Origin of the sequence: Blautia sp. NSJ-175, assembly GCF_022867815.1 — a bacterium.
GTDB lineage: Bacteria > Bacillota > Clostridia > Lachnospirales > Lachnospiraceae > Blautia > Blautia celeris.
The window spans coordinates 115,344-230,686 of sequence record NZ_JALIFQ010000004.1 but is presented as its reverse complement, the minus strand read 5'-3'; the positions used below and the strand labels follow the sequence as shown (position 1 = coordinate 230,686).

The following is a 115,343-nucleotide window of genomic DNA, read 5'->3' as shown; positions in this document are numbered from 1 at the left end:
CCCACAGAGTCCGCTGCCTGGGGATGCTCGCCGCAGGCACGCAGCCGAAGACCGAACCTGGTCCTGCTGATCAGAACGGAGGCTGCAATAAAGATCAGTATTCCAATGTAAGTGGATAGATAGCAGTTCTGGAAGAACATAGGCCCAATAACCGGAATATCTCCCAGAACCGGCACCTTTTCAATATGGAAGGTATCCGTAAAAGGAACCTGGGATTTTCCTTGTACCATTCTCGCCATAAAAAGAGCAAAGGCCGGTGCAAACATATTCAGTGCCGTACCGCTGATCGTCTGGTCTGCTTTCAGATTGACGGAGGCAAACGCATGGAGCAGAGAGAATAAAGCGCCTGCTACCGCAGCCACTAAAAATGCCAGCAGAAACAGCCCCTGCCCGCTCAAACGGTCCTGAAATACATTGATAAACCCAATGCTGATAAACGCACCCATAACCATAATACCTTCCAGAGCGATATTGATCACGCCGCTTCGCTCAGAGAACATTCCGCCCAATGCCACGATCAAAAGGGGAATGGAAAAAAACATGGTCTGCTGTATCAAAAAATAGATAATGTTCATGATGCTGTCTCCTCCCTTTTCGATTTCTTCGTCCATCTGCGGATAACTGTCTTAAACAGCAGGGAAAATGCCCCGAAGTATATAATAGCTGAAATGATGATATCTATCAGTTCAGGGGTAAAGCTCAAAAGCTGAAGATTATAGCCGCCTATGGTGATATGTGCAATAAAGAGGCTGGCTAACAGAATGCCGAAAGGATTGGACAATCCCAAAAGTGCAACGGATATCCCTGAAAATCCCTGAGACGCGATCACATCCAGCACCTGCATATGCTTTCCGAAATCAGACAGGTATAAAAGTGCTCCGCCAACACCTGAAAGTGCGCCCGCAATAACCATGGACAGTATGATATTCTTTCTGGCATTGATGCCTGCATAACGGCTGGCATCCGGGTTCTTGCCGCAGGCTTTCAGCTCATACCCGAACGCCGTCTTATTGATCAATATGTACATTCCCACCACGAACAGGACTGCGATGAGGATTCCGATATTCAGATTGGCCTCCGGAAAAAGCTTGTCCAGACCTGCCTTTGGCAGATAAGCGGTCTTCGCAACCGGGACACTCTGGTTGCCAGTCTGGTCGTAGACCGTCTTTGTGATCAGCAGGTTTGTCAGATAAAGGCCGATATAATTCATCATGATAGAGGAGATCACTTCATTTACATTTGCCACTGCCTTTAAAAATCCCGGCACCAGGCCCCACAACGCACCGGCCGCGGCTGCGCCTAAGATTGCGATCAGCCAGTGGATACTGCCCGGAAGTCCGGTGCACTTCACGCCAATGAGAACCGCCACATAGGCTCCCACAGTAAACTGCCCGGATGCGCCTATGTTAAACAGCCCTGTCTTCCAGGCAAACCCAACAGAAAGTCCTGTCATCACAATGGGGGTTGCCAGATAAAGAGTCTGGGATATCCCGCTCATGCCGTCCACAAATCCGCCCTGTAAAATCGTGAGGAAACCGGAAAACATTTCATTGGAGTTGGTGATCAGAAGGATAAACAGTCCGAACAGCAGCCCCGCTGCCACCGCCAGCACGGAGGAGAGAAAACTTTCCACTCCCTCATTTCCCTTCTTATTCTTTTGTTTTAACATGCCGCATCCCCCTTTCCTGTTCCGGCCATATAAAGCCCCAGTTCCTGGATCGTCACATCTTCCGGCTTCACATCCGCAACTATCTTCCCTTCATACATGACAAGTATCCTGTCACTGACATTCATGACCTCATCCAGCTCAAAGGATACTAAAAGAACTGCTTTCCCGGCATCTCTCTGTGCTATGATCTGTCTGTGTATATATTCTATGGCCCCCACATCAAGGCCGCGGACCGGCTGAACCGCGATCACGATCTCCGGGTTTCTGTCCAGCTCCCTGGCGATCACTGCCTTCTGCTGGTTGCCGCCTGACATGCCTCTGGCAATGGACTCCGCGCCGTGGGCACTTCTGATATCATAACGCTCTATGAGCTTCTCCGCATATTTGTCGATTTCATCAAATCTTAAAAATCCATGCTTATCAAACTGCGGGGTGTAATAATTCTGGAGGATCAGATTCTCCTTCAGTGTGTAATCCAGAACCATTCCATGCTTGTGCCTGTCCTCAGGAATATGGGCCATACCGTCCAGACATTTTCTGCGGATACTTTCTTTTGTGATATCCTTACCATTCAGAAACACCTGACCCTCGTCAATCCCCATAAGCCCGGTGATCCCGTAGACAAGCTCTGACTGGCCATTGCCGTCAATTCCTGCAATGCAGACGATCTCTCCCTTCTTCACCTCAAAGGATACATGGTCCACCACATTTTTGCCTGTACGTTTGGAGCGGATCGTCATATCACGAACCGAGAGCGCTGTTCCCAGAGGCTTCATTTCTTTCTTCTCCACGACAAAGTCCACTTTGCGGCCTACCATCATTTCGGACATCTCCTCCTTGCTGGCACCTGCCACATCAATGGTTCCGATACAGCGTCCTTTTCTAAGTACGGTACAGCGGTCTGCCACTGCCTTGATCTCAGCCAGTTTGTGTGTGATGAACAGAATGGATTTTCCTTCGGATACCAACTGTTTCATGACTTTCATAAGCTCATCGATCTCCTGGGGTGTCAGCACAGCGGTGGGTTCGTCAAAGATGAGGACATCATTATCGCAGTAGAGCATTTTTAAGATTTCCACTCTCTGCTGCATTCCCACCGTGATATCGCTGATCAAAGCGTCAGGGTCAATTTTAAACTTATAGCGTTCGCTCAGCTCCACCACCTTTTTTCTGGCCTCATCCATTTTCAGGAAACGGTGTTTTACCGATTCATGTCCGAGCACGATGCTCTCCAGCACCGTAAAATTATGTACCAGTTTAAAATGCTGATGTACCATTCCGATTCCCAGCGCATTGGCATCGTTCGGGTTATTGATCGTCACAGGCTTTCCGTTCATCCTGATCGTTCCCTGCTCCGGCTGGTACAGCCCGAACAGTACACTCATCAGGGTGGACTTTCCTGCACCGTTTTCGCCCAGCAGCGCGTGAATCTCACCTTTTTTCAGTTTCAGCGTAATGTCGTCATTTGCCTTGAAACTGCCGAATTCCTTGGTGATATGTTCCATTTCAATTACATACTGCTCCACTTAAAAACCTCCTCCGCCGTGTTTCAGCCTCTCCCCTCTCTTGTGTGGGATTCCAGCCTTCTGCGTTATTTATCTTCCCGGATCAATATTCTCAGCGCTTCCACAGCCACCTTGATAGCAGCATCCGTATCATGGACCACCGGATTGGAAAGCCCCTGTTTCTCACGTTCCTGATTGGCTACTACCAGGAAATTGGAACCGCAGCGCACTCTCAGGTAGTTGGCAACCACAAACAGTGCGGCCGACTCCATCTCTGAAGCCTTGCAGCCAAGTCTCAGCCATGCCTCCCATTTGTTCATCAGTTCGTAGCTGACCGGCTTTGTCTCCGGCTCATGCTGTCCGTAAAATGCATCCTTGCACTCCACAACACCTGCGTGATACTCATATCCGCAGTTTTTGGCTGCTTTTACCAGCGCGTTGGCCACGCCGAAATCAGCGACCGCCGGGTATTCAATGGGGGCATATTCTTTGCTGGTACCTTCCATGCGGATGGCGCCTGTGGCAACCACAATGTCTCCGCCCTTTACATTTACATCCATACCGCCGCATGTGCCCACACGGATAAAGGTATCTGCCCCGCTCTTTACAAGTTCTTCCATGGCGATGGACGCTGACGGCCCGCCGATTCCCGTTGATGTGACGCTGACTTTTTCTCCGTCCAGATATCCCGTATATGTCACATATTCTCTGCTGTCTGCCACCAGTACAGGGTTGTCAAAGTATGCCGCGATCTTACTGCATCTCTTAGGGTCTCCCGGAAGAAGCACATATCTTCCCACATCCCCTTTCCTTATATTCAGATGATACTGCACGCCCTCTTCTGCGTAATTCATATGTATTTCCTCCTTGTTTGTACCTGTATATTTTTTCTATACATGCATATTACCACTTGTATAATTTTCTGTCAATCAAATTACTATGCATAATATATACAATATTTATCCGCTAATTTTGTGCATATATTACAACTCCATCTGTTAAGGTGCTTACATTTATCCGTCAAATATTAGACATGTTACTCTTTACAGACCTAGTGTAGAGCCAGTGCAGGATGCAGAGCACATAGCAGTATACCCAGATCTGACTGAATAATTAGTACATGTTTTCAAATTGACTAATATAATGTAAAGTTGTATAATTGTCATATCTTATTTTGATATTACCATATTGCCGACGGAGGAGAATGATATGAATGAACCACTAGACAACAAGGTTCCCAAAACAGGAATGTCCGAAGAAAAATCAAGAAAATTGAAGCATGTAAAGGTCTATGATCAGCTCTATGCCCAGATTCTGAGCGGGGAATATCCCAGGGGATCACAGCTCCCCAGCGAGCCGGACCTGTCTAAAAAGATGGGGGTGAGCCGTATGACACTCCGCCAGGCACTGGCTCTGCTCAGAGAAGACGGGCTGATCCACAACGTACAGGGAAAGGGTAATTTTGTACAGGAAACAAAGAAGGCGCCTGTAAAAGACTTCACCAATCTATGCAATCCTGTGTTCCAATGCGGCCAGACCATAACAGAGACGGAGACAGAATACCGCCTGGAACCTCCCACGGATTTTATCAGCAATATCATCGGCAGGAAAACCCCTGTAGTCGCCATTATTGACCGGTGGTATAAAGACCAGCCGGGAAGCACATTTGCCTACTCCCTCAGCTTTATCCCTATCGAGACAGTTACCAGGTTCAATATTGACTTTACAGACACGGACAGCCTGACACAATTTCTGAACAAGGATGTATACAGCCATGCTGTCTCCTCCACTCTGAATCTGAGAGGATCAGACACAGGCAACTTCACGGCCCAGAAATACAGGCTGTCCGAAAAAAATACATTTCTGATGATACAGGAAAATCTGTACGATGACTCCGGCCTCACCCTGGCAGCTTCCAAGCACTATATCCCTCTGGAATCCTGCAACCTGGTACTGACTTTCCGAAAATAGACTCAGAAACCGGAAACAGACCCAGAGGCCGGAAACAGCTCAGAGAAGTGATACCGGCCCGCAGACTGCGCAGATTTCCCTGTCAAGAGCCTCATAAAAATCAGCCATATGTTTTCCGTCAACCAGAGCATGGTTACACAGCACGGATACTGGCATCAGGACTTTTTCCTCCTGTTTGTAATACTTTCCCCAGGTGATCCTCGGATTGCTGTCCGCAGGAATGGGGACAGGCTGGATAAACGAGGTGTAGGTCAGCCAGGGAAGCGTTGAGATAAATATTTTGTCATTGCTCTCCTCCCTGTCCTCCTCAATACTCCTCTCGCTTTTTGCCGCTTCCTGCGCCCGTACAGCGTAGTCCAGATAATCAGGAAACGGCATACTGCTTTCCAGAGTACAGTAGCAGTATGTTCCATCCTCCAATGCCACTGTGTGTGACGTTCTGCAGGATTCATATTCTACAATACTGTTATTTACAATACGCTGCCTGAATTCAGGGACACCGTTTGCCGCCTTTGACACGCAGTAGCAGAACGTGAGGAAAAAGGGCAGTTTCTCTGCCTTAACCTTTTTTAATAAATCTGTTATCTCAACATTGACTGTTACTCCCACGTACGGGTAAGATAAACTGTTGAAATAATCAAAGTGGCTTTCCCGTTTGTAATCCTTTAAAATTCGTTTTTTTCTTTCCATAAATACCTCCTGAAATAAAGCACCAAAAGTACGCCCGGCGGACTTTCTGCTGCATGAATAAAAAAGCCGTAAACATATGACTATAATCCAAAGAATTATAATCAACTATTTACGGCAGTTGGTAGAAACGCTCAACCATATTATGAGCTTATATAACTGTTTTCATTATAAACGATTGCGGTTATGATTGCAATGCAAATTCCAGGATATCTTCCCGCATCTCGAAGCGGATACCATTTTCACATTTCTCTCTCCGTACTTCCCCGTCACATCTGATGTCATTGACATGCATGAGCTGTACAAAGACATGTTCTGCCTGCCCCTGCAGCTCCAATGTTATATTTTCTCCCATGCGTTTCACATTCAGCTTAAGGACCGGCTCCCCTGAGGTATTATAGACCCTGCAGTCCTTTTCAAACGCTTCGGGTATTTCATACAATTGAAACGTCACCCCATCCGCGTAATCATAGACCGGAGTATCCTCCTCTGCGCCCACCGGGAGAATGGTTCCCGGACGGACAAACAGCGGCATATGGAAATAATCATAATTCCGTCTGTACCACTTGCCGCCCTCCAGGATTTCGCCGTCCAGATAATTGGTCCAGCACCCATTTCCCGGCAGGAAAAACTCCGCCTGGCCCTCTTCATTGAAAATAGGGGCAACCAGCAGGTCACTTCCAAGCATATACTGGCGCTCCAGATGCAGAGAAGTGGGACACTGTGGGAACTCCAGCATCATGGCCCTCATCAGGGGAACTCCCTCCTCCAATACCTGCACACTTCCGCTGTACAGATAAGGCATCAGCCTGCATTTTAGGTTCGTAAACGCCTTCAGTACCCTGCAGGACTCCTCGTCAAAATACCAGGGTGCCCGGTAGCTCTGCTCCCCGTGAAGCCTGCTGTGCGTGGACAGCATTCCGAACTGCACCCATCGTTTATACAGGTCCGGTGTTGCTGTCCTACAGAATCCGCTGATATCGTGGGCCCAATACCCGTACCCTGACTGGCAGAGTGACAGACCGCCCCTCAGACTTTCCGCCATGGAAATATAGGAAGCTTCATTATCCCCGCCCCAGTTAAAGGGGAATTTCTGGGTTCCGGCCGTAGCTGATCTGGAAAATACGCATCCCTCCCCCTTCTTCTCCTGAATCAGCTCATAAACCGCCTGATTATAGAGATAGGGATAATAATTATGCATTTTCGCAGGATCTGAACCGTCAAAATAGACCACATTCGTTGGAATCCGCTCTCCGAAATCCGTCTTCAGTGCATCCACTCCCATATCCAGCAGAGCACCCAGTTTGCTTTGATACCAGCGTACCGCTTCAGGATTTGTAAAATCCACAATTGCGATCCCTGACATCCAGTTATCGGACTGCCACACATCCCCGTCCTTTGTCTTCAAAAAGTATCCATTGTCTTTGCCCTCCCGGAACAGATAAGACTCCTGGCTTATGTATGGGTTGATCCACACACAGACCTTCACACCTCTTTCATGGATAGCATCCAGCAGCTTTTTGGCATCCCCGAACCGCTTTGACCAGACAAAATCACAGCATTTAAAATCATCCATCCAGCGCGCGTCGAAATGAAACACGGACAGGGGGATGTCATATTCTTTCATCTTGTCAATGGTATCCAGTGTGATCTGCGCGTCTGAATCCGGCATCCAGCTTGTGGAGAGCCACAGGCCGTAGGTCCAGGCAGGTGGAACCGGTGTCCTTCCGGTGAGGGCCGTGTAATTTGACAGAACATCTTTCGGTTCGCTGCCCCCGATCACCATATACTCCAGTTCCTCCTCCTGCACTGCGATCTCCACGTGGCGCACACTCACATTGGCCACCTCAAAGCCCACTCTGGCAGGGGTATTTACAAATACACCGTAGCTTTTGCTGGACAGATAAAAGGGAATATTCTTATAAGCCTGATTTCCGTTGGAACCTCCGTCACGGTTCCAGCAGTCAACAGACTGCCCGTTTCTGATACAGGAAGTAAAGCGCTCTCCCAGGCCGTAGATATATTCTCCCACATCCAGACTCAGCATTTCCCGAATATAGTTTTCGTTTTGGCTGCTTCTACCGTTTCTTCCATTATAGTCACACAGCTTATCTGCCTCATATTCCGCGTCTGTGACATAAGCCGTTCCCTTTTCCCCGCATCTTGTAAGGAAACGTCCGTCGAAATAAAAAGCAATACCAAAATCTCCAGTTTTCCTTACCACTGCTTTCATCCTGCCGTTTGTTACAGTGATTTCCTGCTCCATCTCGCATACTTCCATATCCCGATAGGAAACATCCAGGTCAAAGTATGGCCCGCACTCCTTTTTGCCTGTAAAATGATAGACCTTGACAGCCAGTATGTCCGCTTTCGGGGCAGTGATGGTAAAATGAAGGACCGGTCCGGCTATCGTATCCCTGAGTGACCGTATCTCCGTACAGGGCACCATGAAATGCACCTGATCCTTCTCTGCCCTCCACTCCCACAGGGAATGGGCCCTGTGAAGCTTATATCCGTTTCTCGACTCCCATAATCCGTCTGTAAACCGCATTGTCAATCTCCTTTCAAACTATGCATAGCTATTGCCTATTCCGCTTCTGCTGATATTTCCATTGTAAGCTATCCTGTTTGATTTTCCATTACAAGTTTGCGATACTGCCATGACTAATTCGTCTTTTCAGAACTCTTGGCTGTCTCCCGGATTCCCTCCTCCATCATGCACAGAGCTTCCAGCGCACTTCTAAAATACCTCCTCCTTCCGTCCGTGCCCCTGAGCTGCCCCTGCCAGCTGTTATGCTGTGTGCAGAATATCTGCAGAAGATAAAAGCACGCTGCCTTTTTCCCAAATCCGGAATCATGCAGGGAATGAAACTCCGGCAGTTCGGCAGTTCCTGCCCGGCTGTTTTCCAGATAGGATAAAACTGTGTTTATTTTCAGCAGCATGTCCCCAAAATCATGAAACCTGAGTATTTCACTATAATTGGGGTTCATGATCCATCCTTTCGGCGTATTCTCTCTGATGGTCTCCACATGAATAAAAAAATCTCCGCCTCTCATTTCTCAATCCTCCTATGTACTGTCGGTTATCCCATGTGATCTTTTCATTTATGGGTTGAGTACATAATGGTGATTATGCCGTAAAATTACAGTTCAAAGCATTCTATATCATATATCCAAAAACTGTAATGTTCTTTCTATCATTGAGAAATGCAGCCATATTGTTTTAGAAACACATGAAAAGCAGACCGGTGTGCGGAAAATAACGGCTCCGGTCTTTTTTCCATGTTCTCTTATACATCAGGCGTCTAAAACCGGCAGAAAATAAGCTGGCGGATCAAATATTTGTTTTTCTTAACCAGGTATGTTAGAATATCACTATGTAACTTTCATTGAGGATTCCAGGTGCATGATGGCATAATCACCATTATGCAGTCAATTCATGTAGTGATAACAAGCTTCATCATTTCAAGCTGTCTTAAATGTTCTCTTCCGCTTTCCATTGTATAGATACGTGTCGTGGAAATATTTGCGTGCCCTAATAAATCCGCCAGTTTTACCAAATCCTTCTCCAGCATATAATAAGCCTTTGCAAACAGATGGCGCAGATTATGGGGAAACACCTTTTTCGGCTCCACCCCGGCACTTTGGCACAGAGATTTCATATCTCTCCATATATTGTTCCTGTCCAGAGGTCTGCCGCTTTTTGTGCGGAAAACGGGACCGCTCTCAATACCGGTCTCTTTGCAGTAACTCCGAAGCGCGCGGCATAAATCCCGGTGCAGAAAAACGGTACGGCTTTTTCCTTTACACGCTACGAATGCCTGTCCCGTACTCAGGGCTTCTTTCGTAATGTACTGAAGCTCCGATACACGAATCCCCGTCGCACAGATAGACTGCAGCAAAAGGGAGAGCCTTCTGTTTCCCTTCTGATCTGCTGCTTTTACAAGACGCACATACTCCTCACGGGTCAGTTCTTTTTCCGGTCTGGAAAAGATCTCCCTCTGTACTTTCAGCGGCTTTACCTTCATCTGCGGCATACCTGCAAATTCCAGATAGCTGTTCACAGCGGCCAGCATAGAATTAATACTGACAGGCGCATGAGTTTCTCTCAGCTTTTCCTTCCATCTCAGAACTGCTTCTTTGTCCATTTTCTTCCCATCCAGAAACGTAAAAAAGGCGCGCAGATCACGGATGTATTTCTCAACAGTCTTCTGGCTGCGTTCCTGATACAGCAAATGTTCTTCATATTCTCCCAGAATTTTCTGTGTATTTCTTTTCATTTTCCTGCTTCCTTTCTCTGTTTTTACTTATTCTACCGCATACAGAAAAAAGTTATGCTCCGCAGATATCAAAAAATCCTGATCTTGACCAACCATGTGCATGGGCTTTGGATGCAACGCAGCGGGTGTCACCGGATGCCGTATCATAGACTCCCCCAGGGAGCGCCTGATCGCCATACTGACCAACAGCCTGGTTCCCTGCAACGGAAGATTTCCCACTATTTTAGCTGTTCTCACCATGTTCTTTGCCGCCGGCACCGGGCTTTTTACTTCCCTGTCCCTTGCGCTTTTACTGGCGGCCACCATACTGCTGGGTATTTTCATGACGTTTTTCTCATCCTGGCTTTTGTCTAAGACAGTACTGAAGGGGGTTCCCTCCTCTTTTACGCTGGAACTTCCGCCTTACCGGCGGCCCCAGTTCTTCCGTGTGCTGGTGCGCTCTGTTATGGACCGCACCCTTCACGTACTCTGGCGGGCACTGATCGCGGCGGCCCCTGCAGGACTCATTATCTGGATACTGGCAAATGTAACTGTGGGGGATACTTCCCTGCTGCTGCATTTTGCCGGATTCCTGGAACCTGTGGGACGGCTTATGGGACTGGACGGTATCATTCTGCTGGCTTTCATCCTTGGACTTCCGGCCAATGAGATTGTGGTACCCATCATGATCATGGCTTACACGGCACAGGGGACACTGACTGATTCCGGCAGTCTTGCAACCCTGCACACCTTGCTTGTACAAAACGGCTGGACCTGTTTTACTGCTGTTTCCATGCTTTTGTTCACACTCATGCACTGGCCCTGCGCCACCACACTTCTCACCATCAAAAAGGAAACACACAGTTTGAAATGGACGTTTTTGGCATTTCTCATTCCCACGGTTTTAGGCTTCGTCTTTTGCTTTTTATTTAATTGTATGGTGCGGCTGTTCATATGAACAGCCGTCCCCGCTGCCAAAACGAACACGCTCTAAGGCAGGATATCCACATTTTCCAGTAAGAACTTAATGAACACCTTGCTTGCAATGGGAATCGTGTTTTTATCCTGTGTGATAATCCCGATTTTTCTCTTCACAACCGGCTGTATGGGCCGCACTGCCACATGGTGGCTGGATTTGCACAGGATCAGCTCCGGTATGATGCTGACCCCCAGGCCCTCCTCAATCATGAATAAAATGGAGTAGTCATCATGGACACGGAGTTTTATGTCCGGTTCTATCTGTTCGGCATGAAACGCAGTCAGAGTCTCGCTGAAAGCCCCTTCTTCCAGAAGAAGAAACGGTTCCTTTGCCAGATCCTGCATGGTGACATACTCCTGTTCACAGAGGGGATGGCCGGTGGGGAGCACAGCCATCAGTTTATCCTCCTTTATGAGCCTGGTCCTGATTCCCTTGACCGCGTCCGGGTTCACAAATCCGAAATCCACCTCCCCAATCCGCACCCACTCCGGTATCGTAGTATAGTCCCCCTGATGAAGTACGAATTGTACATTGGGGTACTGTATCTGAAACTTTTTGATCAGCTTTGGCAGCCAGTGTGCTGATACACTGGAAAAAGTGCCGATCTTGATCACCCCGGATTCCAGCCCCCGGATCTCCTTCACCATCTCCAGCATGGACTGGTACTGTGCCACGGTCCTCTGGATAAACGGATACAATTTCTCCCCCTCCAGCGTCAGATGAACGCCATAGCGGGAGCGATACAGAAGTTTAATGGACAGCTCCTTTTCCAGGGATGAGATCATCTGGCTCATGGCAGGCTGTGTGTATCCCAGCAGGTTGGCCGCCTTTGTAAAACTTCCAAGTTCAACTATTTTTTGTAGTGCAATATAACGCTGCATTTTCAAATAACCTTTCTGCATATTTATATAATATCTATTTATTTTCCTTATTTTAAAAACCAGTATATACTAATATAAAACCAAAGACAAGGAGATGGAAGAAAATGAAATGTTACATTGCAGACGCCTTTACTGATACCGTATTCAAAGGAAACCCTGCCGCTGTCTGTCTTCCGGAACAGTGGATACCGGATGAGCTGATGCAGAATATTGCCAGGGAAAACAATCTGTCTGAAACGGCATTTACGGTCACAAAAGGGGATGCGTATGAACTGCGCTGGATATCCTTTCTGACCAAAAGCGGAGAACTTACCGTCAGAAAAAAGGACGGACGATATGAACTGGACATGCCGTCCTATCCCCTGCACCGAATACCGGTCACAGAGGAGATGGCAGCGGCCGTGGGATTTATGCCGGCCGAAGCATGGCTCGGACGTGATCTGGTCTGCGGCTCCGGTCACTGCCATGTCATCCCTATGTGGGCAGAAAAGCTGAAAAGGCAGGATTTCCGCGCCCTGCAGGCTTCTGAAAGAAGCGGTATTTTATACTGCCGTTTTTCCGGGGACAGGGTTTTCATTGCAGGAGAAACCGCCCTATACTCCGTCGCTGAATTGTATGTGCAGGAAAGGCGGGATGACTTATGAACAGCAAAAAGGCTGAAATGCTGATGGTCAGCGTCTCTTTCGTCTGGGGGTCCTCTTATCTGCTGATGAAAATAGGGCTTGGAAACATTGCCCCTTTTAACCTGATCGCACTGCGTTTCGGAATCGCGTTTCTTTTTATGACACTGGTTTTTTCCAAAAAGTACCGCTCAGCCAAGCCTTCCGATATAGGAAAAGGGATTCTGATGGGAATTCTTTTGTTTCTCACATTTTCCGGGATGGTTTATGGTGTCAGCCGTACCACTGCATCCACCGCAGGTTTTTTAGCCAGCACTACCGTTATTTTTATTCCCATTCTGGAGAGTATCATATGGAGAAAACTCCCCCGCAGGCTGGTACTGTCCAGTATTCTTCTTGCCGGAGCCGGCCTGTATCTTCTGACCGCCAAAAATGGGCTTTCCCTGAATGGCGGGGCCATCTACAGCCTGGCAGGTGCGTTTTTTTATGCTGTTTATATCCTTCTGCTTGAAAAAACCTCTAAAACTGCAGACACCTTCCTTCTCAGCACCATCCAGTTTGGTGTTATTGCCGCGTGTGCCTCCGTCTGTATGATGTTGTTTGAAACGCCGTCCCTCCCGGCTTCCCCCGCACAGTGGGCAGCCATACTCTGTCTTGGACTGATGTGCAGTGCTTATGGTTTTCTCGCACAGTCTGTGGCCCAGAAATATACCACGGCTGAGAGAATCGGACTGATTTTTTCCCTGGAGCCAGTATTTTCCGCGGTTCTTTCCTTTCTTATTCTACATGAGATATTGGACTGGACAGATTATCTGGGCGCAGGTCTGATACTTTCCGGTGTGATCCTGTCAAAATTTATGCCTGCTGCCGAAACGGTTAATGCAGAAATTCCGGCGGAATCCCTTTAATCCGGTATTATTGACTATTGTTCATTGACATTTGTTCACTCATCGTGCTATACTGTTTTCAGAAAGTGAGATGATCATATGGCAAAAGATAAGATCAGGGTTTCCAAACCCCCGGAAGAGCGCAGGCAGGAAATCATGGACACTGCCATGCGTGTATTTGCGGAAAAGGGATATGAGCAGACCACCATGCGGGATATCGCATCAGCGGTGGGTGTTGTTCCCGGTCTCTGCTACCGCTATTTTGAATCCAAACAGGTATTATTTGAACAGGCAGTCAGACAGTACGTCTCTGATTACTGCGCTCCCATTGTACGTGCTCTGAAAGAACACAGCGGAGATATGTCCTCCGCTTTTGACCGGGCCGCCGCTCTTTTTTTGACTTCCGGCAGCAGAGAAAAATACGATGCCTTTTTCCACAAGGAGGAGAACCGGACCTTCCACACACTGCTCAGTTACTCTATCTGTGACTATATGCTGCCCTTTGCCGCAGAGTTTTTTGACAGCCTGAACGCAAACGGAACAATCTCCATCTCCGACACAAAATCTTTCTCCCAGTTTATCCTATACGGACAGATTCCGATCATAAACGACGAAAGCATTACCCCGGAAGAAAAAGCGGCAAGAATCAAAGAATACATGAGCAAACTGACAAAGTGATAAGTCCCTCTTAAGAGGGATTTTATTACAGGATTTGAGTGAACTTTGTTCACTGAAAGGATGGTTAATATGAAAAATACAGCGCTTATCACAGGTGCCACAAGCGGACTGGGACTCAGCTATGCAAAATACTTTGCCTCCGCCGGATATGATCTGATCCTCACCGGCCGCCGCAGGGAAATCATACAAAAAAACGCGGAAATACTGCAAAAGCGGTACCACATAAAAGCTGAGGTGCTGATCGTGGAATTGTCAGACCCAAACGGCATCAGCCATTTGCTCTCCTGTATCAGAGACAGGGATATCCATGTTCTTGTAAACAATGCCGGTTTCGGTTTAAAACCGTTCTTTGCCGATACACCCCAAGAGGATATCGAAAAAATGCTGTACCTGCAGATTTTGTGTGTCACACAACTGACACACTGCGTCCTGAAAGGTATGCTGCAGCGCCATGACGGTATTATCATCAATATTTCCTCCGACGGCGCTTTTGCCGTGATGCCTCACAATGTCCTCTACTCCTCCACAAAGCTGTACATTTTGAATTTCACAGAGGGGCTGCACACAGAGCTGGTTGGAACAGGGGTTCATGTGCAGGCTGTCTGCCCCGGCTTTATTGACTCTCATTTTCACGAGAACGCGGGGATGCATATGGATAAGAACAAAAAGGGATTGTTTGGTTTCCGCCAGCCGGATGATATTGTGGCGGATGCCATGAAGGATTTCAGAAAGGGAAAGGTGGTATCCGTTCCGGATACCGGGGCAAAACTCATAAGATTTATGGTAAGATTCATGCCGCGGAAAGCATTCTATAAAATGTCTGCATCCTTCTCCGCCGGCGTCATAAAGAAAAAAGCAAATACCTCAGCCAGCCATAAGTAGCGGCATACTCTGCTTTTCTTCCGCGCTTCTGATGCCTCCCTTTGTTATATTTTTATCACAATTCCATATGATTGTCTGACTATTCTTCCACTTGCTTCCCTGTTGTTTTAAGTGTATCATATAAATAAGAATTATTCTTGAACAGAACAGGCTGCTTACCGTACTGCCCGCGAGTCATCCGCAGACAGACTGTAAACGTTTTCTGGTACAGGCATAAGATAGAAATGAGGGAATGAGGAGGTAGGGAGATGGAAACATCTGGATTTACAAAAAATACGAAGCGCCTTTTAATATGGGGAGCCGGAGATCAGGGGACGGTAGCCCTGGACTGTGCTCTGGCAATGAAGAGATACAGCAGGATTGACTTTCTCGATATCAAAGAGAAAGGACCCCGCCAGATTCCCGGTCACACAATTTATGAGGAGGCAAAGGAAAAGGTCAGCGAACTGATACATGGTTATGACGAGGTCATTGTGGCAAGCGGCAGCAATTACCTGCGGGAAAAGAAAATTGCACAGGTGCTGGCTGCAGGGGTTCCCCTTGCAACCCTGATACACCCCACGGCTGTCATCAGCCCCCTTGCCCATGTGGCCAATGGCTGCACCATACTGGCAGGTGCCGTCGTCAATATCAATGCCTATGTGGGAATCGGCTGCATTGTAAACACCCACGCAGTGATCGAACACGACTGTCTGGCTGAAGACTATGTCAATATCTGCCCTCAGGTCTCCATGGGAGGCCACGCGAAAATAGGCAGACGTTCCTTCATCGGTATCGGAAGCACGATCCTGGATCACATAACCGTTGGCAGGGAATCCATTGTGGGGGCCGGTGCTGTGGTGATCCGCGACGTGCCGGACGGAACCACCGTTGTAGGGGTTCCTGCCAAAAGAAAACATTAACCGCTCCGCCGGCTTAACGGCAAAATTATACCGCACCCAAATACGCAGGTGCGGTATAATCCGATTATGTGGGGGCAATCCCACGTTCCTTCTCTTTATCTTTCTCTTTTTCTTTCTGGAAAAAAGCTTTCGTCTCCGCGATCACCACAGAACTCAGTCCAAGAAGTCCGATGAGATTCGGAAATGCCATGCAGGCATTGGTAATATCCGCCAGAAGCCAGATAGGTTTCAGGGATAAAAACGGAGCCACTGCTATGCAGGCAATATAAACCATCTTATAAGGCAGTATGTATTTTACGCTGTTGAACAGATATACCAGACAGCGCTCCCCATAATAACACCAGCCGATAATGGTGGTAAAGGAGAAGAAAATAAGGCCGATGGTCACCATGTACATGCCGATATCCCCGGGAAGGCTGGCATTGAAGGCCGCATTTGAAAGCAGACCGCCGTCCAGCTCTGTGGTTTCCAGAAGGCCTGAGGTGATCACCACAATACCTGTCATGGTACAGATGATAATCGTGGTGAAAAATACGCTTGTCATGGAAATAAGCCCCTGGCGCACACAGGATTTTGTCTTTGCCGCAGCCACAACGATGGGTGAACTTCCAAGGCCTGCTTCATTTGTGTAAATACCCCTGGCAAATCCCGTGCGCATGGCAGTCATCACAGAGATCATAATGGTTCCGCCGGCGCCGCCCAGCATGGCATGAGGCGTAAATGCCGATTCAAAGATAAGGGCAAATGCTTTCGGAATGGCTGATGCATTGACAAAAAGCACTGCAAAGGAACCGATCACATAAGCTGCCGCCATGACCGGGACAACCAGTTCCGCCACCTTGGAGATGGATTTCAGTCCTCCCAGGACAACTGCTGCCACCGCTATGGTAACCACAATGCCAATGATGGCCACAGGAAGATGGAACGCCTCACTTGCTGACTCTGTGATCGCGTTTACCTGCGGAAAAGTCCCGCAGCCCAGCAGTGCTGTGATGATACCGAAAAAGGCAAAGAGCTTTGCAAGCCAGATCCACTTTTTTCCCATGCCGTTCTGGATATAGTACATGGGACCTCCGGCGATCTGACCGTTCTCGTCCACCGTGCGGTATTTTACTGCCAGAAGGCCTTCCGCGTATTTTGTAGCCATACCCACAAAGGCAGAAACCCACATCCAGAAAAGTGCGCCCGGGCCGCCCACCCGCAGTGCTGTGGCAACACCCACAATACTGCCGGTTCCAATGGTGGCCGCCAGGGCCGTGCAGAGGGATCCAAACGCGGATACATCTCCTTCGCCCTCCTCTTTTTCAAAGATATACCGCAGTGCTCTCGGAAGATGTACAACCTGCAGACATTTCAGTCTCAGCGTAAAATATAAACCTGTCCCGATCAATAAAACCATAGTAGGCGGTCCCCAAACGACTGCCTGTACTTTTTCCAGCAAATGCAAAATACTATCCATAGATCTACCTCCAATCGAATCCAATGAGAAAAAGAGCGCGGCAAAGGTACGAAACCGACATCTGTCTTTAACCTATTGCCGCGCTGTAAAATACTTTATGTAGTATAAGTGTAACTATTCAGCAGGTCTGCGCATTTACAGCGCTGACCGTAAGAAAAAGTTCAGCAGCCAGGCAAAAATCCCATCGCCAAAGGCGATTTTACATGGATTTTTGCTCGTAACTGTGAAGGTACTGAACAGTTACATATAAGTGATAGTATCAGAACAAGGTTGTAACATCTGTATTTTCCATATTGAAACTTAACGATACATTTTTACATGTACTGAATCCATTATACGTATTAATAGCAGAATACACAACATTATTTTCTTTGCATGCTGTCTCAAGACCTTTTCCGGCAATCTCAAGACCATATTTCAGGGTAGCGTTTGTAAGGGCGATGGTGGATGTTCTGGGTACCGCACCCGGCATATTTCCCACACAATAGTGCACAACACCATCTACAACGAAGGTCGGGTCATCGTGATAGGTCACTTTTGTTGTCTCACAGCATCCGCCCTGGTCCACTGCCACATCCACGATCACACTTCCGGGTCTCATATTTTTCAGATACTCTCTCTTCATGATCTTGGGGGCTGCCTTACCCGGAATCAAGACTGAGCCGATGACCAGATCCGCGTTTGCCACTGCATTGGCTATGGCAGCATCTGTGCTGTACAGGGTCTGGATTCTGGAACCGAAGATATCATCCAGATATGCAAGACGGTTCAGACTGATATCCGTGATCGTCACGTTCGCGCCCATTCCCACAGCGATCTTGCAGGCATTGGTACCAACATTGCCGCCTCCCAGAATGACAACATTGGCTTTTGGTGTACCCGGTACACCGGAGAGCAGTACACCGGAACCTCCGAACGGTTTCTCCAGATATTTTGCTCCTTCCTGGATACTGAGGCGTCCTGCGATCTGGCTCATAGGTGCCAGCAGCGGCAGACTGCCGTTTCTCTCAATCAGAGTCTCATAAGCAACGCCCTTTACCTTTGATGCCAGCAGCGCATCTGTAAGAGGACGGTCAGCAGCGAGATGCAGGTATGTGTAAAGAATCAGTCCCTCGTGGAAATACTGGTACTCTTCTTTCAGCGGTTCTTTTACCTTCACCATCATCTCAGATTTGTCCCAGACTTCTTTCGCAGAATCAAGAATCACAGCTCCTGCTTTTACATACTCGTCTGTGGTAAATCCTGAGCCGATGCCTGCGTCTTTTTCAATATAAACTTCATGGCCGGCATTGACATAAGAGACAACATTGTCCGGTGTTAAACCTACACGATACTCATTGTTTTTGATTTCCTTCACGCATCCTACTCTCATAATTATATCCTCCTGATATTTTTGTTCCGCTTAATTTGGAAGCACCCAGGCCGCGGATCCACGTGGGTGGTTTATTTATTTCAAAACCCTCCGGTTATGAAATTCCAATGAGATACACTTATGAAATACTATGATGTAATATATGAAACCAGTCATCGTTCTGCTGATAGAGTTATGAATATTATTTTTCATTTTATATTTTAAAAGACTTTTTTTCTTCATTTCTTTGATGGTTTTACTTTATCACACATCAAGCATTTGTGCAATAAGACAGATTTACAGAAAAAGAGACTGGTTTTTTGGTTAAATTGTCCATTCAAAATTTTAAGATATATGTTACAATTTTAACATATACATAGGAAGCTTTAAAATTTCGGAAAAATATGATCATTTGCGAAAAATCCCTGGATAAAGGGATATTATTGGGGGAATTGCATGAATGAAATAAAGGAATTACTCAAAAGTACCAAACTTACCAAGACCGGAAAGGTCATTGCAGAATTTATCATAGACAATGTGGAGGAGGCTTGTTTTATGACCTCCACGGATATCGCCATGAAGTTAAGCGTCAGCGAATCCTCTGTGATCCGCTTCTCCAGAGCACTGGGATTTACCGGCTTCATGGACTTTCAGCGGAATCTGCGGAACAGCTATAAGGACAATGTCTACAGCATGTCCAGCAATATTACCGTTCCGTACGAACGTCTGAAAATGAGTATGGAGCGGGGCGAAGCCAACTTTATGGAAGAATTTCTGGTGAACACAGAGGCTAATATTTCCTCTGTTCTGAAAAATAACTCCAGGGAAACCTTTGACAAGGCCGCTGACCTGATCATCAAAAGCCGGAAAAAATTTGTCATAGCTTCCAGGGCCAACTCCGGTGTGGGCGCCTATACTTATTTCCTGTTAAAACATATGCTGCCGGATGTGTACCCTACCAATGATTCCAATGCCAATGTCATTGACCATTTAAGTGATATCGGAAAGGAAGACTGTGTGATCGTCTACAGCTTCCCCAGATATTCCAAGCTGGATAAGATGGCAGTACAGATGGCCGAGGACGCAGGCGCCGGTATCGTAGTCATCACAGACAAGCGGAGCGCGCTGCTGGCCCAATACGCGGATATTGTCTTCACCGTCGGCTTAAACAGCAGTACCTTCTTCAATTCATACGTGGGCGTGGAATTTCTTATGGAAACGCTTTGTGCTGATATCAACAAAAAGATCGGTTACTCCAATGAGGAGAAGCTGAAGAATATTGATAAATATATAAACGAACTTCAGGTGTATTGAGATGTGGGGGTCCGGCCTTCCGGACTCCCCAATGGCGAATACAGAAAAATTGTATGGCATACAATAAAACACCCCTCCCCGGATGGCAGTTTCTGGATCATCTGTCATCCGGGGAGGAGTGTATCCTGTATTATTTATTCTTTGGTATTTTTGCAGTTATCATCACACGCTGATATCCATAACGGCCCTGACCAGTTCGCGGCATGCGTCTTCACTGTTTTTCATTAATAGATCCAGTTCATCTTCTGATGCATTGTCCACGTGTATGCCGGCTGCCACAGACACCCTGCATTTCAGGGTTGTTGCCAGATATTTTGCAGACTGCCTGGCCGCCTCATCATCTTTATGCTCATACGCACAGATAACACTGACCGTAGCTGACCTCTCTCTTCCCTCTTTTATCGGTCTGGCACACCCCAGGGCGATGGCACCCACATGGTATCCTGTTCCTCCGCAGATGGTGACACTGAGATCAGGACCACAGAAAACGGCCAGCAGCTCAATCTGGTATTTGCTGCCGCTTGCCTTTGTTATATGATATTCTTCCAAATTCATTCCTCTGCTCCTGTCCACGGCACAAACTTCTCATGCGTAATCCCAAACTGCATCAGTATTTTGCCAACAATATGGTTTATCTGTTCCTCAATATTCTTTGGCCCGTTATAGAAGGTAAGAACCGGCGGAATGATCACACATCCCAATTCTGCTGCCTCTTTCATATTTCTCAGATGTACTTTTCCAAGCGGCATTTCGCGCGGTACCAATACCACTTTCCTGCCTTCTTTCAGACACACATCCGCAGCTCTCACCAGAAGATTCTCCGCGTATCCCGCCGTAATTCCGGCCAGCGTCTTCATACTGCACGGCATGACGATCATGCCCTCTGTCACATAAGATCCGCTGGAAATCACTGCTGCCAGATTTTCATCCTCATGGACAACATCCGCAAGCAGAACCAGGTCGATCAGAGGGATATCACTCTCCAGTTTCCAGGTCTTCTTTGCACCTTCTGTTAAAATAAGATGCACCTGGCATCCTTCTATATTCTTCAGAGCCTTTACCAGATAATAACTCATCTCTACTCCGGAAGCACCGGTCACTCCTACGATTATCCTCATGTTTTTACCACCTTTTATGAATGATTGAATTATAACATGCCGAGAAGTTTCCACCATGGGATCTCCACCAGGACAGTCACAATGAATACCACTACCGTCAGCGGAATGCCAAGACGGATCGTCTCTTTCTGGGTATACATACCGTTCTCTTCCCCCTGTCCTACCAGCATATTCAAATGATGGAACGGAAGGATATAATGTATTGCCACCGCCGTATACACGATCAGGGTCGTTACCAGCGGGTTAATTCCCATAGGAGAGGTAAACGCCATGAGTGCCGGGATGGCTACGCCCATAACCGCGATAACAGAACCCATAAACATATGTATGATCATGGCAATCAGCGCGATAAACGCTGCCAACACCAGTGGATTATTTGGTATTGTGGATGGCAGAATGGTCTTTGCCAGCCATTCGTTCATCCCTGTGGCGCCTCCCACAGTCCCGATCGTCATGGCTGATGTCAGGAAGATCAGCACATGCACAGGTACTTCACCCCAGGATTTTGCGGTCAGGACTTCGCCAATAACCGGCATACTCATGAACATGGCAACACCCAAGGTTACCCAGCCGATATTGATACCGTGAATGGAATCCGTCGCCCACAGTACAATGGCGATTACCAGCCAGACAGCAGTTCTCTTTTCCAGGGTGGATAAAGGACCTAAAGAATTTTGTTTTTCTTTCACCTCGTCCAGATTGATTTCCAACTCTTTGGATGGCTTAAACAGAACAAGGATGAGAAGCAGTGTCAAAACAGAAGCTACGATCGCCGGCAGCCCCATAACTTTAAACCAGCCCAGCCAGTCTAAGTCCACACCTGAGTTGGCAACTGCCAGGGGATTGATAATACTGTCACCGGTGAGAAAAATAAGGGAAACCGGCACAGATGCCGCAAATACGGTAAACCCCACTTTAACGGCATCCTCTTTTGGCATCTTGGCACTCTTCACCACAACTGCCATTACAGACATGATCAGAAAAGCCCTCGGCCATGGATGGGGAATCAGAATACTCATAATAAAGGTCAGCACAAAAATAGATATGAGAATCCCTCTGTAGGAACGTACAAATTTAATGATAAAAGCATACGCAATGCGCTCCCCCAAACCGGAATCTTTGACTGCGGAAGCGATCAGGTATGCTCCGATGATCAGATACATGGTAGAACCTGTCCAGGATTTAAAAACAAGCTCCGGCTCTGCCACGCCGAGTACGATCAAAAGTATCAGATAGATGCCGCCCACATAACCGGACTGTGCGACCTGGGTTGCCCACCAGACAACCGTCATAAGGGTCAGTGCCAGACATGTCTGTCCTGCAGGCTCGATACCCTGCAGCGGCAGGAAATGGATGATCAGAGCTACCAGTATACCCGCGATAAAACCAATTTTTTTTGTTTTCATTCTTTTACCCTCTTCTTTATAAACGGCCACAAAATGCCCTGTGACCAGAAAAAATGTGCCGGACTATAACAGTTATGTCCGGCACATATGAAGACTGACGATTTTCCTTCGGACTATTTGTCCAGAGGCGGAACGGGCGGAATTACCTGCATGGTCGGTATTTTTTCTTTATCCAGCTTAAATTTTTCGTGGATATTGATCGTTTCTGTAGAACGCCAGGAATAAAAGCATTCCTCACAGAGATAAACCTCCCATACCTTTCCCACCGGAGAATCAACCATTTTTCTTACTTTATTACTATCACAACGCGGACAAATCATCTTATTACCTCCTTATTTCTACCTTAATTTTTAAATAATTCGCGGATAATCTTGGAATATTCCTCTGTCTTAACCGGCGGATCAAGAAGTTCTACCTCTCTCGGATTCGGCTCCGGAGCAACCGGCGTGGTGGCATCTATGATCATCTTTGTATGCATACCGGCCGGAACAGAAGACGGATCCAGCGGCATACCAGGACAGTTCGGTATGATTGCCACATCCTTATCCGGTTTTACCCTGGTGGTCAGCGCCCACATTACCTGTTCCAGATTAAACGGATCCACAAATTCATCCACCACGATTATGATTTTTGAATACGGCATGCCATGAGGTGTGGACAGCAGGCGGAACGCAACGCCCTTGCCATATCCGCCATAACGGCATTTAGTGGAAATAATGACACCCATGCCATGTGAGTACATGGCGTTCAGGGCAACCAGCTCCGGGATACTCTCCTTCACCTGTTTAAACAGCGGAACTGATGTGTTCAGTGCCATCAGGTAATCAATCTCCGTCCACGGAATACCCAGATACAGATTTTCAAAAATAGGATTTGTTCTGCGTGTGATTCTTTCAATTTTGGCTACGCACTGGTTCCTGCATCCTGAATAGGAACCCGGGAATTCACCAAACGGGCCTTCCGGCTCACGTACTCTCGGCTCAATATACCCTTCCAGAACTACCTCTGAGCCTGCCGGCACATAAAGGTGCTCATACAGATCTGATTTTACGATATCTGTCGGGACTCCATCCTGGAGAGCGCCCACAAACTCATATTCATTCTGTTTGTATCCGATCGGTGTGGAGGCCATAAACGAAACGAGTGGGCTGTTGCCGATCGTGATGGCAATCGGAAGCTTCTCATTCTTTCTCTCAGCCTTTTCCAACTGAACAGCGATATCGTGGAAAGCCAGAGCCTGGATTCCGATACGGTCTTTGTCTTTAACCTGAATCCGGTATATGCCCATATTCATCTTATCAAAATTGCCGGGTTCTTCCGGGTCTGCTGTAACTACAGCCCCTTTAGAGATGAAAAAGCCCGCATCCTGGTCATTGATCCTATAAAGAGGAAGGACATCAAAAAGGTTAATATTTTTATCAATCACATTCTCCTTGCAGGGCGCTTCCTCCCTTTTAAGTATATTTGGCTGTACCGGATATTTGTCCCATCTGCGGTCCAGCTCAAAAAACTGTTCCTTGGTAGGCGTATCCTTGGGCAGACCCATCATTAACGCGTGATTAGCCCACGAACCATGTACATTCGTGACAACCCTTCCTTTATATCCTTTGACTTTCTCAAACAATACTGCCGGTCCGTTTTTGATATTTGCAGCTGCACGTCCTGCAGATGCAATATCCGGTTCAGGCATAACTTCATCTTTTATGCGGACCAACTGTCCTTCCTTCTCCAGGGTTGCCAAAAAGCTTCTTAAATCTTTATACACTTTAGCCACTTCAGTTCCTCCTTTACCTGTTTCATGCACTTGTTAAAATGATGCCAATGTCGACGTTGGTTTTACACATCCTTTACTACGCGCTTATTGTATCACTCTGTTTTTTTGTGCACAATTCACTTTAGGAACCTGGTCATTCCAAATCAGAATTGCATTTTTCCCGAATTTTGCTATGTTATACTTAGTGAATTATGGTAATACCAACTAGTTTTATATATTGTTAAAAGTGTGGTATTCTAATATTGAAAAGCTGTCTGCCAGTACGGGAGGGTAATCATGACAATTTTACAGGTTAAATTTTTTCTGGCTATATGCGAATTCGGAGGATTCTCCGCTGCTGCCGATGAAATGTATATTTCCCAATCCTCTCTCTCTAAACAAATCAAGTCCCTGGAAACAGAACTTGGCCTGCCTTTATTTCTTCGCTCCAACAATAAGGTCTCTCTGACCCCGGGAGGTGAGATGTTTTTGACTTATGCCAGAATCTTTGTGAATACTTATTCAGACATGGTGGCGCACTTGTCCGGTCTGTCCAAGGACATTGTGACCGAGAATATTTACTTTGGTACCCTCCCTCTGCTGCAGGACTACCACATTGCCAAGCAATTGGCCGTTTTTCAGGAAAATATGCATAATATCCAAATCAATATTACAGAAGCAAGCCAACAGGAGCTCTTACACCTGCTTCTAGCAAAAAAAATAAACCTCTCCATACTGAGGCTCAACTACCTGAACACAGACCAATTTGACTTTGCCCCCATCCATGAGGACCGATTCACGCTTGTCTGTTCCAAAAAGCATGCTGAGACCCTGGGAAAAGGGCCGCTTTCCCTGAGGAAACTCCATGATTATCCTTTTGTTATTCTTGGATGTGAATCAGATATTTATCAGTTGTGTATGGATCAGTTTGCAAAAGCTGACTTTTCTCCTAATATCACAAATATGACATCCAGACATCTGCATCTGCTCAATATGGTGGACGAGGGTATCGGCATTACAATACTGCCCAAGATCATGATGAACCGGAGAATCTTTCCGAATCTTATCTGTATTCCGTTTTATGAAGCAATGTGCACGACGATCGGGATCGTACGGCTGAAAAACGTAACTATCCCCCACCAGGCAGATATGCTGTACCAGTATTTTATGGAGCATGGACTCTCTCCCGTCTCCAAAGAACCGAATTAAAAAAAGAGAGTGCCGGCGACAGCACTCTCCAAATCATATTCTCTTCAAAACTTCCACGGCACAGGTCAAAAACCACGGTGTATATTTCTGTGGGTTTGCCTGCATATCCTCCAGTAACTCTGTTTTTTCCATCCACACTGCTGCTTCTGCTTCTTTCGGATCCAGTTTATAGCTTCCGTAATATTCCCCCATGATCACATGGTCAAATTCAAACTCACAGATACCATTGTCAAACTTATAATAGTACACAAAAGAATATATCTCTTCTAATCTTTTGACATGGATCTTCATCTCTTCGTCTAATCTTCTGCGGGCAGCATCCAGTGTTATTTCTCCGGGCCTCGGGTGGGAACAGCAGGTGTTTGTCCACAGACCGCCGCAGTGATACTTATTCTCTGCTCTTTTCTGCAGAAGTATTTTTCCGTCATGGTACAAAAACACAGAAAAAGCGCGGTGCAGATGCGGGGATGCATGTGCTGCCCCTTTCTTCATCTCACCCAAAGGATTATCCAGATAATCTACCAATATTACCTTAGGTTCCATATGATTCCTCCGAAATCTTTTTTTCAATTATATCCGATAACGGAAAAAATCACAATTCCATTTTCGACTGGGCACATTCTCCTACAGATTCCCATACCCATCGTCATCCACCGGCTCGCATCATTCATTTGTGATTTCCACTCCCGGTACTTCCACTGCCAGATGGGCAAACCAGCAGTCCTTCGCAGCGCCGTGCCAGTGCTTTACCCCTGCCGGGAAAATCGTGTCTATGTCTGACAGCAGTTACTTTCCATTTCCGACAGAAGGCACTTTGCCATTACCAGTGATTATAACTTAAAATCTCATCCAGGCTCTTGCGTTTCTTCCGCCGCGGTTCCCCTTCTTTTGCAGGATAGCCCACAGTTATGATCAGCCGTATCACCCGCTCGGCGGGTATCCCAAAATACTGATGCAGTTTTTCCTGGTTCATCGTACCGATCATACACGTTCCCAGTCCCATGGATGCAGCTTCATAACACAGCGCCATGGCCGCCATGCCGATATCCATCTGCGCAAAATGCTGGGAACCGTAGCGTTCTCCCACCCCCGGCATAAGGTGTGCTTCCTCCTCCACGATCATGATATAAGCCGGCACACGGTCTCCCCAGGGACACCCGGTCAGGCCGTTGTCATCAAATGCCTCTGCCAGTTTGTCATGGGCCTCCGGCTCATCCACAATAATAAAATGCCACGGCTGGGCATTGCACCCGCTGGGCGACAGGCGGGCCACATCCACCAGATGTGTCAGGGTTTCACGGGAGACGGGTTTATCACTGTAAACCCTGCAGCTTTCACGCTTTAACTGTAAAGTTTCAAAATCCATAGTAAGCTCCTTTTCTAAATAATGATTTCTTCCACGGTTGTCTCTCCCTAGAATATAACATATCCCGGCAGCATGCGCAATCAAACCGCTTTTCCCCTGCCCGGCTGCTCATGGCACGCAGTTGTTGGTCGCGTGTGTCATAGAATTCTCCGCTCAGCATTTTTTCTTTTTCTGTCGTATACCCACATTCAGTCTTTCCGGATTTCTTTTGCCATCCTAAAGGCTGCCCGCAACTATTCATATGCGGGAAATACCAGACTTATTTCATAGAACTGCCCGTCATTTTCCACCTTGCAGGTTCCCTTCATTTTGTGCATCATCTGCTCTATATTGGCAACTCCCACACATGTGCTGCTGACATCCTCAGGGTTTTGATCAATTTTATTTCTTATGATCATTGTGATCTGTTTTTCCGGCTGGTCCTGCATGGAAAACACAATGGTGACAGGCTCTGTCTTATCCGCGTATTTGAGCAGATTGGACGCAATATTATCCAGGATTCTGTCCATGTATTCAGGCAGGACAGAAAGTTTTACTTCCGGCCAGTCAGTATCGCACTCCACCCGGAATCCCTGGCTGTGCAGAAACATAACAAGGTCAGAGAGTCTGTTCTCAAAAATATAGCACAGCTTTTCCGGTACCTCCAGCATAATGTCTTCATTTTTTGTAATGTAGAACCGTTCAAACAGGTCATCTGACATCTGTTTTATCTGATTTGCCTTGTGTGCTGTCTTTTTCAGATACTGCTCCATCTCCTTCTCATCTTTGTATTTTCCCTGGGACAGCAGTTCTGTGTACAGAAGGAGGGCGGTGAGCGGTGTGCGCAGGTCATGGGCCATACCTGTGACCAGACGGTTGTTCACCTCCATGATCTCCTCTTTTTCCCTGATATTTTCATTCAGGCTGAGCCGCATCTGCTCCAGGCCGAAGGCCAGCTCTGACAGCTCGTCCCCACCCTTTACGGTGATCTGCTTATCCATTCCGCCGCCCTCTAAAATTTTCACCTCTTCCTCAAGCTGATGGACATATCGGATCTTTCTCTGCAGGAAAAATAAGAAGATAAAGAGAAACAGCAGCACCGACACACCGAGCTCTATATAATTGGCCGCCGCGTAAATCTCATAATCGAAAAAGCCCACCACATACAGTCTTCCTGCCCCGTCTGCAAACTGTATATCATATAACTGGGAATCACTCTCATAGTAACTCTCCTCCTCTGCTGCGGGGGGACTGCTATCCTCAGCTGCATCATCCGGAATCATCATTTCATCCTCTTTATATTCCGATGGATAAATGACCTTTCCGCCCTTTAAGATCACATAATATATCAGCGGATTGTCACTCCCCCACGCATTCAGCGCCTCTGTGTCCGAAGAAGAAATCTGGTTCTTTGTTACATAATCCTGAAATTCCTCCGCGGTCTTATCTGTCTGCCGCTCAATATAGGAGGAGGAGGCAAAATAAGAATCCAGGGCACTGCCTATGAAATAATTTACAGCATAATAAAAGATAACGGAAATCCCCATGGCTGCCAGCATCACCAGGGTGGCTTTCATTTTTAAACTGTATCGTCTTTTACACAAAGGTATACCCCTTCCCCCACACGGTTTTTATATGCTGCGGTTCCTGTGGATTTTCTTCTATCTTAACTCTCAGTTTCCTGATATGGACCATGACCGTACTGTTGGAGGAATAGAAATACGGCTCCTTCCATATGCTCTCATACAGATTCTGGGCAGAAAATACCTTTGCGGGATGTTCCATCATCAGCAGCAGTATTTTGTATTCCAGGTCTGACAGATCCACCTGTCTTTCGCCCACCTGCACATCATTGAATTTTTTACTGATCCGGATATCACTGACGGTAAGGTACTCCTCCTCCTTCTCTGTCTCTGCCTTTCCGCTGTATATTCGGTAACGCCTCAGCAGTGCTTTCACCCTGCCAAGCAGTTCGGAGTAGGAAAAGGGCTTCCCAAGATAATCATCACCGCCTGCCATAAGCCCTATGAGCTTGTCAGATTCCTGGGCCTTTGCCGTAAGAAACATAATGGGCACATAGGAAATTTTCCTTATCTCTTCACACGTCTTAAGTCCTGATATACCGGGCATCATCACATCCAGAATCACCAGGTCCGTATCAGGAGTCAAAAGCTTCAGTCCCGCATGTCCGTTCTCCGCCTCCTGTACCGTATAATTTTCACTTTCCAGCAGGATTCTGATACCCTCACGGATATCCGCGTCATCCTCAATGATCAATATATTTGCCTTATTCATGGTACCTCCGTCCTATCTTATCAACAACAGTTCTTTATAATTCAAACTATACCACAGTACGGCCGAAATGATAAGTATATCCGCTGGTTTTATGATTTCATGGCCTCCAGTGCCGAAATTTTCACAGCTTTGTTCGCCGGGTAATAGCCTGCTGCCACGCCCATGAAAACAGAGAACAGAAGGGCAAAGCCCGCAAGCCACAGCGGTATCACCGACATGACGGTACTTCCGCCGCCCATCATGTCCATGCCGCCCGCTGCCATCATATCCATATCCCCTCCGCCCGGGGCCAGGGAGGATATATGGTTCATCAGCCAGGACACCAGATAGCTGAGCAGGATACCAATGCTTCCGCCCAAAAAACCAATGGCTGCTGCTTCCAGCAGGAACTCTTTCCTGATATCCCCAAGAAAACAGCCCACAGCCTTCATGATCCCGATTTCCCTGGTTCTCTCCGTAATGGACATGATCATGGTGTTGGCGATTCCTATGGCCGCCACAAGAAGGGATATGGCCCCCAGGCCTCCCAGCATCATCTGCTTCTGTCTGGCGTCCTTCTCCATAGGTTTTCGGATGGATTCCATGGAATACGTCTGAAATCCCATCTGCCGGACCATATTTTCCACCTGTTCCACGCTTTTGATATCCTTAACATTGACTACAACCTGGGAGTACTCCTTTGCCTTTTTCTGACCGCTTATCTTCTGGATCTGTTTCTGAAGTTTTTCCATATCGCTCAGGCGCATGATGAGTCCGGAACCTGTCTCCTCCCCTGCATCGTAATTTTCTTTCAGCTGTCCTACGATTTTAAGCTTCTGGATTTCCTTCCACTCCGCGACGGAAGAGGCTGTCTGGTTTTCTCCCGGCTCGGAGGTTTTTTTCTGCTTTTTTTCCGCCACAGAAAGTTCGGTTCCCATTGCCTTGAAAAAAGGCTTCGCATCCTCATTGTCCCAGTAATCCACCACATTTTTTCCTTCCGGGCGTCTGCTGTCTGTAAACTGATAGGCAAAGTGCTGTCCTGCCAGGACTTCAAATGCCCTGTTCTTCGGATATTTGCCGTCTGTCAGGGTATAGCCCATCTTTTCCAGATCCTTTTCCGGGATTCCTATGATGGTGGCGGAAGCGTTCTGGAATCTGTTCTTCTCGCCGGCAGTGAGCTGCAGTTCTCCCAGATCAAGCGTATTTTTTACGATGGCTGAGGTCACATCGGGAAGCTGCCCCATCTGCTTTACAGCCTTTTTATCCAGCAGGGTTTTGTGGGCATCCTTTGCAGGAGACGGAGTGACCGTGATCCTGGTCAGATTTCCCATCTGCGCCAGCATCTGGTCCTGTGCCTGTTTCATGCCGATTCCAAGGGACACCATGATCACAATGGCACAGCAGCCAATGATCACGCCGGAGACGGTGAGGGCAGTCCTGCCTTTTCTGCGGTACAGATTCCGGATACACATCTGCATGATATCAAAAAATGACATTATAAATTCTCCTCTTCTTCTGACAGTGATTTTTTCCTGCGTCTGCGGCGCCATATATACACACCTGCAAGGGAAAGTACACCCGCAGCCGGTATCACTGCTTTCACAGCCGATGTTCCCGCACTGCCGCTTTCCATCTCCTCACTGCCCGGCATCACTCCGTCCATGGACCCTTCTGAGAACTCATCCGGATTTCCCTGGGCGGCTGTCAGTTCCACCTCCTTTTCCACTGTCATCTCATTGCCGGATACGTCCTCATAGGTCACCAGAATTTTTGCCTTATGCTTTCCTTCTTTTGGCGGTGTCACGAAAAAATCAATGGTTCCGCTGGTGCCGGCCTCCACATTTCCCAGAAATTTATAAGTTTCTTCGCTGGCCATCTCTGTCTTCAGCCTGGCCTCCACGTTGCTGACTGTGGTTTTCCCTTTGTTTACATAGGGGATGGAGATGGCAGTCTCCTCATTTGCGCTGATCTCCTTTTCCTTCTGGATATCTCCGAGGCTGAAACGGTCCGGCTGGGCATAGCGGACAGACAGTTTTTCCGTGGAGGTCACCTGGGTTCTCTCCTCCTGTTTCAGGTACTCATACTTGAAATTCAGCTCCAGCTTGGCTTTATCCGCCTGTTCCTGGGGAAGTGCTTTCAATCTTACCACCTTTGTGACGGACTCCTGTGGTTTCATCCGCTCTATGTATGTGGTATTGGAGGAATCTTCTATGGAAAGTGCCTCTCCTGCTTCTGCGGACATGACTATGTTTTCTATTGTATTTTGTTTGCTTGTGTTATAGAGGACCATTTTCAGCTCAAATTCCTGACCGGCGGTGATGTTTCTGTCATATTCGTACTGGCTGACAATAATATTGGGGGTCATGGGGTCCAGCTTCTTCTTTCCGCTCTCTGACGCACCGCCTCCTGCTCCGTCACCGGTGCCTGCGTCGCCGCCCTCGTAACCGCCGTCTCCCCCGCCGCTGTTATCCTGGCTGTCTCCCCCGCTGTTTGACGCCTCGGCACTGTTAGTCTCACCGGAATTATCTACGAAGTTTTTCCCATTGTCTGCTGCAACAGGGAGAAGTATATCTTCCCGGTCACTTCCAGTCCGCGTCTGGCCCTCTGCCTGGTACTCATAGGAGACTTCCGCCTTCATTACCAGTGTGGGGACATCTCCAGAAAGTTTTCCGGCGGATAACTTTACAGCAACCTTTTTCGTTTCATCTGCAGCCAGACTGCCCACCTTGATGGTGCCGGTTTTCTGTTCCGCTGCCATTGCTAAGCCCTCGGGTGTCTCGATCTGCAGTTTTACATTCTTAAAATCTGTGTTGGGGGATGTATTTTTCAGAATAAGGCTGACCTGAAACTCCTGCCCGGATTCCAAGCCTTTGCTCATCTCTTCTCTGGAAATGGATACTGCTGTCGGCTCCTGCCCCTGCTGGTCTTTATCCGGCTGACCGGGATTGTCCGATTGACCTGAGTTCTCCGGCTGACCGGAATTGTCCGATTGGCCCGGTTTGTCTGATTGACTGGGCTTATCCGGCTGGCCGGAGTCATCCGGAGCAGGCGGTTCCCGGTTTTCATCCTGAGAGGCTGTATTCCGGACACCTGCTGCAGATATCTGCTCCTGTCCGTTCTCCTCCTTTCCACTGCTGCCGGACTGATTTTCCAATGCGCTTTTTGCCGTGCTGCTGTCCTGTCCGGCCTCTGCTGCCGAAACATTGTATAAAAACAGATTGCCGGTAAGGCCCAGGCAGATGATTCCTGCAAATAACCTTTTTCTAATTAATTTTGCCTTCATTTTTTATCCTTTCTCTCATCCTTTACTATATTTCCATCTATCAGAGTCAGTATCCGGTCCGCATAGGATGCCATCTCAGGGTCATGGGTTACGAGTACAATGGTCTGCCGGTTCTCCCTGGCAAATGCCAGGACCATTTCCATAATCTGCGCCGTTGTCTTGGTGTCCAGGTTCCCGGTTGGCTCATCCGCAAAGATCACATCCGGGTTTGCGGCAAAAGCCCTTGCAATTCCCACGCGCTGCTGCTGTCCGCCGGACATCTGTGAGGGATAGTGGCTGAGGCGCTCCCCAAGGCCCACCATTTTTAAAAGCCGGGCGGCCCTGGCTTCTCTCTCCTTTTTCCCATACCCCTGGAACATGAGAGGCAGCGCTGTATTTTCCAGAGCAGTCATATATGGCAGCAGATTGTAGGACTGGAAAATAAATCCGATGTGTTTCTGCCTGAAGGCTGCCATCTTTTCCTCCCGCAGTTTTGTAATATCCACGCTGTCGATCACAATTTTTCCCTCTATGGGTTTTTCCATGCCTGCAAGCTGGTTCAAAAGTGTACTCTTGCCTGAACCGGATGTGCCGAAAATACAGCATATCTCACCCTTTTGGATATCTGCGTCTATCCGGTCCAGAGCAATGACTTTTTCCGTCCCTATTCTGTAAACCTTTCGGACGCCGCATATTTTAATCATTGCTTCCCGCATTCTCTCTACCTCATTTTCCTGCCTGATGTTTTTGTTTCTCTTTACGGTATTTACTATAAATCCTAAATCTTAACAGATTCTGATGTGATTCTGAAAAAATCTTAATTCCTCTAACAGTATGGCAAGGAGGCGCAGTGTGAAACAGTGTATGGATAACAATGATCTTCATCGTCGTTAAAAAAATCATCGGATATTGTGTCAGGAATGGCATTGATCACGGAAGCACTGATCAGACCATTGCAGAATTTACAAAAAAATACAGTTTATCTGCCCCCTGCACCAAATCTTCTACACGACCGGTCCAGAGTACAGTTAAACTGCATCTCTAATTTTTTCGTATTCTGTTATACTATAATATGCAAAACTTTTTCTCAATCTATATCACTTTTGGTATCGCGGTATTCCGTTCTCAATATATCAAAATAATCCGTCTTTTCCTCCCCGGATATTTGCCGTATCACCCTGCAGGGGACTCCCGCAGCCACCACATTCGCTGGAATATCCCTGGTGATGACACTCCCTGCCCCGATGATGGAATTGTCCCCGATCGCAACACCACAGTCGATATGTACCCCTGCCCCGATCCAGACATTGTTTCCAATCTTCACAGGTCTGGCAAAACACGCCCCTGCTGCTCTTTCTTTTGCATCAAACGCATGTCTTGTCGTATAGATACCCACCCGCGGCCCAAACAGTACATGGTCACCAATCTCTATTCCGCCTCCATCCAGCATGACACAGTCAAAATTCGCATAAAAATCATTTCCGATATGGATGTTAAATCCAAATTCACAGCGGAAGGATGGTTCAAAAAATACATTCTCCCCCATAGAACCTAATATCTGTTTCAGAACCTGCTCCCGCACCTGCGGCTCTTCCCCATAAGTGCGGTTGTACCGGTCTGTAAGGCGGACGGTTTCTTTTCTTGCGTTCACCAGCTCCTCCGTCAAATCATTATACAGCTTTCCTGTGATCATCCGTTCCTTCTGTTCTTCCAATGTCATAACTGTATTCTCCTTTCTCTCAGCCTGCACTCTATTTCTTCATTTTCCTTTTCCATATTGATCTCTACTGGTTCCTGCAGATTCAAGCTGAAAATGCCAAGTATGGATTTTGCATTTATCCTGTGCCCTCCTTGAATCAGTTCAATATGCCCCTCGCAATCCGAAGCTATATTCACAAGCTCTGTGATATCCCTGATACTTTTCAGGCTGACACAAAACGATTTCATCATTGATCCGTCCTTTCTTTTTTTGCTTAACCCTATAGTAGTTCAGTTCCGTTTGATATTCTATTTATAATCTTGCCGAGAACATTTCTTATCTTGTCATTTCATTGACTTTAGGAATATCCGGCAGTAAACTTAAAATATAAAGGAGGAAAACCCATGGAAGCCAAATTCTTATCCCGCTCTTCCATTTACAAGGGAGACTATGACTGTCTGTTTCGGACACCCAAAAATGAGATGCGTTCCAACCTGCATTATCATGACTTTTATGAAATTGTTGTCTATCTGGGGAATGCAGGTATTTTCAAAATCAACGGCAAAGAATATCTGATCAGGCGGGGGGATATTGCCCTCATCAACATGTTTGATCCGCACACCCTGATCTATAACAAGAATACTTATTACGAGCGTTTCAGCATCAGCATTGACCCCAATCTGCTCCTGTCTTTCAATACTGCCCAGTCAAACCTTCTGGATATCTTCAGCAAGGACAGCAGGAATTATCCAATTTTCCATGTGGAAGGAAAATGCTTTGACAAATATCTGCGGATTCTGGAACAATACCGGGACCAGAAGCCTGCCCATGGCAAGGATATCTTTGAAAAGGCGCTGATCCATCAGCTGGCCTCCTACCTGTTCAGCGACTGCTATGACGGCATCCATTTTGATAATACGGATTCCCGGCATGTGTCCATGATAGCCAAACTGGTGGACTATATCAACAACCATTTGAGTGAGGATCTGTCTCTGGGTGTACTGGCCCAGGAAGTGAGTTACAGTGAATATTACATCTGCAGGATTTTTAAGAAGGTGACGAATTATACGCTCACCAATTATATTGTGGAAAAACGCATAGCCCAGGCAGCCCACTATCTCACCGGAGATATGACCATCAACAAGGCCGCAGAGAAGGTGGGGTTCAATAACTACAGTTATTTCTATAAGACATTCAAGAGATACATGGGGATGAATCCTGCGGAATACAAAGAACAACATACACAGGCTAATAATAATTGAGAGGAACTGCTGCCAGTCCCTCTCCACTTTTTTTCTGATACCCAAGCAACTAGACGTTAAGTCCCCACTCCTCAGCCAGAAACGCCGCTACACCGTCATGATCACAGTCAGGCAGCACCCGGTCCACCACTTTCTTTATTTCAGGCAGCGCATTCATGGGCGCATAGCTCCTGTCCGCAATCTCTATCATGGACAGATCATTGAAGTTATCCCCGAACACCACCAGCTCCTCGCTCCCGGTGATTTTCATCAGCTTCTTCAGAGCGTTTTTCTTGCTTGCATGTGCACTGAACACCTCCAGGCAGTACATCCCGTTATAGATATTCAGATAAAAGGAATACTTGATCCCCTCTATCTCATCCAGTTTCCTGCACACCGGTTTCAGCTCTTCTTCCGTCCCGGTACATGTCAGATATACAGGATCTCCCTTCTGGACCATTTCCTCTGCTTTCTTTGTAAAGGTGACCTCTGCACATTTCTGAAGCGCCCTGTCACTGTAATACTGGGTCTGCTCCTCCATCCTCTTTTCATCATAATAAATGCTGATTCCCCGGCTGTCATACGTGTACAAAAAGCAGGACATCCCGCAGTCTTTGAACGCACGTATCACTTTCTGCGCTGCACTTACAGGAACAGCTTCCGCGGAAATGATTTCTTCGGATTGAAAATCATATAAAAATACCCCGTTCGTCACAATTCCCGGTACATTCATATGCAGGTCCTTCAACCGGTAATCACAGCCGTAAGGCATACGCGCTGTAGCCACTGAAAACAGCATTCCCTTTTCTATGCAGCGGTTGATGATATCCGCTGACCTATCGGAAATCCTTTTCTTTTTATTGAACAACGTCCCATCCAGATCGGACACATACAGGCTTTTCATAAACTTTTCTCCATTTTCTATTTATTCCTCGCAGAGATATTCCCTCTGCGAATCCAGAATTATGCTTCTTCTGCTGTGAGAAATGCCATCTCAGCCATCTGGATTCCAAGTGACCTGCCTGTCTCAGCAAGCTGCTCTGCCAAAGCCTCCGGGAGAATGATTCCATGTTCCAGACTCCTCTGTTTGTTGGTGTATTCAATCTCCCCGGGATATTTTGCGCTGCCCACGCCCTCTTTTACAGGAAGGGCCTTGATATCCTCAATGTACTCCTGAGCATCCTTATGGAACTGTGAAAGCTCCCTGAAAGCCCGGATATTGATACAGCCAAAGCTCTGGCTGGACAGCTCCGGTGTGGCCGGAAGATCCTGGTCATTTACATTAGGTGACAATACACCGCCTGAGAGCAGTGTGGTAAACAATTCCACAATAAAGGCCACACCGAACCCCTTGTGCTCTGCCATGGGAACCAGCATTCCGTATTCGGACAATTCTGTGGTGGGATTGCCCTGCTTGTCCAGAAGCCATCCCTCCGGAATCGGTTTTCCTGCCAGGGCATAAGCCTTGGCTTTTCCAAATGCCGCCGCGCTGGTCGCCATGTCCACACAGACTTCCGGATATTTTTCACCTGCTGCAAAGGCAAAAGAGAACGGATTATTGCCGATAAACGGAATCGTCACTCCCGGAGGTGCCATGGAGGGGTCCGTATTGGAGCAGGCAAAACCGATACAGTCCTCCCCGGCCAGCTTCATAGCCCAGTGGCCTGCCATGCCGAAATGGTTGCTGTTCTTTACGGACACAATAGAGATCAGGCTGTTCTTCGCCTTTTCCCTGGCAATCTTCACCGCCTTTTCCCCTGCAACTGCACCGAGACCGCCTTCCGCGTCAATAACTGCTGTATTGGCTGTCTCCTGCACCACAGGATATGTACTTTTTAGGGAAGCTCCGCCGCCGTTTATCTTTTCGATATAAGGCTTCATGCGGATAACTCCATGGCTGCTCACGCCGCGCACATCTGCATGGACCAGCAATTCCGCTATAGCCTGCGCGTCACTTTCCTGCAAACCTGTTTTTTCAAACACGGTTTTTGTAAAATTCTTAAGCTCTGCTGCTGATACTTTATAACTCTTCATATTGCTTTCCTCCATTTATTTTTTTGCTTTTTATTTCTTTTATATTATAAATCGATTATACGATTGGCCTTGTTCTTATTCAATTTAATATCTTGCCCGGTATATGTCTTATATTGCTTTTTAAGATTTACCTATCCGTTCTGATTGTGACGGCCCTGGATTCGGACCTTTTCCGGCATAAAAAATACTCCTTTTTGATAAGAATTGTCATATCTTAATCCTCACCAAAAAGGAGCTCTCTTTTTGTTAAAACACAAAACGAATTACACTGTCTGCTTTAAAGCACTCTTTTACATCTTTTTAGAAAATTTCTCATAATAATATTCTGCTTTCTCTCTGTCCAGCATAAAATGCTTCTGCAATTTTTCTATAATAATTGTTTTCCCTGCTTCTTCCTCCTCCTTTTCAGTTATAAATGCCCTTATCCCCCGTTCCAGACCTTTTTCTATTCCTTTTTCGACCCCTTCCTCATAACTGAGCTTCTTCTCATTTTTAATATGGCGTTCCGCATTATACTCTGTCAGTATCACGTCTTTCACCTCTCCACGCTCTTTCTTCAGAAAATCCGCAAGAATGCCTTCCGCAATACATTCTTCCACCGCCCTGTCCACTGCACCCTCCAAATCTTCGGGGTACATTTCCAGATACTGCCGCACCTTGGATACAAAAGAAGCATACTGCCACAACAAGCTGCAGTCTTCCATCAACTGTCTGTTATGTCCTGCATTAATATTCAGAACCGTGGCCACACATTCCAGGCAATAACTGTCCTGCTTCTTCTCAAATGCGTCACTCAGACGGTACTCCCGGCGGTCCGGTTCTTCCTCCGATCCATTATAAAATACAATATACCGCGGCAATGGGATTTTGATACGGCTGCCGGAATACAGATCAAGCTCTCTCTTTTCCACATATCCCTGATATACTCTTGCGAAATAGATCAATCCCCGCAGAGGCATATTGGGATTTCTGGTAGATTGGGCTTCATACAGATTCATCACACTGTCGATCAAAAAGGACAGGTCATTCTTTACGCCCATATAAATGGCCCCTTCGATCGTAGTGATCTCCAAATCCTCCGGATTTTGATAATTGGAATGATTGATGGCATTATAAAGCTTCAGTGCAGCCTTTCTGTTCCCGAAGATCATGCGGAACAGGCTATCCTTGTAATTTCTGTTTACTTGTTTTTTTCTGAGTGCCCTGCTTATGCTTCTCCTTCTGTTTCTGTTTCTGTTCATATTGCCTCGTCTTTCCAAAGCAGCGAAAGCCTCAGGAACCTGTATACATTATAACAGAAAGATACCCGTTCCACAACTTGCCGCTCCCGCGCTTTTTCTTATTCAGTTGTTACTACATTGTGAATTCCGGCAGAAATTGCCGATTTAATGAAATTGAAAAATAGAAAAATCCATATCAGAATATGTGGAACAGTATAGCAGATACAGCACTCCACTGCAATAATATTTTTTAAAAATTTATAGAAAGTTTACCCCATCTTTTTTAATTAAAAGTGCCGGAACGGCAGTTTTTTGACCCAACCGTTCCGACCAGAAATAAGTGCGCAGGCCTGATTGATCAGTTAGCAAAACGTAACCTTCTCAATCCCCATAAACTTACACAGCAGGCTCATCACATCTGTATAATCTCCTTCTTTCACCAGAAGATGATGGTCCATTCCCTTTTCCATCAGTGTATTTACCACCTGGCTGGCTTTTCCGGACACGTGGAGTTTAACAAGGAGTTTCTCTCCCCCCTCTACCCATTCCTCATGGGTGGCTGCCTCCACATCGGCCTTTTCCACCAGAAGCTTATACTGTCCCCTGTTTCCCACAATGCTGGAAACGGTCACACTTTCCATGCCCTTCAGCGGCACGCCCACGAATGTGCCTTTCTCGCCGCTTGGTGAAATCTGTACCTTGTCGATGCTCTCTGCCAGGGAATGGGCTGTGCTCCCCTCATGAGCCAGGGCCAGGATATTGTTCACATCATCCATGCTGCCCACCTCGCCGAGGGCACAGGCGCCGCCCTTTGCCGCCAGATTCAGCATATACATCACCATGGTGTGGCCGATATCTCCCTCTGTGTCCACGATCATCCCCTCGTCTGCCAGCCAGGAGGATGTCAGGTTCATCAGTCCGCTGTACATGGGATAACACTCCGCTGCCATGGCGTCCAGGGAATACCGCTCAATGACTTTTTTTGTAGAGAGATATACCTTTGCCATATACAGCATGGTCTCCTTATCCGCCAGCACCTTTCCGGTGCGCTTTGACAGGCAGTTAAGTGTCTTTTCAGCTTCCTCATCGCTGATCTTATCTGCCCCTTCCGTAATCTCGCTCATTTCAATATGGATCAGGGTCACACCAAATTTTTTTGAAAATTCCCACTCCTCTGCGGACATATCCTGGGGACCTGCCACACGCCATGTCTGACGGGGGCCCACAAGGGCAAGGCGCATTCCCTTTACCGCCCTGATGATCTGGGATGCCTGGGCCGCTGCTTTTACTCTGCCTGCAGGTGCCTCATCTTCCGGCAGTCCGTAAACGTACTCGTATTCGATGCCCTGACCTTTCAGGATGGAACCGAAATGCTGTACACATCCGATGGAAAATGTCTCTGTGTAAGGCACTGCCCAGAAAATTGTGGGAATCTGCAGCTCGTTCATGAAGATATACTGCATGGAGTCCATGATCCATGTCACTTCCACAATAACCAGCGCATCCAAATCCTCTTTTTTAAACTGTCTGCATACGTCCACCGCATCCGCCGCATCCCATGCCACCTTATCTGCGCATACCACTTCTAACCCCTGGCTGCTCAGTGCGTTTTTCACTCCGTTTATCAATTCCTCTGCTCTTTGTCCCCCGCTCTCAAATCTGCAGGTGACGCCTACAACTCCTACTTTTGGCTGGTTCATCTCTAATTCCTCCTATTTGAAATGGCTGGGAGCACAGCTCCATGTAATGACTGCCGGCTCCATTCCTATATTTGTCAGTTCGTGGGGTTCCCCCTCCTCTACCAGGATGATATCCCCCTCAAAAAGCTCATAGTGTCCTCCCGTATGGGGATTTCTCATGATCACATGTCCACGGCTCACAAAAAACACTTCATGGGACAACGGATGGCCGGGATCGATGCCCCCGGTCTGTCCGGGCAGAAGGGTGGAGGAACCAAATGTGATCTTACCTGTTTCCAGATATTCTCTGCAGACTTCCGGTCCGTCCAGGGAAATCCGCGCCTCTTTCTCTCTCATAACTTTCATATCTTTCCCCCTCCTAAAAGAAATCCTTTTCTCTGTATAAAAGTGCCTCTCCGGAAAATACCTGTCCACTGACCGCTTCCGCAATAAAAATACAGTGGTCAGAGCTTTCCGTCACACTCGTCACCTCACATATGATGCAGGCGGCAGCACCTTTGATAAAGGGCAGCCCTTCCTCTGTAAATTCCACATCCACTTCCGCCAGCTTGTCCTTTTTTCTTCCGCTGACACTGCCGCATTTCAGGGCAGTCTCTCTCTGATCCTTTGTCAGAACGCTCACGGAAAATCTACTGCTGGCCTTCAGAAGCTCTGCGGTGTAGTGGCTCTTTGAGACTGCCGCCATCAGCATGGGCGGCCTTCCCGATACCTAGGACAGCCAGGCTGCTGTCATCAGATTATATTTTCCGTCTGCATGGGTACCAATGACATATACGCCGTGCGTCATGGTGTTCATGGCAGACCGGATATTTTTTTCGCTCATAAGTTTGCATCCTTATCTTACATATTCGTATTACATTTTTTCAAAGCATTCGGTCAGGTCAGAGAAAAGTTTACGGTACATGGCGTACCCTTTCTCATAGGCCTCCCGGTTGTGGGCAGAGGGTGTGATGCGTTCTTTGACTTCCACCATACTGTCCACTGCGCTTTCCACACTCTCAAAGATGCCCGTGGCAGTCCCTGCCAGTATGGCGGCTCCCAGAGATGCGGCCTCCACGGATTTGACGGTCTCCAGTGTCACCTGATTGATATCTGCCTTGATCTGACACCATACCCGGCTCTTGGAACCGCCGCCCAGGGAACGAATCTCTTTTACCCGGATTCCCATGTCGTTCAGTGCTTCTATATTCCGCCGCAAGATATAGCCCAAAGATTCCATAATAGATCTCATAAAATGCGGCATGGTATGCTGGAGGGTAAACCCGAACCAGACACCTTTCGCCTTGGAATTTACATCCGGGGCCAGGGACCCCGACAGATGAGGAAGCATGACCAGGCCGTCAGAACCGGCCGGTATCTTTTCCACCTGCTTACTGATCATATCGTAGGCATCCTGACCTCCTCTTTTCTCAGCCAGCATTTCCACCTCACAGAATTTATCCCGGAACCAGCGCAGGGTCATGCCTCCGTTAGTGAATGTGTGGATCATATACATTCCGTTTACAGGGAAACAGAACAGGGGCATTTTACATGCAGGATCAAATACGGGTTTGTTGACCGGAACACATACGGCAAGTGCCGCACCCACAGTCTCGGAGAACATGCCCTCCCTGATATTTCCTGCACCGATGGCGCCTGCCGCCTGGTCAAGCGCGCCGGTGCAGACCGTAAGATCCGTTCCGAGGCCCAGCTCTGCTGCTACCTCGGGCAGGATTTTTCCCACTATCTCCCCGGATTCCCTGACAGGGGCAAGCTGTGATTCCTTGATTCCCAGAAAATCCAGCATCTCCTGCCAGTAACTTCTTTCAATAATATCCCAGTAGGTGGAGGAGCAGACAAGAGATGGCTCTGTGGCATATTTTCCTGTCAGCCTGTAGATAAAGTAATCCTCGATCAGGAGAAACTTGTCTGTGTTCTGAAAAACTTCCGGCTCATGCTCACGTACCCAGAGGATTTTCGATGCGGGCCAGCAGGCCTCAAAACTGACCTGGCCTGTTTTCTGATAGCACTTGGCATTTCCGAAGGCCTCCTTAAGCATCTCTGCCTCCCTGACTGCGCGGTTGTCCATCCATACAATGGCATTTCTTAGGGGCCTGCCGTCCTTGTCCAGAAAGAAGATGGTCTCCCCCTGGGCGGACATGGCAAGGGAAATCTGCGCGTCCTTTGCTATGGTGTAACGGCTTTTTATATCCTTCAGACCTGTGCAGAAGGCATCCCAATATACTTCCGGTTTTTCCTCCACATAATTAGGGGCAGGAGTCAGTAAATCGTATTCCTGGGTGGAGACAGCCAGCAGTGCACCTGTCCTGTCAAACAGGGCGATCTTCATTGCAGTGGTTCCAATGTCCAGACCAAGCAGCAATTTCATTATCCCACCTCCTCTATTTCAAAACTTCCGGATTCACCACATTATAGGGTTTCTTCCCCTCCAGCACTCCGATGATTCCGCCCAGTGCCTCCCGGCACATGCCCATGCGTGCCTTCAGGGTACAACTGGCGATATGCGGGGTCAGTGTCACGTTGTCAAGCTCCAGAAGCTCCGGTTCCACATTCGGCTCATCCTCGAACACATCCAGGCCCGCGCCCTTGATCGTGCCGTCCTTCAATGCCTTTGCCAGTGCTTTTTCATCAACAATAGGGCCTCTCGCCGCGTTGATAAGATAGGCGCTGTCCTTCATGGCCCGGAATACTTCCGCATTGAAGATATGATGGTTCTCCGGAATATACGGCATGTGCAGGGTAATGCAGTCACTGTTCTTTACCACATCATCGAAGCTCATGTACGTTACGTTATATTCTTTTTCCACTTCCTGTGAAGCTCTGTATTTGTCAAAGTAGATGACTTTCATCCCAAGTCCCTGGGCTTTTTTGCAGACCATCTTTCCGATACGCCCGAAGCCCATGATTCCCAGCGTTCTGCCGTAGACTTCACAGTCGATATCTGAGAAATTCGGTGAGTTCCACACACCGCGGCGCACCTCCCTGTCATATCTTGCCACACCTCGCATGGTGGCGATCAGTAGAGCCACTGCATGTTCCGCTGTGGCCTCCGTCACTGTTGTGGGAGTATTTACAACAGGCAGCCCCACCTCTGTGGCATATTTCCAGTCTATGTTGTTGTAGCCCACGCCGAAATTGGCGATGACTTTCAGGTTCTTTGCCCTGTCGATCACCTTTTTGTCACCCTCGTTGTCCAGTATGAAATAAGCATCATAATCCTCGATCATTTCGTATACCTCATCATAAGAAAACGCGTGTTTTTCTCTGGACGGACAGGTGAAATCATAGTCTTCTTTATATGGGGCAAGGCATTCTTCCGGAACCCATTCTGAAATCAGTATTTTTTTCATAGATTTTACTTCCTTTCTGCTGTTTGATCACTGTTTTCATCATACCTGCAATCGCCTGCAGGGTCGATGGGCAATCTTGCATTTATCATTTCTTATCTTGTCATTTTAGCTGAATCCTGTCCTGCATATGATTGGACCTATTACAGGATTCCATCAAAGAAGGAATGTACTGATCCCCGGCACCAGCGCAACCAGAATACAGATCAGAAATACCGTCACGATCAAAGGCCATCCTTCTTTTATGTAGTCAACCAGCTTCACTTTCGTAACCGACATGCAGGTAAAGAGCATTACCCCGAAAGGCGGTGTAATGCCGCCGATGGTATCCATGAGGCACATAACGATACCGAGATGGATAGGGCTGATTCCCAGCGCTATGGCGGCAGGGACTAGAAGAGGCGGCAGTATGATCAGGGCAGCCGCTGCATCCAGGAACATGCCCAGGATAAAGAGGAACAAAAGGACCAGCATGATGAATACATATTTGTTGCTTGTCAGGTTCAGAAGCGCGGAAGCCATGTTCTGCGGAATCTGCTCCCAGACCATATACTGTGAGAACAGGCCTGCTGCCGATAAGATCAGCAGAACGTTAGCTGTGCTTGACACGGAGTCAACAATAATATGTTTGATATGTTCTCTCTTCAGCTCTTTATATACGAATTTACCGATGATGATGGAGTAGACAATGGTCACCGCACCGCATTCCGTGGGTGTGAAAATCCCCATCCTCAGTCCCATAATGATTCCAAAGGGCAGAATCAGTGCCCAGACGGATTTTTTAAGCTGAGGCCATATTTCCTTCCAGGTTGGCCTGTGGCTCCTGGATGCAATAAACCCTCTTTTTTTCGATACGATATAATTGGTGATCATAAGGGAAATGGCGATCAATATTCCCGGTATGTAACCTGCGAGGAACATGTCCCCGATAGATACACTTGCCGCCGTCGCATAGATGATCAGGCAGATTCCCGGCGGTATGATGGGTGTGATACAGGAGGATGCCGCTGTGATCGCCGCCGCATAACCTTTTGTATATCCTCTCTTCTCCATTTCCGGCACCAGCATCTTGCTCTCAAAGGCACAATCCGCGCAGGAGGAACCTGAGATTCCGCCCATGAATGTGCTGAGCAGCACATTCGTATGCCCCAGACCGCCTGTAAAATGCCCTGTCAGCACTTCACAGAAATCCATCAGACTGCTGGAGATTCCTCCGTATCCCATGATACATCCGGCTGTGATGAAGAACGGTACTGCCAGCATGGTAAAGGATTCCGATGTGGACAGCAGTGACTGGGTCATGACATCCATGGGCACTCCCTCACACATAAATACAAAATACACAAGCGCTGAAATGATCATGGAAAATGCAACCGGTATATTCAGGAAAAACAGTACAAAAACCAGTAAAATCGGCCATAGATTCATCTTTCTTCACCCCTTTCTTCTGTCTGTTCCCTCTCCTCAAGAACCATATCCTCCACGGTTTCCACAGTAAAGATTCCCTGATATATAGGTCTTGTGTGGAAATAATCCTGGTATCTCACCACATTGATGCAGAAGAAAATAGCATGGATGAACATCAGGCCAAAGCCTACCGTCATGGCCAGAGCTTCAAAAGTATAAGGGATATTCATGATCGGTGTCTTTCTTGTCCACGCATTTACGGAATATACCAGGCTTAAATATGCCGCTGCTCCGATACACACAATCTGCACTATCATGGAAAACATAGTTACCACCACTTTTAATTTTTCAGGAAAAACCCTTACCAGGATATCAATGGAACTGTGCTGATACCGTTTGTACACTGCACTGGCTCCCACAAAGATCAGCCAGGCAAAGCAGAAATACGATATTTCCTCTGCCCAGGGATAGCTCTTGCTCAGGACCAGTCTGCAGAATACATTAAAAACTGTTGCCACAGACATGATACAGAGAGCGATACCAGCAATAATCTCTTCTATATTTACACATATTTTTTTCAGCATTTTTTCTCCTAACCCCCTTTTCAGGACAGGCCGTCTGTCTATTCATGGCCTAACGCTTTTTTCGCTCTGTCATACAAACCTTCCGACCATTCCGGGAATTTCGTATATACAACCTGGCAGGCTTCCTTAAAGGCTTCTGTGTCAGCTTCGTGGAATTCTACGCCCTCTGCCTCCATTTTTTCTTTGATCGCCTCTTCGTCCGCAAGCACGTGCTCTGTGGTGTACTCGGCAAAGCTGACGGCTTCCTCTTTCAGAATCGTCTGCAGATCCTCATCCAGGCTCTTGTACACATCTGTGGATATGATGATTCCATCCGGTGCTATAATATGAGATGTCATGGTCACGTGTTTGGCAACCTCCTGGAATTTCGCAGCGTAAATCAGGGAAAGCGGATTTTCCATGGCATCACAGACTCCCTGCTGCAGGGCTGTGTAAACCTCTGAAAAAGCAACGGTTGTAGGGCTTGCGCCCATGGCCTTTACCATCTCGATCTGAAGCGGGGTACTCGGCACACGGAATTTCACACCCTTCATCTCACTCAGGTCAGCAACCGAATGCGTTGCAATGGTCTGTCGGGTTCCGTAGTAACCGCTCATGTTGTCAAGGACTGTGATGCCTGCATCTGCACACTTCTGTGCCAGATCTTCACCGAATTCCGAAAATGCCAGTTCCTTAATTTCAGACACGTCATCATACAGGTAAGGGGCAAACATGATGGCATAATCCGGACAGTAATCCTTCAGCAGGGCAGGGTCCACATAATTCATCATGTAGCTTCCTCTTCCAATCTGTTCAATGACCGCGTCGTCATCACCCATAACAGAATCCGCAAAGACCTGAATCTCCAGTCTTCCGTCACACCGCTCATTCACTTTCTCTGCAAATGTCTCGATGTCCTTGGATATGACGCTGTCACTGGGAATAGAGTGCGCGAATTTAAGCGTTATCTTTTTTCCGCTCTGTTGTTCCGCTCCCGCTGCTTTCACTTCACTTCCGCTTGTCTTGTTTTGGCCGCTGCCGCCGCAGCCGGACATCATGCCTGCCGCCAATGCTGTTACTGCTGCAAATACTATTACTTTTCTCATCTTCATAATCTGATTTCCTTCTTTCTTTTTTATTTGTAATGGTCCCGTCCTCTTCCGGATACCGGCTTACAGAACCTTTCCAACTGCCGAAAACCTCTTTGCGATAATCCGATGCCTGATACCGCTGTCTTCTCATACGGTCAGCGCAGGAATTGCGCAGACCTGTCTGGACGGTTAGAAACAGTTACCATATATCTTCTGATTCATCTGCATGTTTTTTCATCCCCCGGGCATTTTATCCACTCCTTCCCTGTCACTGTTTCAAGCACTTCAATGTAATAATAGAATACAGGAAACTTGTGTCAAATTCTATAATATATCTTGCACACGGGGTTTCTTTTCTTGTCATTCTGTATAGTATCTTTTTGATTTTCCATCTGTTTTCATCACTTTATCCTAATCCTGCTGTTGATCCGGCGCGTACCGGAACGAGCCAGAAATTTTTTTCACTGTAATGGAGGAAAGAAAATGCAGTACAGACTATGGAACTGCTTATTTCTTTATAAACTAAACGGTCCGCAGTCATTTACCGCGAACCGTTTGTTCTTACGCCTGCTTTGCCATTAAGCGACAGCGTCCTCTATTCCTAAATATTTTAAAAATCCAACAACATACACCAGATTATCCCTGAATGACCCTTCCTTTACAAAATTCTTTGTAAACAGTGCGCTTCCCATGGTAAAACACCAGGGATTCATCTCCTTTACAAGTTCCATCCTCTCCTCTGAGCCGATACTTCCGGCCAGGACGACGGGTGTTTTTGCTTTGCGGATATACTCTGCGGAGAGTTCTGTGGGATCTCCGTCCACATAGCGGTATCCTAACAGGTCTGTTCCGAATACACCCTTTTCCGCAAATGCTGCCTCCTGCGCAAGCATCTCCTCCACAGTTCCCTCCAAAATGCTGGGGCTCTTTGATACCTTTCCTGCAAACGGGCAGTATTTTAATCCCTGTTTTTTTACATACTCAGCTACACTGTCATAGTATAAAGTGCCTAAGAGATAGTCAAAGCCGCATTCCACTGCCAGTTTTGCACCTCTCATACATTCTTCTTCACTGTATGACACCACTTCCAGAAAAGAAGTCTTGCCGGCTTCTCTCATCTTTGTGCAGAGCACTTTCATTTTTTCAGGTTCCATTCCAACGTCCTTGAATCCCCAATACTGGATGGGAAGATCTTTGTTTTCCTCAAAAATTTCAATTGCGTTTGGCACGGTTTTATCATTATGGGTCAGCATGATGATGATCTTATCTAACATTGACATTTTTATTTCTCCTTTTTCACATTCATTAATTCTAAAGTTATGGGTTCACTACGTTTACAGGGCTGCCGTCTGTAAAGGCTTTCAAATTGTCCACGGCAATATTCATAAGCCTGCTTCTGCTCTCTTTCGGGGCCCAGGAAATGTGCGGGGTTATGATACAGTTCTTTGCCTTCAGCAGCGGGTTATTGCCTTTTATGGGTTCTGTGGACACCACATCCAGGCCTGCGGCATAAACCTTTCCTGTATTCAGAGCATCCGCCAGGTCCTGTTCCACAATTAACGGTCCTCTGGAATTATTTAAGATAATTACACCGTCTTTCATCTTTGCAATACTTTCTCTGTTGATCATTCCCTCTGTACTTGGAAAGAGCGGGCAGTGCAGGGCGATCACGTCCGCACGTGCATACAGTTCTTCCACTGTGACGTACTCTGCGATCTCTTCCCCGGATTTGTTGGGATATTCATCATTGGCGATCACCTGCATACCAAGAGCTTTCGCAATGCGCCCTGTGGCCTGCCCTATACGGCCAAAACCAATCACTCCCATGGTTTTGCCTGCAAGCTCGATCAGGGGATAATCCCAGAAACACCAGTCCGCATTGTTCTCCCAGCGCCCCTCGTGGACTGCGTCACTGTGGTGCGCCACATGATGACAGATTTCCAGCAGCATGGCAATGGCAAACTGTCCCACAGCCGCAGTGCCGTATGTTGGAATATTGGAAACGGGGATTCCCTTTTCTTTTGCAGCGGCAACATCCACCACGTTGTACCCGGTAGCCAGTACACCTACGAATCTGATGCTGCTGCATGCATCGAATACCTCTCTCGGAAGCGGGGTTTTATTTGTGTAGACCACCTCTGCATCACCGATTCTGTCAATGATCTCCTGTACATCCGTCAGGGATGTCCTGTCATAGACTGTGACCTGCCCAAAAGCTTCCATCCCTTTCCAGTCCAGATCTCCGGGATTCAATGTGTAGCCGTCTAATACTACAATCTTCATCTGTATCTCTCCCTTCCTAAGACTGCTTATTTGATGGCGTCTGCCATATCTTTTACATCCTTACAGGTACCGGTCCAGGCTGCCATGAGGATGTCCATCTGATCCAGGATGCAGAAATGTTTTACTCCCATATTTCTGTAATATTCTGCGTCTTCAAGGGTGGCGATCTCCACTCTTGGCTGCACTCCGTGTTTTAAAGCGGTCCTGATCATTCTCTCGTGCTCTGCCTGCACCTCCTCTTTGTGGTCCGCACAGTTCCATCCTCTGCTCATGCAGTAATCGGAAGGTCCGAACTGAACCATATCCACACCGGGAATGGAGCAGATCTCTTCAATGTTGTCCATTGCCTCTTTCTTTTCGATCATAAAAGCTTTTACAAGGCTGCGGTTCATGGCCGCATAGTCCATCTGTTTTAATTCCGGATGGTAGTTGATCCATCTTGCATTGGGATATCCGAATTTGCCGTTGTCCTCCGGTGTCTTCGGCAGTAATTTTTCAATGGTCTCTTTCACCTGCTCCGGTGTCTCGTGGTCTGTGAACAGGATTGCCTGGAAACCACAGGCCGCCGCTTTCTGTGCCACATAGAACCGGTTCTGGAAATCCACTTTGATCATGGAGCCTGTGTTGTACAGTTCACATGTCCTGACAAAATTCTCAAGATCATTGAAAGAGAACGGTGCATACTCTGCCAGGAATTCAAAGTAATCAAAGTTTCCGGTTGAGGCTGCAGCCTCCACGATCGTGGGCCATGTGCTCCAGATTCTGGTGTTGACGGTTGCTTTTCCTTCGTTAAGCTTTTCTCTTAATTTGTTTAACATAGTGCATTCTCCTTTTTTGGTTGTGTTGTTTTTTTCTTGATATCAGAATACCGGAAAATGCGTTGTAAAACGATTATTATTCTTGTTCACTACATTTCTTATCCTGTCATTGTTGTTTTACCTGCAAGAAGGAGCAGAAATACCAAAGGAACGAATCGAACTGCGGCTCGGTTATCCATCACGTAAAAAGATGCCTGCCGGAAATTCCGGCAGACACCTTTAAAATAAATATTCAATCCATTATTGTGCTTTTAATTCCGAAATGAGCACAGCCGCAAGCATACATACGCACCCTGCAAACATACGCGCCGTAAACCTCTCATGCAGAAGTAATACGGAAAACAGCATTCCGAACACTGCTTCTGTCGTCAGAAGGACGGATGCCACATTCGGATTTATCCGTTTCTGGCATACAATCTGCAAAAGAAACCCTGCCATAGTACTGAAGATTCCAAGATACAACATTTTCCCGGCCATCCCCGGTTCAAATACCTGCATCGGAAACGGTATCTGCCCTGCCAGGATGCAGAGCCAGGAAATGAGGTTTGCAAAGAAAAACTGCAGGGCCGTCAGTACCACAGGGTCGGTTTTCCTTGTATATTTATCTACAAATATAATATGCAAAGCAAGACCTGCGCCGCATATGACGGTCAGAAAGTCTCCGGTTTGAACCGTCAGATCCCCTCGTATGGATAAAAGGCCAATGCCCAAAATTGCGATGAAAGCAGCGGCAACACATTTTCTGTCCGGGCGTCTTTTTTCTATCCACCAATATAAAAACGGTACAAGAATCACGTATATAGTTGTGATGAATGCATTTTTGCCTGCTGTCGTATACTTGCATCCCAATGTCTGAAAAAACTGGCTGACAAACAACAGGGCTCCCAATACCATACCCTGTTTTATAACAGGTAAAGGTATCCCCGCCGGTAAAGATTTCCTGCAAAGTAAAAAAACTGCCATCCCCACAGAGGCGATCAGATAGCGCAGCGCCAGCAGATAGAGAACGGGAATGGATTCCGTGGAATCCTTTACCACCACAAAAGAAAATCCCCACAGCAATGTGGCGGTCAAAAGCCCCAGGCTCCCCCATATCTGCTGTTTTCCTGCTTTGTCCATTTTATCACCTCCCCGTATCGTTTGCCTTTAGTCTACACGGAAAAGGCCGGGGAGGCGATTATCTATGTTGTGATTTTCATTTCTTTTTCTGCTGTTTCTGCAGATACAGCAGTTTCCTCTGAATCTGGTTTCTTTTTTAAAGCAAGCCGGGAAGTACATTCTGGAATAAAGACAATATAAGTACCGCTCCCAGTATACCAAGTCCGCCCAAAAATCCGCCCACGGTCCAGCAGCGGAAGGTCTCCGGTATACTGATTCTGTTGAATTTGCTGATTGACCAGAACCCGGAATCATTCGGAAGAGACAGACCCACTCCCCCTGCACAGATGGCAACTGCTGCCAGTATAGGCGAAGTACCTGCTGCAATAACTGTTGAATAAAGGATTGCTGAAGTAGTTGTGATGGCCACTGTGGTCGACCCCTGAGCCAAGCGGATGATCTGTGCCAGCGCAAATCCCAGTATAAGCACAGGAATGTGGAGATTTCCAAATACCTGAGCCATATAATCTCCGATACCTGTCAGCTGAATTACCTTTCCGAACGCTCCGCCTGCACCTGTAATCAGCAGAATCATACCCACCTGATCCAGGCCGCGCCCCATGATCTCACTCATACTTCCTTTGATATAAGGTTTTGCGATCAACATGGCACATAATACGCCCACTGCCATAGCCAGATTCTTATTTCCGATAAAGGCCAGATACGGAACTGCCCCATTGTTTTCCGGGAGAAGTACCGATGCAAAGCTGCCAATCACGATCATCAGAATTGGTATCAGAAGTATCAGCATCGCTGCTCCGAAAGAGATTTTCTTATCGCTGCTCTCTTCTTTTTCCATAGTTTTTTGTTCTTCCAGTTCAAATTCATCCAGAACCCTCACATATCCGCTTTTCTTTTCCTTACGGTCCAGATATTTTCCCCATAAAATACCACCGGTCAAAAATCCAACAAGGCCAGCCAGAGTGGAATACACAAAGAAGACCCCGATATTCAACTCCATATTTTCACAGACTGCAAGAGGCCCAGCTGTGGGAATTACACACGCCGCGGTTATGGAAGCTGCAACCGCATAGCAGGAGACAAATGACAGACGGCTGATATTTGTCTTCCTGGACAAAGCTCTGACCATAGTGGAAAACAAAACCGTGACCACATCCCCAAATACAGGTATCCCCGCAAAATATGCCGCGATTCCAAGTCCCGCCGGAGAGTTCTTTTCCCCGAACAGATGAATCATTTTGTCTGCAATGGCGTTGATTCCCCCTGATTCAAAAAGCAGCATTCCCAGCATGACACCCATACCGGTTACAATTCCTATACCGCCTATGGTTCCGGAAAATCCATCTGCCACTGCGGACGTAATATCTCCAAAAGGCATTCTGACAAGCAAAGCGGTAAGAAATGATGTGATGATCAATGATACGAATGCATTCAATTTAAACTTAATGATCGTCACCAGCAAAAATGCCAGTGAGACGATAAATATAACAATTAATAAAGGTCCTGTTACCATTTTTTCCTCCTCCGTTTTCCATATAAACTGTTATTTAAATGTGTTCATAAACACATTTACCACCCAAAACTGTTTTTAAAACACAAATGTCCTTTATTTCATCCACAGGACACTCCATAATATCCCTGTCCAATATTACAAAGTCAGCCAGCTTTCCTTTTTCAATGGTGCCTTTTATATTCTCCTCGAACTGTCCAAAAGCGGCCCAGTCGGTATAAGTCCTAAGGGCTGCCTCCCTGGAGATACAGTTTTCGGAAAACCATCCGCCCTCCGGATTTCCATCCTGGTCTTTCCTTGTCACCGCTGCATAAATTCCCCAGAAAGGATTGGCCGGGGAGGACGGCGAGTCAGATCCGCCTATGACTTTCACTCCTTTTTTCCATGGCATTCCGCTGGCATATGAACGTGCTGCCCTCTCTTTTCCGATACGGCGTTCTGCCATGGGAGCGCTTCTCGGGGCATGGATGGCCTGCATCCCCGGAAGAATACCCAGTTTTCTGATTCGGTCCACATCCTCCTCTGTCACCAACTGGAAATGTTCAATCCTGAATCTGTGGTCCGCACTGGAATTTTCACCCAGCACTTTCTCATAAGTATCTATGACCTGTCTGTTTGCTCTGTCCCCAATGGCATGAGTGATGACCTGGAACCCATGGCTGTATGCCTCCTTGACCAGGGCATATAACTCTTCATCTGAATGATTTAATTTTCCCCTGTATCCGGGCCTGTCCGTGTAATCTTCATACAATGCAGCACTCTGTGACCCAAAAGAACCGTCTGCAAAATATTTCACCGCACGGATTGAAAGATGTTTCTCATACAGTCCAATCTCCGGGCCTGTCTTGTAATAACTCTTCCACGACAGATCATCCACTTCACCCGGCAGTGCCCCCAGAGCTCCGCTGATCCGCAGCTGCAGCCTGTCCTCTTCAAAAAGCTTTTTCATACAGCGGATATGGCTGGATATCACATTCATGGCCATAACCGAAGTAAATCCCAGCTTAAAGGACTCATTCTGGGCACAGAGCAGTGCCTCCTCCATTTGCTTCTCTGTGAGCGGCGGGATTTTATCAACTACCAATTTACAGGCGTTATCGCTGACACATCCCAACAGTTCCCCATCCTCTCTTTTCAGGATTTCCCCGCCCTGGGGATTTGGTGTATCCTTTGTGATTCCTGCCAGTTTCAAAGCTTTTGAGTTCAGCCAGAGCATATGTCCGTCACATCTTCCCAGCGATACCGGATTGTCCGGTACCACTGCGTCAAGCTCTTCCTTTGTGGGATAACTTTTGTCCTCCCATACCTCGTTGTTCCAACCGAAATCACTTTGAATCCATTCCCCCGGACACAGCGTATCTGCTTTTTCGCGGAGCTGCTGAAAAATTTCTTCTTTTTGCTTCCAAAAACAATCAATCTGCATAGATACTTCACCGAATTTCAGCAGATGGGTATGCCCCTCTATCAGTCCCGGTATCACACAGGCTCTGTTCAGATTCACATATTTTGTATCAGAATTTCCATACTGCTTCATTTCATCAAAGGTCCCGGTATCTATGAGATATTGTCCCTTTACAGCAAATGACTGAACAATTGTCATATTCTGATCCATGGTGTAGATTTTACCATTGTAATAAATGACATCTGCAGACTCATCTTGTTGTTTGTACATACTTTTCTCCTTTCCCTGGTTGTATTTTTATGTATTTTAGCATGTGGGCTTAAAAGTCAGAATCTTTTATTTTGTCATGCAGATGTTTTATCTTGCAGAATTTTGTCGAAAAATGCTCCTGACCATTCAATCGACCATTATCCTTTTATCTCAGGGTGTTGTGAGCCGGTTCATATATTCCCTCTTTATATCAGCCTGTATATGAACATAAAGATCCAGCGTTGTCTTTACGGAAGTATGTCCCAAAATCTCTGACAGGGATTTCGTATCAAAGCCCTGTTCTATCCAGCGGCAGGAGAACTGATGGCGAAGGGAATGTATTTTTATGTGTGGTATCTGACATTTTTTCAAAAGAGCTGCATATCTTCGCTGCACTGTGCGCGGCTCCGCACAGTTCTCCGTTCCTGTCAGAAGAAAGAAACTTCCGTTCTTCTTCAACGCTTTTCCCATAGACTGCAGGCGGTCGGGAAGAGGGATCTCCCGTATGGAGGTTGAAGTTTTCGGCGTGCCGATGTTAAGCCGTGTCCGCGGACACTCCCTTTTTCCCTCTTCTATGGTCATATCCAGATTCTTTACACGTGTAACTGTCCGGCGGATGTATATTTTGCAGTCTTCAAAGTCTATGTCCTCCCATTTCAGCCCACAGAGCTCACCCACACGTATGCCTGTATACATACATAAAAGGATACCGAAAGTAAACGGATCCGTACCTTCACTCAGGCAGGCATCCAGTTTCCTGAAATCCTCTTTACTCATGATTCGTATTTCTTTACCACCGGCGGGAATCCGGGGAAATTTCAGGAGTTCGGCAGGAAGGCACCCCTGTTCCTGCCCATAACGCAGTATATTCTTCAGCACTCCCATAATCACATGTATACTTCCATAGGACATCCCTCTTTCCAGTTCCTGCTGGACAAAATTTAACAGGGTGCGGTTTGTAAATTTCCTGATCTGCATATCCCCTAATACAGGCAGTATATGATTATTCAGTATTTCTCCGTAATTGGAATACGTGCTTTCTTTTACGGTATAACGGATATGGTTCTTCCAATGTATACTGACTGTACGGATTCTGTCATCTTCCGGCAGTGCGGATGGCTGGCCGCCATATGAAAAAAAGGGCGGGAACTCTGATATGATTTTTATTTTCTTATCTTTAACCTCTTTATACGACTTGCCATACAGATATCCATACCTGATTTTACCGTCCATATCACGCCCTTTCATATAACGCGCTTCCCAACGGCCGTCTTTTCTTTTCCTGATGTTTTCACCTTTTCTGGGCATTTTGACCTCCTTGACCTTCTGAGTCTTCCGTGGCTGTGATTTACGGATTCAGACCACTTTTTACCACTCATTGTTAACAAATCACTTTTGCGGTGAAATAAAAAGTATACGGCTGCGAAACTCCTCCATATTATAATATAATTGAAATCCACCAAAAAAAGTCATCACCTCAATCTCTGTTGGCAATGACTTTCATAATGGCAGGACAGGCATATATGCCGGCTGCAGATATTTTTTTATTTTGCTTTTCATTACAATTTATTATATAATATGGAAGTATCCATCATCATACGTCTGCATAAAGGATTAAATATGTTAAAAGACAAGTTACATTCTCTCATTTACTTTCCTTATGAAGAAAAATACCGGGACCAGTTGGAACTGGGAATGGTTTCTCTAAATTATAAATCCGAGCGGGTAATTGCCTGGGTCATGCTGATTACGCAGATCTTTATGATTCTAGTCTTTACTTTTCGTCCCGGCAGTATTTTTTACAGCTTTCGCAGGCTTCGCTATGTCATAGCCTATACGGTACTGTGTGCAGGACTGCTTGTGCTTCTGTCTCTCCACAGACGCGCCAAAGATAACTGGCGGCTGCATTCCAGACTCTGTATATCTTTCGGCGTACTGCTTTCTCTGTGGATTGGATGCATTTCCTATCTGGATGCACTGGGGGATGTGAGCATTATTGTATATTGCTCCTTTCTTCCTATGATGGCTGCTTTTCTTATAGTGCCGCCTTTTATTTTAAGCATCCTGCTTATTTTCACATGCATCCTGACCAACTGCCTGGTGCTCGGGACTCCTTACGGGCAGGAAAATGTATTCAGCACATTGGTAAACAGCATTTTTATCTGTGTGTTATCCATTGTCTATGCTTATCGTATGTACCACGCACGTTTGACCGGCATTTATGACAAGATCATCATTGACCAGAAAAACCGGCAGTTGGAAGCTGCCAATGAAAAACTGGACCTGCTGTCCATGACGGACACTCTGACCGGCCTCGGCAACCGGCGCTATCTGGAGGAATCCGTGAGATCACCCCTGGAGAAATATGGTATCCACATGGGCTCCCTGGCTGTTTTACTGCTGGACATTGACTTTTTTAAACAGTATAATGACCGTTACGGCCATCAGCAGGGAGATTTGTGCCTGCAGGCAGTTGCCTCTGTCTTATCCTCCTGCGCAGAAGATGATAATTTCCATGCTGTCAGATACGGTGGTGAAGAGTTTGTTCTTGTGATAACCGGGCTTTCCTCTGACGTTATAATGGAAAAAACAGAACAGATTCGTAAATCGGTCGCCTCTGTTCAAATTCCCGGTCCCATCAAAGCCGGAACTTCCGTTACAGTAAGTGTGGGCGTCTCTTTTCACGAATCATGGGAACCGGGCCTTTTGGAAACTGCCATCTCCGAGGCAGACCGAGCGCTGTATCAGGCAAAACAAAACGGCCGTAACCAGACGGTTCTGTTCAGCAAATAAGCATAAAAGACTCATCTGCGGAAATAAAATACCCGCCGGCTTTTACTATACAAGCCGGCGGGATTTCTATCAAATTCCTTTTTCCCCAGCCAAAATCTGCATGGCGGATTCCTCCTCAAACTGCCTGGAGTACAGGTCATAATAATACCCTTTCTGCCTCAGCAGTTCTCTGTGGCTGCCCTCCTCAATGATCTTACCGTCCTTCACCACCAGGATCAGATCCGCCTGGCGGATGGTGGAAAGCCTGTGGGCAATGACAAAGGAAGTGTGGCCCTTCAGAAGCTGGTCTGTGGCCTCCTGTATCAACTGTTCCGTCTGAGTGTCAATGGAGGATGTGGCCTCATCCAGTACAAATATACTTGGGTTTGCCAGGATTGCCCGGGCAAACGATATAAGCTGTTTCTCGCCTGTGGACAGTCTGCCTCCGCTCTCCCCCACATCGCTCTCGTATCCTTTTTCCAGTTTTCCTGCAACAATATCAGCCGAAACCTTCCTGGCTGCCTCCCTGACCTCCTCGTCTGTAGCCTCCAGGCGCCCGTACCGGATATTGTCGTAGAGCGTGCCGGAAAACAGATGGGGGTTCTGCAGCACATAGCCGATCTGGCTGTGGAGCCAGAGCTGAGACCGCTCCCGGTAATCCTTCCCGTCAATGAGGATACGCCCTTTTGTGGGTTCAAAAAACCTGCCAAGCAGATTTACCAGCGTGGATTTTCCTGCCCCTGTTTCCCCCACGATCGCTACATTCATGCCTGCAGGCACATGCAGATTAAAATGTTCCAGCACATATTCTTTTCCGTCCGGATACCGGAAAGATACATCTTCAAAGACAATATCCCCTTCTATCCTCTCCCAGTTCTCTTTCTTTGCGTGGAACATATCCCCGTATTTTTCCTCTACCTCAAGCGTATCCGTCACGTTGGGCTGCTGTTCTAACAGATCCATCACACGCTCAATACTGGCCTGACAGGATATCAGATCTGCCAGAAGACGGGCGAGCTGCTGGATAGGCTCAAAAATAACCACCGCATAGGATATAAATACGGAAAGGGTTCCAAGCTGCATCACCTGGCTCTGCACCATATATCCTCCTCTTGCCAGCACAATAGCCGCGGCAACAGAACTGAAGAATAATATGGTAGGAATATACACCGCGTTTAACATGGCAGATTTGGTCGCCGCCTGGTGCATATTCCTGGTAATGCTGCGGAAATTTTTCTGGTTATCCTCCTCGATCACCATACTTTTTGAAGTCCTTACCCCTGTGATCCCTTCGTTGTATGCGCTGGTGATCTGGGAATTGACCTTCCGCACCCGCCTGTTCCAGTGAAGGATCTTATTCTGGAAATAAACAGTCAGAACCGCAATGCAGGGTACGATCAGCATAATGATCAGCGCCAGTTTCCAGTTGAGCATAAACATGATCACAAACACACTGATCACATAGATAAACGCCCAGAACATATCCACCAGTCCCCAGGCGATCATGCCCGCAATCTTCAGGGTATCACTCATGACCCTGGCATGGATATATCCCACCGGAGTTGTATTATAATAGGAAAAGGACAATGTCTGCAGATGCTCAAACTGCGCCTTTTTCAAGTCCTTCCCCACATTCATCTCAATGGTGGTGGCCGCGTGGACAGAGATATACACGGATACCGTCTGGGTCACGATCATGGCTGTATAGACCAAAGCAAAGATATGCAGTCCCTTTAACGTGTTCAGCGCGATAAAATGGTCAATCGCATAACTTTGAAACAGAGGAACCAGCACATCTATCCCTGCAAGAATCAGGTTCAGGCCAATGGTAATGGCAAAAAATTTCGTATAAGGCTTAAAAAAGGGCAGCATTTTAGCCCATGTTTTAAAGCTGAAGGGTTTGTTATAATCCTGTTCTTCGTATGCCGCCATTTTACACCTCCATCTGCATTCTGTCATCCTGGCTCATCTGAATGTCATAAATCTTTCTGTAAATTCCCTGCTGTCCGATCAGCTCCTGATGCGTTCCCATCTCCTCAATTTTTCCCTGATTAAGCACCATGATTCTGTCAGCGCTCATCAATGTCGTCACCCTGTGGGAGATGAGGATCACCGTGGCATCTCTTCTGTTATCCAGAAGCGCCTTCCTGATCCTGGAGTCTGTCTGGGAGTCAACCGCGGAAAGAGAGTCATCAAATATCATGACAGGCGCCTTCTGCAGGAGCATTCTGGCTATAGCGATCCTCTGCCGCTGGCCTCCAGACAGGGTTACGCCCCGCTCACCGACCAGCGTATCGTATCCGTCCGGAAAATTCATAATGGCGTCATCAATACAGGCAATCCTGGCTGCCTGCCTGATCTCCTCAAAGGAGGCCTCCGGCACAGAAGCCGCTATATTTTCTTTGATCGTCCTGGAATAAAGGAACGGCTCCTGAAGTACCATTCCCACATTCTTTCTTATCCATTCCAAGGGGATTTCCCTGATATTTTTACCGCCCAGAGTGATATTTCCCTGCCCTTCCTCCAGCTCATACAGCCGGTTTAACAACTGCATGATCGTGGATTTTCCGCTTCCGGTTCCACCCAGGATGCCCAGTGTACTGCCCTGTGGAACAGAGAATGTCACATCCGACAGCACTTCTTTTCCATCCTTGTAACCATAATTTACGTGGGAAAATACAATATCAAATCTCTGGTCTTCATGCTGGTTTTCATACTCTTTTCTATCCTGATACTCCTCTTCCTCTGCCCGTATGATATAGTCCACACGCTCAAAGGAAACCCCTGCCTTACTCATATCAGAGAGGATACGGCCCAGCCCGCGGATAGGCCAGACAAGTGTCGTATTGTAGGAAGCGAATGCAATAAATTCACCTACGGAGATATTGCCATGCACAGCCTCCGCAGCCCCCAGCACGATCACGGCAACCACCTGCAGACCGGTGATCAGGTCACCGATTCCCCAGTAAAGCCCGGACAGTGTTCCCAGCTTGATCCACAGATCTGCAAATGCATTATTCTTCTCATAAATGCGTTCCATCTCGAACTTTTCTCTTCCGAAAGCCCTTACCACCCGGACTCCCGTGGCATTCTCCTGCACCACTGTGGAGAGCTCCCCTTCCGCCTCGTCTGCTGTTGTAAAACGGCCGGCGATCAGGCGGTAAAAAATGGTGGAGTACAGTGCAACCACAGGCACAAAGCACAGAACTACCAGGGACAGCTTCACATTCATGGAAAACATCATCCCAAAGGAAACTGTCACCAGGAAAACCGTACGGAACACTTCCAAAAGCTGTGTTACCACAAAGTTACGGATCACCTCCACATCTGAGGTGCAGCGCTGTATGATATCTCCTGTCTGGTGTCTGTCATGCCATTCCATCGGAAGTCTCTGTACATGGGAAAACAGCGCGTCTCTCATGTTCTTCGCAAAATTTTCTCCCGCCTTCGCGGTATACGCACGGCTCAAAAAAAGTGCCGCTCCGGAGAAAAGTGCCACTCCCACCAGCATCAGCGCCATGATCCACAGATGCTTGGACAAATATTTATATTTATCCCCGCCCAGCACAGAGTCCACGGTAAACCGGAAAATCTGTGGTGTCAGGGAATTTAATCCGGTCGTGACCAGCGAGGCCAGCACTGCCACCAGAAAATACTTTTTGGAGCCCTGGAAAAACCGTAATACCAGGTCTGCCTTTCTATGTTTCGTTCTCATAATCCTCCTTTGCCTGTCTCAGTAGTTTTTTTATTATATATAATAATCTGAATTTCTGATATATTCAATATCTATATCATTTTTCCTCCATGCGTGATATAATTGCGTAACAGTTATTAAAGGAGGACATTTGGATGAATACTCCCACAATTGAAACTCAGCGGCTGATTCTCCGAAGATTTACCCAGGATGATGCCCGGGCACTTTATCAAATCCTAAGTGATGAGGAGGTAAATACCTTTCTTCCCATGTTCCCGCTGAAAACCATGGAGGAGGCCAATGCCTATATACAGAAGCAGTACCTGGACACATATCAGGAACCCTTTGGGTACCGGTATGCAGTCTGCTTAAAGACTGATCACATTCCCATCGGTTATGTCCAGGTAAGCAGCAGCGAAAGCCATGATTTCGGCTATGGCCTGCGAAAAGACTTCTGGCATAAGGGCATCATAACAGAAGCCGGCCGGGCGGTAGTGGAAGAACTGAGGAATTCCGGCATGCCTTTCATCACCGCAACCCATGACATAAAAAATCCCAGGAGCGGGGAGGTCATGAAAAAACTGGGAATGATATATCAGTATTCCTACGAGGAACAGTGGCAGCCAAAAAATATCCCTGTTACCTTCCGCATGTATCAGCTTAATTTTGACGGACAAAATGACCGTGTTTATAAAAAATACTGGGAACAGTATCCCGTCCATTTTATAGAGGACCTGTAACGATTCCGTCAGCTAAATTGTCAGAAGCTTTCATACAGGAGAGAAAAATATGTTTATCCAATACAATAATCTGGATATCAACTTCACCATAGGCAGCACCCGGTTCCGCACGCTTAACATCGCTTACGAGCACCTGCACCGCATCATTCCCAGCCACAGCCACGGGGACAACAGCTATGAGATCCACTATGTGGCATCCGGCCGCGGATACATAACAGTAGGGGAAAAGACATACGAGATCACCCCCAACACCCTGTACATGGCCGGCCCCCACGTGGCCCATGCCCAGATTTCCGTACAGGGAGATCCCATGGTGGATTACTGTATTTACCTGAGGCTGCGCCGCACTTCATCCGGAGAGAAAAAAACAGATGACCTGGACCGCCTGTTTACAGAGAAAACCTTCTGGATCGGCCAGGATAACTGTCAGATAAAAAACACACTGGAGCTGCTTTTCCGTGAATTAAAGGAGCAGAAAACCGGGTATACCGTCTACGTGGAAACACTGCTGCGGCAGTTGATCGTACAGATGATACGCAACTACCAGGGCGGAAAAAAAGCCCTCCACCACTTTAAGCCCGCAACACCGGCGGAAGCCCAGGATTTTATCATAGAGGAATCCTTTCTGTACGACTATCCGGTTCTCACACTGGAACAGCTTGCCGAACGGCTGGGACTTGGATGCCGGCAGACAGAACGGCTTATGCAGGACATCTACGGCAAAACATTTCTGCAGAAAAAAGGAGACGCCCGCATGTCGGCTGCCTCTATCCTGCTCACCTATTCAGACCGCAGCATTTCCTCCATCGCGGAGGAACTGGGCTATTCCTCCGTGGAACATTTCTCCGCAGCATTCCGGAAATATTACAATAAAAGCGCCCGCCAGTACCGAAAAGAATCCCGGGACATGACCTGATTCCTCAGCAGTTACAACAGGCACATCTGTACACAGCAAATCCTGCTGCATACAGATGTGCCTGTATCTCCCGGTCAATTGGCCGATGCTTTTACTTCCAGCTTCTCCGCCTTCTGGTAATTCAGCAGGAAAATACCTGCGCATACCAGCAGCAGCGCCGTGACGATCTTCCACCCTTCCGCCTGATTCTGCTCGTGCAGAAAGACCGAGGAGAGGATAACCCCAAACACGGGATTGGTAAATCCGAAAATAGCGATTCTGGACACCGGATGGTGCTTCAGCAAAATCCCCCACACGGAAAATGCCACAGAAGAGATCAGTGCCAGATACACCAGCATAACCACTCCCTGCATGGAAACCGTATGAATGCGCCCTCCAAGGCCAAAACCGCATACCATCATGACCAGACCGCCGATCATAAACTGATATCCGCTTAAAACCACAGGGTCCTCATCCCGTGAATATATTTTCAGCAGACTGGACGCAAAGGCATAGGCAGTGACAGATACCAGCAGGAATCCTTCGCCGTTTATTTTAAGCCCTGCCCCCATGCCGCTGCCGTTTAGATTCACCAGCACGACTCCGGCAAATCCCACGATACAGGCCGCAATCTTCTTCCCTGTCAGTTTCTCCTGGTGAAAGATCAGGCTGGCAACCAGTATGCTTAAAAATGTATTGGATGCCGTTATAATAGAGCCTTTCACCCCCGTGGTATGGGCCAGCCCCAGATAGAAAAACACATACTGCAGGATTGTCTGAAACACGGAGAGCTTCACGATCTTACCCCATGACCTTCTCTTTGGCACCAGCACCTTTCTCTGAAGAATGCTGCCGAATACCACAGCCAGCAGCCCCGCCAGGGCAAAACGCATACCGGCAAATAAAATCTGCGACGCCGGGCTGTCCCCCGGTATCTCAAACAGTTTGTATCCGATTTTTATACTTGGAAACGCGCTTCCCCAGAGTGCATTGCACAGAACGGCAAGCCCGCAGACCACCCAGGCCTTTTCCAGCATTGGTTTTTTACATGTATTCATTTCTCCGTGCTCTCCTCTTCTGATACACGGTAATCCTTCAAAATCACATCCGCGAATTCTTCCTTCACATGAAACTCCTCTATAAGGCTTTCTTTGACCAGCTCTCTGGCTGCTTTTAACTGTCTGCAAGTCTCCAGCATTGCAGGTATTATAGTCTCCAGCCTTTTTTCTTCTTCGAGCTCCCGGCTGTCTTCCTGTTCGTCATGCGCCTGCATAGTTCCTCCTCGCTTTCCTTCATATGTAAAAGACGGTTTCTCCGATACATATCTGCCCGGAAAAATTAACAAGATATATTATTCAGTATAGAGGATATTGCATCATTTGGCAAACAAAATATTATTAACTATTCAGTGACTATATTGTTCCCTCCCCGCCGAATAATTTTCCTGCTCTCCTTCCTCTGCAGTCTCAGTCCAATATTCGTAATCCATTTATGCTGCCATTCCATTTCTTTATATTAAATATCTCTTTAATAAACGGGTCAATTCTATAATATCGATAGGCTTTGCTATATGAGCATTCATACCGGACTCCATACAATGCTGTATGTCATCAGAAAAGGCATCTGCACTCATAGCAATGATTGGGATAGATAAGGCATCCGGGTGACTTATTCGGCGAATTGCCTTAGCAGCCTCATACCCTGTCATATGCGGCATCCTTATATCCATAAGAATGGCATCGTAATACCCCGCCGGTGATTTTTGAAACTTGTCCAGACATATCTGACCATCTTCTGCCCAATCCAGTTCTGCACCCAAGTCAGACAATAATTCACTTGCAACCTCCCAGTTAAGCTCATTATCCTCGGCAAGCAGGATACGGCATCCGGATAGATCCGTATTTTGGTCCCATTTTGAGCCATGTTCTGTTTCCATTTCCATATACTGACGTAAAGCATGATACAGCGTAGATTTAAATAGTGGTTTTGAAATAAAACCACTAATACCTGCTTCACGGGCCTCCGCCTCAAATTCACTCCAGTCGTATGCAGAAATCAGCAGGATCGGTACTTCATCTCCCAGATTACGCCGGATTTCTTTTGCAGCCTGAACCCCATTTATACCGGGTAGTTTCCAATCTAATAGAATGATTTGATAATCGTCTCTTCTTCGGTGGTGTTGGATTACCAGCTCTACTGCTTTTTCTCCGCTTAATGTCCATTCAGCTTTTATTCCCATGTCTTCCAGTGTGTCCATAACTGTCTTACATAATAATTCATCATCATCAACCACCAGCATATTCCAGGGGGGAAGAGCCATATCCATATCCATTTCTACTGCATCCGCTTTTTCAAAATCAAACGTGAGATGAAATTCGGTACCTTGATCCGGTTCACTTTTTATATCAATGGTTCCCTTCATTGCATCCACAATGTACTTCGTTATGGCCATTCCCAAACCGGCCCCTTCCGTTTTATGTATTCTGGTTTCATCTGCACGGCTATAGGATTCATATATTTTTTTGAGAAAATCCGGCGACATACCGATTCCGTTATCCCTGACCTTGATATGAATTCGGATATAGTTTTCTGCTTTCGGAGATTTTTCTTCAGAAAGGGATAATTGTATTGAACCGCCTTCCGGAGTATACTTTGTTGCATTTGATAAGAGATTTAACAAAATCTGATTCAAACGGACACCATCGCACCACACATTCTCTGTTAGAATATTCTCAACATGTATGTCAAAGGTTTGATTTTTAGTCTTAACCTGCGGCTGCATAATGTTAACAATTCCTTCAACAACTTCTTTTAATGAAATTTGTTCTGTTGTTAAAATTAATTTTCCGCTTTCAATTTTAGACATATCCAAAACATCATTGATCAGCCCTAACAGATGTTTACTCGATAATGTAATTTTTCTGAGGCAGTTCTGTACCTGTTTCCGGTCATCTATGTGAGCTGTGGCAATCGTGGTCATGCCTACGATTGCATTCATGGGTGTACGGATATCATGGCTCATATTTGCCAAAAATTCGCTTTTAGCTCTGTTCGCTTCAAGAGCCGCCTGCCGTGCTTTCTCTAATTCATGCACCTGAGAACGGGTTATGGAGAAATACCGAAGAAAAATCAAGGTTAAAATAATCAAAACAGAGGCACAGGACAATAATGTCATGAACATACGCTGGCCGCTCAGATTGTTTATGGCATCATCCAGTATACTATAAGGCATTACCGATACTAAATACCACTCAGAATAGGGTAACGATATACCGTATATTTGTCGTTCTTCACCATTTACTTCAAATGTTGTAGCATATTCTTCATGATTTTTTAGTGCAGCACCAAATTCTTTAATTGTATTTTCTACAGATAACTCATTTGGTGCAGCATCAAGCTGCTTTTGCAGCTGTTCAAAGAAATACCACAACTCCGTATTGGGGTTCTGTATTACAAAACTGCCGTCCGGCCTGATAATATGATAATACATCAGCTGCCCGTCATCCTCCAAGGAAAGGAAATCAGTAATATATTCCAGAGGAATGGCAGCAATCAGACCAGTGCTCTTATGGCCATTGTGCATCGGATAAGCAGCGTCAACGCCAAACAATACCACTTCATTTCCGGCAGAATCAACACCTACAGCGACTCGCTGCTCCCCCTTTAACAATGCTTCTGTAAAAGGTTCCGGATTAAGTGGCTGTATGGATTGTCCATAAAGTGTCTGAAAATCCCCCTCCGCAGAACAAAGCGCCAAATAGTCAAACCCCCTGACCTGCGCCCTGTAAATGAGTTCCTCATATAAATTCTTCCTATCTTTGTTATCTGTTGAGACAACAGAAACAACGCCGCTGACCTGATCAAAACGCAATTTAATCACAGTTTCAAAGTGCCTGGACATTTGTTCATTCATGCCGGACATGTAAATATTTCCAATTTCATAAACAGTCTTTTTACTTTTCCGGCTCATATAGATTCCAAGCAGACTGAAAATAATAATACTAAAGATCAAAAGACCAATGAAACTGCATATCAGAAAACGCGTTGCAGAATTCCTCTTTTTACTGTTTCCCATTGATGCTATTCCTCTCTTTCAGATGATGCCGTGCTGTCCTTATTCTTGTCAAAAAAACTGAACTCACTTTCAAGCAGATCAGCAATTTCTTCCAGACACAGTAAAAGGGCAGGATTAAATGCACCACATTGTCCTTCCAAAATCATTTTCAAAGATTCTTCATGTGAATAAGCTTTCTTATAGCAGCGCTCACTGGTCAAAGCATCGTATACATCAGCCAGAGCAACAACCTGGGCAGATATTGGTATTTCTTCTCCCTTTAATCCATCCGGATAACCATTGCCATCATACCTTTCGTGGTGCCATCGGCAAATCTCAGAGGCTACTTTGACAAGCGGAGCTTCCTGTTGTTCAATGGGCAGGTCTGACAGCATATCAGCGCCGACCATTGCGTGAGTTTTTATTACTTCAAACTCCTCTGCCGCAAGACGTCCTGGTTTGTTCAATATTGTATCCGGAATTGATATCTTTCCAATATCATGCAGCGCGGAAGCAGTGCTTATTAATGAAATATCTGCTTTGGACAAAAAGTATTGATCTGTACGCTGAACCAACTGCTTCAGCAAATATTTTGTAATAGTATTTACACGCAATATATGTAATCCGCTCTCTCCATTGCGGAATTCCACAATGTGAGACAGGATTGAGATCATCAACTCATTATTTTTTTCCTGTTCCTGTAACTGTTCTGAGATAATTTTCTCAAGACGCTGCTGCCGCGCATAGAGAAACATCGTATTAGAAATTCGGCGCTGGACTATGGTCAGATCAAAAGGACGGCTGATATAGTCAAAAGCCCCCAAATCATAAGCCCGCTTTATATTTGCAGGGGAATCGTCAGCAGAAATCATAATAACAGCGAGGGTGTCGTTCCAGTGATATTTGTTGATGCAGGCTAACACTTCAAGGCCATCCATTTCCGGCATCATAATATCCAGCAGCAGAAGGGAAAAATCTGCTCTTTGCTTTGAAAGAAGAGAAATTGCTTCTGCACCATTTTCAGCCTCAGCTACATCATATTGCTCTTTCAGGATCTCTGCCAAAAGCGCGCGATTCATTTCTGAATCGTCTGCAATTAAGATTTTTTGCTTTTCCATGGTTCCAAATCTCTTTCTTAATAATAATACGTTTTTATTATAACTATTTTGCTTACCTATTAGCAACACCCATTTTGGTCAGGTGTACAAATAGGTTTATGCCTTTTGATACTGACAAAATTGGTTTGTCATGGTATAATCCAGATAGATAGGAGGCAAGTTATGAAACCACAAGAAACAAAATTTACATTTGTTTATAATGAAATCAGGCAGTGTATTTTAGAGGGCCAAATACCGCCCGGAAATTCCCTGCCGTCCTCAAGGATGTACTGCGAGCAATTTCATGTAAGCAGATATACGATCAACCGTGTCTTTGACGCATTACGGGCAGAAGGACTGGTTGATATTCAGCCTCGGCTTGCACCAATTGTTGTTTCAAAAAAAGATACTTGTAATTCATCAAATACTGTTTTCGAGATTTTAAAACAAAGGGAAGGTATCTTACAGGTATATCAGACTTTTGCACTAATACTGCCTTCACTTATGGTTTTTTCTTTGCAAGGGTGTGATGTGGAGATAATGCCCCACTATAAACAGGCTATGAAAGTATTACGTTTGGGATATTCCTCAGGTGGATGGGATGCTCCTTCCAAATTAGTATATGATATACTAAAAATAGGTGGTAATTCCCTATTCAGCGAACTCTATTCTACATTTGGCCTTTATAATAAACTTGCATTTTTTGCAGAAAATTGTCCTTATTTCTCTGAGTACTTTTTACAGAGGACTGCATCTGTAACCAGTGTTATTATAGATACACTAAAGGGCAATGATCCGCTCACAAAGTACAACCGGTTATCCCATATGTATCAAGAACTTACGGATTCTATTGAAAAAACGTTAAATTACCTATTAGAGACAACGCCAGAATGTCCTGTGCAAACGGGTTTGAAGTTTTCGTGGAATCCCATGCGTGGTCAGGATTATTATTACTCAAAAATTGTTGATGACATAAATCTGAAAATCGGCCTTGGAGAATACTCTGTCGGAATGTATCTTCCATATGAAAAGCAGCTGGCTGGCCAGTATGATGTCTCTTTATCGACAGTCAGAAGGGCATTGGCAGAACTGGAACAGAGAGGTTTCGTAAAAACGTTAAATGGTAAAGGCACTATAGTTATAGAACCGGATGATACTAAACTTCATCAGCTGGCTCTTAATTCCGGGTATGTTGAAAAGGCATTACGTTACCTTCATGCCTTACAACTTATGGTATTGATTATTCACCCGGCATCATTAGCTGCAGCTCCGCATTTTACTAAAGCAGAACTGGACGAGTTAGCAAACAGATTTACTTCTCCCGGCTCTATTTATTTAACGGATATTTTAGAATTCATAATGAAACATACCACGTTAGAACCTCTATATGTTATATTATCTGAAACCAATCATCTTCTTGAATGGGGGCACCATTTCGCCTATTATCCGTCCAAGAAACATACACTCACACATCTCAATAAGAAAGTCATTCTGGCCTTTCAGCAGTTAAGGGACGGTAATGCTGTCTCTTTTGCAGATGGCATAGCAGATTGTTACCGTTATAATTTGGTTTGTATGAAGAAGCATATGGCAGAGAAATATAGGTTTCATAACGTAGCTAATATTCGGGTTCCGGAAAAATACCAGACAGCAGGCAATGGTTTCTTCCGGACGGCAGACAGCTAAATGGGCAAAGGGACACCGTTTCATAACCGTGTCCCTTTGCCCATTTAGCTGTCTGCCGTTATTTGTTTGTTTTGTCAGTTTCTAACGACATTCGCCTAAACGAAGTACGCCTTGTCTTTCCTCTTCACAATTCACTTTCCGAGTACCATTTCCACAGCCTTTTTCCACCCGGAATATTTCTTATCCACAAGGCTTTTTTCCATCTGCGGTTCAAAAGAAGTCCTCTTCATTTTCGCAAAAAGTTCTTCCTTTTTGTAGATGCCAAGGCCAATACCTGCAGCATACGCGGCCCCGATCCCGGACAGTTCCTCAGCTTCTGGCACCTGTACCGGTATGCCGGCCATATCGCTTTGGAACTGCATGAGATAGGCATTTTTTGTGGGACCGCCGTCTACCCGCAGTTCCCGGATCGGTATCTCGGCATCCTCCTCCATGGCTTTTAAAATGTCCGTGATCTGGTACGCAATGCAGTCAAGTCCTGCGCGCACCATTTCCGCTTTCCCTGTGGTCCTGGTGATCCCACAGAGAATCCCGGTGGCTGAACTGTCCCAGTAGGGGGCACCAAGGCCGGTAAATGCGGGTACAAAATATGTCCTGTCCTCCGGCGCCGCCTCCCTTGCAAGCCGCTCTGTCTCCGCTGCGGACGCAACCATCTGAAGGTCCTTCTGCATCCAGCTTATCACTGCACCCGTATAATTGATATTGCCTTCCAGCACATAATTTACCTGCCCGTCCATCCCCCAGGCCAGGGAAGAAACTAAACCGTGGCTGCCAAATACCGGTGTTTTTCCCACATTCATCATCACAGAGGAGCCGGTGCCGTAAGTGGCTTTCACCATTCCCTCCTCCAGGCATCCCTGCCCGAAGAGAGCGCCATGGGAATCTCCCAGCACTCCGTGTATGGAAACCGGTTTATCCAGAAATCCTTCAAAATCCGTCTCCCCATAGTAACCATTGGAGTCCGAAACCCGGGGCAGATTTTCCGCCGGGATTTTAAAGACCCTGCAGATTTCCTCATCCCAGGCAAGTGTCTTGATGTTGAAGAGCTGGGTTCTGGATGCGTTGGAATAATCCGTAAGAAAGGATCTGCCGCCTGTGAGCCGGTATACCAGGAAACTGTCCATGGTTCCATAACACAGATCACCTTTTTCGGCTCTTTCCCGGGCGCCCTCCACATTTTCCAGTATCCAGGCAATCTTTGCCGCTGAAAAGTAGGGGGAGAGCTTAAGCCCTGTCCGTTCTCTTATCATACCCGCACTGTCTGTGATCCTGCTGCAGATCTCCTCTCCCCTGGCACACTGCCATACCACGGCGTTATATACCGGTCTGCCATCCTTTTTCCAGGCAAGGGCAGTCTCCCTCTGGTTGCTGATGCCCGCGCCTGCTATCAGGTTTTTATCGATACCGGCCTTTTCCACCACATTCTTAACCGTCTGAATGGTGTTCCTGTAGATTTCCTCCGGGTCATGCTCCACCCAGCCGTTGTTATCTATGATCTGCCTGTGGGAAAGGTCCGCACGGGCAATCAGGGCTCCCTGTCTGTCAAAAAGCAGTGCTTTTGTCCCCTGCGTGCTCTGGTCAATTCCCAGTATGTATCTCTCCATATCAGACTAACTCCCTGGCTTTTGCTGCGATTCCTTCTGCGTTTAATCCGTAGTAATCAAATACCTCCTTTGAGGTTCCTGTGATGACCGGCGCATCCGGCAGGGACAGGTTCACAACCTTTTTCGGGCATTCGCTTCCCACTGCCTGGCTTACCATACTGCCAAGTCCGCCAAAGGGAGCGTGCTCCTCCGCTGTGATCACAGCCTTCACACCGGATACCATCCGGAGCAGAGTCTCTTTGTCAAAAGGCTTTACACAGTACATATCCAAGACTGCTGCACTGATGCCTTCCTTTTCCAGCAGCTTCGCTGCGTCAAGAGAAGGCTTTACCATCTCTCCGCACGCTACGATCGCCACGTCATTTCCCTCTTTCACCACAGTGGCTTTATCCATTTCAAAAGGACAATTTCCTTCTTCATAGACATCCTCCACTGCGTTTCTCCCCACACGGATATAGGCAGGTTTTTCATCTCCGAGCAGCGCTTCTGTCAGGCACTTCGTCTGATTTTTATCACTTGGTATGTAAACCCTCATGTTCGGAACCGCTGACATGGCAGCGATATCCTGGGCAGAGTGGTGGCTCATGCCCAGGGCACCGTAGCTGATGCCGCCGCTGATGCCGATCAGCTTCACATTGGTATTGGAATAGGCCACATCCACCTTTGCCTGCTCGTAGCTTCTGGTAGATAAAAAGCAGGCAGGGGATACTGCGTAGGCTTTCTTACCACATTTTGCAAGGCCCGCGGAAATACTCACCAGATTCTGTTCCGCAATGCCCACCTCCACAAACTGTTCCGGGTAATTCTCTGCAAAAGGTGTCATGGATGCGGAACCGCGGGAGTCACTGCACAGCACCACAACGTCTTTATCTGTCTTTGCTTTCTCCATCAGTACCTGGCAGATCACCTGCTTATTTGCTATCTTATTCATGAAGAGCAGCCTCCTTCCCTGCGGCGAAATCACTGATAATCTGATTATATTCCTCCTGTGTGGGCACCTTGTGATGCCAGTTTGCCTTATTTTCCATAACAGGGGAACCATACCCTTTTGTGGTATTTGCTATGATGACACTTGGTTTTCCCTTTGTCTGTGACGCCTCTGAAAATGCCTGCAGAAGTTCATCCAAATCGTTTCCCCGCACACTGATCACATGCCATCCGAAGGAGGAAAATCTCTCTGCCAGATCATCATGTCCCATCACATCTTCCGTACAGCCGGAAATCTGCAGCCTGTTTCTGTCCACCACTGCACAGAGGTTATCCAGATGATACTGGTTGGCAGCCATGGCTCCCTCCCAGACAGAACCTTCCGCCAGCTCACCGTCTCCCATAACCGTATATACCCGGTATTCCTTTTTGTTCATCTTTCCTGCCAAAGCCATTCCCACGCATACGGGAAGGCCGTGTCCGAGGGATCCGGAATTCATCTCGATTCCCGGCAGTTTATTGTTTGGATGTCCGATGTAAGAGGAACCGAACTTTGAAAACTTTTCTTTTACCTCTTCCAGATCAAGGAATCCCTTTGCGCACAGCACCGCATAATAAGCCTCCATGGAATGTCCCTTGCTGAGGACAAACCGGTCTCTGTCCGGGTCATCTGCCCGTTTCGGAGAAACATTCATAACACGGAAATACAGAGCGGCCAGGATTTCCATAACACTCATATCACCGCCGATATGACCTCCCTTTCCGGCAACAATAATATCAACCGTATCCCTGCGCAGATCAAACACTTTCGCTTTCAGATCATCCATCTCATTCACCTCTCAAATATGCCTTAACCTGTTCCTCGATCGGATCATACAGATCCGGTTTTACACCTATATACTTGCAGGCCTCGTAGAGCACGGGCACCACATCCTTGTGAATACCCACACAGTGATGGATGTATGGCCCTTCCACCAGCTTTGCCTCCAGGCGCTTAAGATTCTCAACCTCGACCCAGACATAGGTACCCTTGGTATACGGTCCTTCCACACCTTTCGCGTGCCCCAGAAGCAGGGAGTATTCTCCGTTGTCTCCGTCAAAACGGCACAGGGTCATATCCCCGTGTTTTGCCTCAGCCTCCACAGCTCCGGGATGGTCAAAGGCCAGGGGATAACCGATGGACGGCTTTTCCTTTGCCACAGAGACAGGCCAGGGGCCGCAGTGCTGCAAAAGCTCACCGTTTTCATTGTCAGGGTGACGTACCGTCCAGTCTGCAAAGAAGGTTCTGGCCTCATCCATGCCTGCCGCTTCCATAAGAAGTGCTGTGACGGCGCCGTGTATATCCGTCTCACAGACGACCGGGATTCCCTCCTCATTCAGCAGGGAATTGGCCGCGCAGGGCATAATTCCGATCTCTCCCTGAAGGGCATTCCAGCACTGGATGGCAATGGCATTACAGCCGTATTTTTCTGCCAGATTCTTCATGGCAGCTTTCAGAGCAGCCACGTTTTCCAGCTCGTTTTCCCTGATTTTGACACACATATTGTCATGGCAGTATGCCATGATCTTTGCCACCTCGGTGCCCTCTTCCTTTACCTTTTTCATCTCTTTTGTCAGCTCGGGAATCGGTATGGGAGAAAGCTGGATATTAAATCTTTCCAGCAGTTCTCCCTCATTGCACATGGTACTCCAGAAATCAAACGGGCGCGGACCGATCTGCAGGATTTTTGTATTTCTGAACACCTTCACCACATTGCACACAGCCAGGAAATCCCGGATTCCCCGCTCGAACTCCGGGTCTGTAAGCCTGCAGTTTGTCATGTAGGTAAACGGTACCTGAAACCTTCTCAGAACCTTGCCTGTGGCAAAAAGCCCGCACTGGCTGTCACGGAGACGGACGCCGTTCTCATCCGGGCGCTCATCCCTGGGTCCCCATAAAAGCACCGGAACATTCAGTTCCTTGGCCAGCCTTGCGACTTCATACTCTGTGCCGAAATTGCCGTGGGGGAAGAAGAGGCCGTCCACCTTCTCCGCCTTGAATTTTTCCGCGATCTTTATTCTGTCTGCCTCGTTGTACAGAAGTCCTTCCTCATTGATATCCTTAATATCCACAAAGGAAACGTCCAGTTCACCCAGTCTTTCCCTTGTCAAATCCGCATATTTAATAGCATCCGGAGCACTGAAAATGCTCCTTCGTGTTGGGGCGAACCCTAATTTTATCTTATTCAAACTCACACACCCTGCTTTCTAATTTTTAAGTTCAAGGACACTGTCCCGCTCAATAAATTCCGTACAGATCTGAATCTTTGTCTTGGCTGTGCTCCTCTCCTGCATCATTTCCACAATGCGGCGCACTGCCAGCCTTCCCATCTCCTGCTTGGGCACCCTGAGGCTTGTCAGCCTGGGCACTGCAATCTCACAGAAGGGGAGGTCATCAAATCCGATGATCGACACATCCTGCGGCACCCGGTAGCCGGATTCCTGCAGCGCTTTCATGGCTCCCAGAGCCAGATTGTCATTATCCGCAAAAAAGGCGGTGGGCAGCTCCGGTTTTCCTTCCAGATACCGCAGCATGTCCTGGTGGGCAGCCTCCATAGTAACGCCGATGGTCACCGTGTACCTGTTCTCCAGCCTCAGATTGTGCTTATTGAGAGCAATCTGAAATCCGGAAGCCCTGGAGCCGAACGCCTTAATCCGGTAACTGCCCCGCAGATATCCGATTCTGGTATGGCCTTTCTGGATCAGATACTCCCCGGCCATTCTGGCTGCGTCCGCGTTGTTGATAAACACCCCGTCAAACGACATATCGTGGTTCCAGTAATCCAGCACCAGAAAAGGTACCTTCATGCCCCTGAACACCGCTGCCTCCTCGTCTGTAAGCTCTGTGCCCAGAAGCACAATGGCGGAAGCCCGGTCCAGGCACAGGTTTTCCACCTGTCTTTTATAATCCTCTGTCTGCCGGTCCAGATAACAGAGCGCCATCTCATAGCCGGCCTCCCTGCATTCCTTTTCAAATCCGTCCACTACCAGGGAAAAGAAGGGATTGTCATCCACGATCAGGCCCTTGTCCTTATAGATGACAAGCTTGATCTTCGTGATTCCCATCTCCCCGATATAGCCCAGTTCCTTGGCTGCACGGAGAATTTCTGACGCGGTGTCCTTATTCACACCTTTTTTATGGTTCAAAGCATTGGATACGGTAGCCGGAGAAAATCCTGTATATTCTGATATGGTCCTTATATTTACTTTCACCGTCTCACCTCCAACGCAATCTTATGCTTTTTTTATCTGCACTGCCATGTACTGTTTTCCCGGCAGCTCAACTCTGAATTTCCCTTTATGGATGCCCCTGTTCTCCACAGTCATATTCCAGGTATCCAGCACGCGGACTTCAAACGCAGTCTCATCGTCAAAGTAAAAATCCCGGAAGGATGGGCGCATGAAGCTGTAATAAAACAGATAATACTCTTTTACAGCCTTGATCTGGGATGTACTCTCCTCAGGTACGGCACACACTTCATCCCAGCCGCATTTTTCATAGGGCATAAGTCCAATGCCCGGCGTCTCCTTCATGACATCCAGAAGGAATCCGAAACGTTTGTGGCTCTCCCCGTGAAGTTCCCCGCCGTGTGACCACCAGAGGATATCCTGGGGATGCATATATGTCTCTCCGTGTCCCGGATATCCGCCCCGCACAGCGGCCTCCCAGAATCTGCGCAGCATCTCCTCTCCGCTTATATTGCCCCAGCCGTGCTGGATATTTCCCTCATAGGCGATCTCATCCAGTACAACAGGTTTTTTGTACTTCTCCCGCCATTCATTCACCAGCTCTGAAGATTTGTACAAATCCTGTCTCTGGATGCTGCAGTGCGTGATCCATGGGCGGTTATGGTCGTAGAAATTTCTGCAGTTGTGGATGGAGCGCAGATGTTTGTATGGGTCTTTTTCGCAGATGATTTTTGCGTAACGCTCCCAGTCTTCCACATTTTTTTCCTCAAACAGGTCAAATTCATTTGCCAGAGACCACCAGATATTTCTGTAGGCTGCGAACCGGGCGATCACATACTTCCAGTAAAGGTCATCCTCCTCAGGCTTCATACAGGAAAATCCCCAGCGGTCATAAGGATGCATGACGATCAGATCCGCCTCAATACCTAAGTCTCTGAGAGCCTCAATGCATTTCTCAATATGTCTGAAATGTTCCGTGTTGAATCTGGTAAAATCCCAATTATTCCCCTCACTTCTTCCTGTGTATTCCTGGAAGTTCTCCTTTGTGAGCACACTGGAATCCATAGGTGTTCCCTGGTAAGGATAGGAGCGCGGTTCCCCCAGGTTATAGTCATAATGTTTCGGGAAAACGCAGAAACGTATCTTATTAAAAGCGCTCGCCTTTAATGTTTTAAGTGTCTTCTCAATCAGTTCGTCGGACTGCAGGTCCCACACATAGCAGGTCGTTCCCACAGAGTAATAGGGTGTGCCGTCCTCGTACGCAAAATGGTATGTATTCGCCACTCTCACAGGACCGTGATTGTCCTGTCCGGGAGCTGTCGCTGTAAAACTTCCCTCCAGGTCAGAGTCTAAGAATCCCGCGTGGATCCTGAAGGTATATTCCTCCTCAAAAGAGGGCATAAACCGCAATTTATAGATGCCTTCCCCGTCGTAAAAGCCGTCGGCTTCTGTGCACTCATTTTTGCTCTCAAAGGTTCCTGTCACTTCATAGTCCGTGAATGGATTTCCCGTTGCAGGACCCTGGAACTCCACCTCAAAGACATCCCATTTCTCCACCTGCTTTTTATATTTCATTGTCTCCATACTCTACCTCCAAGTCTTTTTCTTTAAACGGTCAGGCTTTTACAGCACCGGCCATACCTTCCACGAAATGTCTCTGGAAAATCAGATACACGATCAGCACCGGAATAACGGAGATCAGCACACCCGCGCACAGATAGCCGTAATCTGTTCCATGCTCGCCCACGAAGGTCATGATACCTACCGGAACGGTTTTCTTCATATTATCATTGATAATAACGCTTGCCAGCAGATACTCATTCCATGTGGACAAAAAGTCTGTGATGATCAGTGTTGCCACAGCAGGCTTTGCCACCGGGAAGATAATTTTATAAAACAACTGCCATTTGTTGCATCCGTCAATGTATGCCGCCTCGTCAAGCTCCCTGGGGACACCGTTGAAAAAGCCCCGCAGGATCAGAATACCAAAGGAGATACCGAAACCCACATATACATAGAACAGTCCAAAATAAGAGTTCAGCAGGCCCAGTTTGCTGTAGATCACATTGATCGGTACCAGGGCTGTCTGCATGGGAAGCATCATTCCAATGAGAAAGAAGATAAAAGTTCCCGTTTTATGCCTGATTTCCAGTCTGGTCAGGGCAAAAGCTGCCAGTGCCTCAATGAAAATTCCCAGAGGCACTTTTAAACAGGATACAATCAGGTCGTTTTTCATATAAATGAACAGCCGGCCTTTTGTAATGGCATTGACAAAGTTGTCCCAGGCAACGTGTGCCGGCATACTGAACAATCCCGCGCCGCTGTAGAAATCAGATTTACTCTTGATCGCAGTTGCCACCAGTGTGAACATGGGTACCACCCAGATAAGCGCTAGGATGATCAGAACAAGATATAATACTGCTTTTTTTGTGATTTTCTTTGTTTTTCCTTCCACGATAATCCCTCCCCGCTAATCTTCTTTTGCTGTAAAGGATACATAAGGAATGATAACGATCATCATCATAAGTACCATAATACAGGCAACTGCTGTTCCGTATCCCACGTTGTTGTACTGGAACACCTGTGAATACATATAGGTGGAAAGCATCTGGGTGGCATTGTTTGGACCGCCGCCGGTAAGCCCCTGCACCACATCGTAAACCTTCATGGCTGCAACGATCAGTGTTGCGATAACAATGACAAAGGTATCCTTAAGGAGCGGTACTTTGATCAGGAAAAACTGCTCAATTCCGTTGGCACCGTCAATGGTAGCCGCCTCCAGAACATCCGGTGAGATAGCCTGCAGACCTGCCAGAAACAGGATCATGGGCTGTCCGATCGCCTGCCACAGAGCTGCCGCGAATACGGCATAGAGACTGACATTAGGGTCCGATATCCATCCCTGGGTAAAATTGATCCCCAGTGCTTTGAAAAATTCATTGATAAATCCAATGTTGGGGTTGTAGATCCATCTCCAGATAATAGCCACCGCAATGGGTGCGATGACACATGGGAAATAGAAAAAGCCTCTGAAGAAGGTACGTCCTCTAAACTGCTTGCTCAGTATCACTGCAAAGAGCAGTGCAATGGTCATGGTCACAAATATAGTCAAAACAATCCAGATCAGGTTGTTGATAATTGCCGTATGAAAGATTTTATCGCCTTTAAAAAGATTTATGTAATTAGATAAGCCAACAAACTGTTTCTCGCCGATACCGTTCCATTTGAACAGGCTGATAAAGAAGGAGTAGCACACAGGTGCCACGATCACGGATAAATAGATGACCGCCGCCGGGAGCAGGAAGAAATACGCGGCTTTGTCCGTCCTGGTATAATTTTTCTTTTTTTTCATGGTTTCACTCCAATCTGTTTGGTCAGTGCAGTGGTTTTCAAAAAACGGAGGAGTGGCCTTCACCCCTCCGCGTTCTTATATTACATGTCTTTTCTCTGTTATTTGTTATTGTAAGCCTCAATTGCCTCCTGAATGCTCTTCGCTCCGTCTTCCGGTGTCATCTGACCATTGGCAATGGCATCCTGCGCATTGAACAGTACATCCGCAACCTCTGTGGGGAATGCCTGGTCTGTGATGGTGAAGATGCCGTTTTTCTCAGATGTCTCTAACAGTACAGGTACGTTCGGCTGTCCTTCCGGCATTTCTGCGCCTACTACCGGCAGCGGAAGGTTGTAATACTCCGCATATTTTACTGTGTTTTCTTCATTATAATAGTAATCTGTAAAACGCATGCAGGCATCCAGCTCTTCCTCTGTATTGTCCACATTGAACTGTGTCATCTCAGCAAATGCTGACATTCTGTTTGTCTCACCGCTTGGGAATGCAAAGACACCGTACTGGTCCATATCAAGACCTTCCTGAATGATCTTGCCATCCTGCCACTGTCCCTGGATATCCATTGCGCACTGTCCGTTTGCCATACCGATCAGGGTGTCATTAGGGTCCTGGGTCAGGAATCCGTCCGGGAAATAGCCTTTCTCACAGAACTCCTGGTATTTTGCAAGAGCCTGTACCACTGCGTCGTTGTCATAGCTCTCATCAAATGTGTTCATCTTGTCATGGAGTTCAGAACCTGCATAGTGTTCAATGAGCAGTTCCACAAAACGCATGGTGTGCCAGCCGTTGAGACCCGCTGTGGATATGGGAGTGATGCCGTTTTCCTTTAATTTTGCACAGGCTGCCTCAAACTCCTCGAAAGTAGTGGGTACTGCTATGCCGTTCTCCTCAAAGATATCTTTTCTGTAATAAACACCCAGAACATTGTAGCTTGTAGGATAGCCGGAAAGTTTTCCATCCAATGTACAAAGGTCCATGGATGTCTGTGTAAATTTCTCATCCCATTTGTTTTCTTTTGCATAATCTGTCAGGTCATATGTAAGGCCGTTCTCTGCATAGAAGCCTCCCAGGCTTCCGCCCCAGTTGAACCACATATTCGGAAGGGTTTTAGAAGAAGCGGCAACTTTGCAGGCATCCTTGATTCCGTCTGTATCATAATAGGAAACGGTTACATGGACATCTTCATTTTGTTTGTTGAACTCCTCCACAATGGGATCCACTGCATTCTGCCTTGTGTTCAGTGTCCAGAAGGTAACTTCCGTAGCTCCGCTCTTGGCGCCTTCCCCTTGGGTACTGCTTTCTTTTGTCTCGGAACCGCCGTCGCTTCCGCATCCTGAAAGTGCCATAGAGATCACCATTGCTGATGCCATTGTCAATGCCATTACTTTTTTAATTTTCATTTTGAATCCTCCCTGAAATTTTAAACACATTGTTTAAATCGTTTTTGCTTTCATTTAAATATCGACGTCGTTTATTTAAATTTTCTTGCTCTTGATTTAAATTTATTTTAGCATTTGTTTATATATTTTTCAAGTGTGTTTTTGCTTTTTGCTCATTTTCATAATATTTACATTCTTTTTTTATATATATTGCACATAAAGTTGTCATTTAAATCTATATCCTCACCTGCATTTTAGTGTTTAGATAAAGTTTTATATAAATTTTTATATAAATAAATTCAGGATATATTTTATATAAAACTAAAATTATTTTATTTTCATACCGAACCTTAACAAAAAAAGAAAACTGCACTGCTATACTTCTGACCTGGGATATTGTATAATGAGGCAAATTAGACTTTAGTGGGGTAATATTTATGGAACTTATTTTAAAAAGGGCAACTTGCGAAGACGCAGAACTTATTTGGAAAATGCAGATTGAAGCATTTTCTGACTTATACGAAAAATATCAGGACACTGATACCAGTCCTGCAACTGAACCACTTGAAAAAATTTTATCTCGCCTCCGGCAATGCTTTACCTATTATTACATAATAGAAGTTGATAGAAATATCGTCGGGGCATTACGTGTCGTGGACAAAAAGGAAAAAGGAGGTGCGAAACGTATCTCGCCTATATTTATTTTGAAAAAATATAGAAATATGGGAATTGCGCAGGCGGCAATTATCGAAGCGGAACGCATACACGGCAATGATAATTGGGAATTAGATACAATTTTATCGGAAAAAGGAAATTGCTATTTGTATGAAAAAATGGGATTCAAAAGCACTGGGAAAACCGAAAAGGTAAATGACAAAATGACTTTAGTTTTTTATCAAAAATGATAAAATATAATCCAGTATCATTCCTGTATCAAACAGGGGATTCAGCGTAAAATGCATTAAGGATACGGTAATCCACAGTCTGGTCGCAGGCGTTGACGGAATGCCGAAATGAAAATCCTGGATCTGGGAACCGGCTCCGGATTTTGATACTGTTATGAGCCGGTTTCCCAAAGACGTGACAGACGGATATTCCCTGGAAATCCGGAATGATGAAATCTGGATCACTGAGAAGGTCACAATCTGCTGTTTCAAAAACAAACCGAAAATCAAGATACTTCTGCCTTCCCGCCTACCCCTTTACACTGTTGCCCTCCGCCATTTTTTCATTCACCAGCACCATCCGCCCAAAGCCGTCATCCGGGCGGTTCATAAGTTCCAAAAGGAGCTCTGCCATAAGTACACTCCTCTTTTTATGAGGTACTTCAAAGTGGGTCAGTTTATAGGGCAGCAGTACCGTGTCGGGAATGGCGTCAATTCCCAGAAGAGATATCTGATCCGGCACGGATATGCCCAGCTTCATAAGGGACTGGGCCGTCCCCACGGAAACCAGAAAGTTTTCCAGAAACACTGCGTCCGGCAGCATATCACAGCGGGTAAAGTATTCCTCTGCCCTCCGCTCTATCTCCTCCCTCTCGTTCCCTGTCTCCCAAAAGCTGCCTGAAATCTCAGGATTTCTGTTGAGATACTCCAAAAAAGCCTCTCTTCTTGCCCTGAAATTATAGATGGCCTCCGCGTTCTGAAAATATACTATCCTTCTGCAGCCATGGGCTTTCAGATATTCCATCCCCTGAAAGACAGCCTGACGGTTGTTAAAGTTCACCATATTCCAGCCGGCCTCCCCGGACCCGCAGTCACTCATGACAAGGGGAACCCTGCACAGGGAGATCAGTTCATAATCCTTCTCACCGAATTCATCCGCCCGCAGCAGTATGCCCCTGGTCCCGTCCGTATTGCTTTTCAGCAGCGCCTCCTTCAGTTCCTCATAGCCGTAAGCATACACAAGCCTGACCTCCAGCTTGTCCCTCTGAAGGCGCTCCACGCTCTCCACATAGGTGATCCTGAAGAACGACCCCATCCCCCCTGACAGTACACGGGGAGAATTTTCAAAGATGATCAGTTTCACAAAGGTTCCTTTCGTCACATCTTTTCCCTGCTGGCCGCTGATATATTCCAGTATCCGCTTCCTTGTCTCCTCATTTACCCCCGGTTTGCCGTTGATGGCAAGGGATACCGTGGCGGTGGACACACCCAGGGCCTCTGCCACCTCTTTTGATTTAACCTTCATCGCCGTCACCGCCGTTTCTGTCCTTCAGATCCCTGACACTGTCGCGCTCCACAAAGATTGTGCATACCTGGGTCTTGGTCTTGATCTTATCGGTACCGTTTATCACTTCCAGAATCCTTCTGACCGCCACACGCCCCATCTCCTGCTTCGGAACCCGCAGAGTCGTAAGCGGAGGATTGGCGATCTCACAGAACGGCAGATCATCAAATCCCACCACAGAGATATCTTCCGGCACCTGATACCCCTTTTCCTGCAGCGCCCGGATTGCCCCCAGAGCCACCATATCATTATCCGCGAAATAGGCTGTGGGAAGCTCAGGCCCGGTCTTCAGATATGCCTTCATATCCTCATAAGCGCCATTGATAGTGGTGGACAGCGTAACAGTATATCTCTTCTCCGGAACCAGCCCCGCTTTATTGAGGGCAGTCGCATACCCGACGGCTCTGGAGCGGAATGCTTTGATCCTGAATTCCCCTCTCAGATAACCAATCCTTCTATGCCCCTTTTGCAGCAGATATTCTGTTGCCATACGGGCAGAATCCGCGTTGTTGATCAGAACGCCGTTAAAGCTCATGTCCCAGCTCCAGTAGTCCAGCATGAGAAAGGGGCAGGACGCATTCTTATAGAGAGCCACATCCTCCTCCATCAGCTCTGTTCCCAGCATGATCACCGCGGAAGAATTGTCATGTATCAGCCAGTTCACCTGTTCCTCGTAGTCCTCGTCCTCATAATTCAGGCGGCACAGCACCATCTCCATCCCCGATGCCCGGCACTCTTTCTCGATTCCGTCAATCAGAAGTGAAAAAAAAGGCGTATCGTCTATGATCAAACCATTTCTCTTGAAGATAACGAATTTGATTTTCCCGATACGCGATTCACTGATATAACCCATCTCTTTCGCCACACGGAAAATCTCGGCTGCCGTATCTGCATTGACCCCTTTTTTGTGGTTCAGTGCATTGGAAACCGTAGCAGGCGAGAATCCTGTGCGCTCACTGATATCTTTTATACTTACTTTCATATTCCGACCTATCCCTTTATCCAGACTTTTTGCATATAAAATTTACATATAAATATTTTATCAAAAAGTTTAAATATTTTCAATAAGCCTGTCCTTTTTCTTTCCACATCTTCACAAACACCGGCACATACAGCACCCAGGTCACAGCCATGAGCACGCCGCAGCACACAATCAGGGCATTTACCAGGGATAAGGGCAGCCGCAGGAAGAAAAACAGCACAAACATCACCACATAAGAAAACGCAGTACAGACCTTCCCATACCATTTTGCCCCATCCAGCTTTCTGCCCCGGTAATGTGACAGCAAAAGCCCCATGATTCCCATGAAGCCCTCTTTCAATATAAACAGTCCCACCAGCCAGCGCATATTTTCATACCGGAAAGCCAGACATAGGATCATAGCACCCAAAGTCAGCTTATCCGCCACCGGGTCCAGGGCTTTCCCCAGCTCTGTGATCATATGAAAATGCCTCGCCACTTTGCCGTCCAGCATATCCGTGATCCCGGAAATCCCCACCAGCACAGCGGCAATATAATACTCCCTCACCGACTCCGCATGATAATACAAAAGGACATAGACCGGGATCAAAAGAATCCGGAAATACCCCATGATGTTCGGAATGGAAAAAATCTCTTTCCTGGTCAATGGTTTTTCAAAAAATGCCATACAAATCCTCCGCCGGGCGCAGGCCGTAAAACGCATCCTGCACAACCCGGAAATCCTTAAACTTCTGAAGCACCTTACTGCTTATAATGATAATCATAATGGACGGAAATATCAACCCCAAAGGCCTTAAAACAGCCCCCTGATCTTAAGATAATCAAATATCACCTCTGCACACTTATCCGCCCCCAGAACACTGCTGTCAAGACACAGCTCATAGGCATCCGCCCTTCCCCATTCTCTGTGGGTATAATACCTGTGGAAAGATGCCCGCTCCTCATCCACTCTGTCTATTTTCTTTTTGGCACCGTGTGCGGAAAGCCCCTCTGTCTCCGTCACATATTGAACCCTCTTTTCCATATCCCCGTGTATAAAAATGCTTACGGCATCCTGTTTTTTCCGGAAGATCTCATTTCCGCACCGGCCAATGAGTACACAGGGACCATTGCCGCACAATTCCCGGATACGGGCAAAGGGTATCCTTCCCACTTCTCCCTCCTCATTGTTCATGGCAATGGCATACAAAAGGCTGTCTACAGGCTGTTCCTCATAAAATTCCCTTACTTCCTCATAATCTCTTCCCCTGGCGATCCTGGCAAGCTCTTCTTTGTCATAAAAGGCACAGCCCAGGCGCTGCGCAAGCATCTTCCCCACTGCCCTCCCCTGGCTTCCGTACTGTCTTCCTATGGTAATGATTCCTTTTTCCATCTCAACCGCTCCCTTCCGCTACATAAACCCTGCAAACACTGAGGCACCGATCACAGTCAACAGACCTGCTACCGCGATTGCCAGACTGCTCATGGCGCCCTCCACCGGACCAAGCTCCATAGCTTTTGCCGTTCCGATGGCATGGGACGCGGCCCCCAGGGACAGTCCTTTTGCCACAGGCTCCTGAATACGGAAAATCTTAAATATCACTTCTCCTATCATGTTGCCCAATATCCCGGTAATAATGATAACTGCCACGGTAATTGTGACAATTCCGCCCAATTCCTCAGACACACCCATACCGATCGCTGTTGTAATGGACTTTGGAAGCAGCGTCACATACTGGGCATGGTTCAGGCCGAAAAGCTTTGCCAGAAGAAATACACTGACAAGGCTGGCAAGCACGCCGGAAATCAGCCCTGCTGCCACAGCCTTCAGATTTTTCTTCAACAGCCCCATCTGTTCATACAAAGGCACTGCAAGGCATACCGTTGCCGGTGTCAGAAGGTAGCTGATATACCTGCCGCCTTCATAATAACTGTCATAATCAATATGCCCCACTGCCAGCACACCCATCACACAGATAACACCTATAAGCAGTGGGTTAAAGACTGCCATTTTAAATTTTCTCTTGAGAAGCAGCCCCGCTTCATACCCAAGCAGGCTTAAAACAGCTCCCCAGAAAACAGAATCACTCAGAAATGCTTTCATTTTTCTTTTTCCCCTTCCGTATAATCCCCTGGGTCACAAGTCCTGTCACTGCCATGACGAAAACCGTGGTGACCGCAGTTATAACTGCAACCGGAACGAAGACAGGTTTCAGCACGCCCCATGAATTCAGCAGCCCCGCGGCAGCGGGTATGAACATCACAGGCATAATCTCAATCAAAAAACCCGCCGTTTCCCTCACCTGACGCGTCTTCAGAATCCCTGTCTGAAGCGCGGCCAGCATCAGAACAAGACCATAGACACTGGCAGGCACGGGAAGCGGCAGGATAATATGAAGCCCTTCTCCCAGAAATGAAAAAAGTAAAATAATACAGAATTGTCTCAAATACTTCATAGCTCCTCCTTCTGTCTTTTCAACGTTGTCAATATACCTTAAAAATTATACCCCCTCAGAAAGAAAAGTCAATGTATACCTGGAAATTCCTTAACAACCACTGTCGGATGCAGCCCCTGCAAAAATCTGTCCATCCCCTTTTCTCCATGAAAAATGCAGGCAAAGAGTCCGTAAGACTTCTTTGTCTGCATTTATATCCTCTTAACTGTTATTCAGTATCTCAGCTCATACGGTTCCTGTCTATTTTCTTTTTTTGAGAACCACCATGTCAAAGCCCTTCACCGTACCGTCATATTCCCCATACCAGACTGAAAACGGCCCTTTGGGCAGGCGCACCTCTGTGCTTTCCCGGTTGAAGTTCTGTACGATCAGGTAGAGCGCATCCTCTGTCTCCCTGGATGTCACTTCGATTCCGGCGGGAATATGATGAATGTAGCGTTTGATACCGCATTCTTTTACCAGCTTCCTGTATAATTCATCATAGAAGCCCTGCTCAAAATCCGCACACACATAGTAAGCTTTCCCCTCACCGTAAGCGTTGCAGGTAAGTGCCGGCATTCCCGCGTAAAAATCACTGCCAAAGGTCATAAGAACCTCCGCGCCGTCTGTTTTCACCAGGTCACAGAGATGTTCACAGGTGTAGCTCTTTGCCATGCACAGGGTATTTCCTTCCACCGGAACACCGCTGTTGGTCTCTCCGTCATAGAGTCCGTCAATCTCCGTACTGCGCAGACCGCACACGTCCATAAGTCCGTGAGGTGTTCCGCCCAGGAAACAGAGGTCCGTGTCATCCACAATCCCTGACCAGTATGTAAGGATCAGCTTACCGCCTGCTTCCACAAACTTCCTTGCCTTCTCCTCAAACCCGGCCCGGAACATATAAAGCATGGGAGCCGCCGCTATCTTATAACCTTCCAGATCCTGTTCCATGTCAATGACATCCACATCCAGTCCGAGCTTACGGAATGCATAGTAGGATTTCTCCACTGCCTCTTTATAATACAGGTTTTTATTTCTCGGACCTGCCGCGTCCTCCATGGCCCAGCGGTTTTCCCAGTCATAGATGACTGCCGCCCGGGCTATAGTACGGCTGCCCGCCATTTCACCAAGAGCTTCCAGCGCTTCTCCCACTTCTGTGACTTCACCGAACACTCTGGTGTCATCCCCGCCGTAGTGGTCAATGACAGCGCCGTGGAATTTCTCGCTGGAACCACGGCTCTGGCGGAGCTGGAAATACTGCACGCTGTCTGAGCCGTGTGCCACTGCCTGCAGAGACGCTGCCCGCAGCATCCCCGGCTTTTTCAGCTTGCTCACACTCTGCCAGTTGGTGGCTGAAGGACATGATTCCATGAGGAGGAACGGCTTTTTCAGAATGCTCCTCATAATATCATGCTGCATTCCCGTATCCATGGCAGTGTGGGATTCCGGCCCCTTATGCCATGTGGGGTAATTGTCCCATGTGACGATATCCACCACATCCTTGAATTTGTGGTAATTCAGGCCTTCGTAGTTATACATCATATTGATCATGACCGGAAGGTCTGAGCCGCCGTCTTTCACAGCCTGTGCCTCGTGGCGTACAAAATCCACGGTCCGGTCCGTAACAAAACGTTTCCAGTCCAGGTTTAACCCGTGAAGTCCGGATTCCCCTCTCGGGGACGGGCTTTCCACCTGTGAAAAATCATTGTATATATGGCTCCAGAAGGTTGTCGCCCAGGCTTTGTTCAGCGCCTCAATAGTCCCGTATTTTTCCTTCAGCCAACTGCGGAACGCTTCCTGGCAGAGGGGACAGTGGCATTCTCCGCCGTACTCGTTGGACAGATGCCAGCCAATGACACCGGGATGCTTTCCGAATTTTTCGGACAAAGCCATATTCATCCGGCGTACTTTATCTCTGTATACAGAGGAGGTATAGCAGTGGTTATGTCTGCCGCCAAACAGGTTTCTGTGCCTGTCCGCGTCCACCCGCAGGACCTCGGGATATTTGTCTGCCATCCATTTTGGGCGGGCACCGGAAGGAGTAGCCAGGATTGTGGAGATACCGTTTTCCCAGAGACGGTTTATGATATCTTCCATCCAGCCGAAATGGTACTCCCCTTCACGGGGTTCCAGAACTGCCCAGGAGAAAATCCCCAGGGAAACTTCATTGATTTTTGCTTTCTTAAAATACTCGATGTCTTTTTCCAGGATATCCGGGGAATCCAGCCACTGTTCCGGATTGTAGTCCCCGCCGTGAATCATTTTACCGAAATTTACGTCTTTGCCCATATCTGTCCTCCAATGGGCCGGTCTGTGGCAGGCCGGCCCTGTTCTTAAACTATTCTGTATTCTTATACCCCTTTAAAGCTGAATGTAAATTCCATTCTGCCGTCCGTGTTCAGAAGATATTCCGGATGGGTTTTGGAACCCCAGCTGTCATCTCCCGCAACACCCATCTGTTTTGCAGATACCCTGACAACCGTGTAGTGTACTTCCGGAAGCTCAAAGGGATGCATAGCGTTTTCAATCTCATGCGGCGTATAGGGAAGTGCGGAGAATTCCATCTTATCTCCTGTAAAGAGCATTCCCCTGCCCTTTCTGTCTGTGACGCTGGCCCAGCGTACGCCCACTTTATTGCCGCATTCCTGCGGAACCAGGTACTCTGCCATGTTGTCAGCCACTTTATTTTTGTAGATTCCCAGCTTTGCACCGAGGCAGCGGTCCACATAGGTCTCCTCCGGCCCCATGCCGTACCATGCCACATTGTCGTAATCCGCGTCGAACTTGAACATCACGCCGAACTCCGGCATATCGCCCAGTTCCTTTACCGGGTCATAAGACAATGTGGTCTCCACGGTCCCGTCACCGTATACCCTGTAAGCAAGGCTGCACTCTGCGGAAGGAATGGACGGCATATAATATGTGTATGTGATCACAGCACTGTCTTCCAGGACTTCCAGCTTCGGAATGCGGTATCCGCCCTGGGGGTCTTTGTGGTTCAGATACATGCTGGCCAGCTTCCACTGCCCGTAGCGCATGGGCATCAGATTGCCGCAGTCATTGTCTGTAGGTGCCCTCCAGAAGTTCGGTTTCGGTATTGCCTTGATCATCTCCACACCGCCGTACACATAGGACACGAGGCCGCCGTTCAGATAGGAAAAGAGAATACGGAATCCATCTCCGTGAATGCCGATATTGTGCATGCTCTTTACGATCTCCATCTTTCCCCTGTGCAGTGCAGCAGGTGCCGGAACCTCATACACACCCTGTCCGAAGGCAACCTCATGCCCTCTCTTGGCCCAGAGCGTATCCTCTCTCAGACGGAAGGATACCGTGACGGCATACTCTCCCGGCAGAGTCTGGACACTGACCGGCAGCTCGTAGACTTCCTCAGAAAGAGGTGCCACATGTGTTTCCAGACCTGCCTCTCTCAGCAGATGTCCGTCCTTTTCCACCAGAACAACACAGTCAAAGCTGTCTGTATTTACAAACAGATTTTTATTGACCACCCGCACCTTATCCTTCTCCACAACAGCCGTAATGTTCTGGTAATTGAACTTTACTTCCTGCATCTTCGGGGATGGCATGCGGTCTCCGCCGTATGCAATACCGTTGCCGCTGAAATTGTAATCGCAGGGGCGGTCATCAAAATCTCCGCCGTATGCCAGAAATTCTTTTCCGTAACGGTCTTTTTTATAAATGGACTGATCAATATAATCCCAGATAAATCCGCCCTGATACAATGGCTCTGTATCTGTCAGATCTGTGTATTTGTGCATGGCACCACAGGAATTTCCCATGGCATGCGTGTATTCACAACAGATAAACGGTTTGCTCCTGTCTTTCTCCAGAAATGCCTTGATGCTCTCCACAGAAGGATACATCTGGCTTTCCATATCACTGGATCCGTTATATCTGCGGTCCCAGAATACCCCCTCATAGTGCACCAGCCTTGTGGGGTCCTCTTTGCGGTAGAACTCTGACATCTCATAGATGTCTTTGCCGCCGAAGGATTCATTTCCGCAGGACCAGATCAGGATAGCCGTATGGTTTTTGTCCCTCTGATACATGGAATTTACGCGGTCCAGCATCATGCCCAGCCATTCCGGATGGTCACAAGGCACTACCTTGTTCAGATCCGGTTCCTTCTTCTCCGCCTGGGAATCCCAGGAGCCGTGTGATTCCAGATTGTTCTCTGCGATCATATAGAGCCCGTACTCATCACACAGATCATAGATATCTGAGCCGTCCGGATAATGGCAGGTACGGATGGCATTGATGTTGTTTCTCTTCATGGTGACAATATCTTTCACCAGCTCTTCTCTCGACACATGACGGCCGCTTACAGAGCTGAATTCATGGCGGTTCACGCCCTTGAACACGATTCTTCTGCCGTTCAGCATCATAATATTGTCTTTCATCTCGAATCTGCGGAAGCCTACCCTGTAAGGAATCACTTCCGCCAGAGTACCTGCATTGTCAAACACCTGAAAAAGCAGGTCATAAAGCACCGGTGACTCCGCACTCCAAAGCGCGGGGTTATCCACTTTCATCACCAGTCTTGTGTCACTGCCCAGAGCACTTTCCTCTGTCATCAGCACAGTTCCATCCTTTGACAGAGCAATCTTTACGCTGCCCTTTGCTGTGGCCTTGAGCACGATCTCCAAATCTGCCTTTGTAAAGGTGTCATCCAGCAGAGTACGGATCCTCATGTCCTCCACATGTACCTCAGGCACCGCATAGAGATAGACGTCTCTGTAAATACCTGAAAAGCGGAAGAAATCCTGGTCCTCACACCAGCTGCTGCTTGTGAATTTGAAGACCTGGGCTGCCAGTTTATTCTCTCCCTCCTGCAGGTATGGTGTCAGTTCAAACTCGGACGGTGTAAATGTGTCCTCACTGTATCCCACATAACTGCCGTTCAGCCAGACTGCAATGCCGCTCTCGGCACCCTGGAAGGAAATAAACACACGTTTTCCTTTCATGTTCTCAGGTACTTCAAAATATTTCACGTAACTTGCCACAGGATTAAACCGTGTAGGGATCTGACCTGGCTCCAGCTCTTCCCAGCCCTCCCAGGGGTACTGCACATTGGCATACTGAGGACGGTCATATCCCTCCATCTGGATGTGAGCCGGCACATGGATGTCATCCCAGGACCTGCAGCAGTAATCCATGGACTCAAACCCCGGAATTGTGCTGTGGTAATTATTTGCATAGTGGAATTTCCACAGACCATTCAGGCTGTACCTGAAATTCTCCTGCTTCTGCTCCATCTCTTCCATGGAACCATAATATCTGTGGTCCGAATGGGCCGCTGCCCTGTTTTCCTGGAACCAGGCAGGGTCTTTTACTTTCTCGTACTGAAATGCTTTCATTTTTTACCTCCTGTTCGTTATCCGGCGGACAATCCTTTATTTTTATCTGCCGTATGATTAAAAAATAAGGCGGATATCTCATGAAAACAAAATATCCGCCTGTAAATTACTTATTTTCAACAGCCCGGCACAAGACCGAATACTGTCTCTTTTTTATTTAACAGCACCTGTGATACCTTCGGCAAAGCTCTTCTGCAGACAGAAGAATACAATTGCGGTAGGCAAGGTACAGATAAGTACACCGAGCATCAGCATACCATAATCAACCGTATAACCACCTAACAGGTTGGCTACCAGCATAGGCATGGTGATGGAGCTGTCTGTCTGTAAGATTACCTTTGGCCACAGATAGTTGTTCCATGCGTTCATGAAAGTGATGGTCATGGCTGCCGCATAAGTGGAGCGCATGGTCGGGAAGAACATGCGGAAGAAAATTCCTGTCTCACTCAAACCATCAAGACGTGCTGCCTCGATGATATCATGTGGGAACGAACGCGCGCTCTGCCTGAACAACATGATCAAAAACGGTGTCGATATGGTGGGCAGCATGAAGGCTGCCATGCTGTTAACCATTTTCAAAGTGGAGAACATCTTGAACAAAGGAATCATGATCGCTGCGAAAGGAATCATCATAGCTGTCAGAAGGAGTGTCATAACCACATCCTTGCCTTTGTCATGGTAAATCTCAAAGCCGTAGCCTGCGATGGAACATACCAGCAGAGCCAGAGCTGTAAGGATAACAGCATTTCTGAAGGAGTTCCACATAGCTCTTGCCAGATCCTGATTTGCCAGAAGGGCTTTGAAGTTTTCTGCAACATAACCTCCGGGAATCAGCTTGCCGGCAACTACGTCTGTACTTTTATTTGTTGCTCCGCAGAACATGTAGTACAGCGGAAATACAGATAACAGGGAAACGATCGTCAGGAATACATACTGGAATATTTTTTGGCCTTTATTCATCGTTCATCACCTACTTTCATCTGAATAACTGCCAGAATCGCAACCATGATCAGTACAATGATGGACATTGCAGCCGCATAGCCGAAATTCGGGCTCTGTACAAAGGACGTATTGTATATGTAGTGGGACAGAGTCATTGTTGATTTACCCGGTCCGCCGTTTGTCAGGTTCAGGGACTCATCGAACAACTGCAGTGTACCATTTGTGGACATGATAGTTGTAAGAAGAATCGTTGGTTTCAAAAGCGGTACTGTAATTTTGAAGAAAGACTGTACCGGTGAAGCACCGTCAATCTTGGCAGCCTCGTAAACGGAATATTCAATATTCTGCAGGCCTGACAGATAGAATACCATGTTGTATCCTGTCCATCTCCAGATCAGGGCGATAATGATAACTGCTCTTGCGGTCCATGCATTTGCAAACCACATAATAGGGTTCATGCCAAAGCCTCTTAAGACTGTGTTGATGAAACCATCATTTGCAAACATGGAACGGAAAATCATAGCATAGGATACAAGGGATGTTGCACAGGGAAGGAAAATCGCTGTACGGAACAGTCCTTTAAACCGCAGATGCTTGTTGTTCAGCATAGAAGCCAGTGCCAGCGCCAATACCAGCATGACCGGTACCTGAATGATCAGGTAGAAGAATGTGTTGAACAAACACTGTTTGAATGTAGGGTCTTTCAGAATACGGAGATAGTTCGCAGCACCTCCGAAGGTTAAATTAATACCAATACCTGTCTGCATTGACATAATGAACGCTTTGATCATGGGATAAAAACTCATCCAGCAGATCAGGGCTGTTGCCGGAATCAGGAAGACCCAGCCTGTCACATTATGTTTCTTTTCCAGAGACATCCCTTTTTTATTAGGACCACTCATAAATATGCACCCTCCTTTTCATTTTTAATTGTGAACAGATACAGTGAGCATTCCGCCTCTGTACCCGATTCAAAAAGGTCTGCCGCTGCTTTTGATGAGCAGCAGCAGACCTTTCATTTCTTAGAAATAAAGAATCAATTCAGGGGTCTGTTATTTATCAGCCGCCCATTGTGAAGTCTACAGTATCCTGAGCTTCCTGAAGTGCGGTTCCGATGTCAATACCCTGCTGTGTGATCTGGGAAAGTGCAACACCGATAGCATCACGAGCGTCATAGTAGAACGGTCCTGTAACGTTGGAAGGTGTCTTTGTAGCAAAATCTACGATCTTAGCATATACTTTGTCATTTGAGAAGAACGGAACTTCCTGATTGTAAACATCAGAATCACCAGCCGGTGCCCATGTTGCCAGAGCGCCCTTAGCGATCAAATCATCATACAGTTCTGTGCTTCCGCCGAATGTGGATTTCAGGAAATCTACAGCAACGTCTGGTTTCTTACAGTTAGATGTAACTGCCCATGAAGAACCACCGTTGTTGGAGTAGTTGCTTGCTTCGCCAACGCCTTCCATCTTAGGCATGTTTGTAACTGCCCATTTACCGGACTGATCTTCCTGTGCTGTAACAGTAGCCATGATCCAGCATCCGTTGATAACGCCTGCAACGGTACCATTGTTGATGGATGCAACATACTGATCCCAGTCAGTTACTTCAAGTAATGTGCCGTCTTTTACCATCTGAGAATAAATCTCAACAGCTTTCTTAACAGCTTCATTATCAACGATGTTTGCTTTTCCGTCTTCTGTGAAGCAGGAAGCTCCTACAGACTGGATCATCATCATGATAATATCAGTAGAACCTGCCTGCTGTGTCAGCAGAGGCTGTCCTGTTTTTTCTTTGACAACTTTAGCTTTTTCCATAAAGTCATCCCATGTGATATCTGTAAAGTCATCTACAGTATATCCTGCCTGCTCCAGCATATCTGTTCTGTAGCAGCTGATTGCAGCACCGTTATCAAACGGAACGCCGTAGTTCTTGCCGTCTAAGGTAGAGTAAGCTACTTTAGCTTCGGAGAACTGTGTATAGTCAATACCCTTGTCCGTTAAGTCAACGAAGATATCCGGGTAGTTTGTAGCATATTTCTGGAAGGAGTTGTCCTGCATCAGGAAGATGTCAGGTAATGTACTTAAATCACCTGCTGACATAGCAGTTGTCAGTTTTGTCTCGATATCATCTGACTGGATCTCAGTAACTTTAACGTTAAATCCTTCATGATCTTTTGCGTAAATCTCAGCTGCTTTATTGATTGCATAGATGTTGAAGTTCGGGTCCCAGCACCATACGGTCAGGGTATTCTCATCATCTGTAGCTGCTACGGCGTCATCTGCCGCGTCATCTTTTTTCTCGTCTGTTCCGGTAGTCTCTTCCTTTTTGGTATCTCCGCCGGTACTTCCGCTTCCGTCATCTCCGCCTCCGCAGGCTGCAAGTGAAACAACCATCATAGAAGCCAACATAGCTGCAACAATTTTTTTTCTCATAATAAATGCCTCCCTTTAATTATTAGCATCAAACACATGAATGTACATACGGTCCTATTATTCGACAAATTGTTTGTGTAATATGACCACATTTCCGTTTTTTCACGGTCCAGCATATATGTATATTACATCACTTCGCCGCATATGTCAATAATTTATTTGTCTAATTTGTACATTCCCTATTTTTTTCTGATATTTACCTGTATTCGGGGCCTTACCAGCCCTTTAAAACCGATACATTATAGTTGGAGGGGTTGTCTTCTTTTCCCCTTGCCGCACTTCTCCACTGGTGTGGAGCAGTTCCCACAATCTTCTTGAAGTTACGGATGAATGTGGCGGATGCCTGGAAACCAACCTTAACGGCAATGTCTTCCAGACGTTCATCTGACTTGGCCAGATATTCACAGGCCCGTTCGATCCGCACAAGATTCACATATTCTGCCGGAGAGGTATTCATGTATTCCGTAAACACTCTCCTGAAATGTGTCTCGCTCATATGGCATATCTGTGCCAGCTGTCCTACCTTGATCTCTTCCTGATAATGCTTTTCTATGTAATTCAGAACTGCCAGAATACTGTTCAGGCTTCCGTCATCTATGACCTTAGCCTCCGGCACGCTGTCTGCCGGATTCATTCTGGCTATTTTGAGGAGCAGTGTGAGCAGGCATCCCTGCACGCTCTCCAGATAAAACTCCTCTTTGTTCCGCATCTCATTCAGAATGACACGTACAAGCGCATCGATTTCCGGTGCTTCTTCTCTGCTGGTCAGAAACATGCGGCTGTGAAGCCGTTCAAGCACCGTGTTGGCATACACAGGTTTATCTGCATATACATTCTTTAAAAAGCGCTCCGTATCTATAAAAAGGTATTCCCAGCTGTCAAAGACGTCGTCCCTTCCCGTTGTGTGGTGGGGAAAATTCTTGGGTATCACTGTGACAGTGCCTTCCCCGTACCTGACGTCCTCTTTTCCCAGGTGCATAACACCCTCGCCATAACAGCAGTAGCCTATCTCCATATAGTTATGGAAATGCATAGGATCACTTCCATACCTTGTTACCCAGCGTTCGCCCATGAGTGCGATCAGAGGCACACGCTGCGGAATCTCATAATATCGGAATTCCACATATTCTTTTTCTCTCTTCTTCATCTGTAAGCCCTCGTTTCCATAATAAACTCATAACTTTATACTTTAGCTTATCATAGCCCCTTAGGCTTCGTCAAATTTTTAAGAACCTGTTGAAAAAAAACGTACAACTTCCGTTATCACGGACTCTCTCAGACTTTTCTTATAAGAAATTCCCCCTTGTCCAGGATTTTTCTCCGATCCCTGTTGTCAATCGGCCTAATCACCTCGGCTTTTGCCCCTTGGTTTTCATCAATTATACCATCATATATCCGGTTATTTTACTCATAATCGATTCGTTTTTTTGCATTTTCAATCATTTTTAGCAACTTTGCCTCATTGTTTTTGTATCAAATGCCAGGTTTGTTGTAAACTCAGCCCCAAAAAACTGCCCAACAAAGCGGAAAAACCGGCAGTTTTACAGGCAGCGGCAGCAGAACAGACAGAAAGGCTCCCGCTCAGCCTGTATGCTGCGCGGAAGCCTTTCTGCTCTTTTTATTCCTCAGTATCTGTTTTTTCTTTGTTGTCTCTCAAAAAATCATCCATCATCCTTACCAGGTCCAGCTCGCTGAGAAAAGAATATGTCCGATTCTCATATTCCAGAACTCCCTGCCAGGTATGATATTGCTGTGAACTCACAGTCACACGGAAGGTCCTCTCATCCATCTGCATCTTCCTCTCCCTTTGCTGCCAATGAATCCGTTCCTCTTTACACAGATTCATTTTAACGCAGGTACCGCGCAGTGAAAAGCACCGTTTGGACGCATTAACGGGTTTTTACTCAACCTGAGGACCTACGGCTCAAACCGAAGGAAATCCTCGGTCATTTCAACCCGGCACACACTCTGTACACTGCCGGTCATCATCACATGCCAGTCCTCATCGATCTGGATCCAGAGCTTGCCGCCGGGCATGTGTACCATCACATCCGAATCGATCATCCCCAGCTTGTAGGCCACCCCTGCCGCTGCGCAGCTGCTGGTGCCGGAAGCCAGCGTATATCCCACACCCCGTTCAAATATCTCTATCTGAATGTTATTTTTATCCAAAACCTTCATGATCTGTGTATTCACCCGGTCACCAAAGTATGCAGAGCGCTCAGAAAAAGCACCTATTGTGCAGACCTTCTCCCTGGATATCTCCGCCATGGGGATCACACAGTGGGTATTGCCCATGGATGCACAGGAACAGTCATATTCCTTCTGCCCGAATACCATCTTCTCTCTGAGCGCTTCCCTGGCCTCCCCCGCAAGTCCCGCGTCTTTGCTGGAAAAGGACAGCTTTCCCATATCCGCCTGAATCCGCGTGCCGTCCGCATTGAGAAAACGCACCTGCACTTTCCCGCCTTTTGTCCGGATCGTCAGCCGTTCACTCAAAGTATATCCGGCATCCTTCAGATATTTTGCAAAGATACGGATACCGTTTCCTGCTCTTTTTGCCTCACTGCCGTCCGGATTGAACACACGGACGGCAAATTCTCCATCTTCTATATAAGGGCCTGCCAGAATACCGTCTGAACCAACCCCGAAATTCCTGTCACAGATTTTACGGATTTTATCAGCATCCAGCTCCTCCGTATTTTTCTGACAGTCATATACCAGATAATCATTTCCTATTCCATGATATTTTTCAAATTTCACTGCTCTCTTTCCTTTCCTGCTGCGATGCGTCTGCAGAATCTGACGCGCCATACCCTATTTTATGTCACAGCCCACAGTGCCGTCCCAGATACCTCTGCGGCTCAAAACAATTTTAAGCATCGGTCTTAGAGTCTGTATCTAGTTTATCAGACACTTTTATGTTATAATATAAGCATCGTGTTAAAAACATTGCAAAATATGCTGAACCAAAAAAATCAGCCCACAGGAGGGACCCAAATTGGATTCTTACAGCAAAACCGGTTATCTGAAAGACGATTTCCGCCTTTTTCACATTACCGATGAGGAGGAACACAGCTTTTCCTACCACTATCATGACTTTTATAAAATACTGATTTTCATACGCGGTGATGTCACATATCATATTGAAGGTAAGTCTTTTGACCTGAAGCCCTATGACATTGTCCTTGTAAATGCCGGTGAGATCCACAAACCGGTCATCAACAGCAAATCTGTCTATGAGCGCATGATCCTCTATATCTCGCCTGCATTTATGGATGCCTGCCGGGACGGGGCAGATTCCCTGAACCGGTGCTTTGTGCAGGCCCAGACCAGCCGCTCCAATGTACTGCGCGTAGAGCTGTTCAGCCAGAGCCGGCTGTATCAGGTTCTGCAGGAGCTGGAGAAATCCTTTGGCGGGGATGCCTTTGCAGCCGCCCTGTACCAGAAGGCCCTTTTTCTGGAATTTCTGATCCTTTTAAACCGCTTCTCCATGGATGCCTACACAGGCACGTATATAGAAAACAGCCGCTGTAATTCCAAAATCCTTCCTGTGCTGGATTATATCGGAGAACATCTGGCTGAGGACATTTCCATCGACCTGCTGGCGTCCAGGTTCTATATGAGCCGTTATTATCTCATGCACCTGTTCAAACAGGAGACAGGATACAGTGTAGCCAGCTATATCTCTACCAAACGTCTGCTGCGGGCCAGGGCACTGATCCAAAACGGTATGTCCGTCACAGATGCCTGTTACCAGTGCGGATTTAAAAACTATTCTTCCTTTTCCAGAGCTTATAAAAAGCTGTTCCACACTTCCGCCAGAGGGGAACGGAATCCGTCATAAACGGCGTTCCCCTCTGTCCGCCCCCATACCGGGGCACATCTTTTTTTCCTCTTACATATAGTAAATAAGAGTTCAGACATTCAGGAGCCAGGCAATGAGTCACTTAAAATTTGATTTTGCAGTGATCGGGGGAGATATGCGCCAGGTCTACCTGGCAGAGTATCTCCTGGAATGCGGCTGCAGGGTTTGTAAATATGCACTCTGCGCAGATATTCCGGACTCTTCCTGTTATGCTGCCTCCTCTCTTTCGGAAGCAGTTTCTAACGCGGAGACTGTCCTTGCGCCGATTCCCATAAATAAAAGCAAAGAGATTCCCCTGTCCCTTCTGCCGGATATGCTCCGGGAGGGCCAGTCCTTTTTTGCAGGATGCATACCCAGAGACTTTCAGGAAAAAGTTTTTTCAAAAGGAATCTTTGTCTCTGATCTAATGAAGGATGAGATTCTCACAGTAAAAAACAGTATCGCAACCGCTGAGGGTGCCATTGCGGAAGCCATTCAGAAAAGCAGCCGCAATCTACACGGGAGCCGCTGTCTCGTATTGGGATACGGAACCTGCGGAAAAACCCTGGTCTCGTATCTTACAGGCATGTTCTGTCATGTAACTGTATGTGCCAGAAGACCCGGTATACGGGCAGAAGCCGAAACCCTGACAGGAAAGGCCATCGCCCCGGAAGCACTGAAAGAACACGCGGACAGTTTTGATTTTATCTTCAACACGATTCCCGCGCCGATTCTAGACAGGTCACTTTTAAAGAGCCTCCGAAAACAGGCTCTTATTATTGATATCGCTTCTGCTCCCGGCGGCGTGGATTTTGCCGCGGCCAGGGACCTGGGGATATCCGCATATCTCTGCCCGGGACTTCCGGGGAGATATGCCCCTCGTTCCTCCGCCCATGCCATAGCGGAAGCTGTTTTTCGTATATTAAAGGAATTTAATGATATGTCGTCATAAATAAAAGGAGAAGAATTATGTCGTTAAAAGGAAGGAAAGTGGGAGTGGCCTTTACCGGCTCCTTCTGCACATATAAAAAAGTGTTTGATGAATTACAGAAGCTGGCGGACGAAGGCGCCGAAATACAGACCATATTTTCCGATGCCGCCAAAAGTATTGACAGCCGTTTCGGCAATGCGGAGGACTTTGTGGCAAAAGCCCGCAGTATCACAGGCAAAGAGCCCATGCTCACCATCCCCCAGGCGGAGCCAATCGGTCCTAAGAGCCTGCTGGATATTCTTGTTATCCTGCCCTGCACAGGCAATACCATAGCCAAACTTGCCAACGGCATCACAGATACACCTGCCCTCATGGCAGCCAAGGCACATCTCAGAAACGATAAACCGCTGCTCATATCCATCTCCACCAATGACGCGCTGGGAATGAATATGAAAAATATCGGCTTGCTTTTGAATGCCAAGAATATCTATTTTGTTCCCTTTGGCCAGGATAACCCGGAAAAAAAGCCCAACTCCATGATTGCCCGCACAGAACTTCTCATACCTTCTATTGAGGCAGCTTTAAACGGAAAACAATATCAGCCGGTTATACAGTAAATAACCGCTGCTGCCGCAAATAGCAGCCTGATCATTTATCCGGCGGGGCTTTTTCTGCACGGCTGTGAATAGTAACCGGCCGTGGGGTAAATGTCCTGCCGGGCCAATAGCAGAAAGGGGAATTATCATGTGTGGAATTGCAGGATTTTGTAATCTGAAAAGAAATTTTTCTGAGGAGAAAGGGAAATGGAATCACATTCTGGACAAAATGAACCAAACGCAGAAACGCCGGGGGCCTGATGACCAGGGAACTTACCTGGACAGCGGCTGCGGCCTGTCCCACGTAAGACTGGAGATCATCGACCTTGTCACAGGCCATCAGCCCATGGTACAAAAAAACGCCTCCGGGACATACGCCATTGTCTACAATGGTGAGATCTATAACATGCCTGAACTGAAAAAAGAGCTGGAAAAGGAAGGTGTTGTCTTTCAGACCACCAGCGATACAGAAGTGATCCTCCATGGTTTTATGCTGCACGGGGAGGAATATCTCAAGAAACTAAACGGAATTTTTGCCATAGCCCTCTGGGATTCCGGTAAAAAACAACTTCGCCTTATCCGGGACCGTCTGGGAGTCAAACCCCTCTTCTATACCTGGGCTGACACAACACTTGTATTCTCCTCAGAGCTCAAAGGGCTGTTCGCTTATCCGGGCGTAACACCCGAACTGGACCGGGACGGACTGTGCGAGATATTCGCTTTGGGGCCCGCCAAAAGCTATGGAAAGGGCGTCTTCAAAGGGATTCAGGAGATTCTTCCCGGGCACTGCCTGACCCTGGGCAAAGACGGCGTCTCTGAACATGCGTACTGGAAACTGGAAAGCCGCCCCCATACGGATTCTTTTGAAAAGACAGTGGAAAAGACAGCCTGGCTTGTGGAGGATGCCGTGAAAAAGCAGATGCTCTCCGATATTCCCATAAGTACCTTCCTCTCCGGCGGAGTGGACAGCAGCCTGGTCACATCCATCTGCGCCAGGGAACTGAAAAAACAGGGGAAAGTTCTGAATACCTTTTCCTTTGATTTCAAAGACAACAATAAATACTTCAAATCCAACGCCTTCCAGCCCAGCCAGGACCGCCCCTGGGTGGAAAAAATGGCAGAGTATGCAGGTACAAACCACCGTTTTCTGGAATGTGACAATAAGGCGCAGGTGGATTGTCTGTTCAAGGCTGTAGATGCCAGAGATCTGCCCTGTATGGCGGATGTGGAATCCTCCATGCTCTATTTCTGTTCCCAGGTAGTAGAGCACAACAAAGTAACCCTTACAGGGGAATGCGCGGATGAGATTTTCGGAGGATATCCGTGGTTCCATAAAAAGGAAGCGTTTGAAGGTGATCATTTCCCCTGGTCCACGAGCATGGAGCCAAGAAAAATCCTGCTTTCCGATGACTTTGCCGATTCTCTCGGCATGGAGGAATACGCCCATGCAGCCTATGAAAAGACCATCCGGGAAACCCCTGTTCTGCCCGGTGAGGATGCCCATGAAAAACGCCGCCGGGAAATCTCCTATCTGAACCTGCGGTGGTTCATGGTGACTCTTCTGGACCGTATGGACCGCACCAGCATGTACTCCGGCCTGGAAGCCAGGGTTCCGTTTGCAGACCATCGGATCGTGGAATATGTCTTCAATGTCCCCTGGAGCATGAAATGCCCGGACGGTATCGTCAAAGGCCTGCTCCGCCACGCCGGGGAAGGTCATCTCCCCAGAGAGATTCTCTGGCGAAAAAAGAGCCCGTATCCAAAAACCTATGACCCGGCTTACGAAAAGCTCCTGGGTGACCGCTTAAAAGAAGTTCTGGCTGACCCCAATGCCCCCGTCCGGCAGATTCTGGACACGAAAAAGGTTCATGCTTTTCTGGAAAGTCCCTCAGACTACGGAAAACCTTTCTATGGCCAGCTCATGGCAGGCCCGCAGATGCTGGCCTACATGCTGCAGGTGAATTACTGGCTGGAAAAATATAAAATCCGTATTTTATAAATATGCAGGCGCGGCAGATGTTCAAAAAGGCTGGGAATGTCTCTCCCTGTCATTCTCCAGCCAGTCTACCGCATCCTGCCAGTCCTCAAAAATGCAGCCACCCAGCCTCCGTTTCAGACATGAAAAATAAGTGCTGATATTGGCAATACCGCCTCTCTCTCCCGGCGATGTCATGGACGGCCTGACCGGGAAACGGCCCAGTATGCCGCAGTAAGTCCTGTTTCTGAATACAGGATTACGGCTGCTGTGGAGAATGGGATTCCTTTTACGCCTTCCGAGTCCTTCCTGCTCCAGAAGGAAAAAATAGATTTCCAGGGCCTTCTGTACAAGCTGCGGACCGTAATACACACCGTAGGAACAGGAGACCGGCTTCTGGTCATACATATCCAAAAGTACACACATGTATATGCCGCCGTCTTTCTTTGTACCGTATTTTCCGATTCCCACGCTCAAACGTTCCCCCGGCCTGTCTGCCCACAGCTTTCCCTGAATCAGATTGGGAATGGGAAGAGCAATCTGCCGCTGCCCATAGGTGACCGGTGCGGGAATAAGAGTGCCGCTGGACAGCTCATCATCGTTTTTTTGATATACAAGCTCCTGTGGCAGATTTTCATATTCGTACAGATGCAGAACCTTGTCAATGCCCAGAAGTGTCATATCTCCGGCACCACCTCACAGACAGTGAGACACCCGTCCCTGACAGTAAATCGGACCTCCAGACCCGCAAACCCGAATCCGTAGACGCGCTTTGGATCATTTTGATATGCAGGTCTCGGGTCATTTGCCAGAACGCCTCTCAGGGCTGTTCTCTTGCTTTCCGGCACCTTCTCCTCCAGCTCCTCCGGAAACTCCACCTCCAGCCTGTCCTCCTTGTGCCTGGAGGCAAATCCGCCTTCCGCTTCCGGGTGGCTGTCAGCGTGGGGAATATACGGCTTGATATCCAGAATGGGGGTCTTGTCCATTAAATCTGCCCCTGTCACATGGAGTACGGGGCCATATTCCGGATGTATTTCAATCTCTTCCAGACGGACACAGGACAGGCCAATGGGGTTCGGGCGGAAGGGGGAACGCGTGGCAAACACGCCTTTTCTCGTATTGCCTCCCAGTCTTGGCGGACGCACCATAGGCGACCAGGTATCTCTGGCTGATTCGGAAAACTCCCAAATAAGCCAGATATGAGAAAATTCCTCTAATCCCCGGAATGCGTCGGGATTTCTGTACTTTGGCTCAAATATAATGGTTCCGGCAAGCTCTTTCACCAGGCCGCTCTGGCGGGGAATGCCGAATTTTGTAGGGAAATCTGTATGGATGCAGGCGATTCTGTTTATCTTCATGCACTTCTCTCCGTTTCTTCCTTTGTCCTGCTGCCTTTTGCCCAACACACTCCGGACCGGCCGCAGGGATAATAGCTCAAGTACAGAATACAGCAGTTTGCGTTAACAATCAAGATACCTGCATTCGCCATTTTTCTTCCGCCTATGCAGCCCCCAGTCTTACAACGGCATCGTACTGACCGGCAAGACGTTCATCCATATGGTGCGTTATGGTGATAACCGTAAGATTCTTTTTTTCCAGCAGATTTTTTTCGATTTCAAACGCGGTTTCCCGGTCAATCGCAGATGTTCCTTCATCCAATATGAGAACCGGTGTTTTTCTGATCAGTGCCCGGGCCACTGCGATCCGCTGTCTCTGGCCGCCGGACAGAAGGTGGCCGTCTTCCCCTACTTTTGTATAAATCCCGTTTTCCAGGCCTGAGAGATAATCCCATATTCCGCTTTCTTTCAGCGCTGCCTGTATCTCCTCCTCCGTGTAATCCTCTCCCAGACAGATATTATCCTTGATATCCGTGTCAAACAGAAATACATTCTGATGGATGACTGCTATACGTCTGTTAATCTCCTGCTGCGTCATCTCTTTGACAGAAATTCCGTCTATGTATATCTGCCCTTCAAAATCTCCGGAATATCCGGTTAGGAGTTTGATCAGCGTGGATTTCCCACATCCGTTCCGGCCTGTGACAGCATATTTCTTACCTGCCTCAAACAGCATGTTTTCATGCTCCAGCACAGGCTGCTTTTCCGTATAGGCAAATGTAAGATCCGAACAGCATATTCCACGCTTCTGCCCCGGTATACCGGAATTTTCCGGTCTGTCAATCGTCTCCCCGGCCTCTTCTTCCTCATACTCCATCCATTCCCCCAAATGTTCCATGACCGGCCGAATCCCCTGAATTTTAGGGAAATTCTGCAGAATCATTACCACCGGTATGACAAAGGTTCCGCTTAGCTGTATCAAAGCCAGAAGTGTCCCCATCGTCACCGTTCCCCGCATCATCTGCCAGGCCGCCACAAATACGATCACAATTGTGATAAGAGAAGAGAGGATATCTGAAAAACTCTCGTTTACTGCCATCAGTCTGTCTGACGCAAACTTTTTCTCTGCGGTTTCTTTATTCACCTTCAGGTATCTGCCAAAAATACAACGAAAAGCAGAATATCCCCGTATCACTTCATAACCGTTAAGAAAATCCTTTGCTGCCGCTGTGAACACAGAAAGCTGCTCTGAATAGGCATCCTGCCGCTCCTGGAGCTTTCTCCCCATAAGCGCAGGCACTGCAAACAAAAGTACCAGAAATCCCAGCAGAATAACAGTCACCAGCGGACTCAGATAAAACAGGATTCCCAGCGTAGCCAGAAAAAGCACGATCATCTGGAAACAGAGCAGCAACGGAAGCAGATAGTTTTCCTCTACCAGCTTTACATCATTCACAAGGGCAGACAGGTAATCAGCCGTATTTCTTGATGAAAACCGCACCGGTTTCTGCTTCATCACACCTTTAAAAATCCTGTCCCGCAGGTGCCTGGTAACATTCCTGATAAGAATTTTCCCCATGATAGCTTCCAGCAGACTGATGCCCCCTAATGCCGCCAGGTAAACCAGCATCACAGCCAGTACCCTGTAAAATCCCTTCACATCCCCGGCAACAGCCACGTCTATTACCTGCTGCATCAAAATAGAGGCAAACGCCACCAGCAGCGAGGACAGTCCTCCAAACAAACTAGTTCCGCCCAGGAGCAGACGGTCCTTCGTTTTATACAGTTTCATATGGTTCCTTTCGGATATTACATCTTACAGCAATATCATTTCATATATTTGAAATATATTTCATACACATAAAATATCATATAATTTTATATTTGTCAAACACATTTCACATTTATCAAATGCAGAAAATAAAACGTCTTACTCCTCCCCTATTATCTTTTCCCGTCCTTAACCGGCATCCATGACGCCGGCAGCCTGCAGACACACGCCTTTTATGAAATGCAGACCGGCCTGTAACATGGTTCCCGGGAAGGAATAGAAAAAGTGGAGGAGACACTATAAAAGCATCTCCTCCACATTTTTTAAGAATTCCCGTATGGACTCCTCCTGTAAACAATAATATACTTTCCCATCCCGCTTTTCCACTGTGACAAAATCACATATCAGCAGGGAATTCATATGATGTGAAACCGTTGACGGAGACAGGCCCAGGCTCTCGGCCAGCTCCAGGTTGAATTTTTTTGACTTCTTCAGGTCACACAGGATATCCAGCTTGCTCTTATCGCTGAGTGACTTTGCCTGGCGGATAACAATCTCCCTGGCGTCATTTCCGGAGCGCCTTCCCGCGTTCAGATATCCCAGGAGGACTCCCTGATAACCGCGTCCTTCCATAATAATCTGTGCCAGTGGTATCCCCAGAGACATATAGACAAGATGGTCTTTTCCGCAGGATTCCGCGATTTTAGTATATCCAGTCTCTTCCAGGTCCTCTTTTTTCTGCAAAAGCTTTTCCAGGGGTTTTTTCACGGATTCCCTGGCTTTTTCAAAAGCCGGAAGGTTGCATTTCAGCATATCACTGAGCTGCTGCAGCCGATAGACAGGTTTTCTCAGCCAGCTCAGCACATACCACATCTCTTCGCTCTTGATGCTCAGAGTATCCATAAAGTCAAGAAGCGCCTCGTCCTCTGAAATATCAGGCAGGTCGTCCTCTGTTTTTATTTCCTGGTTTTTCTCTGTGTCCACAAGATAATACGCCATTTTTCTGCGCAGCTTTACAGGATTAGCCGTTTCGGGGTGATCCACATATTCACGGTTTTCCACAGCAAGCGCAGTGATCCAGAAAAACATGTCATTGGATTTGTCTTTGTAAAAAAATTCTTCCTGCGGTGTCTTCACTTTATATTTCAGAAAGGTCCTGATATATTTTTCAATGACCGTGAAATGCTTCTGATAAAAAATCTCTCCCCCCAGCCCACAGCTTCCAAGTTGCCGGATGACTTCTTCCCTCCATTTATCAGGATTCTCAACGCTGAGCAAAGCAAGGGTTTCATAGATTGGATCCAGTTCCTTTTTCAATATGATACTCATAAAATTCCTCCGCCGTATATTCTATGTACATAGAATATCACAAAATCCATGAAAAAGAAATCCCGGATTCTCATGGTCCCAAATAATATTTACCTGTCTGCAGTGCCTATTCGTGTAATTGAAACTGGCTGATGAGACTTTCCAGTACCTGCGCCTGCGTGGATAATTCTTCACTGGCGGCCGCCAGTTCCTCTGATGTTGCGGAATTGTTCTGGACCACATCAGATATCTGGTCCACCTCGGCTGTGATTTGTGAGATGGAATCACTTTGATATTCGGACGCGGAGGCTATCTTATCCACGGCCATGACCACCTGCTTTGTCATTTCTGCTACATCGGACAGGGAATCTGCCGTTGCGTGGGCAGCTTTATCCCCTTTTTCAACAGCCTCCATCGTTTCCTGAATCAATGCAGACGTATTTTTAGAGGATACAGATGTTCTGTCAGCCAGACTGCGTATCTCTTTTGCGACCACACCAAATCCCACTCCGGCTTCCCCTGCTCTTGCAGCCTCTACAGAAGCATTCAAAGCCAGGATATTCGTCTGAAACGCAATATCCTCTATGGTCTTTATGATCTCACCGATCTGATTGGACTTTTCGCTGATTCCCTTCATTGCCTCGATCATTTCCTGCATCTGCCGGTTGCTCATGGTGACCCGTGTGCCGGCCTGATTCGTCTGCGCACGTGCATCCACTGCGTTTTCCTCTGTAGCCTTTACATGTTTCGATATGTTATTTACAGCCGTTGCCAGTTCTTCCACCGAACTTGCCTGCTCTGACGCTCCCAATGCAAGTGCCTGGGCCCTTGAAGAGATCTGTTCACTGCCGTCCGCAACCAGTTGTGCTGACTGGCTGATCTGCAGAAGGATGCTGCTGAGTTTGTCGCGAAGTCCTCTCATGGATGTCAGGACACGGTAATACTGGCCCCGGTAATATTCTTTTACACCTGATTTGACCCTGAAGTCTCCCTCTGCCATGGAACCTAGTATACGGCTGATGTCTTCAATGATCGTCTTCTGATAGTCGATCAGATCGCGGATGCTGTCTGACATCTTACCCAATTCATCTTTCGATGTATAGGCTACCGACGCATTGTCCAGCTCGCCCTTTGCCAGCTTCTGCGCTGCATCCTGAATCTCATTTACCGGTCTGCGGATACCGTTAGAAATATAAACACCTAACCATATTGCAGACACAATACTCAATGCCATAATTGCAAGAATAACAAGCGCCGCAGATTTCTGTGCCTCTTTTCCTTCTTCCACCATAAGCTGCGCGTTCTGTCCCGCGGTATCTGCTATTTTCTGCAGGGCATCTGCCATCTGGTCCAAAAGCGGGATATAATCAGATTTCATGACCTGATAGGCATCATCCTGTTTCCCGGCCTCTATCAGCTCAAACACCTGGTCCCGGTATACAATTGCCCGCTGCAAAAGGGAATCCACCTGGTCAACCAATGCAATATCTCCCTTAAAGGATTCACGTATCACAGGGAACGCTGCGCGCATATTTGCAAGGCTGTCCTTCGCCTCTTCCAAGGACTCCCTCGTCTCATCGGCATCCGGTTCTAATATGGCGTGCAGAATATCTGCGCGCGCGGCCTGCATTTCCCTTTTAGCACGCCACACATTGACTGTGACCGTATAATTGTTCGTATAAAAGGAGGACAGGTTGTCACCGATTTTATTCAGCATAAATAACGCGGCGATACTGGCGATCATACAGATTCCTATTATCATCACATAGGACAACGACATCCTGGACTTTAGTTTCATATTACGTATATTTGCTGACATAATCCCCTCCTGCAGCGATAATTTTACCGCTGTCTTAACCAATCCCGTCACGTGCCTTCCATTCTGCATAGCATGATTCGATTTTCTGCAATCAGAAGGCTGATTCTAAAACATCCCTGTTCATATTGGGTGCTGATTAAATTGTACCATCCTTTGTATAAGCATGCAATAGATACCTACGCATATTATGGTCAAAACCGTCAAAATAAGAACGGAGCTGCTGCTCCGACAGATTATTTCTCTGTCTTTGCAGCAGCTCCGTTCCTCCCTCACGGTTGATAGGTCTTTACTGTTCTCCGATTTCCTCAATCACATTTCCAAGCACGATGGTTCTCGCCGGCAGGATCACTGCTGTCAGGCTCACCAGTAAATTGACTGCCAGGACAACTGCCAGAACAGAAAACGGAACCTCTTCGTGAGGACTGAGAAACAGATTGATATGGACCATAAAATACAGCAGTATTTTTCTCACAGCCACATACATAAGAAGCATAAAAAGATTGGCATAGATGCCGTAGCGACCCCCTTCCCTGACCATCATTTTCATAAATCCGCTGTCCGTTATCCCCATGGCTCTCAGGATTCCAAATTCACGTCTTCGTGATATAACCAGATAGCTGATACTGTTCATGATGTGAAACAGGCTGATAAGCAGAAGTATGACTGCAATGCCGTAAAAGAAAACCATTTTCTGCTCCAGGAATCGATTCTGTCTGTCAATTGCCGTGGTATAATCCTGCAGAAGGCATCTGGGTATGCCGGATGTACATCGGAGAATCTCTTTTTTCACCGCTTCCCCGTCTGCCCCTTCTTTCTTATCCGCACTGATACTGGTATAACCCTGTACTCCAAAATTTTGCTGCATCTGCTCATTACTCATGATGATCCCCAGATTTGCCCCATCACTGTCTCCGATGAAATATTGGTTTTTTCCCATGGAACGGCTGACCAGCGCAGAAATCGTAAATTCTTTCTCCTGATACCATTCCCCGCCCTCCTGAAATCTCAGCACTTCATCCGGAACATCCTGGGAGACAGGCACCTTCACCCGGACTGTACCGCCCACATGGAGATCCATCCCATTGTAGTTTCCCTGTCCGTCCATGAGCATCTGCACAGCCACGGTATTTTTCTCTTTCATCTCTTTTGGCGAAATGGCGCCGTCCAATATGTACTCGTTCAGCCCTGAGAGCATCCCATCGTCATAGCCGTAAACATTGGTTTTTATTTTGTAACTGCCGTCTGCCTCCTGCACTGCCTCCCCGTTATAACGCTCTATGACAACAGGGTCAGGTCTGTGACTCTCATCTTCATAGTCCAGTTCCGCATAAATAGTTTTCCATTTAAGCCGGTCTTCCTCAAGCGGAATTTCCCCCAGCATGTAGCTGACCGGAAAGACATTTGACAGCCCGCCTATTTCTTTTATTAAAGCGGCCGCAGATTCAGGAATCACATCATCAAGTCTGGACGATTCCTCATAAATCCGATAATCCGATGCCAGGCCGTCATCTGATTTCATAGTCAGCTCATTGTTTATTTTCGTATTCCGCACAACATATGTTGTCCCAAGGAAGATGATTCCTCCAAGGGAAAGCGAGACCAGTATCCCGGCAAACGCCCCTTTTCTGGAAAACATAAATTTCTTAGTCAGAACTCCTGTAAGGCCGGATGTGTGCAGACTGTAGATCACAGAACGCTTTTTTCTTTTCCTGCTCTCTTTTTTCATCATCTGGATAATGGTCAGTTTCCTGATCCGCCGTAGTATCAAAAAAGCAGAAAACACCATCAAAACCAGCACATAAACCGCAATATCCGCAATAGCCTTCCAGTGGATCACAAAGCCGCCCACAGCGGCATCCGCTTCTGTGAACAGCCGCCCGTATTTTCCGTATAGAAACCACGCCGCTCCATTTCCCAGCAGACATCCCAGAGGATACCCAATGAAAAATAAACTCCAAAGCTCTGTGACCACAAGGCCTGCAATACCCCCGTCTCCAATTCCCAGTGTCCTTAATATGCCGTACTGGGAGATCCGCTTTGTCACAGACACATTAAAAATACTGTAGATAATGAAAATACTGAATATACCCAGAAGGAAGATAGTCCCGTGAATCTCCAAATGAAACTCCTGATATAAATTCGCCAGAATATAAGTGAATTTCCCTTCCGGGAGCAGAAGACCTGTTCTGATAATGTGTGGTATCACCCTGATATCACCATTCGTCAGATATCGGACCACCTCACTGTTGTTTTTAATCTGTGCCTCTTTCAGATGATACGCTTTCATACATGCTTTCATCTGTGAGACCACATCCCTGTTTTCATCAAATTCCAAATACAAATATTCCTCTGATGATTCAGACGGAAAATCTCTGCACACGAAAGCCTCTATGGCGTTTCCATCCTGTTCTGATGCCCACTGCTCTGTTAAAATGCCGCTCAGTGTATATTCTCTTCCTCCCAAATGGATTGATTCCCCTATATGCACTTCTGCCCTTATATTATTGAGCGCATACCGGCTCATGGCAATCTCATCAGAAGATTCCGGATAATTCCCCTCCTCCACGGTCCGATTTCGGAGTTCCAGATACCCTGTGTCCGCATAAACAAACCGGATGGCATAAGGGTCAGAGATCATATCTTTGACCACTGCCATGCCGCTTTTCTCCACCTCATATCCCCTGCCGCGGGGATTTTTGACAAGCGGTTCTGCTTCCGGGGTCATGGGCAGAAGGAAATGCCAGCTCCCATACTGTTCCCTGGCCTTTTCCAGGCTGCTCTGCTCTTTGCTGTACAATAAAGAGCTGATGCCAGTAACAAGCGCCATGGACAGTATGATGCTGAATAAAATAGTCACAGCCTGCTTTTTATAATGACGGATATAATGCAGGGACAGCCTGATAATATTCCTCATACGGTCTCACCATCCCATCTCCCTGCCGGCGTTTCCTCAAATTCTTCCCCCACAATCTGTCCGTCCTCCATATGTATGAGGCGCTGGCAGGACTGGGCCAGAATTTCGTTGTGCGTGACCATCAATATGGTCTGGTTATATTTCCGGCTGCTCTCCCGCAGGACTCCCATGACGTCTGCTGTTGTTCTGGAATCCAGGTTGCCTGTGGGTTCATCCGCCAGGATCACAGCCGGTTTGTTTGCCAGCGCCCTTGCTATTGCTGTTCTCTGCTGCTGGCCCCCGGAGAGTTCTTCCGGGTATTTTCTCCGCTTATCCCACAGCCCCAGATCCTGAAGCAGTCTTTTGATATAGTCATGATCTATATGCTTCCCCTTATCAAAGCTCACCGGAAGCGCCACATTGTCATATACATTAAGTACGGGCATCAGGCTGTAGTTCTGGAAAACAAATCCCAGATTGCGCCGTCTGAAAATAGTCAGCTCTCTGCGTTTCAGACTGGCAATGTTGTGGTTTCTGATGATGACCTCCCCTTCTGTAGGAACATCAAGGCCTCCTATCATGTTCAGAAGCGTGGTTTTCCCCGACCCTGAAGTTCCCACAAGGGCAGTAAACTCTCCCGCTTCCACTGTCAGGCTCACATCTCTCAGTGCCTCCACTGCATTTTCCCCTGCGCCGTAAACTTTGGATACATGCTTCAGTTCCAATATCTTCATTGTCCCTGTCCTCCCTGTTATGTCTTATTGGCATTATCATAACTCCCGCCTCTTACGGAAATGCTACAAAAAGACATTCAGTTCTTACAGTTCTGTAAGTAAAGGAAAAACGTGCTTCCCTTTCCCGGCGCTGATTCCACAGTGATATATCCCTTCTCCATCTCCAGGATCAGGCGTGTCAGATACAGCCCAATACCGGATCCTTCAAAGTTTTCCGCATTCTTCCCCCTGTAAAAACGGTGGAAGATCCTGCTCTGCTCCTTTTTCGGTATTCCCATCCCCTGGTCCTGTATCCCTATCCTTGTATACATTTCAAATCCTTCCAGGGTAATTCTTATCTTACTGTTCTCAGGCGAATATTTCACTGCATTTTCCAGGATATTCTCAATGGCCTCCGCTGTCCAGGGGCGGTTGTGATAGAGGTATCTGTCCTCAAAGGATTCCGTACAAATCTCCATCCCCTTTTTCTCAGCCTTCTCGTATACGCCGGAGACCGCATTTCGGATGGTATCCTTGATGCCCAGATTCTCCGCCTCAAAAGAGAGCACTCCCTGTTCCAGCTTCACCATTTTAAAAAGGGACTGAAGAATCCAGTCCAGTTTCCTTGTCTGCTCCTTCAGCCGCCTTTGAAATTCTCTTTGTGTTTCTGCCTCCTCAACCCCTGCTTCCAGGATTTCTTCGTACATAACCACATTGGCAAGGGGTGTTTTCAATTGGTGGGACATATTGGAGATCAGGCTTTTCACCTGCTCCTTCTCCATTTGGGCATGGCTGATTTCCAAATCCAGTTTTTCCTGCAGCCGCAGCATCTTGCCTGCCAGCGCAGACTTTTCCCCTTCCCGGAGGGCAGACTGTGTGATTTTTCTTTCACTCAGCACCTCCTCAAGCATGGTATCTATGGTCTGATACAGATTTTTGTACTTTTTTCTGTAAAGGACTGCAAGACCTCCCATAACCGCACAAAATACCGCTAGTATTCCCGTCATTAGTCCTCCCTCCAAATATATCCCAGACCGTGCACTGTCCTGATCAAACGAGGGCTGGAAGGGTCCTCCTCAATTTTCATGCGGAGTCTGCGGATATTCACGGACACTGTATTGTCATCCACGAATTTTCCCTGATTATCCCACAGCCGCTCCAGAATCTGTTCTTTTGACAAAACCTGCCCCCTGTTTTCCATAAAATACTGCAGCAGTCGGAATTCTACTGAGCTGCATGGAATCTCCTTATCCTGCCGGTATGCCCTGCAGGATACCCTGTCAAGGGTTATCCCATTGGAACACAAAATATCCTGCACTTTTCCCCTTCTCAGCAGATTTCCCATTCTTGCTTTCAAAACTGCCAGGGAAAAGGGCTTTGACATATAATCATCCGCTCCCATCTGCAGGGCTTTCACCTCATCCAGTTCGGTATCCCGGGCTGTCAGCATAAGAATGGACATGCCGGAAAATTTTCTCACTTCCCTGCACACCTCATACCCTGTGCCGTCAGGAAGATTACAGTCTAAAATCATGAGAGAATAATTGTCCAAAGCCGCAGCGCGCACTGCCTCCTCTTTTCCTGAGACAGCCCTGGTGCTGTACCCTTCTCCTTCCAGGGCAAATACCAGCCCCTCCTGCAGTTCCCGGTCATCCTCCACGATCAATATCTTCGTCATATCTGCCGCTCCGTCTCCCCATGCTTTTCCTTTTTCTGTACATACATCTGCGCATCCGCCCTTTTATAAGTATCTTCCAGGGAGGTATCCGTCTTATCGTCATAATAGGCATATCCTGCTGACATCTGAATCTCCGCGTCCGCGGGCAGGCCGTCCACGCGTCTTCTCCTGCAGGATTTTTCTATCATTTCCAAAATGCGGTCACGGGGGACTTGGTGGAGAATGACTGTAAATTCATCTCCTCCTGTCCGGTACAGCGTGGCCTGTTTCGGAAGACAGGATTTGAGTATTCTGCAGCCTGCCTGGATATATGCATCCCCTGCTGTATGGCCAAAGGTATCATTTATATGCTTTAATCCATCCAGATCCACAGAGACAAAGGCAAAACCGCTTTTTACCTTCATGGTCTCCAGGTTATGCATATCCACTTCAAAGGCATTCCTGTTTTTCAGGCCTGTGAGCAGGTCCGTATTGGCCATGTCCTTATAGGCAGGATTGGAAATTCTGCGGAACAGAACTACAGCGATAATGGCTGCGATGATGCAGAAAATGCAGATGATGGCAGGTGCCGCCAGTTTCATATTACTGAAGGTATGATACTGTCCGGAGGCATCGAATTCTATTCCCAGCACACCTACTACTTCATCTTTTTCATGCATGGGAAAATAGGCGATGAAGACATTTCCCCATCTTGTATGGTTAATATCTTTTGGAAGTACAACCTGACCCGCCATGGCCTTTTTCATATCCGGAATACATTCTTTTTCAATCATATCCCCTATGCAGCGGAAATCTCTATTCGTGACCGGCAGCCCATCCACCAGATAGATAAAGGTACCGTCCTCCTTTTCCTTTGCTGTATAGAGATATCTGACACCTGTAGCTGTTCTCACATTTTCCAGCGTCTTTTTGGCTTCCTGATAAAGATAAGACGTACCGTCAGCCCTGCTGTTCAGCCTCTTAAATGTCTCCACATCCAGTCTGCCGTCCGCATACTCATAGATACTGTTGGCCCTGACACTGAGTGCCCGTATCATGCCGTTATAGGAGAGACGGTAGCTCACTCCAAAGGTAAGCCCGCATGAGATGACCACAATGATGGCAGTCATAAGGAAAACCTGTAAATCTACCCTGTATATTCTCTTAAAAGAGCCGGGTGCCGTATTATTTTTCTTCATCTTCCACCTCACTGCAGGATACGTTTTCCACCATTCCCACCGCCTTCACCGTACTGCCTTCCTTATCCCTGATCGCAGTGAGTGTAATGCGGTTGAGTACCGTACTTCCATCCCCCATTTTTGCCCTGACTACACAGGATGCCTTGTCCTCCCCCCGGTAAATGGCGCGGTATATTTCGCGAAAAGTCTCCTCATATCCCTCACACACGGTGCCCTGTTCAATAAATCCCTCCGGGGCATTGGCAACCGTGGCGTCCAGGCCGAAGGCTTTCTGCGCATATTCCGAATAATATGCAGTCCGCGTCTCCGTATCCAGTTCAAAGATCACCGTGTTGGTGGCCTCCATAGCCAGACGGAAACGTTCCTCACTGATGCGGAGGCTCTCAATGCTGTTCATACGGACTGTCTCATCGGAGAGAGCCGCATAAAAGATATCGTTTCCGTATTGGGAAGTCAGGCAGAAAAAGCGGATTCGGAGCCATAGAACCGTATTTCCTCTTCTCTTTCTCACAAATACCTCAGCGCCTTCCTTCTCTTTGCTCTCTTTTGCCCTGGAAAGCGCATCTGTCATTTTCTCCCTGTCCTCAGGCAGAATGTCCCGCATCACATCCACATGGCCGCTCTTATTCATCCAGTATTCATCCATCAGCCGGTAATACTCCCCGTTGGCCCTCAGGACGCAGAGCCTGGTCCCGTCATAGCTGTACTGAGCCACAGCACCTGTGATATTGCCAAGAAGCCGGTCTGTCAGGGTGTCCTTGTGGAACAAGTCAGTCAAATCCAGAAAATGACCGCTTCCCACCTTCTTTCTGCCTCCGTCGGCAAAATCCACTTTGCCCGGTGTCAGAAGCAGATGTTCAAATTCTTCCGTGTTCATGGGACGGTAATAGTAAAAGCCCTGTCCGTAGACACAGCCCACACTGCGCAGTGTTTTCACATGCTGTTCCCTGTTGACGCCCTCGGCGATCACCGGAAGATTCAGCCACTTGCTCATATGTAAGATGGCATCCAGGATTCCCAGACTTTTCAGCCCCTCCCCTTCCATAAAACGCATGTCCATTTTCAAAATGTCGATATTGGTGCTGCTCAGCATATTCAGGGAAGAATAGCCATTTCCGAAATCGTCCATTAAAATCGTGAATCCGCTTTTTTTCAGCCGCTCCGTCTCCTTTATGATCCGCTCCGGCTGACCTGCGTATACGCTCTCCGTGATTTCCAGTTCGATCAAACCTGTGGGAATCTGATACCGCTCCATCAAGTCTGTCAGCACGGAACACACATCCATATTAAAAATGTCCATGCGCGACAGATTGACCGATACCGGCACACACGCTCTGCCCCGGTCAAGCCACCGGCGGACCCAGGCTGCTGTCGCCTCCCAGACATACAGGTCCAGC

The 115,343-nt window shown here is 47.2% G+C and carries 100 protein-coding genes, 3 pseudogenes and 1 riboswitch (2 of these 104 cut by a window edge); of the genes and pseudogenes, 19 read left to right on the top strand and 84 right to left on the bottom strand.

All coding sequences use genetic code 11. From position 1 onward, the window contains the following. The 4 genes from MUB35_RS08515 to udp all read right to left on the bottom strand — a co-directional run. A protein-coding gene (locus tag MUB35_RS08515) for an ABC transporter permease (RefSeq protein ID WP_054350992.1) crosses the window boundary here: on the bottom strand, positions 1-575 show its 5' portion. The gene continues 379 nt to the left of window position 1, outside the view; the window shows 575 of its 954 coding nt (coding positions 1-575); the start codon lies at positions 573-575; its stop codon lies off the left edge, out of view. Continuing rightward, complete coding sequence (locus MUB35_RS08510) at positions 572-1,669, bottom strand: ABC transporter permease (RefSeq protein ID WP_244806051.1); 1,098 nt, start codon at positions 1,667-1,669, stop codon at positions 572-574. Before MUB35_RS08510 ends, MUB35_RS08515 begins: the two co-directional genes overlap by 4 nt. Next, positions 1,663-3,174, bottom strand: coding sequence for an ABC transporter ATP-binding protein (locus MUB35_RS08505; RefSeq protein WP_033140280.1), 1,512 nt, complete (start codon positions 3,172-3,174; stop codon positions 1,663-1,665). The genes MUB35_RS08510 and MUB35_RS08505 overlap by 7 nt, the downstream gene beginning before the upstream one ends. Before the next feature lie 86 nt (positions 3,175-3,260). Further along, a complete protein-coding gene (udp, locus tag MUB35_RS08500; protein ID WP_033140262.1) occupies positions 3,261-4,028 on the bottom strand; it encodes a uridine phosphorylase in 768 nt (255 codons plus the stop codon). A 355-nt stretch (positions 4,029-4,383) separates the two neighbouring features. On the opposite strand from udp, the gene MUB35_RS08495 reads away from it, so the two are divergent. Next, a complete protein-coding gene (locus MUB35_RS08495) occupies positions 4,384-5,145 on the top strand; it encodes a GntR family transcriptional regulator (protein WP_227246384.1) in 762 nt (253 codons plus the stop codon). 39 nt (positions 5,146-5,184) lie between these two features. On the opposite strand, the gene MUB35_RS08490 is transcribed toward MUB35_RS08495, so the two are convergent. The 4 genes from MUB35_RS08490 to MUB35_RS08475 all read right to left on the bottom strand — a co-directional run bounded on the left by MUB35_RS08490 (position 5,185) and on the right by MUB35_RS08475 (position 10,112). Continuing rightward, positions 5,185-5,835, bottom strand: a complete 651-nt coding sequence (locus tag MUB35_RS08490) for a CatA-like O-acetyltransferase (protein ID WP_033140263.1) — start codon at positions 5,833-5,835, stop codon at positions 5,185-5,187. A gap of 78 nt (positions 5,836-5,913) precedes the next feature. Beyond that, positions 5,914-6,011, bottom strand: a riboswitch (purine riboswitch). 5 nt (positions 6,012-6,016) lie between these two features. Then, positions 6,017-8,383 carry an alpha-xylosidase gene (gene yicI, locus MUB35_RS08485; RefSeq protein ID WP_244806050.1) on the bottom strand — a complete coding sequence of 789 codons (2,367 nt, stop codon included), beginning with the start codon at positions 8,381-8,383 and terminating at the stop codon, positions 6,017-6,019. 113 nt (positions 8,384-8,496) lie between these two features. Then, complete coding sequence (locus MUB35_RS08480) at positions 8,497-8,889, bottom strand: hypothetical protein (protein ID WP_244806049.1); 393 nt, start codon at positions 8,887-8,889, stop codon at positions 8,497-8,499. A gap of 380 nt (positions 8,890-9,269) precedes the next feature. Continuing rightward, positions 9,270-10,112 (bottom strand): tyrosine-type recombinase/integrase, encoded by an 843-nt coding sequence (locus tag MUB35_RS08475; RefSeq protein ID WP_033144069.1) that lies wholly within the window; start codon positions 10,110-10,112, stop codon positions 9,270-9,272. Positions 10,113-10,203: 91 nt separating this feature from the next. On the opposite strand from MUB35_RS08475, the pseudogene MUB35_RS08470 reads away from it, so the two are divergent. After that, a pseudogene (locus tag MUB35_RS08470) lies at positions 10,204-11,049 on the top strand (nucleoside recognition domain-containing protein); the annotation flags it as partial. 32 nt (positions 11,050-11,081) lie between these two features. On the opposite strand, the gene MUB35_RS08465 reads toward MUB35_RS08470, so the two are convergent. Further along, the gene (locus tag MUB35_RS08465; protein WP_244806048.1) at positions 11,082-11,951 is read right to left on the bottom strand and encodes a LysR family transcriptional regulator; all 870 of its coding nucleotides are present in this window, start codon (positions 11,949-11,951) and stop codon (positions 11,082-11,084) included. Between the two features lie 104 nt (positions 11,952-12,055). On the opposite strand from MUB35_RS08465, the gene MUB35_RS08460 reads away from it, so the two are divergent. The 5 genes from MUB35_RS08460 (at position 12,056) to MUB35_RS08440 (ending at position 15,920) form a co-directional block, all read left to right on the top strand. Next, complete coding sequence (locus MUB35_RS08460) at positions 12,056-12,595, top strand: PhzF family phenazine biosynthesis protein (protein WP_033144068.1); 540 nt, start codon at positions 12,056-12,058, stop codon at positions 12,593-12,595. Beyond that, positions 12,592-13,479 (top strand): DMT family transporter, encoded by an 888-nt coding sequence (locus MUB35_RS08455; protein ID WP_244806047.1) that lies wholly within the window; start codon positions 12,592-12,594, stop codon positions 13,477-13,479. The genes MUB35_RS08460 and MUB35_RS08455 overlap by 4 nt, the downstream gene beginning before the upstream one ends. Positions 13,480-13,557: 78 nt before the next feature. Further along, positions 13,558-14,136, top strand: a complete 579-nt coding sequence (locus MUB35_RS08450; protein ID WP_244806046.1) for a TetR/AcrR family transcriptional regulator — start codon at positions 13,558-13,560, stop codon at positions 14,134-14,136. Positions 14,137-14,205: 69 nt separating this feature from the next. Beyond that, a complete protein-coding gene (locus tag MUB35_RS08445) occupies positions 14,206-15,018 on the top strand; it encodes an SDR family NAD(P)-dependent oxidoreductase (protein ID WP_244806045.1) in 813 nt (270 codons plus the stop codon). Positions 15,019-15,266: 248 nt separating this feature from the next. Beyond that, positions 15,267-15,920: an acetyltransferase gene (locus MUB35_RS08440; RefSeq protein WP_244806044.1), complete on the top strand. Its 654-nt coding sequence runs from the start codon at positions 15,267-15,269 to the stop codon at positions 15,918-15,920. A gap of 64 nt (positions 15,921-15,984) precedes the next feature. Here MUB35_RS08440 and MUB35_RS08435 read toward each other — a convergent pair whose 3' ends face one another. Together MUB35_RS08435 and ald are read right to left on the bottom strand one after the other, a co-directional pair. After that, positions 15,985-17,379, bottom strand: a complete 1,395-nt coding sequence (locus tag MUB35_RS08435; RefSeq protein ID WP_054350979.1) for an alanine/glycine:cation symporter family protein — start codon at positions 17,377-17,379, stop codon at positions 15,985-15,987. A 259-nt stretch (positions 17,380-17,638) separates the two neighbouring features. Continuing rightward, complete coding sequence (ald, locus tag MUB35_RS08430; protein WP_033143791.1) at positions 17,639-18,751, bottom strand: alanine dehydrogenase; 1,113 nt, start codon at positions 18,749-18,751, stop codon at positions 17,639-17,641. Positions 18,752-19,186: 435 nt separating this feature from the next. Here ald and MUB35_RS08425 point away from each other — a divergent pair, with 435 nt between their 5' ends. Beyond that, complete coding sequence (locus MUB35_RS08425; RefSeq protein ID WP_033143790.1) at positions 19,187-20,044, top strand: MurR/RpiR family transcriptional regulator; 858 nt, start codon at positions 19,187-19,189, stop codon at positions 20,042-20,044. 162 nt (positions 20,045-20,206) lie between these two features. On the opposite strand, the gene MUB35_RS08420 is transcribed toward MUB35_RS08425, so the two are convergent. From MUB35_RS08420 to MUB35_RS08400, 5 genes are all read right to left on the bottom strand, one after another. Beyond that, positions 20,207-20,599, bottom strand: a complete 393-nt coding sequence (locus tag MUB35_RS08420) for a prenylated flavin chaperone LpdD (protein WP_054350978.1) — start codon at positions 20,597-20,599, stop codon at positions 20,207-20,209. Continuing rightward, positions 20,596-21,162, bottom strand: a complete 567-nt coding sequence (locus MUB35_RS08415) for a UbiX family flavin prenyltransferase (protein ID WP_033143788.1) — start codon at positions 21,160-21,162, stop codon at positions 20,596-20,598. The genes MUB35_RS08420 and MUB35_RS08415 overlap by 4 nt, the downstream gene beginning before the upstream one ends. A gap of 29 nt (positions 21,163-21,191) precedes the next feature. Continuing rightward, the gene (locus tag MUB35_RS08410; protein WP_033143787.1) at positions 21,192-22,568 is read right to left on the bottom strand and encodes an SLC13 family permease; all 1,377 of its coding nucleotides are present in this window, start codon (positions 22,566-22,568) and stop codon (positions 21,192-21,194) included. Positions 22,569-22,681: 113 nt separating this feature from the next. Continuing rightward, positions 22,682-22,888, bottom strand: a complete 207-nt coding sequence (locus tag MUB35_RS08405) for a non-oxidative hydroxyarylic acid decarboxylases subunit D (RefSeq protein WP_054350977.1) — start codon at positions 22,886-22,888, stop codon at positions 22,682-22,684. 23 nt (positions 22,889-22,911) lie between these two features. After that, positions 22,912-24,342 carry a non-oxidative hydroxyarylic acid decarboxylases subunit C gene (locus MUB35_RS08400; protein ID WP_244806043.1) on the bottom strand — a complete coding sequence of 477 codons (1,431 nt, stop codon included), beginning with the start codon at positions 24,340-24,342 and terminating at the stop codon, positions 22,912-22,914. 276 nt (positions 24,343-24,618) lie between these two features. Here MUB35_RS08400 and MUB35_RS08395 point away from each other — a divergent pair, with 276 nt between their 5' ends. Next, on the top strand, positions 24,619-25,530 hold the full coding sequence (locus MUB35_RS08395; RefSeq protein WP_052099727.1) for a LysR family transcriptional regulator: 912 nt from the start codon (positions 24,619-24,621) through the stop codon (positions 25,528-25,530). Positions 25,531-25,563: 33 nt separating this feature from the next. On the opposite strand, the gene idi is transcribed toward MUB35_RS08395, so the two are convergent. The 9 genes from idi to MUB35_RS08350 form a co-directional block, all read right to left on the bottom strand. Continuing rightward, on the bottom strand, positions 25,564-26,073 hold the full coding sequence (idi, locus tag MUB35_RS08390) for an isopentenyl-diphosphate Delta-isomerase (RefSeq protein ID WP_033143785.1): 510 nt from the start codon (positions 26,071-26,073) through the stop codon (positions 25,564-25,566). Positions 26,074-26,350: 277 nt separating this feature from the next. Next, positions 26,351-26,896, bottom strand: a complete 546-nt coding sequence (locus MUB35_RS08385; RefSeq protein WP_033143784.1) for a nitroreductase family protein — start codon at positions 26,894-26,896, stop codon at positions 26,351-26,353. A 233-nt stretch (positions 26,897-27,129) separates the two neighbouring features. Then, positions 27,130-28,479 (bottom strand): HAMP domain-containing sensor histidine kinase, encoded by a 1,350-nt coding sequence (locus MUB35_RS08380; RefSeq protein WP_156120907.1) that lies wholly within the window; start codon positions 28,477-28,479, stop codon positions 27,130-27,132. After that, entirely contained in the window at positions 28,472-29,170 is a 699-nt protein-coding gene (locus tag MUB35_RS08375; RefSeq protein WP_033143782.1) for a response regulator transcription factor, read from the bottom strand. Before MUB35_RS08375 ends, MUB35_RS08380 begins: the two co-directional genes overlap by 8 nt. A gap of 89 nt (positions 29,171-29,259) precedes the next feature. Continuing rightward, positions 29,260-30,645 carry an ABC transporter permease gene (locus MUB35_RS08370; RefSeq protein ID WP_033143781.1) on the bottom strand — a complete coding sequence of 462 codons (1,386 nt, stop codon included), beginning with the start codon at positions 30,643-30,645 and terminating at the stop codon, positions 29,260-29,262. After that, positions 30,645-32,432, bottom strand: a complete 1,788-nt coding sequence (locus MUB35_RS08365) for a hypothetical protein (protein WP_052099726.1) — start codon at positions 32,430-32,432, stop codon at positions 30,645-30,647. Before MUB35_RS08365 ends, MUB35_RS08370 begins: the two co-directional genes overlap by 1 nt. Further along, positions 32,429-33,127, bottom strand: a complete 699-nt coding sequence (locus MUB35_RS08360) for an ABC transporter ATP-binding protein (protein ID WP_244806042.1) — start codon at positions 33,125-33,127, stop codon at positions 32,429-32,431. Before MUB35_RS08360 ends, MUB35_RS08365 begins: the two co-directional genes overlap by 4 nt. Positions 33,128-33,498: 371 nt before the next feature. Further along, the gene (locus MUB35_RS08355) at positions 33,499-34,131 is read right to left on the bottom strand and encodes a sugar O-acetyltransferase (protein ID WP_081960555.1); all 633 of its coding nucleotides are present in this window, start codon (positions 34,129-34,131) and stop codon (positions 33,499-33,501) included. Then, the gene (locus tag MUB35_RS08350; protein WP_054350965.1) at positions 34,128-34,361 is read right to left on the bottom strand and encodes an HPr family phosphocarrier protein; all 234 of its coding nucleotides are present in this window, start codon (positions 34,359-34,361) and stop codon (positions 34,128-34,130) included. Before MUB35_RS08350 ends, MUB35_RS08355 begins: the two co-directional genes overlap by 4 nt. Positions 34,362-34,514: 153 nt before the next feature. On the opposite strand from MUB35_RS08350, the gene MUB35_RS08345 reads away from it, so the two are divergent. Then, the gene (locus MUB35_RS08345; RefSeq protein WP_033143778.1) at positions 34,515-35,372 is read left to right on the top strand and encodes an AraC family transcriptional regulator; all 858 of its coding nucleotides are present in this window, start codon (positions 34,515-34,517) and stop codon (positions 35,370-35,372) included. 49 nt (positions 35,373-35,421) lie between these two features. On the opposite strand, the gene MUB35_RS08340 is transcribed toward MUB35_RS08345, so the two are convergent. The 18 genes and pseudogenes from MUB35_RS08340 to MUB35_RS08255 form a co-directional block, all read right to left on the bottom strand. Further along, on the bottom strand, positions 35,422-36,255 hold the full coding sequence (locus MUB35_RS08340) for an HAD-IIB family hydrolase (protein ID WP_033143777.1): 834 nt from the start codon (positions 36,253-36,255) through the stop codon (positions 35,422-35,424). Positions 36,256-36,314: 59 nt separating this feature from the next. Further along, positions 36,315-37,385 (bottom strand): Ldh family oxidoreductase, encoded by a 1,071-nt coding sequence (locus MUB35_RS08335; RefSeq protein ID WP_052099725.1) that lies wholly within the window; start codon positions 37,383-37,385, stop codon positions 36,315-36,317. Positions 37,386-37,675: 290 nt separating this feature from the next. Further along, positions 37,676-38,626: a hypothetical protein gene (locus MUB35_RS08330; RefSeq protein ID WP_244806041.1), complete on the bottom strand. Its 951-nt coding sequence runs from the start codon at positions 38,624-38,626 to the stop codon at positions 37,676-37,678. Between the two features lie 341 nt (positions 38,627-38,967). Next, positions 38,968-40,305 carry a hypothetical protein gene (locus MUB35_RS08325; protein ID WP_033143629.1) on the bottom strand — a complete coding sequence of 446 codons (1,338 nt, stop codon included), beginning with the start codon at positions 40,303-40,305 and terminating at the stop codon, positions 38,968-38,970. Positions 40,306-40,317: 12 nt separating this feature from the next. Then, positions 40,318-40,650, bottom strand: coding sequence for a cupin domain-containing protein (locus MUB35_RS08320; protein WP_033143628.1), 333 nt, complete (start codon positions 40,648-40,650; stop codon positions 40,318-40,320). A gap of 13 nt (positions 40,651-40,663) precedes the next feature. Further along, a pseudogene (locus MUB35_RS08315) lies at positions 40,664-41,002 on the bottom strand (flavin reductase family protein); the annotation flags it as partial. A 156-nt stretch (positions 41,003-41,158) separates the two neighbouring features. After that, positions 41,159-42,673, bottom strand: coding sequence for a xylulokinase (locus tag MUB35_RS08310; protein ID WP_033143626.1), 1,515 nt, complete (start codon positions 42,671-42,673; stop codon positions 41,159-41,161). Between the two features lie 13 nt (positions 42,674-42,686). After that, positions 42,687-43,655 carry an NAD(P)-dependent oxidoreductase gene (locus tag MUB35_RS08305; RefSeq protein WP_033143625.1) on the bottom strand — a complete coding sequence of 323 codons (969 nt, stop codon included), beginning with the start codon at positions 43,653-43,655 and terminating at the stop codon, positions 42,687-42,689. A 153-nt stretch (positions 43,656-43,808) separates the two neighbouring features. Further along, complete coding sequence (locus tag MUB35_RS08300; RefSeq protein WP_033143624.1) at positions 43,809-45,080, bottom strand: TRAP transporter large permease; 1,272 nt, start codon at positions 45,078-45,080, stop codon at positions 43,809-43,811. Next, positions 45,077-45,643 (bottom strand): TRAP transporter small permease, encoded by a 567-nt coding sequence (locus MUB35_RS08295; protein WP_033143623.1) that lies wholly within the window; start codon positions 45,641-45,643, stop codon positions 45,077-45,079. Before MUB35_RS08295 ends, MUB35_RS08300 begins: the two co-directional genes overlap by 4 nt. A 38-nt stretch (positions 45,644-45,681) precedes the next feature. Further along, positions 45,682-46,734 carry a DctP family TRAP transporter solute-binding subunit gene (locus MUB35_RS08290; RefSeq protein WP_033143622.1) on the bottom strand — a complete coding sequence of 351 codons (1,053 nt, stop codon included), beginning with the start codon at positions 46,732-46,734 and terminating at the stop codon, positions 45,682-45,684. Positions 46,735-47,291: 557 nt separating this feature from the next. Further along, a complete protein-coding gene (locus MUB35_RS08285; RefSeq protein WP_052099707.1) occupies positions 47,292-47,993 on the bottom strand; it encodes a hypothetical protein in 702 nt (233 codons plus the stop codon). A 37-nt stretch (positions 47,994-48,030) separates the two neighbouring features. After that, positions 48,031-48,996, bottom strand: a complete 966-nt coding sequence (locus MUB35_RS08280) for a D-2-hydroxyacid dehydrogenase (RefSeq protein WP_033143621.1) — start codon at positions 48,994-48,996, stop codon at positions 48,031-48,033. Positions 48,997-49,022: 26 nt separating this feature from the next. Then, on the bottom strand, positions 49,023-49,814 hold the full coding sequence (locus tag MUB35_RS08275; protein WP_033143620.1) for an HpcH/HpaI aldolase family protein: 792 nt from the start codon (positions 49,812-49,814) through the stop codon (positions 49,023-49,025). Between the two features lie 240 nt (positions 49,815-50,054). Next, a complete protein-coding gene (locus MUB35_RS08270; RefSeq protein WP_033143619.1) occupies positions 50,055-50,933 on the bottom strand; it encodes a DMT family transporter in 879 nt (292 codons plus the stop codon). A gap of 136 nt (positions 50,934-51,069) precedes the next feature. Further along, positions 51,070-52,446 (bottom strand): GntP family permease, encoded by a 1,377-nt coding sequence (locus MUB35_RS08265; protein ID WP_033143618.1) that lies wholly within the window; start codon positions 52,444-52,446, stop codon positions 51,070-51,072. A gap of 34 nt (positions 52,447-52,480) precedes the next feature. Continuing rightward, positions 52,481-54,115, bottom strand: a complete 1,635-nt coding sequence (locus tag MUB35_RS08260; protein ID WP_052099706.1) for an amidohydrolase — start codon at positions 54,113-54,115, stop codon at positions 52,481-52,483. A 150-nt stretch (positions 54,116-54,265) separates the two neighbouring features. Beyond that, entirely contained in the window at positions 54,266-55,402 is a 1,137-nt protein-coding gene (locus MUB35_RS08255) for a tyrosine-type recombinase/integrase (protein ID WP_033143617.1), read from the bottom strand. 312 nt (positions 55,403-55,714) lie between these two features. On the opposite strand from MUB35_RS08255, the gene MUB35_RS08250 reads away from it, so the two are divergent. Beyond that, positions 55,715-56,887: a GGDEF domain-containing protein gene (locus tag MUB35_RS08250; protein ID WP_033143616.1), complete on the top strand. Its 1,173-nt coding sequence runs from the start codon at positions 55,715-55,717 to the stop codon at positions 56,885-56,887. Positions 56,888-56,956: 69 nt separating this feature from the next. Here MUB35_RS08250 and MUB35_RS08245 read toward each other — a convergent pair whose 3' ends face one another. Continuing rightward, positions 56,957-58,798 (bottom strand): ABC transporter ATP-binding protein, encoded by a 1,842-nt coding sequence (locus MUB35_RS08245; RefSeq protein ID WP_244806040.1) that lies wholly within the window; start codon positions 58,796-58,798, stop codon positions 56,957-56,959. Position 58,799: 1 nt separating this feature from the next. Continuing rightward, entirely contained in the window at positions 58,800-60,581 is a 1,782-nt protein-coding gene (locus tag MUB35_RS08240) for an ABC transporter ATP-binding protein (RefSeq protein ID WP_244806039.1), read from the bottom strand. Positions 60,582-60,715: 134 nt separating this feature from the next. Between MUB35_RS08240 and MUB35_RS08235 the strand changes: the two genes are divergently transcribed. Together MUB35_RS08235 and MUB35_RS08230 are read left to right on the top strand one after the other, a co-directional pair. After that, positions 60,716-61,300, top strand: coding sequence for a GNAT family N-acetyltransferase (locus MUB35_RS08235; RefSeq protein WP_033143560.1), 585 nt, complete (start codon positions 60,716-60,718; stop codon positions 61,298-61,300). Positions 61,301-61,349: 49 nt separating this feature from the next. Continuing rightward, positions 61,350-62,216, top strand: a complete 867-nt coding sequence (locus tag MUB35_RS08230) for an AraC family transcriptional regulator (protein ID WP_033143561.1) — start codon at positions 61,350-61,352, stop codon at positions 62,214-62,216. Positions 62,217-62,290: 74 nt separating this feature from the next. Here the strand turns inward: MUB35_RS08230 and MUB35_RS08225 are convergent, their stop codons facing one another. The 4 genes and pseudogenes from MUB35_RS08225 to MUB35_RS08210 form a co-directional block, all read right to left on the bottom strand. Next, positions 62,291-63,253, bottom strand: coding sequence for a DMT family transporter (locus MUB35_RS08225; protein ID WP_033143562.1), 963 nt, complete (start codon positions 63,251-63,253; stop codon positions 62,291-62,293). Then, a complete protein-coding gene (locus MUB35_RS08220; protein ID WP_033143563.1) occupies positions 63,250-63,468 on the bottom strand; it encodes a hypothetical protein in 219 nt (72 codons plus the stop codon). Before MUB35_RS08220 ends, MUB35_RS08225 begins: the two co-directional genes overlap by 4 nt. 237 nt (positions 63,469-63,705) lie before the next feature. Next, entirely contained in the window at positions 63,706-66,270 is a 2,565-nt protein-coding gene (locus MUB35_RS08215) for a hybrid sensor histidine kinase/response regulator (protein WP_033143564.1), read from the bottom strand. A 62-nt stretch (positions 66,271-66,332) separates the two neighbouring features. Next, positions 66,333-67,367 (bottom strand): annotated as a pseudogene (locus MUB35_RS08210) (HD-GYP domain-containing protein); the annotation flags it as partial. 162 nt (positions 67,368-67,529) lie between these two features. On the opposite strand from MUB35_RS08210, the gene MUB35_RS08205 reads away from it, so the two are divergent. Further along, positions 67,530-69,032, top strand: coding sequence for a GntR family transcriptional regulator (locus MUB35_RS08205; RefSeq protein WP_244806038.1), 1,503 nt, complete (start codon positions 67,530-67,532; stop codon positions 69,030-69,032). Between the two features lie 131 nt (positions 69,033-69,163). Here the strand turns inward: MUB35_RS08205 and MUB35_RS08200 are convergent, their stop codons facing one another. From MUB35_RS08200 to MUB35_RS08160, 9 genes are all read right to left on the bottom strand, one after another. Further along, positions 69,164-70,636 (bottom strand): FGGY-family carbohydrate kinase, encoded by a 1,473-nt coding sequence (locus MUB35_RS08200; RefSeq protein WP_148393044.1) that lies wholly within the window; start codon positions 70,634-70,636, stop codon positions 69,164-69,166. Between the two features lies 1 nt (position 70,637). Next, positions 70,638-71,567, bottom strand: a complete 930-nt coding sequence (locus MUB35_RS08195) for a transketolase family protein (protein WP_033143566.1) — start codon at positions 71,565-71,567, stop codon at positions 70,638-70,640. Then, positions 71,560-72,390, bottom strand: a complete 831-nt coding sequence (locus MUB35_RS08190; protein ID WP_033143567.1) for a transketolase — start codon at positions 72,388-72,390, stop codon at positions 71,560-71,562. The genes MUB35_RS08195 and MUB35_RS08190 overlap by 8 nt, the downstream gene beginning before the upstream one ends. 1 nt (position 72,391) lies before the next feature. Then, positions 72,392-73,792, bottom strand: a complete 1,401-nt coding sequence (locus tag MUB35_RS08185; protein ID WP_244806037.1) for an L-fucose/L-arabinose isomerase family protein — start codon at positions 73,790-73,792, stop codon at positions 72,392-72,394. A gap of 18 nt (positions 73,793-73,810) precedes the next feature. Further along, positions 73,811-74,815: a LacI family DNA-binding transcriptional regulator gene (locus tag MUB35_RS08180; RefSeq protein WP_033143569.1), complete on the bottom strand. Its 1,005-nt coding sequence runs from the start codon at positions 74,813-74,815 to the stop codon at positions 73,811-73,813. 21 nt (positions 74,816-74,836) lie between these two features. Further along, positions 74,837-76,375 (bottom strand): DUF5605 domain-containing protein, encoded by a 1,539-nt coding sequence (locus MUB35_RS08175; protein ID WP_244806036.1) that lies wholly within the window; start codon positions 76,373-76,375, stop codon positions 74,837-74,839. Positions 76,376-76,406: 31 nt separating this feature from the next. Then, positions 76,407-77,246: a carbohydrate ABC transporter permease gene (locus MUB35_RS08170; RefSeq protein WP_244806035.1), complete on the bottom strand. Its 840-nt coding sequence runs from the start codon at positions 77,244-77,246 to the stop codon at positions 76,407-76,409. 15 nt (positions 77,247-77,261) lie between these two features. Continuing rightward, on the bottom strand, positions 77,262-78,143 hold the full coding sequence (locus MUB35_RS08165; protein ID WP_052099703.1) for a carbohydrate ABC transporter permease: 882 nt from the start codon (positions 78,141-78,143) through the stop codon (positions 77,262-77,264). Positions 78,144-78,241: 98 nt separating this feature from the next. Beyond that, positions 78,242-79,540 (bottom strand): ABC transporter substrate-binding protein, encoded by a 1,299-nt coding sequence (locus tag MUB35_RS08160; RefSeq protein WP_081960537.1) that lies wholly within the window; start codon positions 79,538-79,540, stop codon positions 78,242-78,244. 416 nt (positions 79,541-79,956) lie between these two features. Between MUB35_RS08160 and MUB35_RS08155 the strand changes: the two genes are divergently transcribed. Next, on the top strand, positions 79,957-80,424 hold the full coding sequence (locus tag MUB35_RS08155; protein WP_244806034.1) for a GNAT family N-acetyltransferase: 468 nt from the start codon (positions 79,957-79,959) through the stop codon (positions 80,422-80,424). Here the strand turns inward: MUB35_RS08155 and MUB35_RS08150 are convergent. The 15 genes from MUB35_RS08150 to dapF all read right to left on the bottom strand — a co-directional run bounded on the left by MUB35_RS08150 (position 80,404) and on the right by dapF (position 96,663). Continuing rightward, the gene (locus MUB35_RS08150; protein WP_244806033.1) at positions 80,404-80,694 is read right to left on the bottom strand and encodes a hypothetical protein; all 291 of its coding nucleotides are present in this window, start codon (positions 80,692-80,694) and stop codon (positions 80,404-80,406) included. The genes MUB35_RS08155 and MUB35_RS08150 overlap by 21 nt on opposite strands. A 19-nt stretch (positions 80,695-80,713) precedes the next feature. Further along, complete coding sequence (locus MUB35_RS08145; RefSeq protein ID WP_244806032.1) at positions 80,714-81,709, bottom strand: LacI family DNA-binding transcriptional regulator; 996 nt, start codon at positions 81,707-81,709, stop codon at positions 80,714-80,716. Beyond that, the gene (locus tag MUB35_RS08140; protein WP_227210298.1) at positions 81,699-82,730 is read right to left on the bottom strand and encodes a LacI family DNA-binding transcriptional regulator; all 1,032 of its coding nucleotides are present in this window, start codon (positions 82,728-82,730) and stop codon (positions 81,699-81,701) included. The genes MUB35_RS08145 and MUB35_RS08140 overlap by 11 nt, the downstream gene beginning before the upstream one ends. A 79-nt stretch (positions 82,731-82,809) precedes the next feature. Further along, complete coding sequence (locus MUB35_RS08135; RefSeq protein WP_054350935.1) at positions 82,810-83,397, bottom strand: CDP-alcohol phosphatidyltransferase family protein; 588 nt, start codon at positions 83,395-83,397, stop codon at positions 82,810-82,812. A gap of 126 nt (positions 83,398-83,523) precedes the next feature. Continuing rightward, positions 83,524-84,102 carry a cytidylate kinase-like family protein gene (locus tag MUB35_RS08130; protein WP_244806031.1) on the bottom strand — a complete coding sequence of 193 codons (579 nt, stop codon included), beginning with the start codon at positions 84,100-84,102 and terminating at the stop codon, positions 83,524-83,526. An 18-nt stretch (positions 84,103-84,120) separates the two neighbouring features. Beyond that, a complete protein-coding gene (locus tag MUB35_RS08125) occupies positions 84,121-84,813 on the bottom strand; it encodes an LrgB family protein (protein ID WP_033143576.1) in 693 nt (230 codons plus the stop codon). After that, positions 84,794-85,165 carry a CidA/LrgA family protein gene (locus MUB35_RS08120; RefSeq protein ID WP_033143577.1) on the bottom strand — a complete coding sequence of 124 codons (372 nt, stop codon included), beginning with the start codon at positions 85,163-85,165 and terminating at the stop codon, positions 84,794-84,796. Before MUB35_RS08120 ends, MUB35_RS08125 begins: the two co-directional genes overlap by 20 nt. Before the next feature lie 240 nt (positions 85,166-85,405). After that, complete coding sequence (locus MUB35_RS08115) at positions 85,406-87,433, bottom strand: beta-galactosidase (RefSeq protein WP_244806030.1); 2,028 nt, start codon at positions 87,431-87,433, stop codon at positions 85,406-85,408. Positions 87,434-87,495: 62 nt separating this feature from the next. Next, positions 87,496-90,522 carry a glycoside hydrolase family 2 TIM barrel-domain containing protein gene (locus MUB35_RS08110; RefSeq protein ID WP_244806029.1) on the bottom strand — a complete coding sequence of 1,009 codons (3,027 nt, stop codon included), beginning with the start codon at positions 90,520-90,522 and terminating at the stop codon, positions 87,496-87,498. A 153-nt stretch (positions 90,523-90,675) separates the two neighbouring features. Further along, positions 90,676-91,482, bottom strand: a complete 807-nt coding sequence (locus MUB35_RS08105; protein WP_033143580.1) for a carbohydrate ABC transporter permease — start codon at positions 91,480-91,482, stop codon at positions 90,676-90,678. Next, positions 91,479-92,366 (bottom strand): carbohydrate ABC transporter permease, encoded by an 888-nt coding sequence (locus tag MUB35_RS08100; protein WP_103731023.1) that lies wholly within the window; start codon positions 92,364-92,366, stop codon positions 91,479-91,481. The genes MUB35_RS08105 and MUB35_RS08100 overlap by 4 nt, the downstream gene beginning before the upstream one ends. Positions 92,367-92,523: 157 nt before the next feature. Next, positions 92,524-93,900, bottom strand: a complete 1,377-nt coding sequence (locus tag MUB35_RS08095; RefSeq protein WP_033143582.1) for an ABC transporter substrate-binding protein — start codon at positions 93,898-93,900, stop codon at positions 92,524-92,526. 214 nt (positions 93,901-94,114) lie between these two features. Further along, positions 94,115-95,047, bottom strand: coding sequence for a helix-turn-helix domain-containing protein (locus MUB35_RS08090; RefSeq protein ID WP_033143583.1), 933 nt, complete (start codon positions 95,045-95,047; stop codon positions 94,115-94,117). A gap of 471 nt (positions 95,048-95,518) precedes the next feature. After that, the gene (locus MUB35_RS08085) at positions 95,519-95,695 is read right to left on the bottom strand and encodes a hypothetical protein (protein WP_156120902.1); all 177 of its coding nucleotides are present in this window, start codon (positions 95,693-95,695) and stop codon (positions 95,519-95,521) included. Positions 95,696-95,817: 122 nt separating this feature from the next. Further along, positions 95,818-96,663 carry a diaminopimelate epimerase gene (gene dapF, locus MUB35_RS08080; protein WP_033143613.1) on the bottom strand — a complete coding sequence of 282 codons (846 nt, stop codon included), beginning with the start codon at positions 96,661-96,663 and terminating at the stop codon, positions 95,818-95,820. 238 nt (positions 96,664-96,901) lie between these two features. On the opposite strand from dapF, the gene MUB35_RS08075 reads away from it, so the two are divergent. The 4 genes from MUB35_RS08075 (at position 96,902) to asnB (ending at position 101,273) form a co-directional block, all read left to right on the top strand. Further along, entirely contained in the window at positions 96,902-97,747 is an 846-nt protein-coding gene (locus MUB35_RS08075; protein WP_033143584.1) for an AraC family transcriptional regulator, read from the top strand. Between the two features lie 94 nt (positions 97,748-97,841). Continuing rightward, positions 97,842-98,699 (top strand): dipicolinate synthase subunit DpsA, encoded by an 858-nt coding sequence (locus MUB35_RS08070; protein WP_148393054.1) that lies wholly within the window; start codon positions 97,842-97,844, stop codon positions 98,697-98,699. Between the two features lie 17 nt (positions 98,700-98,716). Then, positions 98,717-99,295, top strand: a complete 579-nt coding sequence (locus MUB35_RS08065; RefSeq protein WP_033143586.1) for a dipicolinate synthase subunit B — start codon at positions 98,717-98,719, stop codon at positions 99,293-99,295. A 127-nt stretch (positions 99,296-99,422) separates the two neighbouring features. Further along, positions 99,423-101,273 (top strand): asparagine synthase (glutamine-hydrolyzing), encoded by a 1,851-nt coding sequence (gene asnB, locus MUB35_RS08060; RefSeq protein WP_244806028.1) that lies wholly within the window; start codon positions 99,423-99,425, stop codon positions 101,271-101,273. Between the two features lie 21 nt (positions 101,274-101,294). Here asnB and MUB35_RS08055 read toward each other — a convergent pair whose 3' ends face one another. From MUB35_RS08055 to MUB35_RS08005, 11 genes are all read right to left on the bottom strand, one after another. Next, on the bottom strand, positions 101,295-101,930 hold the full coding sequence (locus tag MUB35_RS08055) for a hypothetical protein (protein WP_227210292.1): 636 nt from the start codon (positions 101,928-101,930) through the stop codon (positions 101,295-101,297). Further along, complete coding sequence (tsaA, locus tag MUB35_RS08050) at positions 101,927-102,607, bottom strand: tRNA (N6-threonylcarbamoyladenosine(37)-N6)-methyltransferase TrmO (RefSeq protein ID WP_033143589.1); 681 nt, start codon at positions 102,605-102,607, stop codon at positions 101,927-101,929. Before tsaA ends, MUB35_RS08055 begins: the two co-directional genes overlap by 4 nt. 142 nt (positions 102,608-102,749) lie before the next feature. Further along, complete coding sequence (locus MUB35_RS08045; RefSeq protein ID WP_244806027.1) at positions 102,750-104,378, bottom strand: ABC transporter ATP-binding protein; 1,629 nt, start codon at positions 104,376-104,378, stop codon at positions 102,750-102,752. Between the two features lie 276 nt (positions 104,379-104,654). Then, positions 104,655-105,686 (bottom strand): ArsR/SmtB family transcription factor, encoded by a 1,032-nt coding sequence (locus MUB35_RS08040; RefSeq protein WP_033143591.1) that lies wholly within the window; start codon positions 105,684-105,686, stop codon positions 104,655-104,657. Positions 105,687-105,792: 106 nt separating this feature from the next. Continuing rightward, entirely contained in the window at positions 105,793-107,484 is a 1,692-nt protein-coding gene (locus MUB35_RS08035) for a methyl-accepting chemotaxis protein (protein WP_103731029.1), read from the bottom strand. A 286-nt stretch (positions 107,485-107,770) separates the two neighbouring features. After that, complete coding sequence (locus MUB35_RS08030; RefSeq protein WP_244806026.1) at positions 107,771-110,398, bottom strand: FtsX-like permease family protein; 2,628 nt, start codon at positions 110,396-110,398, stop codon at positions 107,771-107,773. Next, positions 110,395-111,111: an ABC transporter ATP-binding protein gene (locus tag MUB35_RS08025; RefSeq protein WP_227210287.1), complete on the bottom strand. Its 717-nt coding sequence runs from the start codon at positions 111,109-111,111 to the stop codon at positions 110,395-110,397. Before MUB35_RS08025 ends, MUB35_RS08030 begins: the two co-directional genes overlap by 4 nt. Positions 111,112-111,188: 77 nt before the next feature. Further along, entirely contained in the window at positions 111,189-112,097 is a 909-nt protein-coding gene (locus MUB35_RS08020) for a sensor histidine kinase (protein ID WP_103731031.1), read from the bottom strand. After that, positions 112,097-112,768, bottom strand: coding sequence for a response regulator transcription factor (locus tag MUB35_RS08015; protein ID WP_227245375.1), 672 nt, complete (start codon positions 112,766-112,768; stop codon positions 112,097-112,099). The genes MUB35_RS08020 and MUB35_RS08015 overlap by 1 nt, the downstream gene beginning before the upstream one ends. After that, a complete protein-coding gene (locus tag MUB35_RS08010) occupies positions 112,765-113,946 on the bottom strand; it encodes a GGDEF domain-containing protein (protein ID WP_244806025.1) in 1,182 nt (393 codons plus the stop codon). The genes MUB35_RS08015 and MUB35_RS08010 overlap by 4 nt, the downstream gene beginning before the upstream one ends. Next, positions 113,933-115,343 carry the 3' portion of an EAL domain-containing protein gene (locus tag MUB35_RS08005; protein ID WP_244806024.1) on the bottom strand. It continues 755 nt past the right edge of the window, so only the last 1,411 of its 2,166 coding nucleotides appear in the window; the start codon falls outside the window, past its right edge; it ends in the stop codon at positions 113,933-113,935. Before MUB35_RS08005 ends, MUB35_RS08010 begins: the two co-directional genes overlap by 14 nt.

Excerpts from the sequence above, each read along its gene's own strand:
- MUB35_RS08510 (WP_244806051.1), bottom strand. The coding sequence starts at position 1,669 with ATGTTAAAACAAAAGAATAAGAAGGGAAATGAGGGAGTGGAAAGTTTT.
- MUB35_RS08505 (WP_033140280.1), bottom strand. The coding sequence starts at position 3,174 with ATGGAACATATCACCAAGGAATTCGGCAGTTTCAAGGCAAATGACGAC.
- udp (WP_033140262.1), bottom strand. The coding sequence starts at position 4,028 with ATGAATTACGCAGAAGAGGGCGTGCAGTATCATCTGAATATAAGGAAA.
- MUB35_RS08495 (WP_227246384.1), top strand. The coding sequence starts at position 4,384 with ATGAATGAACCACTAGACAACAAGGTTCCCAAAACAGGAATGTCCGAA.
- MUB35_RS08490 (WP_033140263.1), bottom strand. The coding sequence starts at position 5,835 with ATGGAAAGAAAAAAACGAATTTTAAAGGATTACAAACGGGAAAGCCAC.
- yicI (WP_244806050.1), bottom strand. The coding sequence starts at position 8,383 with ATGCGGTTTACAGACGGATTATGGGAGTCGAGAAACGGATATAAGCTT.
- MUB35_RS08480 (WP_244806049.1), bottom strand. The coding sequence starts at position 8,889 with ATGAGAGGCGGAGATTTTTTTATTCATGTGGAGACCATCAGAGAGAAT.
- MUB35_RS08475 (WP_033144069.1), bottom strand. The coding sequence starts at position 10,112 with ATGAAAAGAAATACACAGAAAATTCTGGGAGAATATGAAGAACATTTG.
- MUB35_RS08465 (WP_244806048.1), bottom strand. The coding sequence starts at position 11,951 with ATGCAGCGTTATATTGCACTACAAAAAATAGTTGAACTTGGAAGTTTT.
- MUB35_RS08460 (WP_033144068.1), top strand. The coding sequence starts at position 12,056 with ATGAAATGTTACATTGCAGACGCCTTTACTGATACCGTATTCAAAGGA.
- MUB35_RS08455 (WP_244806047.1), top strand. The coding sequence starts at position 12,592 with ATGAACAGCAAAAAGGCTGAAATGCTGATGGTCAGCGTCTCTTTCGTC.
- MUB35_RS08450 (WP_244806046.1), top strand. The coding sequence starts at position 13,558 with ATGGCAAAAGATAAGATCAGGGTTTCCAAACCCCCGGAAGAGCGCAGG.
- MUB35_RS08445 (WP_244806045.1), top strand. The coding sequence starts at position 14,206 with ATGAAAAATACAGCGCTTATCACAGGTGCCACAAGCGGACTGGGACTC.
- MUB35_RS08440 (WP_244806044.1), top strand. The coding sequence starts at position 15,267 with ATGGAAACATCTGGATTTACAAAAAATACGAAGCGCCTTTTAATATGG.
- MUB35_RS08435 (WP_054350979.1), bottom strand. The coding sequence starts at position 17,379 with ATGGATAGTATTTTGCATTTGCTGGAAAAAGTACAGGCAGTCGTTTGG.
- ald (WP_033143791.1), bottom strand. The coding sequence starts at position 18,751 with ATGAGAGTAGGATGCGTGAAGGAAATCAAAAACAATGAGTATCGTGTA.
- MUB35_RS08425 (WP_033143790.1), top strand. The coding sequence starts at position 19,187 with ATGAATGAAATAAAGGAATTACTCAAAAGTACCAAACTTACCAAGACC.
- MUB35_RS08420 (WP_054350978.1), bottom strand. The coding sequence starts at position 20,599 with ATGAATTTGGAAGAATATCATATAACAAAGGCAAGCGGCAGCAAATAC.
- MUB35_RS08415 (WP_033143788.1), bottom strand. The coding sequence starts at position 21,162 with ATGAGGATAATCGTAGGAGTGACCGGTGCTTCCGGAGTAGAGATGAGT.
- MUB35_RS08410 (WP_033143787.1), bottom strand. The coding sequence starts at position 22,568 with ATGAAAACAAAAAAAATTGGTTTTATCGCGGGTATACTGGTAGCTCTG.
- MUB35_RS08405 (WP_054350977.1), bottom strand. The coding sequence starts at position 22,888 with ATGATTTGTCCGCGTTGTGATAGTAATAAAGTAAGAAAAATGGTTGAT.
- MUB35_RS08395 (WP_052099727.1), top strand. The coding sequence starts at position 24,619 with ATGACAATTTTACAGGTTAAATTTTTTCTGGCTATATGCGAATTCGGA.
- idi (WP_033143785.1), bottom strand. The coding sequence starts at position 26,073 with ATGGAACCTAAGGTAATATTGGTAGATTATCTGGATAATCCTTTGGGT.
- MUB35_RS08385 (WP_033143784.1), bottom strand. The coding sequence starts at position 26,896 with ATGGATTTTGAAACTTTACAGTTAAAGCGTGAAAGCTGCAGGGTTTAC.
- MUB35_RS08375 (WP_033143782.1), bottom strand. The coding sequence starts at position 29,170 with ATGAATAAGGCAAATATATTGATCATTGAGGATGACGCGGATATCCGT.
- MUB35_RS08370 (WP_033143781.1), bottom strand. The coding sequence starts at position 30,645 with ATGTCATTTTTTGATATCATGCAGATGTGTATCCGGAATCTGTACCGC.
- MUB35_RS08365 (WP_052099726.1), bottom strand. The coding sequence starts at position 32,432 with ATGAAGGCAAAATTAATTAGAAAAAGGTTATTTGCAGGAATCATCTGC.
- MUB35_RS08360 (WP_244806042.1), bottom strand. The coding sequence starts at position 33,127 with ATGCGGGAAGCAATGATTAAAATATGCGGCGTCCGAAAGGTTTACAGA.
- MUB35_RS08355 (WP_081960555.1), bottom strand. The coding sequence starts at position 34,131 with ATGACATTGGAAGAACAGAAGGAACGGATGATCACAGGAAAGCTGTAT.
- MUB35_RS08350 (WP_054350965.1), bottom strand. The coding sequence starts at position 34,361 with ATGATGAAATCGTTTTGTGTCAGCCTGAAAAGTATCAGGGATATCACA.
- MUB35_RS08345 (WP_033143778.1), top strand. The coding sequence starts at position 34,515 with ATGGAAGCCAAATTCTTATCCCGCTCTTCCATTTACAAGGGAGACTAT.
- MUB35_RS08340 (WP_033143777.1), bottom strand. The coding sequence starts at position 36,255 with ATGAAAAGCCTGTATGTGTCCGATCTGGATGGGACGTTGTTCAATAAA.
- MUB35_RS08335 (WP_052099725.1), bottom strand. The coding sequence starts at position 37,385 with ATGAAGAGTTATAAAGTATCAGCAGCAGAGCTTAAGAATTTTACAAAA.
- MUB35_RS08330 (WP_244806041.1), bottom strand. The coding sequence starts at position 38,626 with ATGAACAGAAACAGAAACAGAAGGAGAAGCATAAGCAGGGCACTCAGA.
- MUB35_RS08325 (WP_033143629.1), bottom strand. The coding sequence starts at position 40,305 with ATGAACCAGCCAAAAGTAGGAGTTGTAGGCGTCACCTGCAGATTTGAG.
- MUB35_RS08320 (WP_033143628.1), bottom strand. The coding sequence starts at position 40,650 with ATGAAAGTTATGAGAGAGAAAGAGGCGCGGATTTCCCTGGACGGACCG.
- MUB35_RS08310 (WP_033143626.1), bottom strand. The coding sequence starts at position 42,673 with ATGAAATTGCTGCTTGGTCTGGACATTGGAACCACTGCAATGAAGATC.
- MUB35_RS08305 (WP_033143625.1), bottom strand. The coding sequence starts at position 43,655 with ATGAAAAAAATACTGATTTCAGAATGGGTTCCGGAAGAATGCCTTGCC.
- MUB35_RS08300 (WP_033143624.1), bottom strand. The coding sequence starts at position 45,080 with ATGAATCTATGGCCGATTTTACTGGTTTTTGTACTGTTTTTCCTGAAT.
- MUB35_RS08295 (WP_033143623.1), bottom strand. The coding sequence starts at position 45,643 with ATGCTGAAAAAAATATGTGTAAATATAGAAGAGATTATTGCTGGTATC.
- MUB35_RS08290 (WP_033143622.1), bottom strand. The coding sequence starts at position 46,734 with ATGAAGATGAGAAAAGTAATAGTATTTGCAGCAGTAACAGCATTGGCG.
- MUB35_RS08285 (WP_052099707.1), bottom strand. The coding sequence starts at position 47,993 with ATGTCAATGTTAGATAAGATCATCATCATGCTGACCCATAATGATAAA.
- MUB35_RS08280 (WP_033143621.1), bottom strand. The coding sequence starts at position 48,996 with ATGAAGATTGTAGTATTAGACGGCTACACATTGAATCCCGGAGATCTG.
- MUB35_RS08275 (WP_033143620.1), bottom strand. The coding sequence starts at position 49,814 with ATGTTAAACAAATTAAGAGAAAAGCTTAACGAAGGAAAAGCAACCGTC.
- MUB35_RS08270 (WP_033143619.1), bottom strand. The coding sequence starts at position 50,933 with ATGGACAAAGCAGGAAAACAGCAGATATGGGGGAGCCTGGGGCTTTTG.
- MUB35_RS08265 (WP_033143618.1), bottom strand. The coding sequence starts at position 52,446 with ATGGTAACAGGACCTTTATTAATTGTTATATTTATCGTCTCACTGGCA.
- MUB35_RS08260 (WP_052099706.1), bottom strand. The coding sequence starts at position 54,115 with ATGTACAAACAACAAGATGAGTCTGCAGATGTCATTTATTACAATGGT.
- MUB35_RS08255 (WP_033143617.1), bottom strand. The coding sequence starts at position 55,402 with ATGCCCAGAAAAGGTGAAAACATCAGGAAAAGAAAAGACGGCCGTTGG.
- MUB35_RS08250 (WP_033143616.1), top strand. The coding sequence starts at position 55,715 with ATGTTAAAAGACAAGTTACATTCTCTCATTTACTTTCCTTATGAAGAA.
- MUB35_RS08245 (WP_244806040.1), bottom strand. The coding sequence starts at position 58,798 with ATGGCGGCATACGAAGAACAGGATTATAACAAACCCTTCAGCTTTAAA.
- MUB35_RS08240 (WP_244806039.1), bottom strand. The coding sequence starts at position 60,581 with ATGAGAACGAAACATAGAAAGGCAGACCTGGTATTACGGTTTTTCCAG.
- MUB35_RS08235 (WP_033143560.1), top strand. The coding sequence starts at position 60,716 with ATGAATACTCCCACAATTGAAACTCAGCGGCTGATTCTCCGAAGATTT.
- MUB35_RS08230 (WP_033143561.1), top strand. The coding sequence starts at position 61,350 with ATGTTTATCCAATACAATAATCTGGATATCAACTTCACCATAGGCAGC.
- MUB35_RS08225 (WP_033143562.1), bottom strand. The coding sequence starts at position 63,253 with ATGAATACATGTAAAAAACCAATGCTGGAAAAGGCCTGGGTGGTCTGC.
- MUB35_RS08220 (WP_033143563.1), bottom strand. The coding sequence starts at position 63,468 with ATGCAGGCGCATGACGAACAGGAAGACAGCCGGGAGCTCGAAGAAGAA.
- MUB35_RS08215 (WP_033143564.1), bottom strand. The coding sequence starts at position 66,270 with ATGGGAAACAGTAAAAAGAGGAATTCTGCAACGCGTTTTCTGATATGC.
- MUB35_RS08205 (WP_244806038.1), top strand. The coding sequence starts at position 67,530 with ATGAAACCACAAGAAACAAAATTTACATTTGTTTATAATGAAATCAGG.
- MUB35_RS08200 (WP_148393044.1), bottom strand. The coding sequence starts at position 70,636 with ATGGAGAGATACATACTGGGAATTGACCAGAGCACGCAGGGGACAAAA.
- MUB35_RS08195 (WP_033143566.1), bottom strand. The coding sequence starts at position 71,567 with ATGAATAAGATAGCAAATAAGCAGGTGATCTGCCAGGTACTGATGGAG.
- MUB35_RS08190 (WP_033143567.1), bottom strand. The coding sequence starts at position 72,390 with ATGGATGATCTGAAAGCGAAAGTGTTTGATCTGCGCAGGGATACGGTT.
- MUB35_RS08175 (WP_244806036.1), bottom strand. The coding sequence starts at position 76,375 with ATGGAGACAATGAAATATAAAAAGCAGGTGGAGAAATGGGATGTCTTT.
- MUB35_RS08165 (WP_052099703.1), bottom strand. The coding sequence starts at position 78,143 with ATGAAAAAAAAGAAAAATTATACCAGGACGGACAAAGCCGCGTATTTC.
- MUB35_RS08160 (WP_081960537.1), bottom strand. The coding sequence starts at position 79,540 with ATGAAAATTAAAAAAGTAATGGCATTGACAATGGCATCAGCAATGGTG.
- MUB35_RS08155 (WP_244806034.1), top strand. The coding sequence starts at position 79,957 with ATGGAACTTATTTTAAAAAGGGCAACTTGCGAAGACGCAGAACTTATT.
- MUB35_RS08145 (WP_244806032.1), bottom strand. The coding sequence starts at position 81,709 with ATGAAGGTTAAATCAAAAGAGGTGGCAGAGGCCCTGGGTGTGTCCACC.
- MUB35_RS08140 (WP_227210298.1), bottom strand. The coding sequence starts at position 82,730 with ATGAAAGTAAGTATAAAAGATATCAGTGAGCGCACAGGATTCTCGCCT.
- MUB35_RS08135 (WP_054350935.1), bottom strand. The coding sequence starts at position 83,397 with ATGGCATTTTTTGAAAAACCATTGACCAGGAAAGAGATTTTTTCCATT.
- MUB35_RS08130 (WP_244806031.1), bottom strand. The coding sequence starts at position 84,102 with ATGGAAAAAGGAATCATTACCATAGGAAGACAGTACGGAAGCCAGGGG.
- MUB35_RS08125 (WP_033143576.1), bottom strand. The coding sequence starts at position 84,813 with ATGAAAGCATTTCTGAGTGATTCTGTTTTCTGGGGAGCTGTTTTAAGC.
- MUB35_RS08120 (WP_033143577.1), bottom strand. The coding sequence starts at position 85,165 with ATGAAGTATTTGAGACAATTCTGTATTATTTTACTTTTTTCATTTCTG.
- MUB35_RS08115 (WP_244806030.1), bottom strand. The coding sequence starts at position 87,433 with ATGGGCAAAGACGTAAATTTCGGTAAAATGATTCACGGCGGGGACTAC.
- MUB35_RS08110 (WP_244806029.1), bottom strand. The coding sequence starts at position 90,522 with ATGAAAGCATTTCAGTACGAGAAAGTAAAAGACCCTGCCTGGTTCCAG.
- MUB35_RS08105 (WP_033143580.1), bottom strand. The coding sequence starts at position 91,482 with ATGAATAAAGGCCAAAAAATATTCCAGTATGTATTCCTGACGATCGTT.
- MUB35_RS08100 (WP_103731023.1), bottom strand. The coding sequence starts at position 92,366 with ATGAGTGGTCCTAATAAAAAAGGGATGTCTCTGGAAAAGAAACATAAT.
- MUB35_RS08095 (WP_033143582.1), bottom strand. The coding sequence starts at position 93,900 with ATGAGAAAAAAAATTGTTGCAGCTATGTTGGCTTCTATGATGGTTGTT.
- MUB35_RS08090 (WP_033143583.1), bottom strand. The coding sequence starts at position 95,047 with ATGAAGAAGAGAGAAAAAGAATATGTGGAATTCCGATATTATGAGATT.
- MUB35_RS08085 (WP_156120902.1), bottom strand. The coding sequence starts at position 95,695 with ATGCAGATGGATGAGAGGACCTTCCGTGTGACTGTGAGTTCACAGCAA.
- MUB35_RS08070 (WP_148393054.1), top strand. The coding sequence starts at position 97,842 with ATGAGTCACTTAAAATTTGATTTTGCAGTGATCGGGGGAGATATGCGC.
- MUB35_RS08065 (WP_033143586.1), top strand. The coding sequence starts at position 98,717 with ATGTCGTTAAAAGGAAGGAAAGTGGGAGTGGCCTTTACCGGCTCCTTC.
- asnB (WP_244806028.1), top strand. The coding sequence starts at position 99,423 with ATGTGTGGAATTGCAGGATTTTGTAATCTGAAAAGAAATTTTTCTGAG.
- MUB35_RS08055 (WP_227210292.1), bottom strand. The coding sequence starts at position 101,930 with ATGACACTTCTGGGCATTGACAAGGTTCTGCATCTGTACGAATATGAA.
- tsaA (WP_033143589.1), bottom strand. The coding sequence starts at position 102,607 with ATGAAGATAAACAGAATCGCCTGCATCCATACAGATTTCCCTACAAAA.
- MUB35_RS08045 (WP_244806027.1), bottom strand. The coding sequence starts at position 104,378 with ATGAAACTGTATAAAACGAAGGACCGTCTGCTCCTGGGCGGAACTAGT.
- MUB35_RS08040 (WP_033143591.1), bottom strand. The coding sequence starts at position 105,686 with ATGAGTATCATATTGAAAAAGGAACTGGATCCAATCTATGAAACCCTT.
- MUB35_RS08035 (WP_103731029.1), bottom strand. The coding sequence starts at position 107,484 with ATGTCAGCAAATATACGTAATATGAAACTAAAGTCCAGGATGTCGTTG.
- MUB35_RS08030 (WP_244806026.1), bottom strand. The coding sequence starts at position 110,398 with ATGAGGAATATTATCAGGCTGTCCCTGCATTATATCCGTCATTATAAA.
- MUB35_RS08025 (WP_227210287.1), bottom strand. The coding sequence starts at position 111,111 with ATGAAGATATTGGAACTGAAGCATGTATCCAAAGTTTACGGCGCAGGG.
- MUB35_RS08020 (WP_103731031.1), bottom strand. The coding sequence starts at position 112,097 with ATGACGGGAATACTAGCGGTATTTTGTGCGGTTATGGGAGGTCTTGCA.
- MUB35_RS08015 (WP_227245375.1), bottom strand. The coding sequence starts at position 112,768 with ATGACGAAGATATTGATCGTGGAGGATGACCGGGAACTGCAGGAGGGG.
- MUB35_RS08010 (WP_244806025.1), bottom strand. The coding sequence starts at position 113,946 with ATGAAGAAAAATAATACGGCACCCGGCTCTTTTAAGAGAATATACAGG.